90 protein-coding genes (1 of these 90 only partly in view) are annotated in these 115,343 nt (G+C 35.2%); 30 read left to right on the top strand and 60 right to left on the bottom strand.

The annotated features are described in order from the left end of the window. The 22 genes from EDF66_RS19600 to EDF66_RS19705 all read right to left on the bottom strand — a co-directional run. Positions 1-680, bottom strand: partial view of a SusD/RagB family nutrient-binding outer membrane lipoprotein gene (locus tag EDF66_RS19600; protein ID WP_132844504.1) — the 5' portion only. It extends 919 nt beyond the left edge of the window; the window shows 680 of its 1,599 coding nt (coding positions 1-680); it begins with the start codon at positions 678-680; its stop codon lies beyond the left edge, outside the window. Positions 681-691: 11 nt separating this feature from the next. Then, positions 692-4,048: a SusC/RagA family TonB-linked outer membrane protein gene (locus EDF66_RS19605; protein WP_243656095.1), complete on the bottom strand. Its 3,357-nt coding sequence runs from the start codon at positions 4,046-4,048 to the stop codon at positions 692-694. 113 nt (positions 4,049-4,161) lie between these two features. Continuing rightward, positions 4,162-5,250 carry a FecR family protein gene (locus EDF66_RS19610; protein ID WP_132844506.1) on the bottom strand — a complete coding sequence of 363 codons (1,089 nt, stop codon included), beginning with the start codon at positions 5,248-5,250 and terminating at the stop codon, positions 4,162-4,164. A 115-nt stretch (positions 5,251-5,365) separates the two neighbouring features. Next, positions 5,366-5,923 carry an RNA polymerase sigma factor gene (locus tag EDF66_RS19615; protein WP_132844508.1) on the bottom strand — a complete coding sequence of 186 codons (558 nt, stop codon included), beginning with the start codon at positions 5,921-5,923 and terminating at the stop codon, positions 5,366-5,368. A 212-nt stretch (positions 5,924-6,135) separates the two neighbouring features. Beyond that, the gene (locus tag EDF66_RS19620) at positions 6,136-7,293 is read right to left on the bottom strand and encodes a TIGR03364 family FAD-dependent oxidoreductase (protein WP_132844509.1); all 1,158 of its coding nucleotides are present in this window, start codon (positions 7,291-7,293) and stop codon (positions 6,136-6,138) included. Positions 7,294-7,307: 14 nt separating this feature from the next. After that, positions 7,308-8,645 carry a DUF5690 family protein gene (locus EDF66_RS19625; RefSeq protein WP_183915748.1) on the bottom strand — a complete coding sequence of 446 codons (1,338 nt, stop codon included), beginning with the start codon at positions 8,643-8,645 and terminating at the stop codon, positions 7,308-7,310. Positions 8,646-8,826: 181 nt separating this feature from the next. Beyond that, complete coding sequence (locus tag EDF66_RS19630) at positions 8,827-9,408, bottom strand: helix-turn-helix domain-containing protein (protein WP_132844511.1); 582 nt, start codon at positions 9,406-9,408, stop codon at positions 8,827-8,829. Between the two features lie 378 nt (positions 9,409-9,786). Next, a complete protein-coding gene (locus tag EDF66_RS19635) occupies positions 9,787-12,159 on the bottom strand; it encodes a PQQ-binding-like beta-propeller repeat protein (RefSeq protein ID WP_243656096.1) in 2,373 nt (790 codons plus the stop codon). Positions 12,160-12,285: 126 nt separating this feature from the next. Next, positions 12,286-13,113 carry a glycoside hydrolase family 16 protein gene (locus tag EDF66_RS19640; RefSeq protein ID WP_132844512.1) on the bottom strand — a complete coding sequence of 276 codons (828 nt, stop codon included), beginning with the start codon at positions 13,111-13,113 and terminating at the stop codon, positions 12,286-12,288. 82 nt (positions 13,114-13,195) lie between these two features. After that, on the bottom strand, positions 13,196-14,083 hold the full coding sequence (locus EDF66_RS19645) for an alkaline phosphatase (protein ID WP_132844514.1): 888 nt from the start codon (positions 14,081-14,083) through the stop codon (positions 13,196-13,198). Between the two features lie 430 nt (positions 14,084-14,513). Continuing rightward, positions 14,514-15,677 carry a PDZ domain-containing protein gene (locus EDF66_RS19650; RefSeq protein ID WP_132844516.1) on the bottom strand — a complete coding sequence of 388 codons (1,164 nt, stop codon included), beginning with the start codon at positions 15,675-15,677 and terminating at the stop codon, positions 14,514-14,516. Between the two features lie 340 nt (positions 15,678-16,017). Beyond that, positions 16,018-17,553, bottom strand: a complete 1,536-nt coding sequence (locus EDF66_RS19655; RefSeq protein ID WP_132844518.1) for a RagB/SusD family nutrient uptake outer membrane protein — start codon at positions 17,551-17,553, stop codon at positions 16,018-16,020. Between the two features lie 11 nt (positions 17,554-17,564). Further along, entirely contained in the window at positions 17,565-20,807 is a 3,243-nt protein-coding gene (locus tag EDF66_RS19660) for a SusC/RagA family TonB-linked outer membrane protein (RefSeq protein ID WP_132844520.1), read from the bottom strand. Positions 20,808-22,008: 1,201 nt separating this feature from the next. After that, positions 22,009-23,499 (bottom strand): RagB/SusD family nutrient uptake outer membrane protein, encoded by a 1,491-nt coding sequence (locus EDF66_RS19665; RefSeq protein ID WP_132844521.1) that lies wholly within the window; start codon positions 23,497-23,499, stop codon positions 22,009-22,011. A gap of 3 nt (positions 23,500-23,502) precedes the next feature. Beyond that, positions 23,503-26,625, bottom strand: coding sequence for a SusC/RagA family TonB-linked outer membrane protein (locus EDF66_RS19670; protein ID WP_132844523.1), 3,123 nt, complete (start codon positions 26,623-26,625; stop codon positions 23,503-23,505). Between the two features lie 1,005 nt (positions 26,626-27,630). Beyond that, entirely contained in the window at positions 27,631-28,533 is a 903-nt protein-coding gene (locus EDF66_RS19675; RefSeq protein WP_132844524.1) for a hypothetical protein, read from the bottom strand. Positions 28,534-28,545: 12 nt separating this feature from the next. Next, positions 28,546-30,207, bottom strand: coding sequence for a SusD/RagB family nutrient-binding outer membrane lipoprotein (locus EDF66_RS19680; RefSeq protein ID WP_132844526.1), 1,662 nt, complete (start codon positions 30,205-30,207; stop codon positions 28,546-28,548). Between the two features lie 11 nt (positions 30,208-30,218). Next, complete coding sequence (locus EDF66_RS19685; RefSeq protein ID WP_132844527.1) at positions 30,219-33,395, bottom strand: SusC/RagA family TonB-linked outer membrane protein; 3,177 nt, start codon at positions 33,393-33,395, stop codon at positions 30,219-30,221. Between the two features lie 1,414 nt (positions 33,396-34,809). Next, positions 34,810-35,055, bottom strand: coding sequence for a hypothetical protein (locus EDF66_RS19690; protein ID WP_132844529.1), 246 nt, complete (start codon positions 35,053-35,055; stop codon positions 34,810-34,812). A gap of 98 nt (positions 35,056-35,153) precedes the next feature. Beyond that, positions 35,154-36,188, bottom strand: coding sequence for a hypothetical protein (locus EDF66_RS19695; RefSeq protein ID WP_132844530.1), 1,035 nt, complete (start codon positions 36,186-36,188; stop codon positions 35,154-35,156). A 108-nt stretch (positions 36,189-36,296) separates the two neighbouring features. Continuing rightward, a complete protein-coding gene (locus tag EDF66_RS19700; protein WP_132844532.1) occupies positions 36,297-36,782 on the bottom strand; it encodes a hypothetical protein in 486 nt (161 codons plus the stop codon). Positions 36,783-36,888: 106 nt separating this feature from the next. Continuing rightward, complete coding sequence (locus tag EDF66_RS19705) at positions 36,889-37,437, bottom strand: hypothetical protein (RefSeq protein ID WP_132844533.1); 549 nt, start codon at positions 37,435-37,437, stop codon at positions 36,889-36,891. Positions 37,438-38,280: 843 nt separating this feature from the next. Here EDF66_RS19705 and EDF66_RS19710 point away from each other — a divergent pair. Then, positions 38,281-38,508, top strand: a complete 228-nt coding sequence (locus EDF66_RS19710; protein WP_132844535.1) for a helix-turn-helix domain-containing protein — start codon at positions 38,281-38,283, stop codon at positions 38,506-38,508. Between the two features lie 195 nt (positions 38,509-38,703). Here EDF66_RS19710 and EDF66_RS19715 read toward each other — a convergent pair whose 3' ends face one another. The 6 genes from EDF66_RS19715 to serS all read right to left on the bottom strand — a co-directional run bounded on the left by EDF66_RS19715 (position 38,704) and on the right by serS (position 47,482). Next, entirely contained in the window at positions 38,704-39,060 is a 357-nt protein-coding gene (locus EDF66_RS19715) for a hypothetical protein (protein WP_132844537.1), read from the bottom strand. Further along, positions 39,038-39,382: a nucleotidyltransferase domain-containing protein gene (locus EDF66_RS19720; protein ID WP_132844538.1), complete on the bottom strand. Its 345-nt coding sequence runs from the start codon at positions 39,380-39,382 to the stop codon at positions 39,038-39,040. The genes EDF66_RS19715 and EDF66_RS19720 overlap by 23 nt, the downstream gene beginning before the upstream one ends. A gap of 261 nt (positions 39,383-39,643) precedes the next feature. Further along, a complete protein-coding gene (locus EDF66_RS19725; RefSeq protein WP_132844540.1) occupies positions 39,644-40,696 on the bottom strand; it encodes an endonuclease/exonuclease/phosphatase family protein in 1,053 nt (350 codons plus the stop codon). A 188-nt stretch (positions 40,697-40,884) separates the two neighbouring features. Beyond that, entirely contained in the window at positions 40,885-42,459 is a 1,575-nt protein-coding gene (locus EDF66_RS19730; RefSeq protein WP_132844541.1) for a SusD/RagB family nutrient-binding outer membrane lipoprotein, read from the bottom strand. An 11-nt stretch (positions 42,460-42,470) separates the two neighbouring features. After that, positions 42,471-45,668, bottom strand: coding sequence for a SusC/RagA family TonB-linked outer membrane protein (locus EDF66_RS19735; protein WP_132844543.1), 3,198 nt, complete (start codon positions 45,666-45,668; stop codon positions 42,471-42,473). Between the two features lie 542 nt (positions 45,669-46,210). Beyond that, complete coding sequence (gene serS / locus EDF66_RS19740; protein WP_132772173.1) at positions 46,211-47,482, bottom strand: serine--tRNA ligase; 1,272 nt, start codon at positions 47,480-47,482, stop codon at positions 46,211-46,213. Between the two features lie 299 nt (positions 47,483-47,781). Between serS and EDF66_RS19745 the strand changes: the two genes are divergently transcribed. The 5 genes from EDF66_RS19745 (at position 47,782) to EDF66_RS19765 (ending at position 53,135) form a co-directional block, all read left to right on the top strand. Further along, positions 47,782-48,774, top strand: coding sequence for an aldo/keto reductase (locus EDF66_RS19745; RefSeq protein WP_132844544.1), 993 nt, complete (start codon positions 47,782-47,784; stop codon positions 48,772-48,774). A gap of 139 nt (positions 48,775-48,913) precedes the next feature. Further along, positions 48,914-49,579 (top strand): 16S rRNA (cytidine(1402)-2'-O)-methyltransferase, encoded by a 666-nt coding sequence (gene rsmI / locus EDF66_RS19750; RefSeq protein WP_132772171.1) that lies wholly within the window; start codon positions 48,914-48,916, stop codon positions 49,577-49,579. A 33-nt stretch (positions 49,580-49,612) separates the two neighbouring features. Then, complete coding sequence (locus EDF66_RS19755) at positions 49,613-50,326, top strand: PH domain-containing protein (RefSeq protein ID WP_132844546.1); 714 nt, start codon at positions 49,613-49,615, stop codon at positions 50,324-50,326. Between the two features lie 2 nt (positions 50,327-50,328). Then, positions 50,329-51,957 (top strand): apolipoprotein N-acyltransferase, encoded by a 1,629-nt coding sequence (gene lnt, locus EDF66_RS19760; RefSeq protein ID WP_132844547.1) that lies wholly within the window; start codon positions 50,329-50,331, stop codon positions 51,955-51,957. Between the two features lie 50 nt (positions 51,958-52,007). After that, positions 52,008-53,135: a cysteine desulfurase family protein gene (locus EDF66_RS19765; protein WP_132844549.1), complete on the top strand. Its 1,128-nt coding sequence runs from the start codon at positions 52,008-52,010 to the stop codon at positions 53,133-53,135. A 66-nt stretch (positions 53,136-53,201) separates the two neighbouring features. Here the strand turns inward: EDF66_RS19765 and EDF66_RS19770 are convergent, their stop codons facing one another. Together EDF66_RS19770 and EDF66_RS19775 are read right to left on the bottom strand one after the other, a co-directional pair. Further along, positions 53,202-53,621, bottom strand: a complete 420-nt coding sequence (locus tag EDF66_RS19770) for a copper resistance protein NlpE (RefSeq protein ID WP_132844550.1) — start codon at positions 53,619-53,621, stop codon at positions 53,202-53,204. A gap of 84 nt (positions 53,622-53,705) precedes the next feature. Next, positions 53,706-54,038 carry a tetratricopeptide repeat protein gene (locus EDF66_RS19775; RefSeq protein WP_021189448.1) on the bottom strand — a complete coding sequence of 111 codons (333 nt, stop codon included), beginning with the start codon at positions 54,036-54,038 and terminating at the stop codon, positions 53,706-53,708. 336 nt (positions 54,039-54,374) lie between these two features. Here EDF66_RS19775 and EDF66_RS19780 point away from each other — a divergent pair, with 336 nt between their 5' ends. The 5 genes from EDF66_RS19780 to EDF66_RS19800 all read left to right on the top strand — a co-directional run bounded on the left by EDF66_RS19780 (position 54,375) and on the right by EDF66_RS19800 (position 59,754). Next, positions 54,375-55,112: an electron transfer flavoprotein subunit beta/FixA family protein gene (locus EDF66_RS19780; RefSeq protein WP_132844552.1), complete on the top strand. Its 738-nt coding sequence runs from the start codon at positions 54,375-54,377 to the stop codon at positions 55,110-55,112. A 21-nt stretch (positions 55,113-55,133) separates the two neighbouring features. Next, positions 55,134-56,108: an electron transfer flavoprotein subunit alpha/FixB family protein gene (locus tag EDF66_RS19785; RefSeq protein WP_132844553.1), complete on the top strand. Its 975-nt coding sequence runs from the start codon at positions 55,134-55,136 to the stop codon at positions 56,106-56,108. Positions 56,109-56,348: 240 nt separating this feature from the next. Then, positions 56,349-56,966 carry a bifunctional nuclease family protein gene (locus tag EDF66_RS19790; RefSeq protein WP_132844555.1) on the top strand — a complete coding sequence of 206 codons (618 nt, stop codon included), beginning with the start codon at positions 56,349-56,351 and terminating at the stop codon, positions 56,964-56,966. Between the two features lie 45 nt (positions 56,967-57,011). Beyond that, positions 57,012-58,385, top strand: coding sequence for a nucleoside permease (locus EDF66_RS19795; RefSeq protein ID WP_132844556.1), 1,374 nt, complete (start codon positions 57,012-57,014; stop codon positions 58,383-58,385). Between the two features lie 43 nt (positions 58,386-58,428). Beyond that, complete coding sequence (locus EDF66_RS19800) at positions 58,429-59,754, top strand: mechanosensitive ion channel family protein (RefSeq protein WP_132844558.1); 1,326 nt, start codon at positions 58,429-58,431, stop codon at positions 59,752-59,754. Positions 59,755-59,986: 232 nt separating this feature from the next. Here the strand turns inward: EDF66_RS19800 and EDF66_RS19805 are convergent, their stop codons facing one another. The 3 genes from EDF66_RS19805 to EDF66_RS19815 all read right to left on the bottom strand — a co-directional run bounded on the left by EDF66_RS19805 (position 59,987) and on the right by EDF66_RS19815 (position 62,800). After that, positions 59,987-61,558: a calcineurin-like phosphoesterase C-terminal domain-containing protein gene (locus EDF66_RS19805; protein WP_207898696.1), complete on the bottom strand. Its 1,572-nt coding sequence runs from the start codon at positions 61,556-61,558 to the stop codon at positions 59,987-59,989. Positions 61,559-61,702: 144 nt separating this feature from the next. Continuing rightward, positions 61,703-62,131: a hypothetical protein gene (locus EDF66_RS19810; protein WP_132772321.1), complete on the bottom strand. Its 429-nt coding sequence runs from the start codon at positions 62,129-62,131 to the stop codon at positions 61,703-61,705. A gap of 177 nt (positions 62,132-62,308) precedes the next feature. Further along, complete coding sequence (locus EDF66_RS19815; RefSeq protein ID WP_243656097.1) at positions 62,309-62,800, bottom strand: C40 family peptidase; 492 nt, start codon at positions 62,798-62,800, stop codon at positions 62,309-62,311. Positions 62,801-62,990: 190 nt separating this feature from the next. Here EDF66_RS19815 and EDF66_RS19820 point away from each other — a divergent pair, with 190 nt between their 5' ends. Next, complete coding sequence (locus EDF66_RS19820) at positions 62,991-63,887, top strand: EamA family transporter (protein ID WP_021190140.1); 897 nt, start codon at positions 62,991-62,993, stop codon at positions 63,885-63,887. Positions 63,888-63,942: 55 nt separating this feature from the next. On the opposite strand, the gene mtaB is transcribed toward EDF66_RS19820, so the two are convergent. Continuing rightward, a complete protein-coding gene (gene mtaB / locus EDF66_RS19825; RefSeq protein ID WP_207898699.1) occupies positions 63,943-65,262 on the bottom strand; it encodes a tRNA (N(6)-L-threonylcarbamoyladenosine(37)-C(2))-methylthiotransferase MtaB in 1,320 nt (439 codons plus the stop codon). Between the two features lie 335 nt (positions 65,263-65,597). Between mtaB and EDF66_RS19830 the strand changes: the two genes are divergently transcribed. The 3 genes from EDF66_RS19830 to EDF66_RS19840 all read left to right on the top strand — a co-directional run bounded on the left by EDF66_RS19830 (position 65,598) and on the right by EDF66_RS19840 (position 68,272). Further along, positions 65,598-66,419 carry a thymidylate synthase gene (locus EDF66_RS19830; protein ID WP_132844562.1) on the top strand — a complete coding sequence of 274 codons (822 nt, stop codon included), beginning with the start codon at positions 65,598-65,600 and terminating at the stop codon, positions 66,417-66,419. A 37-nt stretch (positions 66,420-66,456) separates the two neighbouring features. Beyond that, on the top strand, positions 66,457-66,951 hold the full coding sequence (locus EDF66_RS19835; RefSeq protein WP_132844564.1) for a dihydrofolate reductase: 495 nt from the start codon (positions 66,457-66,459) through the stop codon (positions 66,949-66,951). Positions 66,952-67,087: 136 nt separating this feature from the next. Then, positions 67,088-68,272, top strand: coding sequence for a serine hydrolase (locus tag EDF66_RS19840; protein ID WP_132844566.1), 1,185 nt, complete (start codon positions 67,088-67,090; stop codon positions 68,270-68,272). A 54-nt stretch (positions 68,273-68,326) separates the two neighbouring features. On the opposite strand, the gene EDF66_RS19845 is transcribed toward EDF66_RS19840, so the two are convergent. After that, on the bottom strand, positions 68,327-69,331 hold the full coding sequence (locus tag EDF66_RS19845) for a D-alanine--D-alanine ligase (protein ID WP_132844568.1): 1,005 nt from the start codon (positions 69,329-69,331) through the stop codon (positions 68,327-68,329). 155 nt (positions 69,332-69,486) lie between these two features. Here EDF66_RS19845 and EDF66_RS19850 point away from each other — a divergent pair, with 155 nt between their 5' ends. The 8 genes from EDF66_RS19850 (at position 69,487) to EDF66_RS19885 (ending at position 77,115) form a co-directional block, all read left to right on the top strand. After that, positions 69,487-70,305, top strand: a complete 819-nt coding sequence (locus tag EDF66_RS19850) for a PASTA domain-containing protein (protein WP_132844570.1) — start codon at positions 69,487-69,489, stop codon at positions 70,303-70,305. Between the two features lie 2 nt (positions 70,306-70,307). Next, positions 70,308-71,348 (top strand): endolytic transglycosylase MltG, encoded by a 1,041-nt coding sequence (mltG, locus tag EDF66_RS19855; RefSeq protein WP_132844572.1) that lies wholly within the window; start codon positions 70,308-70,310, stop codon positions 71,346-71,348. A 1-nt stretch (position 71,349) separates the two neighbouring features. Then, positions 71,350-71,757 (top strand): acyl-CoA thioesterase, encoded by a 408-nt coding sequence (locus EDF66_RS19860; protein ID WP_132844574.1) that lies wholly within the window; start codon positions 71,350-71,352, stop codon positions 71,755-71,757. A 2-nt stretch (positions 71,758-71,759) separates the two neighbouring features. Continuing rightward, on the top strand, positions 71,760-72,734 hold the full coding sequence (locus tag EDF66_RS19865) for a YihY/virulence factor BrkB family protein (protein WP_132844576.1): 975 nt from the start codon (positions 71,760-71,762) through the stop codon (positions 72,732-72,734). 468 nt (positions 72,735-73,202) lie between these two features. Further along, entirely contained in the window at positions 73,203-75,137 is a 1,935-nt protein-coding gene (rpsA, locus tag EDF66_RS19870; RefSeq protein WP_132844577.1) for a 30S ribosomal protein S1, read from the top strand. Between the two features lie 105 nt (positions 75,138-75,242). Next, positions 75,243-76,076 (top strand): sulfurtransferase, encoded by an 834-nt coding sequence (locus EDF66_RS19875; RefSeq protein WP_132844579.1) that lies wholly within the window; start codon positions 75,243-75,245, stop codon positions 76,074-76,076. A gap of 13 nt (positions 76,077-76,089) precedes the next feature. Then, a complete protein-coding gene (locus EDF66_RS19880; RefSeq protein ID WP_132844581.1) occupies positions 76,090-76,653 on the top strand; it encodes a YdeI/OmpD-associated family protein in 564 nt (187 codons plus the stop codon). Beyond that, on the top strand, positions 76,654-77,115 hold the full coding sequence (locus EDF66_RS19885; RefSeq protein ID WP_132844583.1) for a YciI family protein: 462 nt from the start codon (positions 76,654-76,656) through the stop codon (positions 77,113-77,115). A gap of 1 nt (position 77,116) precedes the next feature. On the opposite strand, the gene EDF66_RS19890 is transcribed toward EDF66_RS19885, so the two are convergent. The 4 genes from EDF66_RS19890 to gyrB all read right to left on the bottom strand — a co-directional run bounded on the left by EDF66_RS19890 (position 77,117) and on the right by gyrB (position 85,673). After that, on the bottom strand, positions 77,117-79,018 hold the full coding sequence (locus EDF66_RS19890) for an ATP-dependent DNA helicase RecQ (RefSeq protein WP_132844585.1): 1,902 nt from the start codon (positions 79,016-79,018) through the stop codon (positions 77,117-77,119). Next, entirely contained in the window at positions 79,015-81,102 is a 2,088-nt protein-coding gene (locus EDF66_RS19895) for a ComEC/Rec2 family competence protein (protein WP_132844587.1), read from the bottom strand. The genes EDF66_RS19890 and EDF66_RS19895 overlap by 4 nt, the downstream gene beginning before the upstream one ends. Then, positions 81,102-83,147, bottom strand: a complete 2,046-nt coding sequence (locus EDF66_RS19900) for a helix-hairpin-helix domain-containing protein (RefSeq protein ID WP_165902475.1) — start codon at positions 83,145-83,147, stop codon at positions 81,102-81,104. Before EDF66_RS19900 ends, EDF66_RS19895 begins: the two co-directional genes overlap by 1 nt. 567 nt (positions 83,148-83,714) lie before the next feature. Beyond that, on the bottom strand, positions 83,715-85,673 hold the full coding sequence (gene gyrB, locus EDF66_RS19905; protein ID WP_132844591.1) for a DNA topoisomerase (ATP-hydrolyzing) subunit B: 1,959 nt from the start codon (positions 85,671-85,673) through the stop codon (positions 83,715-83,717). Between the two features lie 190 nt (positions 85,674-85,863). Between gyrB and EDF66_RS19910 the strand changes: the two genes are divergently transcribed. Next, positions 85,864-86,475: an OmpH family outer membrane protein gene (locus EDF66_RS19910; protein WP_021190122.1), complete on the top strand. Its 612-nt coding sequence runs from the start codon at positions 85,864-85,866 to the stop codon at positions 86,473-86,475. Between the two features lie 111 nt (positions 86,476-86,586). Then, positions 86,587-87,489 (top strand): CorA family divalent cation transporter, encoded by a 903-nt coding sequence (locus EDF66_RS19915; RefSeq protein WP_132772147.1) that lies wholly within the window; start codon positions 86,587-86,589, stop codon positions 87,487-87,489. Here the strand turns inward: EDF66_RS19915 and tsaB are convergent. The 5 genes from tsaB to mscL form a co-directional block, all read right to left on the bottom strand. After that, positions 87,484-88,191: a tRNA (adenosine(37)-N6)-threonylcarbamoyltransferase complex dimerization subunit type 1 TsaB gene (gene tsaB / locus EDF66_RS19920; RefSeq protein ID WP_132844593.1), complete on the bottom strand. Its 708-nt coding sequence runs from the start codon at positions 88,189-88,191 to the stop codon at positions 87,484-87,486. The genes EDF66_RS19915 and tsaB overlap by 6 nt on opposite strands. Before the next feature lie 18 nt (positions 88,192-88,209). Further along, on the bottom strand, positions 88,210-88,464 hold the full coding sequence (gene yidD / locus EDF66_RS19925; RefSeq protein WP_132772145.1) for a membrane protein insertion efficiency factor YidD: 255 nt from the start codon (positions 88,462-88,464) through the stop codon (positions 88,210-88,212). Continuing rightward, positions 88,415-88,882 (bottom strand): ribonuclease P protein component, encoded by a 468-nt coding sequence (locus tag EDF66_RS19930; protein ID WP_021190118.1) that lies wholly within the window; start codon positions 88,880-88,882, stop codon positions 88,415-88,417. The genes yidD and EDF66_RS19930 overlap by 50 nt, the downstream gene beginning before the upstream one ends. 36 nt (positions 88,883-88,918) lie before the next feature. Beyond that, positions 88,919-89,077, bottom strand: coding sequence for a 50S ribosomal protein L34 (gene rpmH, locus EDF66_RS19935; protein ID WP_045753170.1), 159 nt, complete (start codon positions 89,075-89,077; stop codon positions 88,919-88,921). A 188-nt stretch (positions 89,078-89,265) separates the two neighbouring features. Next, a complete protein-coding gene (gene mscL, locus EDF66_RS19940; RefSeq protein ID WP_021190117.1) occupies positions 89,266-89,673 on the bottom strand; it encodes a large-conductance mechanosensitive channel protein MscL in 408 nt (135 codons plus the stop codon). Positions 89,674-89,931: 258 nt separating this feature from the next. On the opposite strand from mscL, the gene EDF66_RS19945 reads away from it, so the two are divergent. Then, the gene (locus EDF66_RS19945) at positions 89,932-90,573 is read left to right on the top strand and encodes a response regulator transcription factor (protein ID WP_132772144.1); all 642 of its coding nucleotides are present in this window, start codon (positions 89,932-89,934) and stop codon (positions 90,571-90,573) included. A 25-nt stretch (positions 90,574-90,598) separates the two neighbouring features. Here EDF66_RS19945 and EDF66_RS19950 read toward each other — a convergent pair whose 3' ends face one another. The 14 genes from EDF66_RS19950 to mraZ all read right to left on the bottom strand — a co-directional run bounded on the left by EDF66_RS19950 (position 90,599) and on the right by mraZ (position 107,724). Then, complete coding sequence (locus tag EDF66_RS19950) at positions 90,599-91,741, bottom strand: sugar phosphate isomerase/epimerase family protein (protein ID WP_132844595.1); 1,143 nt, start codon at positions 91,739-91,741, stop codon at positions 90,599-90,601. A 181-nt stretch (positions 91,742-91,922) separates the two neighbouring features. Then, positions 91,923-93,608, bottom strand: coding sequence for a cell division protein FtsZ (gene ftsZ, locus EDF66_RS19955; protein WP_132772143.1), 1,686 nt, complete (start codon positions 93,606-93,608; stop codon positions 91,923-91,925). Between the two features lie 140 nt (positions 93,609-93,748). Continuing rightward, complete coding sequence (gene ftsA, locus EDF66_RS19960; protein WP_132844597.1) at positions 93,749-95,113, bottom strand: cell division protein FtsA; 1,365 nt, start codon at positions 95,111-95,113, stop codon at positions 93,749-93,751. A gap of 24 nt (positions 95,114-95,137) precedes the next feature. Then, entirely contained in the window at positions 95,138-95,980 is an 843-nt protein-coding gene (locus EDF66_RS19965; RefSeq protein ID WP_021190259.1) for a cell division protein FtsQ/DivIB, read from the bottom strand. Further along, a complete protein-coding gene (murC, locus tag EDF66_RS19970; RefSeq protein ID WP_132844598.1) occupies positions 95,973-97,328 on the bottom strand; it encodes a UDP-N-acetylmuramate--L-alanine ligase in 1,356 nt (451 codons plus the stop codon). Before murC ends, EDF66_RS19965 begins: the two co-directional genes overlap by 8 nt. 5 nt (positions 97,329-97,333) lie before the next feature. Continuing rightward, on the bottom strand, positions 97,334-98,437 hold the full coding sequence (murG, locus tag EDF66_RS19975; protein ID WP_132844600.1) for an undecaprenyldiphospho-muramoylpentapeptide beta-N-acetylglucosaminyltransferase: 1,104 nt from the start codon (positions 98,435-98,437) through the stop codon (positions 97,334-97,336). A 12-nt stretch (positions 98,438-98,449) separates the two neighbouring features. Beyond that, the gene (locus EDF66_RS19980) at positions 98,450-99,658 is read right to left on the bottom strand and encodes an FtsW/RodA/SpoVE family cell cycle protein (RefSeq protein WP_021190261.1); all 1,209 of its coding nucleotides are present in this window, start codon (positions 99,656-99,658) and stop codon (positions 98,450-98,452) included. Between the two features lie 35 nt (positions 99,659-99,693). Then, entirely contained in the window at positions 99,694-101,067 is a 1,374-nt protein-coding gene (gene murD / locus EDF66_RS19985) for a UDP-N-acetylmuramoyl-L-alanine--D-glutamate ligase (RefSeq protein WP_132844602.1), read from the bottom strand. A 4-nt stretch (positions 101,068-101,071) separates the two neighbouring features. Next, positions 101,072-102,316 (bottom strand): phospho-N-acetylmuramoyl-pentapeptide-transferase, encoded by a 1,245-nt coding sequence (mraY, locus tag EDF66_RS19990; RefSeq protein WP_021190263.1) that lies wholly within the window; start codon positions 102,314-102,316, stop codon positions 101,072-101,074. A 4-nt stretch (positions 102,317-102,320) separates the two neighbouring features. After that, positions 102,321-103,778: a UDP-N-acetylmuramoyl-L-alanyl-D-glutamate--2,6-diaminopimelate ligase gene (locus tag EDF66_RS19995; RefSeq protein WP_132844604.1), complete on the bottom strand. Its 1,458-nt coding sequence runs from the start codon at positions 103,776-103,778 to the stop codon at positions 102,321-102,323. Position 103,779: 1 nt separating this feature from the next. Next, positions 103,780-105,903 carry a penicillin-binding protein gene (locus tag EDF66_RS20000; protein WP_021189602.1) on the bottom strand — a complete coding sequence of 708 codons (2,124 nt, stop codon included), beginning with the start codon at positions 105,901-105,903 and terminating at the stop codon, positions 103,780-103,782. A gap of 9 nt (positions 105,904-105,912) precedes the next feature. Beyond that, positions 105,913-106,323 carry an FtsL-like putative cell division protein gene (locus tag EDF66_RS20005; RefSeq protein WP_021189603.1) on the bottom strand — a complete coding sequence of 137 codons (411 nt, stop codon included), beginning with the start codon at positions 106,321-106,323 and terminating at the stop codon, positions 105,913-105,915. Positions 106,324-106,343: 20 nt separating this feature from the next. Further along, positions 106,344-107,258, bottom strand: coding sequence for a 16S rRNA (cytosine(1402)-N(4))-methyltransferase RsmH (gene rsmH / locus EDF66_RS20010; RefSeq protein ID WP_132844606.1), 915 nt, complete (start codon positions 107,256-107,258; stop codon positions 106,344-106,346). Next, positions 107,251-107,724, bottom strand: a complete 474-nt coding sequence (mraZ, locus tag EDF66_RS20015) for a division/cell wall cluster transcriptional repressor MraZ (protein WP_031288067.1) — start codon at positions 107,722-107,724, stop codon at positions 107,251-107,253. The genes rsmH and mraZ overlap by 8 nt, the downstream gene beginning before the upstream one ends. 519 nt (positions 107,725-108,243) lie before the next feature. Here mraZ and aspS point away from each other — a divergent pair. The 3 genes from aspS to EDF66_RS20030 all read left to right on the top strand — a co-directional run bounded on the left by aspS (position 108,244) and on the right by EDF66_RS20030 (position 112,697). Next, complete coding sequence (gene aspS, locus EDF66_RS20020; protein ID WP_132844608.1) at positions 108,244-109,998, top strand: aspartate--tRNA ligase; 1,755 nt, start codon at positions 108,244-108,246, stop codon at positions 109,996-109,998. A gap of 93 nt (positions 109,999-110,091) precedes the next feature. Continuing rightward, a complete protein-coding gene (locus EDF66_RS20025) occupies positions 110,092-111,480 on the top strand; it encodes a LutB/LldF family L-lactate oxidation iron-sulfur protein (RefSeq protein WP_132844610.1) in 1,389 nt (462 codons plus the stop codon). Between the two features lie 80 nt (positions 111,481-111,560). Then, the gene (locus EDF66_RS20030; protein ID WP_132844612.1) at positions 111,561-112,697 is read left to right on the top strand and encodes an acyltransferase; all 1,137 of its coding nucleotides are present in this window, start codon (positions 111,561-111,563) and stop codon (positions 112,695-112,697) included. Between the two features lie 69 nt (positions 112,698-112,766). On the opposite strand, the gene EDF66_RS20035 is transcribed toward EDF66_RS20030, so the two are convergent. Both EDF66_RS20035 and EDF66_RS20040 read right to left on the bottom strand, forming a co-directional pair. Continuing rightward, positions 112,767-113,276, bottom strand: a complete 510-nt coding sequence (locus EDF66_RS20035) for a hypothetical protein (protein ID WP_132844613.1) — start codon at positions 113,274-113,276, stop codon at positions 112,767-112,769. Positions 113,277-113,423: 147 nt separating this feature from the next. After that, complete coding sequence (locus EDF66_RS20040) at positions 113,424-114,320, bottom strand: energy transducer TonB (RefSeq protein ID WP_132844615.1); 897 nt, start codon at positions 114,318-114,320, stop codon at positions 113,424-113,426. A 195-nt stretch (positions 114,321-114,515) separates the two neighbouring features. Between EDF66_RS20040 and EDF66_RS20045 the strand changes: the two genes are divergently transcribed. Continuing rightward, positions 114,516-115,301: a hypothetical protein gene (locus tag EDF66_RS20045; protein WP_132844617.1), complete on the top strand. Its 786-nt coding sequence runs from the start codon at positions 114,516-114,518 to the stop codon at positions 115,299-115,301. Positions 115,302-115,343: the final 42 nt, after the last annotated feature.

Consider the following 115,343-nt stretch of genomic DNA (forward strand, 5'->3'; position numbering starts at 1 on the left):
GCTAGACGTAATATAAATGAATTTCCAAACTTCTTCCATTTATTGATATCACCTCTATATATTACATCTCCTACTAAATTTTCATTAGATGCTGTTAATGCATTAGTAGCTTCATCCACTTCCTTTAAAAGATCATTATAAATATCTTGTTGTTTATCATATTTAGGAGTATATATTTTACCATGATAACCTAGACCTGCTTCAGAATAAGGAATATCTCCGTACAAATCAGTCAGTCTTGCAAAAATTAAAGCTTTCCAGATTCTTGCTATCTGATGCAAATTGTTATACTCCGGTTTTCCTTTTGTATTGTATACCAGATCAGCAATATTGCGCACTTGCTCAGAATAAGCGCCGACAGCAGATGTACCCCAATAAGCAGTTGTATATGCTTCATTTAAAATATATTTATCTCCAGCCCAATAACTCACCACTGTAGAAAAACCCTGCATCATTGTAGACGCATAAATTAAATTTGCTCTCCAAGTATCGTAAGCGAAATCGGTACTTCCTGTATAGGTCAACTGTGATGTTGATAGCAAATAATTAGGATTAAAATTCTCATTGGTATATGCATTAGGGTCTGTGTTGATTTTTTCAAAATCTTTTGTACAACTTCCTGCACTTAGCAATAGTGTAACTGCTAAACCCGATATAATTGGTTTAAATATTTTTCTCATTGTAAACTTCATTAAAATTTAACACTTAAATTAGCACCAAACGTCCGTACTGCAGGTACTCCACCTAACTCCAAACCAGGAAATGTTGCATTGTAACTTGATTCAGGATCTATATTATCCGTTTTCTTCATCAGCACAAATAAGTTACGGCCTACAGCACTAACATTAAGTGATTTAATTCTATTATTAAACATTTTAACAGGGAAATTATAACCAATTACAACTTGTCTCAATTTTATAAAATCTGAACTTTGAACAAAGTTTTTTGAAACGTTATTTGCAACATTCGTATAGTAAGCAGCTGCATTTGTCCCTAAAGATTCACGATTATCCAATGTTGCTTTATGTAATCCGTTGATGTATCCATAATAATTAGTTGCTGAAAACAATTTACCGCCCCATTTTCCATCAATCAGGAACGAAACATTTAAATTTTTATAACTGAATTCATTATTCCAGCCTGCAAACCATTTATTCATAGCAGACCCATAGGCTTCCAAATCACCTCGCGCTGGTGATTTCGCATCATCATCCAGTAATACGATATTCCCATTTGCATCGTATTTATTATCAAATGCCATTACCTGATGAATAGATTTACCGACTATTATTGAAGTAAAACCTACTCCTGAACGAGAAGTTGCAATCGTTAATGGATTACTCTCATCAATACCATCCGCTAAAGAAAGTACTTTATTATCATTAAAAGATCCATTTAAAGTTGACACCCATTTAAAGTGATCATTCTTAATAATTGTCGCAGAAAGTAAAGCTTCAAATCCCTGATTTTGCATTTCACCAGCATTTAAAACTGCGGCAGAATATCCTGAAGTAGTTGCCACCTTTACATAAGTAATCTCATTTTTCGATTTTTTATTATACCATGTCAAATCCAAATTTACACGATCATTAAAAAGACGTAATTCTGTACCAATTTCAAGTTCTTTTGCCGTAGATGGTAATAGCGAAGAATTTGGAATGTTAACATTTGAAATAATTCCAAGAGGTTTACCCTGTAAAGACTCGCTCCTTAATCCGTAAGTCAACATGGTTTGAAAAGGATCTGTAGCTTGTCCTACTTGTGCAAAACCTGCTCTTAACTTACCGAAACTTAACCATGATGGTTTTAAATATTCAGAAAAAATAAATGATGTAGAGATCGACGGATATACAGAATTTAATTTATTATCCTTGCCGGGGGAAGCCAAAGTTGAGAACCAATCTGAACGCACACTTCCATTTAAGTAAAGAACGTCTTTGTAAGCAAACTCCATTGTACCATAAACCGACTGCATTTCATTTTGATAATAGCCCAAAGCGATCGATTTATTTAATGCATTACTTATTGTATAAACAAATGGAACGGCAAAATCTACTCCATTATTGGTTGTCTGTTGAGATTCAGTATTACGGTATGCAGCTCCAACATTGGGAGTTATCGAATAATCTCCAAATTGAAATGATTTACCAAGTAATATGTCTGTATTAATGTCAACAAATTTTGTATTCTGTTCACTAATCTTACCAGTAGCGTAATAAGCTGTACCTGTAGGCAATACATTTGTATATTGATCGTTATAGCCATCCCTACCTGCGCGTCCTTGGATAAATAAGCCATTAATAAATGTATATTTTGCAGCTATTGAACTTATTGAGCGATCACGCTTTGTATTATTTTGAAATTCATAAGCGGCAAACCATGGATTAGTAGCATATACATTTCCTGTATTGAACGCAACTTCATTACCATGCTCATCTTTCCACGGTTTTAAGTCATCTACATTGACACTTGTTGGAATAAACATTGCATTAAAATTAGCATTCCCTGCACCATCCGAAAGCATGGGTCTATTTTTCACCTGCTCATAGATTAAATTAACACGAGCGTCAATCGTCAACCTTTTGATCGGTTCAAACATACCTGCCAGATTAAATGACTGCCTATCTAAACCAGAATTAGGAACCACCGATTTATTTTTAACATCAGATGCTGATAAACGGATCGAGCCACCATCGAAGCTCTTGTTTAGAGCAAGCGTATTGGTCCAAGTACTACCTGATCTATAAAAACGATCTAAATTTCCCTTTTGTAAGGAATATGGTCTTTCTTTACCATCAAATTGAACAACAGGTGTACCATCTAATTTTGCTCCCCAACTGGAACTACCGACTTGAGCGGCTGCTTTTTGACTATTTGGCTTTACACCACTAGCCCCTTGCCCATAAATTGTTTGCCAATCTGTTTGGTCAATTATTTGTTCTCCAACAAAGTTACTATTGAAATCAATTGAATTACCTTTTCCAGATTTAGTTGTGATCAAAATTACACCTGCTTTAGCACGTGCACCATACAATGCTGAAGCCGCGGCTCCTTTTAATACTGAAATACTTTCAATATCGTCTGGATTTATATTACTAATGGCATCTCCAAGATCTGGTGCATTGTCCCACTGGCTTCCAGAATTACCTTTTGAATTGGTATTTCCAACACCTACAGGTTTATTTTCCATGGGAATACCATTAATAACATATAACGGTTGATTCGTCTGACTTATACTGGAAATACCACGAATCGTTACATTCGTAGCGGCTCCTGCTCCCCCAGAAGTACTGCCGATATCCAAACCAGCAACCTTCCCAACTAAGGCATTTACAACATTATTTTCACGCGCTTGCGTCAACGATTCACCTTGAACCTGAGTAACCGAATAACCTAAAGAACGTTTCTCTTTTTTCATACCTAAGGCAGTTACAACAACTTCATTCAGCATACGATTATCTTCCGTCAAAACGATTTTAATAGAAGTATCATTACCCAGAACCGGCTCCTCTGAGTTATATCCTGCAAATGAAACAACAAGTGTATTTCCCGTCAGTGCATTAATGGAAAACTTACCGTTTAAATCAGTAGCTCTTGCTACTGTGGAACCTTTAACACGAACTGTGGCTCCTACGAGTGGGTTTCCTTTTTCATCTGTTACAACACCATCATAAACTTTATTCTGTTGCTGACTGACAACCACCAAGCCCTCGTTTGAGATACTATATGTAAGACCAGTCTTATTAAATAATTTGGCTAAAATATCCGTAACTCGTCCATTCTCAACCTGCATGGAAACCTCCTTATTCAGATTGTCGTTACTTGAGCCATAGACGAAGTAATAGTCACTTTTTTCTTCAATCATTTTAAGTACTCTGCTCAATTTTGTTTTTTGGACATCAAGCGATACTTTTTGTTGGGAATAAACATTAGCCGAAACATTCATTACGACAAATGCACTCATAATCAAGGTTAGTTTCATCCGTATAATGAATCTAAAATGCACAATGTAGCCATTACGCATTTGCAATAAGCAATTTTTTATCATACTTTAGTATTAGGTTTAAAATTCAATAAAGAGCAGCACGTTTTTCCAGAATTGCTGCTTAAGAATTAATCTTTTTTTTCAAGGATGGCGTTGGTCCGCCATCCTATTTTTTTCTAGTAAATGGTTATTTTTCTTCCATATATCTCATAATTAAAAGGTTCTACTTTTTGTAATGCATTTAATACTTGGTTTATATTTTCTTTTGAAAAAGTCGCTGTAAAGCGATAATCTTCAAGATTTCTATTTTTAATCTCTATATCCACATCATACCATCGTTCTAAGGTATGTCGCAATGATTCAAAATCTTGGTCCATGATTTCTAATCGATTATCTTTCCAGGCAATCTCCTTTGAACTAACGGCAGGTTCATCTACTGAAAAATCTTGAATTTTGATTTCCTTAACACTGCTTTTTAACGCCTCCTTTTTAACAGCGGAGTTTTTTTTAGCCTCAATAAATTGATTTTTATATAAGATAATTTTCTGATTAGGCTTGATAATCATGGAGTTCTCATTAATTCCCTTGCTGCGCATCTCAATTAATCCTTCCACTAAAAAAGCTTCAGATGTTCCATCATTAGGATAGGATTTCACATTAAAAGTTGTTCCGAGGACAGAAATATCAAAATCATTAGCATAAACTACAAAGGGCTTCTCTTTATCTTTTTTAACTTCAAAAAAGCCTTCTCCAGTTAGATAGACATGTCGTGCATGATCATTAAAATCCTTATCAAGTTCCAGTTTACTGTCTGAATTTAATGTGATTGTGGTCCCATCTGGCAAATCAAATGTTTTCTTCTCTCCTTTTTTAGTTTGGAATATCTGGGCGGTCACAAATTGATCCAACGGTTCAATTCTTTTCGAATAAAACTGTGTATACCAGAAGTAAGCCAAGCCGAAAAGTACAAGAGCCGCGGCAATACGAAATAAGTGAGATAGATGCCAGGAAAAAATAGAAAGTTCATTTGTCTCCTCTTTAAGGCGAGCTTTCATATGCTCCAACCTTTCATTAACAGCAGGTTTGTTGCCTACAAGAACTTGATATAATCTCTTGGCATGCTGAATCGTTTCTAACTGCTCAGGATGATTGACAATATACTGTTCCCAATATTGTTTGCAAGATGTATTTTCTCCAGAACAATACTTTTGGAAAGTATCATCTATTAAAAAGTCTTCAATATTGTTATAATCTTTTTGGCTCATTCTTTAGGTCTTTACTATAGAGTGCATACGATTGCACTTTTTTCCTAAAGAAATTTTAAAATAAAATATAACAAGCTTTAAATCAATCAAATAAAATCATCAATTTATTGTAGATTTAAAGATCTTTTAATTCTTGCCGCAGCACTTTTAAAGCATCATACAAAGTATTGTACGCAGTTTTGACAGTCATTTGAGTGGTTTCTGCTATTTTTTCGTAGGAATATCCTTCAAAAAATTTAAGATGAATGAGTTGTTTTTGACGAAAACTTAATTTTTCGAGTGCTTCTCTTAATCGGATCTGAATCCATTCATTTGTTTGTACCTTAATAATAAATTCTTCATAGGGCATTTCTATCCAATCATCTTCTGCTTTAACATGTCGCAAAGCAGTTTGTATTTTATGTTGTTTTTCTAAGAGCCGCAGGATTTTTCTTTTTAAAAATGTAATGAGGTATGCCTGCACATTTTCTACGCGATCAAGGCGATCTCGTTTTTCCCAAATGGTAACGAAAATTTCATCTGTTGCTTCACTCGCCAGATCAGCATCTCCACATGTACGAATACCAAAATTCACCAATTCGTTAAATAATGCGGCATATAAATCAAAAAACGCTTGTTCATCACCATTCCGCACACGTTCCCAAAGCAATCTATAGCCTAACTTATTTTTCATTATAATTGGTTAACTTCTTTTTAATTCCCTAAATGTATCATTTTATAGCTATAAAAGAAAAAATTATCAACTATATCTTTAAAAAGAGTTAATATTATTATTTACCTCATCGAAATCCATATCTGATATCAAGCCAATATTCAACTGGATATATAAAAAAAGCCTAGCAACTAAATGCTAGGCCTCTAAAACTACTCTTTATATTTTTGCTTTTATCCACAGATCGCTTCAATGCTTTGCTCGGCATAACCAGCACTGGCTGTCATACCTTTTCCGCCGATTCCGGTACGTACATGGATACGATCACTTACATCCACTTCTAAAATATCATTGTCATGCTGAGCATAAAATCCAGCCCATGAGCTTGCAATCATAGACTGATCCATAGTGATAATACGATTCGCTTCATTCAACATGAGATCATTAATCTTTGAATTAATAGCAAATCCTAATTCATCCAGTTGATTACCTTGTGCATATTCATGTGAATCTCCAACAATGATACTACCATCTATGGCTTGCTTAAATAAGATATGTATTCCCTGTTCACGCAATTCTTTATAGTGTTCAGGCACTTTTATTTGATGGAAAGATGGACAATATTCTTCGAAACTTTCATAACGTCTTGTCGTAAGCCCTGTTAAAATATTTCCTGGTAAATGCAGATCTTTCATCGGCTTTGTACGCATCATCTGAAGTTTACTGATCTTCAAACCACTATCGTCAAATAGTGATCTATAAAGAATTTTGAATTCATATCCATTGCATATGATAACCTTATCCCCCTCGAATAATTGCATATCACTCGTTGTCACTTTAACAAGGTCGGCATTATCCTCACAAGCCATTACAGTTGCATCATATTTTAATGTATACTGCTCAAACTTAGTCTGCATATAAGCATGTAAGCGATGGATCATTAAATCTGGTTCAACACTTACCTCTTGTTTAAAAACAATAGCCTCTTTTACATACGTGTCCTTCATCATAGGATAGATCTTTAAGATCTGTTCTTTTGACCATAGCTCATGCGCATATCCAACCTGCTTATAATGTGCACTTAATTCATGCAACATCTGTACTTCATCTGCGTCGGATGCAATATAGATACTGCCATTATTGCGAACAGAAATATCCATTTCATTTTGAATGGACTTATAGATTTCTAAACCTCTAACACCATAATCAAACCATTTTCCAGACATCCCTGATGGCACAACCTGTCCAAAATTGCGTACTGTTGAGCTTACCGGATAGTTATCTTTCTCCAATTGTAGAACGCGTAATCCTTTTACCAAAGCATGGTAGGCATGGAAAGTTCCTAAGATTCCTCCTCCCACTACGATTAGATCATATTTACTCAAATTCATTTTATGTATTTTTATTAACTTATTTGAACATCACTACTATTCACACACCAAGGTTTCTCTGCCTCCTGTTCCTGTTTATCCATCGCTTCTTTTTTACGCGCAAAATAATATAAAGATAGTAAGGATAATCCTCCACCGATGATAGATGCGAAAAAAACCAATTGTATGAAATAACTTCCCCACGTCACGGAATTAGGTAATAACTCCTTATTCAGTAAAACTATAAAGCTGCCTAAATATCCGATCGAATCTGCCAAGTACATGACAAAACCTATATTGCTTTTCATTTTGTATGTAGCAATCATCCTTTCAAAAAAGATGGCGTTGTACGGTATATATGCTAAATAAAGACCAAGCCCTACCAGCAACATCCAACTTAATCCATCGATAAGTTGATGGCTAAAAAGATAAGTAGAACCACCTGCTATAAGAAAACCTACTATAATCAACATGTGAATCAATTTAAATGCTTTTAAATTATCTTTCACCACAATCAACAATGCCACCAGTACCAATACAATCAAAGCAATTATACCATCAACTTTTGCAAAAATGCCATTGCCTTTTACATGGAGCATTTCCCAGATTTCAATTTCAAAATTATCTCGAACATCCCTGATAATTGTCAACATGGTATAAATAACAACAGTAAGCAAAATTCCAGGTTTAAACATTTTAAAAAACGCTTTTCGACTTGTACTATCCATCGCTACTCGTTCTGTTCTCAAGGCTTTATCCTGTTCTGTTGGTCCCGGTGCATGCTCTAACAACCAGACACATCCGATAAAAGGTAGTAAGAATAAAAAACCTGTACAAAAGGGCATCCAATATTCATCTATTGGAAAAGTAGCCATTAACCAACGTCCAACTGTTTTAATCAAACCTGAAGCAAAAATCAAACTGACAGCCATAACTGCTCCCATTATTTCTGTATAACGTCTACCTTCCAGATAACTAAAAACCAAACCCCACACCATGCCTAAGGGAAATCCATTCAATAAAAGAAAAATAATATTCCAAGGACGCGGACACCAAGCAAATGCTAACAAACTTAACCAGGAAATACAAATCAATATAATCAGATAGCGTCCACGATTCTTTTGCTTACTTTCTGCAATAAATTTTATTCCATAAAATTTAGAAAACATATACCCGACCATCTGAGTAATAACTAAACAGACTTTATAATTGATTCCCCATACTGAAGCATCATCATAAGATGCGGCAGTAAAAGATTTTCTAAATGAATACATACAGGTATAGCAAAGAAATGCTGTAAGGGCCAATATCATGGCAACAGAGCGTTCATCCAGTTGACTAATACGTTGTTTAAATCTTTGCGTTAATTCCATTATTTAGACATTTGGTAAATGTTATTTTTTTCCACAACCAAAAGTAAACTTCAAAGATTAATACATCACTAAACTTCTGTTAAGTATTTGTAAACAAATATAGAAATTAATTGAATTAAGCCTAAAACAAAAAAAGACTTTCTATGGGAGAAAGTCTATAATATGATCTTAAATGAGTTCGCTATTTTTTGTTCTGCTCAAAAAAGTAAACAATTAACATGATTGCTTTATCTTTTCCGATGTTTCGCGGTGTATGCGATAGACGTCCATTAAAGAAAATAGAATCACCCTCATTAAGCACAATAACCTGATCCCTAAACACATACTCAACCTGACCACTCAAAATATACTTATATTCAAAGGCTTCAGTCTCCACCATAGGCCGTTTAGCATCTGGAAGAAGTTCCAATAAGACTATGTCTAAAGTAGAGCTATCAATAGAAGAGGTTAATATTCGCTTATAATGAAATCCAATTGCTTGTTCCTTTTCAAACTCTTCGTAATTTTCTTTCCTTTTGACGATAATAGGCCCCAACGTACTATCGGAATTAAAGTCTTTAAAAAATTCATTTAAATCCACATCAAGTGCATTGATGATATTGATCAAGACAAATAATGAAGGAACCGTTCGGTTATTTTCAATCTGAGAAATCAACCCTTTACTGACACCAGCTTTAAGGGCAATTTCTTGAATGGTAACCCCGTTAATCTTTCGGATTTCCTTAATTTTATTACTGATCTTAAATATTGTATTATCTTCCATAATTAACCTCAAAAGTACACAAATAATTACCCTGATGCATATTAAGTTTTTATTATCACAAAAACAATTAATATTATAGCACAAACATAAATTAGTAAAAAGAATAATCATTTCCAAGTTTTATCAGCTTTCAAACTTGAATGAAAATTTTGCACAAGAAAGTTTCATAGCATATGTTAACAATTTCTTATGTTGCAAAAGTCGTAAAGCATAAATAGTGTTTGTATCGTATTTACAAATACCTGTGATGTGCTATTTTATTATTTGCTAAACTCTAAATGTTGTATGAGAGTTTTTATTTGGCAAATTTTAATAAAGATTTAAAACAAGAAAAGACGAACTGATGGTTCGCCTTTTCAAAAATCAAAAATGTGTTAGTTATTGTTGAAAACTATATACGTTTCCAGCAAAATCTGTCACATAAAGTAAATTATCTTTTACAAGCACCTCTGCTAAAATTGGAGCACCTAAATTAATTTTATATTTTAATTTGCCCTGTGGATCTAGACGGTAAAGAAATCCATCCGACGCACCAAATACAAAGTCAGTTCCAACTTGCTGCGGAGCTGCCTCTACAGTTGCAACTAACTTATTTTGATCGGGTGAACTATACGATGAGGTATAGATTAAAGCCTCTCCAGTTGTGAAATTCCACTTTTCATTCAGCGTATTCTTATCCAAAGCAACAATTCCTTTATCCGAAGTCGATAGTAATAATTGTTCGCCACTTATTACAGGCGTTGCCATTACTTTGAAATCATAATCAAGTGTCTTTTTTCGTAAAACGTTTCCTGATAATCTATCTAGCACAAATACCGTATTTAATCCAGTTGCATATACTTCATTACCTACTACCGCAACTCCACCACTTCTAAAACGTAGACCATCCTCATTTTTCTTCCACATCAATTTACCTGTCTTGCGGTCATGAGCAAATAAACTGTTCCAATTAGCTCCTGTAAACAACTGATCTTTGGTTACTATGATCTCTCCTGGCATTGCCTCTCCCCCATTCCAATCCTGATTTCTCCATAGCTCTTGGCCAGTCTTTAAATCTAAAGCGGTCAGATAAGAACCGTAACCAGTATAGTATACTCCTTCATAAATTGCTCCGGCTGTAACATAACTTGGTAATCGTCCCTGGCTTAATTCTTTCTTCCAAATCAGCTTCCCAGTTTTAGCATCCAAAGCGTAGGCATTTCCTGCCACATCAGTTGCCGCAACAATGCCATTTTGATAACGGAGTTTCTGTTTGATGGAATTAGCTGTTGAAAAAGTCCATTTAGTCTTTCCTGACTTTTCGTCTAAAGCTACAATTTGGGACTTACCATTTCCACCATCATCAAAAGTTGCTCCCAAAACGAGACCTTCTACAAGTAATGGACTCACTTTCCAAGTGTTTCCACCTAAGTTTCCAGTCCATTTAAGTTGAAGCTGATTTGCTTTATCATTCACTCCAAAAGTTTCTTTTTTGGTTGCCTGGGTACCATCATTGTAATTGACTTCAATAAAAGCAGTACATGTTTTATTACTTACATTCATAAGAGGTTCTGTCTCCCATGACCAATCTGATAATGGTTTAAACGGTGCATAGGCTACTTGATTGCCTTTACTATCAAGTACTCTCACGTGGACAGATGCTACATCTCGATTACTATCGTATATTTGCGCACGGAAAGGAATTTTCCCTTTTTCAGTGCTTTGTAATGCCGGATCTATCAATTGAATATGATCAAACAAATTACTGTATTTTGGAGAAACATCTTCAACACCATCTTTAGTAACTTTAATATGCAGAAACTGGCCAACAGCATGATCGATACCACCCTTATTAGGTGCATTTGTACTAATAACACGAACACCGCTGCTTGCATTAACAAAAGAATAGTTATTATGCCAGTGACCGAATAACCACGCTTTTAATTTATATTTCTTTAAATCGATTTCCTCAGTCTTTCCCTTTAGAATAAAGTCAGGTCCGATATCAAAATCGTGATTAATAAAAATAACCGGTTTATTCTTATCCTTCAATTCTAGATCCTTCTTCAACCATGCGATAACTTGATCTCTTGTATAACTTGGTTTATAATCGCCTCCCCACATCGGCGTAACAACAAAGTGTGCAGGACCGGCATCAAAAGAATAATAGGTCGGACCAAACAAATCTTCAAACAACTTTTCACCATATTCTCCTTTTACGAGATCATGATTGCCAACAGCATAATAAACAGGTAAGCCCATCAGTTGGCTATTTACTTGCTGCGCATGAAAACGCATGCCTGGTTCATAACAGATATCACCGGTATGCATGATCAAAGAACTTTTTTGATTTGCAGCATATTTACGGACATTCTCAATCCATGGACCATACAAATATGTTTCGGTATCTGTTATTTGAATAAAATTTAAAACATTCGGATCTTGAGAAGTATCCTCAATAAGTCCAATTGAATACTCTTTACGGTCAGGACTTATTTTTAAAAAATGACTTTTTGCAGGCTTGAAACCAGCCGGAGCAGTTACAAATACAAATCGTGCTGCAGGATTTGCTGGTATTTCGAACTGTCCATTTGCATCTGTTTTCAAAACCTGATAACCATCGGAAACAACAGCATGCTCAACAGTACGTTCGCCACTGTCGAACTGACCATTTCCATTCGAATCGATAAAGATATGACCTTTATACTGTGCATTTGCAACACCCATCCCTAGTGCCAATAGGGATGTCAATAGATAATACTTTTTTTTCATTTTACAGTTTATCGTATATTAACTTTTAAAGTTGTTTTGTTTGTAATGAACCTAATTATTTTAACTTTTTGTCAGCTAAAAATAAAGCTACTCATTGGTACTATTAAATCTGATCTGTGAGATATTTTATTGATAAACCTTAACCCAGTCAATGATCATTTCAACTGGCAGTTGTTTCTGATCGACTTTTCCAACCCAACTACCGCCTAATTGCTGATCAATTAATAGAAAGAAAGGCTGATCATATGGCCATTGTGATTTATCAACCCCTTCTATGCGAGGATATGTAAACGTATCTTTACCATTTAACTGGAATACAATTCGATCAGGATACCAGCTTATGCCATATACATTATAATCACCTGCATTGATCTTAGCTGTTCCGCCGTGTTGGGGATTTGTTTTTTGTCCTAAATCTAAGGTATAATAGGAGTGTGTTGTTTGGTAGATAATGGAATCAGAATTTAAATGTTCCATAATATCGATTTCTCCATTTTTTGGATATTTTCCATATTTATCTAATTCCGCTAACATCCAAATAGCTGGCCATGCACCTTGAGCACTCCCAAGTTTCGCACGGATCTCCACTCGCCCATATTGAAAAGCGAATTTTCCTTTACTCCAAATTCCTCCTGTCAGAAATGGACGGGGATCTTTTGTCAGATCAGTATTATTAATTCCCTTCAAAATCAGTTTACCATCTTCCATTGCAAAACAGGCATCGTCTGTACTCATATTGCGATTCCAATCGGCGCTACCTGCAGAAATTCTTGTCCATTTTGTCGTATCAATGGATGTTTCATTAAATTGATCTTCCCAAACCAATTTCCATTTTTTAGCTTCACGAGCATCGCTTTGAATGTACACATAGGGATGTGACTTTGGATGATTGCTTACCCTACAAGAAGTGATAAGTACTAGAAAAGAAATAGCTGTTAGAAAATATTTAAACATTGCAATAAATGGTTTTTTACTATTTGTAATTAAACTTAAAAGAGTTCAAATTTGTTATCAAATCTTAACGTGATCTTAATCATTATTTTTGAAAAGCTTTAATGGGCTTACCTCTCCAAGCCTCATCTTGCTCTGCTCCCAATAACCAGGTCAATGTAGGTGCAATATCATAAATTAACATTGGTTGATTTACCTGTTTTCCCTTTGGTACACCTGGACCCGTCATGACGAAGGGAATTTCAACTTCAGCTAACGATTTACCTCCATGTCCTTTGTCAATACCGCCGTGATCAGCTGAGATGACAAAAATAGTTTCTTTCTCCATTCCTGCATCTTTAACAGCTTGCTGTAATTGCGCAATTCTACGGTCTACATTTTTCAGTTCGGCATAATATTCCGGAGTATTATGTCCAATGTTATGCCCTACACCATCAGGTTGATCAAAATGCACAAAAGTAAGTGTCGGTTTATCTCTTTTAATAACATCAATTACCTTTTCTAATGTCTTATCCTCGTTGTCTTCCATATTATAGACTTGTTGCACAACATTTTTATCAATGAGGTAACCGATACCTGGCCAACTGTGTATCACTGCAAAAGTAGCCTTAGGGTTTTTAGATGCTACTGCATTAAAAATTGAAGGAAATAGACCATTCTTGGTTGTTTTTATCGCTGGAATTTCGGGCGTCTTACTTCCCCACTCTGTAAAACCATGCATAGTTGGACCAGCTCCCATCAACATAGATGCCCAATTCACCGCACTTGATGAAGGCAGTACTGTTCTGACATGAAGGCTATAGCTTCCATCTTCCATCATTTGTTTCAAAGTGGGCATTTCAGCTTTTGGGATTGCATAAGCACCTAATCCATCAAAACCAACGAGCACAACGTGTTTGATTTTTCCAGTCTGCGCTTGACTAAGGGTTTGTGCAAAAAATAGGGCAATTAAAAAAATAAGGTTCTTTTTCATTAGAATACAATTGTTTTAGTAATCATTACTAGTTGCTATCTGTATCATTTAGCTCCTCCTTTAGGTTTTAAAAGTAATAAAGCTTTTAGAAATACAGTGTTCATTTTTGATTGCTGTTATTCGTAAATCATGCAAATTTCACTTTATAATGAATGACAATGGGTAAAAGGTTTGATTTAAGTTGATTAATATTAAAAATTACTCGATAAAGTTAATCAATATTAAACAATACCAATTCATAACGAATGTCTGTATAACAAGATATTTACACAGAGATCCAAGTATTAGTCTGATTTAAAGTAGCGCTTACAATTACCTAACAAAATGTTTACATAGAAAAAAATAACGAGTCGTTCGTTTTGCTCAATTACGAGATCAGCTTAATTGGAGTTAGAAATAGAAATTTATTTATGCACTGGCTAAAAGTAGATTAATCATGATCAAAAGGCAGAGGATCTTTCAAAATAAATCGAAAATCCATTTTTTCACCATTTCGTTCTATTTTCATTACGATCTCTTTTCCATCTTCTGATTTCATTAAATTTGTTAAATCTTCCAGCGAGTATGAGGTTGCCTTTTTACCATTGATAGTTAGAATTTTATCATCTTTCATGATCCCAACCAACTGACCTGGTGAATTTGGTCTAACCATATCAATTTTAAAAAGTGTTTTCAAAACAAACTTAAACTGTACCTTATTATCGAAATTAATTTCTTTACTACCATCCTTCTTCAAGGCAACCGGAACTTCTTCCTTTTCCCATTTGACACCATCATGAATAATCTCCAGCCCACTCATATTGAGGTAATAGAATTTGTCGAAATTTTTATTTTTACTTAGATAAAGTTGATGATTGGGGTAATCAAAAATAATTTTAAAACGTCTCAACAGTTCATTGCCAACTGAACCTATCCTATCATTGATCATCTTTGCATTTTGTACTGATTCCAATTCCGGATAAGCGACTAAAGGATATGACATAGCAAATGGCCCTAAAGACAATTTCTTGATCCGATTACGTAATCCATAAATTTCTCCACTGAACCCCTGACCGATATAATCTTCTATAAAAGGAGCACGAACTTGATAATTTTGTATTTTATCTTTGAGTAATAAAACAGCATCACTATTTCCCATATCAATAAGTGCTTTGCCATCGATCTCATCTTCATTCTGCTGTATTACGATCGCAACATACGGGCGACTTGAAATTATCTCCAAGGGTAAGGAGGTCATTTTAGACCATAATTTTGGATTGCTATCATTGGGATACACCGTTATTCGTTTTTTTATGAAATCAAATGCAATCTTATGATCGGTAAAAAAACGACTTCCCAATATACCGTTTACCTCTACCCCAATTCGTGATGAAATATCAATATGCTCATTATCTAAAATAAAAATAGGATGATCTATGTCTTCCATTTTTTTCCCAACGATCACATGATTATTGATCGCTAAAATACCGTCAATACCGGCATTCCTTCCAAGACCCTGAAACTTATTTTTAAAGATTGTACTGTCGACTTCACCTAAAGACTTGCCAAAGACCATTGTTTCTTTTACTCCGGTGTCGAGCAGAAAATTCATCATAAAACCATTTACCTCTATAGGTATTATAACGAGATTATGTACAAATATAAAGGGGAAACTTAGCTTCTTGTTTTTATGCAAAACAAACCCTGATTGCCCAAAAGCAACTTGGAAAAGCAAACATATCAACAATAGGAGGCCTATTTTCATGAAAGTCTATATTGGTATAGACAATATACGAAAAAAGGAATAAGGTACTCGATTTTCAATTAAATAATTCTCAATGACGACTTGATAAACAGTTATATTATAATATTAAATTATATTCATAAAAAAAGCCTCCAAAAAGCTTAAATCTTCTTGGAGGCGTTGAATTGAATCAAGGCTTTAATATTAATATTTATTCTAAGCCTTTATTATAGTCTGACTCTCTTAATGGAATAGACCATGTCCATTTATTTTTATCTTGAGGATTGATCGTAACGGCTAATGACGTCAAGAAATTTCCTCCATTTGCATGCGCGTTTCGAATGATCGGATCACCCCATCTTTTCATATCAAACCAGTCAAATCCTTCACCCCAAAGCTCAATTGCGCGATATAATTTGATTTCTTTTAATAATTCTGCGCCTGTTTTTGTACAATTATACTTTGCATCTCTGCCAGAAGAAGTATTTAATGCATTCAAAGTAGCTTGAACCGAAGTTGTCGGCTTATTTTGGAAATATTTAGCTTCAGCTTCAATCAAGTACATCTCAGCAGCTCTAAAATGATTTAAATTTCCAACACCAGGAAGATCTTTTGCCTTAAATTTGAAATTCATATAAGCATAAGGAACCGCTGTCGATTGCAAATCTGGAAATGTTTGAAATGCTCTCGCTTTCATTGCAGTACCTGCAATACCAGTTGCAGTTGTATATGCCTCACCATTAGGATCCAAAAATAAACCTCTTCTGATATCAGAAGCTGGGATTTTATCAAAAAGCTCTCTACTGATACATTTTGGTGTAGTTCTAGCCGCACTAGCCGTTGAATTATAAGCTATATAGGATTGGAATGAGTAAAAGAATAGCGTTTCATCTGCAGCACCATAGCTACTCCAGATCCATTCACCATTTGGATCATAAAACCCACTCTTATACTCATCATTGTTCATCAATTTGTAATTTTCACGAGCTAGAATCGCATATTTTTCTGCGCTGACATAATCTTGCTTATTCAGAGCTGCTCTTGCATAAACAGCATAAGCCACATCTCTATTAACCTGAAAGTTCTTCCCTGATTCACGGTTTAATTTTGACTCATCGTACATGGATATCGCATCGCTTAAATCCTTATAAATTAAATCATAAGTTTGTCCAAGAGTAGATAACGGCATATCTCCTGTCGACACGTCAGTTCTTAAAACCAGTCCTGCTGTTTGTCCATTGTTTGAATCACTCCATCTATTTCCATAAATTTGAGCCAACATCATAAAGCTGTATGCCCTGAAAGTTAAAGCCTGTGCTTTTATAAATTGTTTTTCTGCCACAGGGCCCTCAGCTCCATCAATATTTAATACAATTTCATTTGCATTTGCAATTAATTTATAATAATAATACCAAGGATAATATAAATAGATACTTGTTAAGTTCTGATTATAATTGGAGTTAATGATATCAGCCCAACCACTTAGATTGACAAAAAAATTGTTACCTGGGTAGTTACCGTAGTACATCTTTATTGTGCCTTCTCCATTGAAACCTTGGGTACCTAAGTATTGCTGAGTCATCATTTTGGCAAGGCCATTTACAGCAACTTTAGCGCTTTTTGTGGTTGCAAAAACTTCAGATTTCTCTACAGAATCTGTAGGACGTGTATCTAAATAATCCTTATTACAAGACGAGAGAGAGACAACTCCTAATAATAATAACTTTATATAATTAATTTTTTTCATTGTTTAAATTCTTATAGTCCAACTTTTACACCAAAAGATACAGTACGAGGAGTAACCCAAGCATTTGTACTTATACCATTCCATTGTTGTTGCGGGTTCATACCTTTACGCTTTGTCATTGTAGCCAAATTTTCTATTCCTGCTACGATTGTTACTGAAGACAAATCAATTCTATTGATCAACTGTTTTGGCAAACGGTATCCAAATGCTATATTTTTCACAACAAGATATGATCCATCTATAAGAAAGCGGTCACTCGTAAAGTTATTCATATTACTTTGTGAAAAGTTGATAGCTGGAATTCCATTGGGATCTAATCTATTTTCAGATGTCGTAGTCATTCCTTCTGGCATACCGGACCATGAGTTCATAATATCCGTGTGTAAAGCCCCTGGAGTACCTGACATACTCATCAAATCCCTGTAGGAAGAATCAAAAACTTTACCTCCGATTGCGTAAGTGAATAAAGCTGATAAACTGAAATTTTTATATTCAAAGTTTGTATTGAAGCTACCGCTCATTTTTGGGATAACCGATCCGGACCAGTCTCTTACTCCATAAGATGAAGCATTGGTAACATAATATTTTCCGTTGATCTCAACTAGTTCGGCCGCAGGTATTGCCGCTTTATCTGGTGCAGAACCATTCACATTAAATCTTTCTGTGTCTGCTAAATACAGCGATTTACCTGTCATTTGGTCTACCCCGGCATATTTAAACATCCAAAAATCATAACGTCCACCACCTTCAACCCATTTGAAGTTTCCAGTTATAACGCCATTTTCTCTGTTCTCTTCTGGCAAACTTAAAATTTTGTTTGTTAACCAAGTCGCATTTGCACCAACATTCCATCTCCAACCTTCACCTCTTAATACATCTACGTCGAATGTTAATTCGATACCTCTATTAGACATTGATCCAATGTTTTTAGTTACAGTTGAAACAGCAGTACTTGTGGAGTTAGGCCCCGCTGATAACGGTAAATTAAGATCAAAAATCAAATTTTTTGATTGTTTATTGAAATACTCGATACTTAAGTTAGCACGTTTGAACAATTTCGCTTCGATTGCTGCAGAAAAAGAGCTAGAAGTTTCCCAGATTAAGTCTGGGGAAGGAATCTGACTTTTATAAACTGCTCCTGCATTTGCATTTTGGTCCATTGCGTAAAGTGATAAATGCGCATATTTTTTTGCACTTTCATCATTTCCTACTTCACCATAAGACGCTCTTACCTTAAGGTCATTTACTGTATTTAAAGCATTCTTGAAGAAATCTTCTTTCGATACGATCCAACTACCGCCTAATGACCAAAAGTTACCCCAACGGTTTTCTGCACTAAAGCGAGAAGATCCATCTCTTCTAATAGATGCTTCCGCAAAATATTTCCCTTCATAATTGTATCGAGCACGAGACAAATAACTTTCTACACGATAATCTTCTTGATAATCATACAAAGAAGTAATCTTTGTAAAGTTGATCATATCAGTTTTACCAGCGAAGATTTCATCTGTCTTATACCCATAAAGGTAACTCATGTTATCATAATAATTTTCATGACCCGCCAATACATCAATATGATGCGCGCCAAAATCTTTATTCCAAGTTAACAATTGTTGGGCTGTATAATTCTTATATCTATAAGTACGTCTTGCAGCACGGCCCTGTCCTACGCCATCACCAATAATCGCATTATTATAGGTACGACGCTCGGAGTTACGTACATTTAAATCACCATTAACCGTAAAAGTAAAATCCTTTAAAAACTTAAATTCTAGAAAAGCTCTACCGTTCATTGTGTTTCGAATGGTTTGATCGCTGTTCAATTCATTTTCCCAAATTGTGTGGCGTCCAACATATTGCAATCGTGTAGATTCTCCATTATCGTACTGTTTTTCACCTAAGAGACCAGGTGCATAAGTTCCATCTGCATTATGTAGATGAATTGGATAAATAGGTGCAATTGAGCGCGCGTAATTAAAAGGATTCGTAAATGAACTAGCGTCATCTGTGGAACCGCTAATTCTATCCGAAATCTGGTGAGAACCAGCTAAATTGAAACCATATTTAAACCAATCTTTAGCTTGGAGTTCTGCATTCAATCTTCCAGTAAACCTTTTTAATCCAGAATTTTTAATGTATCCCTTTTCATTTAAATATCCAGTAGAGTAGAATACTTTAGCTTTATCAGTTGCAGTGGTTCCATCAATATTATAATTTTGGCGGTGACCAATACGATCAACCTCACTAAACCAGTCTAAATCGTCACGATATCCATTTTTTATCTGTGCATCTGAAACCAATTTTCCATTTTCATCAAATAATTTATCATCTTCTTTATCGTAAATATTTAATTTCAAATAGTTACTAATTAAAGACTTGGAAGCCTCAGCATTAGCGAGTTCTGTTGTTGGATAAGTTTTGGAGTTCGTGCTCAACAGGTTATTTCGGTATCCTGTCCACATTGCTTCCATAAATTGTCTATCATTTACACGACTATACTCAGCAATTCCTCTTGAGTAAAATCCCTGATCTGTCGATACATTTACCTGAGAACGGCCTGCCTTTCCTTTTTTTGTTGTAATAATGATTACACCATTACTTGCTCTACTACCATATAACGCAGATGAAGATGCATCTTTCAATACAGAAATACTTTCAACATCATTGGGATTGATATCAGAAATATTACCACCAAAAGGAACACCATCAACTACATATAACGGATCATTAGATCCATTTAAGGATGAAAAACCACGGATTCTAATACTTGGTTCATCACCAGGCATGCCTGAAGTATTGTTTATTTGAATACCTGCTGCTGATCCTTCCAGAGCCGCGAAAGCATTTGTTACTGGTCTTTTTTCTAAATCTTTTGCTCCAATTGATGATACAGAACCCGTTAGTGATTCTTTTTTAGCAGTACCATAAGCGACAACAACAACTTCATTAAGCTCTTCTCTCGAATCTTCCAAAGTAACATTAAATATTGAAGAACCTTCTTTAACAATTAATGTCTTTTCACCGTAACCTAATGATTTGAAAACAATAATCTTTCCCGTAGGTACAGAAAAGGAATAGTTTCCATTTGAATCGGTTTGAGTAGCTTGATTTGACCCCTTTACAACTATTGTCACTCCAACTAAAGGTTTGCCATCGGCGCCTACAACGCGACCAGCAACCTTTTTCTCTTGTGCAAAAGCGACCGATGTCAGAATCATACTACCCACCACAAAACTGAGTAATGTTTGTTTCATATGTTTATTTTTATGTAAGTGTGTAAAGTCTTAATTAAAGACTTTGGTTAAGTAACTTCGTTTGCCAAACAACTATAAATCAATATTTTAATCTTTTTTAAACATTTCATCACTAATCGCTTTTACGCAATCGATTGCATTTTCTCTCATGCATGTGACTATTTGCCAAGTTTAATATTAAAAAAGAAATACGATTGTATAGTGCTTGGGTGCTTTTCAATGTGGCAGATTGCAAATATTTTAAAAATATTTGTCTAACATCATGTGTTAAATAATGTTAAAACCAAAGTTATAACATTATTTTTATTTGCCAAACTTTTGCAACTATTTTTTTTATATTGGTAATAAAACGCAAGATAAATAAGTTTAAACACATGAATTTTTGATTATAATTTTTAAAATCAATAATCGATGTAGCATTACACTAACTAAGAAACTATATTGGAAAGCTCGATAGGTAGCCATTTAAAATCGTAAATTAATATTTCGAAATAAAAGAATTACGATTATTAGATCAATTTGAGAAGTATTAACTTTTTACAAGTAGGATAAGGAGAATGTTTATAAATAATAGAATTTGCAATAAACTGCAACATCTACAAAATTAGGCCTCGCATTATCCAACACTATCTCTCCCATTTTCAGCACATTACAAGACAGTAAGTGATTGGTAAATACAGTATTTGTAATTGTTCTTTAATTTTATTTTTTTCAAAAATCTTATAAGTAGAGACTTTCCATATTCATTTTTCTTTGTCGGAAGTATTCAATTTGAAGTTAAAGATTAAATTTTTATAATCAGTGTGGTTATTGCAAGACAACATATATGAAAGGAAGCTAGCTTACTGTTTTTATACAAAAAAAAACCAGACTGCCTGAAAGCAACTAGAAAAAGTAAACATGTCAGTAATTGTAAGCTTATTTTCATGAAAGTATAAATTGGTATAAACAATCTAAGAGAAAAGTGGTATATGAGGTTTTTTTATTAAAATTTAATAACTATGAACTCAACAAAAATCAAAGCGATTTTAGTTTTTTCAAAGACAAGATAATGGGTTGAATTAGAAATGTTCCATCATCATTAAATATTCCCAATACAAATAGCTTCTAAAAAAAACAGTACAAGCAAAACCACTTGTACTGTTTTAGATATTATAATATTATCTTTTTTAATTCAAAAAAGGAGAATAATTTTTATGTTTTATTTTGTTGCATATCCTTCATTCTGTTGAATCAAAGGGTTTCCAGAAATTTCAGCATTCGGAATTGGAAGAACAAAATGATAATCATTAGCTTTCAATGTCATCGATTCTGGTTTAGGAGCATCAGAAGCTAAACGTTGTACAGGTAGGCCTCTTCTTTTTATATCCCAAAAACGATGTCCCTCAAATGCCAATTCTTTGAATCTTTCATCCAAAACAGCCTGAATTAAAGCATCTTTAGAAGGGAATGTTTGATTACTATAAGAATTTATTCTAGCCTCTCTTAGGGCATTTAAATCTGACTCACCACTATTTGCACCTGTAAATTGTCCTTGTTCAGCTCTTGCTTCTGCTCTAATTAAATACATTTCAGCAGTTCTGAAAATCTTGATATCATTAACATTTTCATTCGTTGTAGCATAACCTGACCCACGATATTTGTTAACAATTTTTGAAGGCTTTCCCGTAACTGCTGCCAAAATTGGTTCGTCAATAAGATACTCTTTAAAACGAATATCATTTGTTTTGTCAAACATATTCCATAATTTATCAGATGGTACCCAGGATATACTAGAAGGTGCAACTAAATTACCAGCCGCATTTTTTGCAAAAACGCCACGGTAAATACTACCAACTCTTCCTGCTGATACTGTTCTTGCAAGTTTAAAGGCAATCTCTTTCTTATTTTCATCAGTCCATATACCTGCGAATTCAGACTTTGATGCTAATGGTAATGCATTAATATACTCCGTTGCAGACTTCTCTGCTTCGGCCCAATTACGCATGTATAATGCTACCCTTGAGTTTAAACCAACTGCTGACAACATATTTGCTCGATATACATCCGCTACATCTTGTGCCAATAAAGGCTTAGCTTCGGCTATATCTTTTAAGATATTTTCAAAATATGGTCCCATTAAATCTCTTGGACGAGAGACCAATGACGACTCTGTCATGTAAATCATGCCTAATCCTGCAGGATCATAATTTTTACAATAGTAGCGAAACAACTCAAAATGAGAAAACGCTCTTAGAAATAGAGCTTCACCCTTAATTTTTTTTCTTAGAGCCTCATCCGAAGTAGCTTCAGTCACTGCATTCGGGAGCGCAGTTAAAACTCTGTTAGCACGATCAATAACACGATAAAAATTATCAATTGCGGTATACGAATCACGAATGCCCACATCATCAGGAGAGAATTGCCATTCATGCGTTGTTTGAGCGGCATAAAAGTCTCCCGGCTTAAGTTCATCAGAAAATACACCAGCAGCACGAATATCCATTTCTGCTGCACCATCTCCAACAATATCCGATTGACTTCCCAATGCAGCGTAAGCTCCCATTAACAAAGATTCGTTGTTTTTAACGGTTCGCAAAGCTAAATCCCCTCCCAAGAAATCAGTTTCTTTAATATCTAATAGATTATTACAAGAAGTGGTTGCTGAAATAATAAATCCAGCAAGGAATATATTTAAAAATAGTCTTTTCATAAATTAAAATTTGAAATCAATACCAAAAACAAACATTCTAGGATTTGGATACTCATTTGCACTAATATTATTGTTATCTTCTGGATCCTGACCAGTCCAAGGGCTCCAAATAGCCAAGTTATAAGCGGTGAAATATAAACTTCCTCCTTTTAGAACTGATTTACCTGCTACATTAAATCCAGGTAAGCTATAAGCTACATTCAGCTCTCTAAATCTCAAAAATTTAGCATTTTCTAGATCTGAGCTTGTAAAACCTTTAGAGTATGCTGGTGAAGGAAAAAACTTCTCGTCGCCAGGCTTCAACCATTGATTGTCAATCAATTCACGAGACTGTCTTACACTAGCAGTAAATCCTAAACTTCCATCTGTCATCCAATTACGAGCATTATTACTTCTCACGACGTCAAACTGATAGGAGAATAATCCTGAAACTGAAAATCTTTTGTAGCTCAAATCAACAGTAAAACCACCGACATGCTTTGGAAGATAAGTACCAAATGTCGCAAAACGACCTGCTTCTGATTGCGTATAAACCTTGGTTACACCATCTTGAGCATAATATGTTGGGCGACCAGTCTCAACATCTGCGCCTAGGTAATGATAAGTATAATGCGATCCATATGGCAATCCTTTACGAATAATGAACGTACCTGATTCATACTCTGAAACTGAGCCTAAATCCTCGATCTTATTAACATTAATTGCATGTTGCCATCCCAATGTGATTTTATAATCTGGAGTTTTTAATACATCGCCACTTAATGCTACCTCTAAACCTTTATTAGACATCTTACCTGCATTAATAGCCATCGTATTAAATCCTGTTGTATTTGACAAAGGTTGACTTACAAATAAATCATTAGTAGTCTCCTTATAAAAATCCATGGATAAATTAATACGGCTATTTAATACAGATAAATCGAAACCTAAATTTGCTTTAGTAATATTCTCAATTTTCAAATTAGGATTACCAGGTGTTGTTGGATACAATCCAGATACGGAAGATCCTACATAACTCGTTGTTCCAAAACCAGGAAGTTGAGCTGAAAGATAATTAGGTACATTAAAACCATAAACATCGTATGAATTTACAGTAATACTTCCAATATTAGGTGTAATACCATATGATCCGCGAAGCCTCAAATTATTAATAATCTGATTATCTTTTAAAAAATCCTCATGATGCATGTTCCAAACAGCACTTGCAGACCAAGTTGTAATTTCTTTATTTGCATCGTTTAAGATACGTGATGTACCATCACGACGGATATTTGCATTTACTGCATATTTATCAGCGTAAGAATAGCTGGCATTCGCAAAATATGAACGGATACCATAACCCGATTTAGCACTACGTGCATTTTGTGGCATAGTCGCTGCTCCATTGGTAGGAAGTGGATTTGCTCCTTGTCCTGTCCACGGTAAAGATTTGTTTAAATTATACAATAAAAAGCCGCTACCTTTATTATAAGTACGCAAACCTTCAAAATATCCAGCTACACTTACAGTGTGCTTCTCATTGAATGTTTTATTATAAGATAGGCTCGTTGTATTAATAATTTGTGCATTAATCAACGTAGCTTCTCTTGCAAAACCACTTAAATGTGTTTGAAGACTACCACGATAAGAATCTGGATTAATATAATACTCATATAAGTTATTATCTGCATCAACTCCCAATACATTTCGTAAGGTTAGATCATCAGTAATTTTAAAGGAAAGATTTAAGCCCGTATTGATTTTCCACTTATTTTCGTTCCATCTGGAATTTTCCTGAGTTTCTATTACATTGGCTAAACTTTTTAAATTCAAGTTCGTTCCACCTGCACCAAAATTCAAGGTTCCATCTGCTAAATATGGATTTTCATATGGTTTAGCACGGTAAATCATTTGAAAAGGATTTAAAGGACTATTGCCCCATGAATCTCCAATCGCCTGTCTACCTGTAGAGTAAGTCATATTAGAATTCCACTGTGCATTAAATCGTCCTTTGGTATAATCCAAATTAAAACGTCCTGAGTAGCGTTTAAAGTTTGATGTTTTGTCTATACCATCTTGACTATAATATCCTACTGAGCTGTAATATTTTATATTTTCCTCTCCGCCCCTTAAATTAATTTCATAATTTTGGCTTAATCCATTTCTAAAAAATAAATCTCCAATATCAGTATTTATATTACGTGTACTATCTAATAAATAGGCATATCGTTCTTTCTGAATGTCGCTTAAATTTGCATTAGCTGGATTTAAAGGACTATAATACCATCCAGGTACATTAGAAAATCCAGCATTGCTTGTTTTAGTAATAACCCCAGAACGTTCTTCAAAGGCCAGCAATTCTGCTGTACTCATCATATTTAACCGGTCAAAATTCGGTGGTCTTGTAACTCCAAATTGAGAACGCAGGGTAACTTCTGAAGTTCCTTTTTTACCTTGCTTAGTTGTAATTACAATTACTCCAGTTCCGCCCCTAGCACCATACAAAGCTGCTGCACTCGCATCTTTTAATACGGTAACACTTTCAAAGTCATTTGAGTTAAGGTTAGCAATACTATTGTCTGAGACAGGAACTCCATCAACTACATATAAAGGTTGTGTACCCGCTCCTTGTATTGATTTAATACCACGAATAATGACATTTGCACGTGCTCCTGGTTGTCCTGAACCAGAATTTGCTAATAGTCCTGGTACTCGTCCCTGTAAGTTTTGTGTGATATTGGCGACCGGTCTATTTTCTATCTCTTTGTTAGAAATAACAGCAACCGATCCTGCAAAATCCGATTTTTTAACATTTCCGTAACCTGTAATTATCACTTCTTCCAAAGAAGAAGCGCTATTATCCAAAGTAACATTAAATGAAGATTGTCCTTCCTTGACAATTAATGTTTTATCGGAATATCCTATCGATCGGAATACAATAACTTTTCCGGTTGGAACTGAGAATGAATAATTTCCATTCGCATCCGTTTGGGTAGCTAAGTTAGATCCTTGAACAGCAATCGTCACACCAACCAATGGTTTCCCATCAGCTCCTGTTACACGACCACTAACCTTTTTATCCTGAGCAAACGCCACAGAAGTTAGAATCATACTACCCACAAAAAAACTGAGTAATGTTTGTTTCATATGTTTATGTTTATTTAAGTATTTAAAGTCTCTACAAGACTTTGGTTAAGTAACTATGTTTAAAAAAATCAAATATTACTATCTTTTGAAACACTTTGTCGAGAATTTATTTCAACGCAATCGATTGCATTTTTCTCGCTATTATAATTATCAATTAATTTCAAAAGAATTAAGATTAAATTTTGTTAGTGCATCATTCAATCGCTGAGGTTCGATATCTAAGGAAATATCTTCTTACCGCAATATGTTAAATAATGTTAAAACCAAAGTTAATAGATTAATTTAATTTACCAAATTTTTACATCTAAAATTTACATATAAGTTCAGAAATGCACAATAAATAGGTTTAAACACATAAATATGAAATAATTATTTTTAAAATGTATGGTGAAATGTAACAGTACACTGATACAAAAAAAATATTCTAAAAAATAGAAAAATGTCACGTAATTTTTCGAAATGAAAGAAGTACTATTATTAAGATCAATCTGAAAGAAATTAATCCTATAATATTAGAAATAATGTAGTAAGTATGAATAGTAAATTTGCAGCAAATACGATAAACTAAATAATCAAAGATTAAAATTGGTTGTTCACTATTTTTAATATTTAAGAAACTAAGTGCCATTAACGATCGGTATTATAATAATTATCCAAACTTTTCACCAAAGTTTATTTTTTTAAAATTATATAATCAACTTCCAGTAGAACTTACACAATTAGTCTATCTCTTAAAAGCGAATTGATTTTGAGCTTAAAGATTAATCTAATTTGACCTGTATCGCTTCTTTTTAAAAATATATCAATATAAAGAAAGCTTTTATGCATTATTTAAGTAAAATAAATCCTTAGTACCTGAAAGCAAATTGAAGAAGCAAAAAATCTAATTTTATGAAACTTATTCCACAAAAGTATTACATGGAGACAGAATTTAATGAGAGTAAGATTAAGCCAAAAAGCCTGATTATTTAAATAATCAGGCTTTGTAGAATATTACAGAATTTTTTATTTTGATTTTTTCAATTTCAGAACAAAAGCACCTTGATTTCCATATTTTGAAAATACATATTGTACATTTAACTGAATTTCATCTTGACAAGGATTAACAAAACTTGCAGAACTTGCACCTGCAGTAGCCACAGTTAAGGAGCCATAAGCACCACCGCCACCATAAACACTTGTAACTGTTGCTTCGTTACCAACTAACATACTTTTAATGACAGCAGAATTATCTGCAGTATTTACGTCAACTACAAAATCTTTAAAAGCTGGATCAATTGCAGAAATCGTAAATTGAGTCGCACCTGTCTTTTTAACAGTGACAGCATCTCCTGCTCCAAAATCACCCCAACCATCTTCAACAATTTCAAACTTACCATTACCTATAAAATCATCAATATCAAAACCACAAATAGCGGAATATCGAATTAAAGGTGAAGCATCTGGCTGCTGTGTTACAGTTGAACCATAAGGAGCTCCTCCTCCTAAAGGAAATGCAAGATATGTTTTATTATCGTTTGTAATGTAATTAGCTCCAATATCAAAATTATCCCCACTAACGATCGTCCCAAAGAGAGATTTCAATTGAACTCCCGTGATGTCAATATTAATTGGAAAACTATTAACTTCACTTTTAACAACTTTTGCGTTCTTAGCATCGCCATTCTTCATCACTACAATATCCAAATATTTAGGTTTTTCAGAATTTTTAAAATAAAGATCAACACTAAATTTTGCAGTAAATTTGTCAGGTTCATTATCTTTAACAGCAATATCACCAGACACCTTCTTTATAGTGGGCTGATTCAAATAAACAATGCCATCAGGCATCGCTGGATTATCGCTTTTGCGACATGCTGATACTATAACAATAGTCAACAGCATTATTGAATATATTATTTTTTTCATTTCTTTCAATTATTAAGGCATCCAAAATACTTTGGCAGAATTCAAATCTGTTTTTTGAGCAGGGGCATTCTGATTTTTACTTATCTCATCTAAAATGTAAGGCAATGAATTCGGGAATTTTAAGCTTTGGATAACACTAACGGAAGGAGAATCCTCACCACCATTACCACCACTTGGGGGAGTCATCACACCGCCAAAATTGGCAGGATCAAATAAAACTGGATATCCTGTTCTTCTGTAATCATTATATGGTTCTACCCAAGCTCCAAAATTAGAAATCCATTTTTGAGTCATGATGATCTCCAATTTCTTATTTGCATTAGCAGATGCAAAAGAATTTTTCACTTTAATTACAAAATCCTTCGCTGCCTGAGAACCTGAAAGTGCAGGAATTGTTTGTGCTGAACCACTGGATTTAACAACATTATCGACCATTTTTATCGATTCATTCATTGCTGCTTCTAATGCTCCCGCCGCATCTCCCGAAATGACATTACTTTGAATTAATTCAGCTTTCCAAAACAGAATATCTGAATAAGTAATCAAACGGTATGGCGCGGCACCTGTACCACTACTAGCAGAAGCGGCACCACCATTTCCATCATCATAACGACCACCAACCGGATAAATCCCTAACATTGTATAACTATTTTGATTATTCTTAGCTTTATTTGGTCCTTGACTTCCAAAATAACTAGATACAAATCCGCCATCTCGATATTCTAAATCTCCATTAAAGGGAGTAGTTGGTTTAATCTGATTGTAGAAGTAATAGGGAATGCGGGGGTCTGCAATATTTGTAAAAATTGAAGCATTATACCCCTTCATTATTTCGTAAAACCAAGGGCTTACAAACATTGTCCTTTGACTCGCAAAATATTCTCCAAACCCAGGGTTACGATCATCAGTAGCACCATTTGGCCCGAAAGGTACCATAAACGATTCTTCAGAAGAAGATATTAAGTTTCCAGAATTTATTAAAGCATTAAGATCAGCCGATACATCTTTAATTTTACGCTGTTGTAGCAAGAGCTTAAATTTAATTGAAGTTGCTGCTTTTAACCATTTCTTAATATCACCTTTATAAATCGCATCGTCATTTCCAGGAATATTTAAATCCGATTCTGACTTATCGTTAAAATTTGCAATCGCATCATCAAGTAATGCGATTAATTTTGGATAGATTTCTTTTCCATCATCATATTTAGGATACTTAATTCCCTCCACAAGTTGATTTGATTCCGAAAAAGGTACTGATCCATAAAGATCAACCAATACAGAAAATGTATAGGCTTTTATAACTTTTGCAATACCTGCATATTTAACGTCACCTAATTCAGTACTACTTTTTATAATGATATCCGTGTTTGTAAGTACATTTCTATAAGCAAAATCCCAGCCCTGTCCCCAATTGAAATCACTTGCACTTGCTCCATATTGATCGGCATCTCCATACATCGTCATTTGATGCATGTACACTGATAAATTTTGTCCAAAACCACCTTCTGAACCACTCGCCAAGCTTGATCCCAGAAATTTTTCTATTCTAGGTAATAAAACGCTTGATTTGACTGCGGTTGGGTTATTGGGATCCGAATTTATATCTAATTGCTTTGAACAGGAAACAGCCGATACTGCCAAAGCCAGCAATAATATATTTTTAATTTTTTTCATGTTGTTAACAATTAAAATCTAGCAATTAAGTTAAATCCATAACGTCTAGTCGTTGGCGCAGCGGATAAATCAATACCTTGAACAGCACTAGAACCAAAGCTATTAACTTCTGGATCAAAATTACTATACTTAGGGAATCCTGGTGCAAAATGCCATAAATTTCTTCCTGTTAGACTAATATTTATACCCTTGATGAATTTCCCTGTAAATACATTCGAAGGAACTTCATATCCAATAGACATTTCTCTTAATCGATAAACAGTCGCATCATAGATATTCCATTCTGTAGCCGTGTTAATAGCAAATGTTTGTCCTACCGTAGCATTAGGAGAGAAATACAAATCATTTACAGTTAATTTTGTCTGATTCCATATTTTATTCCCACCATCGTCTAATATAGGTTTACCTGTATTGGGATCTCCATAAACTCCCGGAAGTATTGCATTGTATTCTCTATTTTCTGTCAGCTTTGAAGCACCACGTCCTAACAAAGAAGAATTTGTAACGGAGTACATATCTCCTCCCTTAGTCCAATCAAATAATGCGGCGAAAGTAAATCCTTTATAACTAATCACATTATTAATTCCAAGCTTAAAATCAGGATTCGGATTTCCAACGTTATATTCATTACTTTGATCGAGAATCATACCTCCCGTTAAAGGATTAATCAATAAATTACCTGCATCATCTCTTAGCACCTTTGTTCCTCTCAAATAACCATATGGCTGGCCCGGTTCTAAATAGGTAGAAATAGAGCCACTTAAGATACCTCTTTGAGGCATTCTATCAGTTCCTTCAATTAGTTCCTCTACCATATTCTTATTTTTAGTGAACGCAAATGAAACACTCCATTTAACTGGACTATAAGAACTTAGAGGTTTAACTTCTAATGCAACTTCAATTCCTTTATTACTTATTTTACCAAAATTTGTAAAATATTCGTCATATCCTGAAGAAGTAGGTACCGATATAGGAGATAATAAATTTGTAGAAATTCTATTATACCACGTAAAATCTAAATGAATTTTATTAGAAAACAATCCGATTTCAGTACCAAATTCCACCTCTTTTGTAAACTCAGGTTTTAAATTTGGATCAAAAGATGTTTGATTAATATAACCACTTGGTAAACCCAAGAAATTTTTATCAATTATATAAGTATTAACTAAGTTATATGGATCTGTATCTTTACCAACTTTACCATATGCGGCTCTTAATTTAGCATAGCTTAAAATATCGCTTTTCACTTTCAATGCATCTGTCAATATAAATGCGGATGAAATTGCGGGATAGAAGTATGACCTAGAATCTTTTGGAAGTGTCGAAGAAAAATCATTTCGTCCCGTTAAAGTCAAGAACCAATAATCTCGAAATCCGAACGTACCTTCAGCAAAAATACCCATGATCCTTCTTTTAATTAGATTATCAGTAATAAATGCTTGCTGTGCTGTATTTGTTAAAGAATGAATACCTTTTGTGATAAAACGTTTTCCTTCATCGGTATTTCGATCCGTAATTCTTTGATTATAGTTAAAACCAACAAAACCAGTAAAAGAAAAATCGTCGTTTATTTTTGGAGTAAAAATTGTTCGAAAAGTAGATTCTAATTCTCTATGGTTTCTTGAATCTACAACAAGTCCTCCTAGTCCCTCATATGCTCTTGAGCTAATTTCATAGATTTCATTTCGATTCATAAAACTTAAATTAGCACCTAAGCTATAATCCAATTTCCACCAATCGTTGATATCATAGTTTAATCCAAATGAAGCCAAAACTCTATTTTCAGAGGTATTAGCAATATTGTTATAATTAGACCATGTCGGATGATCAAATTGAGAACCCCCAAGCCAATTTAAGTTATCTCCAGTTTTAGTCGCAGATGGGAGACTCATATCCCAGTTCCTTGCCAAAAATAATGATCGCGCAAATGCTGAAGCGGCACCATCGACTTGATTTTCTCCAAAAAATCCACCTCTTTGGTTAGAATTACTTAAAGAAACATTTCCTCTTGCACTAAATTTGTCCGAGAGCTTTAAGATTCCCCCTGCTCCAATATTATATCTCTTAAAAAAAGAATTGGGAACATAACCCTTATGATCCATTTGGGAAAGTGTAAGGTTAAAACCAGTCTTTTCAGATCCCCCTGCAATATTGACAGAATTTTCCCAAACTATTCCTGTTTGAAACAAATCTTTAACATTATTAGGGTAGGCTCTATATGGCACTTTACTTCCAAATAAATCAGGATAAGCATCTAAATACGCAGGCCAAGTTGGTATACTATCTAAGTTTGCAAAACCTGGACCCCAAGAACCATTAGAGTTAGAATAATTAAATTGTGAACCTGCTCCATAAAGATTCTGATAATCAGGCAGATTAGCCAACTTCTCCATTGAAACAGAGCTTTTTAAAGTTATTGCCGTTGGTCTATCTAATTTTGCACTTCCTGATTTTGTAGTAATAATAACGACACCGCTTGAAGCTCTAGAGCCGTACAAAGCCGATGCGGCAGAACCTTTTAAAATGTTCATTGATGCTATGTCATTTGGATCAAGGTTTGCAATTCCGGATGAATACGCCCCGCCTCCTGATGTCATACTACTTGTCTCGGTCATTTCATTTTCATAGGGCACCCCATCAACAATAATTAATGGTTGAGTGTTTCCAGAAAATGAATTATTTCCACGCATTTGAAAACGAGTAGCAGCTCCTGGAGTACCTTGAGAAGTTCTAATATCAACACCCGCTACTTTTCCTTGAAGATTTTTTAATAAATCCGGTTCAGAATTTTGAACTAATTCATCAGGTTTCACTTGACTCGTCGCATAAGTTAAACTTTTAGCAGAACGCTGGATACCCAAAGCTGTAACGACAACTTCTTGTAAGGAGTTATCTGCATTATCTAATGTAACATTAAAAGCCGATTGACCTTCTTTAACGATCAATGTTTTATCTGAATAACCTACTGAACGAAAAACGATAACCTTTCCTGTAGGTACAGAAAACGAATAATTTCCATTCGCATCTGTTTGGGTAGCAACGTTAGATCCCTGAACAGCAATCGTTACACCTACTAATGGTTTCCCATCAGCACCTGTTACACGACCACTAACCTTTTTATCCTGCGCAAATGCAACAGAAGTCAGAATCATACTACCCACAAAAAAACTGAGTAATGTTTGTTTCATATGTTTATGTTTATTTAAGTATTTTAAAGCCCTTAAAAGCTTTGGTTAAGTAAATTTCTTTTCATAAAATTTTAAAAACCGAATCTCTTCACAGTATTCTCCATCTTCAAAATTCATACACAATCAGAATTTCTATCTTCATCAAGACGAAAAAACGCAATCTAATGTCTAATTTGTGTTTAACGTATTCTTATAAAAACTAAATTAAAGCTCTATAAATGTTTCTTTGGTCTATTAATATTGACCGATATTTTAAAAAGCATTTTACTAAAATTCAGATTCAATAAAACACTATTAATATGTTAAAATAACAATAATTTCGGAAAGCTTTTTAAAGCATGCTAATACAAAACCTCACTGAATTGCAAAATCATCGAAGAATTTAAATTCTTTGAGAACCATCCTCAACAAGATAAGTCGTTCTAAACGAAACTCTCCCACATTTATTACAATTTATAGTAAATAGCAGTAATTTATTTTATTAGTTTTCTTATTTCTAAGAATCAGTTAGTATTTTTTGTTAAAAAAATGTTAAAACAAATATAAATCATTTTTTAAATCTGCAATAGATAAAATGATATGCTAGCATATAAAATATGCAATAATATGTCAAACATCTGATTTATAAGTGATTAATTTTAAAACAGAATGTAACAAAAAAACTTTACCTGACAGTTAATGTTACAAAAAGTACGATTGTTATTAATTGTCTCGAAAATGAACAACAACTTATATTAAGAATACGCATGCATATACTAGTATTATATAAGTAATATTTGTTTTAACTAGTCACTAAAGCTAATAACGATATTTCTGTAAATCAACGCAGCAGAAATCTTTCGGAAAAATAATCAATATTAGGTCACATCTTAGAATAGTCTATCTCAAAAGAACTAATTTTTTAATTCTAAAAAAAAATCACTGCAACAAGAATTTTACAAAATCAAATAGTCCTTTTCTAAAATATGTATGTAGCTTTAAGTTTAAATAATAATAACACACACAAAAATAAACCATTTACGATCCGATTAATATTAAAACTATATAGATCATCCGGTATTACGGTACTCTACATTTGAATCAAGAAGAACGTTCTACAGCTACAGGATAACTATTATGTGTAATATCCAAATCCTTTTATCTTAGCAACGCCAGGCCAGATATACCGTAAACACATTGATATTCAAGAACAGTCTAAAGATATCATATCAATCTTCTACACAACAAAATAAACCATACACTTCCACCCACCATTTACGCTCTCAAAGAAATGGGAATCTCCGAAACTCTACTGCAGGAAATCCGATATGTGGTCGACGAACATTTCGATGATATAAGAGTCGATCTCTCCTATTGACCATTATTGTTTTAAAATTGAGTACATTATAAATACTACTATATTACACTAACAAGACTATTCAATTAAATAATTCCAACTTCCATGAATATCTTTTATCTCCCAAGATTCAACTTTAGTTTTATAATTATTAAAATGAGCTGTTTCCCATTTGGTGATGTGATATCCCTTGCATAGTTTACAATAATAAGCTCTCTTGCAAGCATATTTTCCCATCCGATGTTTGATACGCTTACCGTCTGTCTTGTTTGTGATCCGTAATTTGAATTTAAATTGGAGCATTGCCCCCTCTGCTTCGATCATTGATGGAAATCCAACTTTTCCAGTTGCACGGCATTTCCATCTTCTCCCCTATAATGTTTCCATAATCCGTTATTTTAAAACGTTTATATTTCAGTAAATTATTCCTTTTCAATAGGCACCTGAAGCATGACCCAGCCCTTGATACGTCTAGCTATTTTTGCTGATACCTCAAAATCGACCTTCCCTTCGAAAGGAACCTTCAGTACAATCCGAAGCCTTCCCCCTTTCAAGAGATTGCAAGCGTGTATCATATCGGCAGCTACTGCATGATAGCGGCCTATCTTCTGTACAAATCCATTTGTATCACGCACCACTTCATTTAAGCTCCGTTGCTCACAGGCAATACGCTCACCCATATCCGTCTTTAGGTAAAGCTGTACGATCGGCGTATTATTATTGTTTTCAAATGCAAATAGACCTAATTCGGAATACATAATTTTTTGAGTGAGAAATCTGTTGTTGAGTAAAAATTCCTCCTGCTCTGGATCGATTGATTTTACCCGAATAAGATCTATTTCTTCCGTTAGATCCGTTTCCTTTTCAGCCCCCTCTGCCACAGTAATTTCTTCGGCCTCATTTTCAATCGATGACATGCTTTGTAACTGTTCATTTAGAATTGAAATCTTTAGATCCCGATGCAGTACCATCCGCTCTAATTCAAGAATAGAGCACCTCCTTTTATGATCGAGAGCAACAAAAAAACAGGTTGTATACAACATATTCAAGAACAGGACACCGCCAAAAATCACCAATAGCGGAAGCCAGAGCCACTCATCTTTCGGTATAGCCACGGGTCTAATCACCCCAAATAAAAATAGTGTAGGCATTAAACAGCAAGTGAAAAGTTGGGTAGCAAAACGTTTTTGTGGATTCAGTAACCAGTTCTGCTTTCTCTCAAGTACGATGATCAATGCCCGGATATAAAAGATAGCTATGAATACGATCAATACATAAAACAGATAGCTGACAACGACCGAGGTGTTTTCAAGCCAGGCAGCAGCAGCTCCAAGGTAACCCAGATACCAGCATACACCGCCAAAGGCAAAAGAAGCAATACATAACCAAATAAAATCTGGATAATGCACGTTTACTTCCGTACCCTTGGGATACATGATCAATTGGCTACTTTTCATAATTAATAGTTTTAATCGCACACTGCCCCATAGCCTTGCGGGGCGTCTGAGCTGATAAACTAAACATATAAAACATAAGGACTAGTAAAGAATAAGTCCTTATATTCTTCAATGCGTTGAAAGAAATACCATCAATTTTCGAAACTCATAAACAACCCACTCACTGACAGTATCGTGAACACTACTTAACATGTTATTTAACGGTAGTTTTAAGCGATTTTCCAGTTTATTAAAACAAAACCACATCTTAACCCAGCTTAAGAATTTCAGATGCTTAAAAACGCTTGTTTGAAATAAAGCACCTTTAGCGTATAGATCAAGTATGGATGAAGCATACATAAAGCGTTGATAGTGCGTTATTAGTGTGTAAACGGATACCGTTTTACGCACTATCCATGCTTTATCTATGCATATGCAACGCATTACGGACGCTTGATATACGCTTCGCCCATTGGAGTACGGTGCTTCGCCAGCTGTCGCCTTCAATGCCGCAGTCAAGCTACTGCCGTTAGTACCTGTTTGGTAGCTCTCCAGTACATTCCCAGTACCTTTTTGGTACCATTTCAGTAGGACGTTAGTGAATAACCCGTACACTGACCGTACTTTCAGAACGATTTTAGCTAGTACATTTTTAAAGAAAAACATAAAAAAAGCAAAGCCACCTGTTCGAACCTTATTCGAACTTTCTTTTAACCTTCTTTTACCCTTGTAGTAAGTTTCCCCGTAACTGCACCACACTTGCACCGTAGTTGCACCGTCCTTTTCCTGGTGCAGGGACGGTGCAAATACGGTGCAACGACGTCCGGAGGTAAAACAAAATCCGAAGCTTGTTAAAAGTAGGCATACAGCGGGTACCCCCTAGAAAAAGCTTCGATTTGCTGTTTGCCATATCTAGAAAGCTCCTACTTACTTTCTTTTCTTTTTCTCTACCCTTTTTTCTACATCCACTCGGGTTTTGCTCGACTATCCTTCGACTTTTCATGCACTGTAGCCGATGAAATCCCGATGCCGACCCGAAGCCCAGTCGCAGAAACTTAGAAGTTGGTGTTAAGTTGGTCAGGAAAAAATCAGAATTTAATCTTATTGATATTTTTTCTTCGACATCTGGTCGACAACGAGAGTCCTCCCTGAGATTTTTCGAGCCTTCACCGAAGGCATATTGACTGATAAAATCAACATTACTTGTATGTGCAATACTATTTTCAAGTGCTTTTTTAGTAACGTAATATTTAGGTAATATCTCGTGCATATTGCACTTGATTCTTATACTATGAATGGACTGGATAATACCCTTAAAATAGGCATGTACTCTCCCACCCTTATAAAAATTATTCATTTTTTTCATAAGTTAAATCATACTTAATGGCACGAAAGAGATCGCTTCGCTAAGTATTTAAGGTTTATAATTTTGACATTTACCTAAAGCGCAATAGATATCCAAAACAGCTTCCAAATGAAACTAATCAGGAGCTTGTAAGATTGCGCCTAGGCTATAAATAAATGATGAAATCGAAAAGCGTTAAATGGTTATCATAAAGGTAATATACTGGTCTACAGTACGCTTTCATCGATTTGAAGACATCATAATGTCTTGTAATCGCATAAAGATTAAGGGGGATTTTTTTTGGTTACTCCAAATAGTTTAATTAACTCCATATTTTAATTAATTCAAAAAGAAGTGAATACCAAAGAAGCAGAAAATTGCAATATTTTTCCACAACTTAATAGGTAGATTAGACTGCTTATCTAAAATTAAATAACGAATTCCAGTTTGAAAGAGAAAAAATATAGCTATACGGGAGGTGGTTCAATAGATCTAAGTTTTTTCAATTTGAAAATCTCAGAAATATCTAAAAATAATAAAAGGTACCTCCCTTGCTCAATGGTTGAGCGTGAGAAACTACGCGACCCTAAATTAAGGGAGGACCTCTCTATATGTGTAATGAATTTATTTAAGTTTATATGTTTCATTCTGTATGGTTTTTGGTTTCTCACGCCAACCCAAGTGAATGATAAAACAAATATAAAAACTATGAATCAATTAAACAAATATGTTTAGTTAAAATATCTAATAAAATCGGTTTTTAGATAAATGGACGAGAAACAAATAAAATTCAGAAAGCAACTTGGGGCTAAAATTCAGCAGTTAAGAGAAAATAAAAACTTAAAACAAGCTGACTTGGCTGCATTAATTGGTTTTAAAGATTTTCAATCAGTAAGCAGAATTGAAAACGGTCGCGTCACAGCATCAGTATATACTATCTATTTAATAGCAAACGCCCTAGAGGTTGGAATTGAAGATTTAGTCTTTTTTGATTAAAAAATTAAAACGAATCTATTTTCTTTTGACAAAGATCTATGGTAATTGATTCAACAATTTAATCTTGTCAATTAGCTTCTCTAAGTCGGTAGAAGCAATAAAATAATCATCTTGATAACGAGCATCCAAATAAGCTCTATTAAGAATATCGAATAACCTATACTCTTCACCATCATCTAATGGATATTTAAATACCTAATTAAGATTTTCGTCAATATTCTTCGAATATTTCCGATAAACTTTAAGTTTGTGCGTCTTAGGTTTGTAACCAGTATATACCAAGAGAAGTCCGCCATAAAATTTCTCAGTTGCTTGATTTAAATTAAAAACAACTTCATTTAGTGGCAAATCTCCTTTTATAAAGTTGTTGTACAACAACTTTGTCCCCTTCAAAAAACGGGAACCGCTTTTAATCCATTTATTAAAGTTACCAACAGCAATTTCTTTTTCCTGCTCTTTGCTCAAAGACTTAGATTCAGAAAAAATAAATTCCCCTGTATCAAACAAAACAATCCCTTCCTTGATGATATCACGAAAGAAGTACTGTCCCATTTCGAGTCCCTTTATTTACATAGTTGAAACTATGAACTATAGGACTCACATCATTTTTATATTTTAAAGTCTTATTCTCAATTTTACTAGCGATTTCGTTTTCCTTTTCTCTATCACCTTCAGGAAGTACAACCAAGATATCATAATCACTTATATAAGAATAGGTGGCTCCCCGTTCCTCATATTCATCCTCAACCCACTTGTCCGAAGTATGGCTACCAAACAAAATAACCATAGCTGGATCAGCAATATTGCAAATAATATCTACAATTTCGGCTAATTGTTCCTGCTTCTTTTGTGGTAAATGGGTTAATGTATTCATAGCCTAAAGATACATATAAGTAAGTCGAAAGTCAATAAATGAAAGAAATAATAGAATTGGTACAGAGTTTACAATGTAAAAAGACAGCGTACAAAAGTAAGATACGCGCTATTGAAGCTCTTACAAAACTAAATGTGATCAAGAGAGTTATATCACTTTGGGAAATTTCTCTGTTCGAGTAACACCAGCACTGTGTAAGATTATCTCTAAATATAGATGTTAAAAATTATTAAGGTCTACCATAGAACCTATCCAAATATTTTAAAATTCAAACTTTACAAATAAAGCCTTATGATCAGTAGGCCACATACCTACTGGCAACAAAAACTGATCTTGACTATCTTGATCCTGTTTTTTACCATACTTGACTGTTGCAGAAGGACCAACAATTTTGACTTCAGAAACTTTTAAAGGCTTATTTGTCCTATAATAAACATAATCAATTCGATCCCTGTCATCCGCCTGTGGCGCCCAAGCTAATTTATCAATGTCGACATCTTTGTTATAGGCTGGATAAGTAAAACCGGGATGGCTAACAGGATTGGGATATTTTTCTCTAAAACTATCCACAAAGTCAGATTTGGTCAATAGCACAGAGCAATCCCATGGAACTATAGCACCTCTATGATCAAACAAATCTTTTGTTTCACTAGTCCAATCTAAATGGGACGGTTCATTGAAGTCACCGGCAACTACAATCGTCTCACTATTACTTTCTTTATCTGCATCTAGAATGATATCACGTATCGCTTCGTCCCGCTTTCCTTTTCTATTCGCTTCTATTATGCTTGCTACATCTACAATCGGCTGATCAAGCTTTTTCCAGGTAACACCATCATACCCTCTAGGCATATAACAAGCATAGTTAGTATAATCCAAATGAACAGCATAAAATGTAAAATCTCTACCTGCTACTTGAATCTTACTTTTCAACACATTACCCATCTTATTGGCTTCAGTATATAAGGGTCTTTGATCCTTAATGGGGAACTTTGAAATAAAGGCAACATCTAAAGATGGTTCACTGGATATACCATAATAAAGCGCATCTTTATTTTTTAATTCGGCCAGGATTCTTTTTACAAAATCGGTGTTATTGTAATTCCTTACCTCACTAAACAACACTACATCTGCTTTCTTAGCAATAATCTCATCTGCAATTGCAGGAAAGCCATCTGGAACCATTGTCCCTTCCTGCCAAATATTAATTTGCAGTACTTTCAATTGTGCTTTTTGTTGAGCAAGAACAACTTGTCCAACAAAAAAAATGACCACGATGAATAGAAGATTTTTTAATTTGTTGATATATCTCATAATATGATTTTAAACAGCAACATTTCTGAATACGAAATAATTGTGAAGTTAAATATTTTTGAAATAAAATCTTATTATTAGTTTATTTATAAGCTTAAGATTCTATTAATCCATATTCACATTCAACAAATAAAAACGGCAATCTCTTTCGAGATTGCCGTCTATATAATAAACCTTAACTTGTGATACTATCTAGTTCCACCAGCCCACCATACATTTTCAGTATAGACATATTGTCCATTACCAAAAGCTGCTTGAACATAAGGATTAGTTGTTGTGTCGTCACTACCATATGGTAAACGCAATGGGAATTTGCCCGGGTTTTTCAACTCGATCAAATTCTCACCATTTGCTTTCCAACGACGGATATCATTATACATTTCAGTAGACTCACCAGATGCTCCAAAAAATCCTAAATATTTTTGATTAGCAATTTCTTTTAACGGGTTCGCTACCAACAATGGTTTTACATTATTCTCAAAGTAGCTGTCAATATCTGCATCTGATAGTTTTGCAGTAGTTTCAACTAATGTACCATTTGCCAAAACTGTAGGAGCTGTAAATGCAGCATTAACAGAAATTTCTGAATTTTTAATTGCGGCAGTAACTGCATTTTTTAAGACAGGCTCAATTGCAGTTGCACCTTGACCTAAACGTTGCATCGCTTCTGCTTTCAGAAACTGTAATTCATGATAACTCAACAATTGTGTTGGAGCCGTTTGTGAAAAAACAAATGCAGAGGTTAAATAAACATATTGCACTTGATCGTTTTCACCATTTGGTGCCAATAACTTATAAGCGGCACTTTCAGGACTTAATTTATCAACTTGCTTCCATCCTGCTGTTATAAAATCACGATTTAAACGTGGATCTTTGCGCTCAATCATTTTATCAGCGATGCTTTTACTTGCCGCTAAACCATCTCTTGACCATTGAAAGTCAAATAATGGGTTTAAATTGGAACTATTGTACTGCGTAAACTTTGCTTCTTCGCTTGCATTAGCAAAAGATTTATCTACGTGAGCAATAATAGCATTTAAAGCTGCCGTTTTATCCGCAGTCACTTTTAACAAGCGCATTGCATAACGTGCTTTTAAACCGTGTGCAAATTTTAACCACTTGCTAGCATTACCATTAAATAATAAATCTTGCCCTCCTGCAGAACCTGATCCATGTGTATCGCCCTTAGGCAAATTTACGATTGCGGCATCCAAATAAGCATTTACCTGTTTGTACAACTCCTCTTGTTTATCTAACTTTGGATTACGAATTTCCAATGGCTTAAATCCTTCAGAAAAAGGTGCGTCACCAAATAAATCCGTTAATAATGCTAAATTGTAGGCAGCCATTACTTGCCCCATACCTAATGTGGCATAGTTTCCTGACTGCAGTCCACCTTCAGAACATTTTTCGATTACTAAACGAGCATCTCTAAGAGATGTATACACTGAACCCCATGGATTATTAAATGTAGATGAAGTTTGAGGCTCACCTAAACGGTGCTCAGCATTCCATAGTTGATTGTGTGTTCCAACCTCATGCTCAACGTAACTTGATAAGTACGTATTAAAATCACCTCCAACATTTGAAAATGCTGTACGTGTAATAACGTCAGTTAAAATAAACTTAGCTTGAACATCTTGTGGTTTATTTACATTTTCGTTAACACTGTCCATTGCATCTTCTGAACAAGAAGTAAAAACTACTGGAGTTGTTAATAACCCCATAGCCAATAAACCTATTATATTTAATTTAAATTTCATTGTCCTAATTTTTAGAATTTAATGTTTACACCTAGACCATAACTTGATGCCCCCGGAAGAGAAAAACGCTCAAATGCACCTGACATATTTGTATTTCCTTGCGACACCTCTGGATCATATCCTTTCAGCTCAGACCAAAGAATAATATTACGGGCAAAAGCATTTACATCAACTTTGATTTTCGAGTTTTGATAAACAGGATAACCTACAGCCACCTCACGTAATTTTACAAATGAAGTACCACGAATCGATGACTCAGAAATATTATTCATTGCTGTAAAATATTTGAAAGCATCAGTATTTGTTTGTTTACCATCTGCATCAAACTCAGGCATTGCATCGATCATGATGTCATTCACTTCGCCATTAGCTTTTACAGCTGGTAATTCGAATAGGAAACCATCTCCATTACGGAAATCTGCTGATTTTTGTGTTACCCCGTAGTAATCTAAAACTCCCGCAGTACCGTGGAACATCTGTCCACCTTGTTTCCAGTCTAAAACAGCTGACAAACGAACTTTCTTATATTCAAACGTCGTATTAAATCCTAAGTTGAAATCTGGAGAAACTTTACCAATTACTTTTTCTTCACCTGCTTGTGGTAAACCATCTTCATCAACAACAATCTGTCCTGCATCGTTTCTTAAGTAAGAAACACCATAGATCACAGGGAATTTGTAACCTATACCTGCACGAACCTGTGGCTCTGTGAAACCACCCATAAAAATACTATTCACACCTTCTTTTAAATCATCTACATAGTTATCGATTTTAGTGAAGTTGAAAGCAAAATCCCATTTAAAATCACCAGATCGATATGGAGCAACAGCTAATGTTAATTCATGTACGTTTGTATGGATCTTACCTCCATTCGTCACTAAACTTGAATAACCTGTAGAAGCAGCCAAAGGCACCTCAAAAATTTGATCTTTTACGTTTTGACGAGAGAAGGTATAGTTCATATTGATCAAACCATTCCAGAAAGTCAAATCGGTACCTACCTCTATCGCTTGTGTATTTTGTGGCTTTAAATTTGGATCATAAACTATAGTATATGGAGTATATGAAGTAATACCATTCACAGGGTACAAGATTGGTGTACCTGAAGAAAATCCTCCTCCATAAGTAGGTTTATCATAATAACTTTCATAATAGTCACCTGCCTGCCCTACTTCGGCAAACGAAGCTCTAATCTTACCCATCGTTAAGACTGAACTTTTCAAACTTTCCAATTCCGTAAATACAAAACCTGCTGCTACGGACGGGTAGAAGAATGAACGGTTGTTACGTGGCATCGAAGAAACAATATCGTTACGTCCTGTTGCATTTAAAAACAACATGTTTTTATAAGCTAATGCTAAGCTGCCGAATGTACCGAAAGTACGTGTGTGGCGCAACGTTTGCTCTGCAGTAACTGTAGCTGCATTGTTAATATTATCCCATCCAGGAAAGTTGAAATTCTGACCAAAAGCATAGTCTCTTCTGCGAACACGGTTAACAATTTCATTACCGACCATCGCATCCAATACCAAATCATCATTGATTTTCCAATTGTATGCAGCAGTACCTAATGAATTCCATTCAGTAACGGAAAAGTGGTAATTTTCAACCTCACCTTTACCATTTGCGTGGCCATATCCCCATAAATCAGTGTAGTTTGAAGTGTAAGAGTCAACCCCTGCTTGGTATTTCAACGTCAATTTTTGGTTTTCACCTAAATCTGTTGCATACTGTCCAAATCCATTACCAAAGAAACGTTGTGTATCTTCAGAAAATTTATTATTTTCTGAAGCCCAATAAACACCATCAAAACCAGTTGTTCCACGGTAAGTATTTTGTTTTGTTGGGTTATTTAAATAAGAAGAAGGTATTCCTGCTAAATCATAAGAAGCTGGCGCTCCGTACAAAGTTGCTATAATACCATTATTTGCTCCAGTTTGTTTTGTGATTTTAGAATTGACATAATTACCTGTAAAACCTGTTGTCCATTTTTCTGACAATTTAGCTTCACCCGCTAATTTTGCTGTATAGCGATCCATCCCTGTAGAAGGTACAATACCATCGGCATTTGTTGCGCCTAAGGACATCGCATAACTTCCTTTTTCGAAACCTTGTACAATATTGAATGAATTATTAAACGTATTGCCTACATTAAAGAAATCCTTGGCATTATTATAAGCTTGTGGAGTAGCCCAAGGATCTAAACCCGCATTTTCACGTTGTGGCACAAAATATTTACCGTCTTGCTTACCATATTTTTTAGTGTAAGCATTATCTGTATTACCTCCATAAGTAGCATCATTTGCCAAATCAGTAATTTTCTGACCCCAAGATGTGGAAGCTAATGGTGAAAACTTACCACCTGACCCCTGTGCATATGTTGATTGAAAATCGGGTAATACTGCTACCTTATCAAAAGATACGTTTGAATTATAAGAAATCTGTGGTTTACCTTGTTTTCCTTTACCACTTTTCGTCGTGATCAAGATGACACCGTTAGAAGCACGCATACCGTATAGAGCTGAGGCAGCCTGTCCTTTCAAGATGTTGATACTCTCAATATCGTTAGGATCGATATCCAAACCTCTAGAAGAATAATCTGAACCTGTCACACCATTTCCAGTAGAAACATCGGAAGTAGAAGAGATCGGCAATCCATCGACTACATATAATGGAGAGTTATTTCCTGTAAATGAACGTGCGCCACGGATCGTGATATTAGCAGACGCCCCCGGCATACCTGAAGAAGGAGTTACTTGTACACCTGATACTTTACCCTGCAATGCTGTTGCTAAATTACTATTTGCTGCTTCGGTCAATTTACTTCCCTTTAGCTCTTGCGTAGCATAACTTAAAGATCTTTTCTGACGCGTTTGGCCCATTCCTGTAACAACAACTTCCTCTATCGCATTAGCATTATCTTCCAGTGAGATATTAAAAACTGAAGTATTGTTGTTGACAATAATTGTTTTTTCGCCAAAACCAATTGAACGAAATAAAACTACTTTACCTGCAGGTACACTTAAAGAATAGTTACCATTTGCATCAGTTTGGGTAGCTTGATTAGTTCCTTGCACAACAACAGTAACTCCTGGTACCGCTTGGCCAGTTGTTGATGTAACACGTCCACTAATCTTCTTCTCTTGAGCGAATGCTACTGATGATAGAATCATCCCCCCAACGAGAAAACTAAGTAATGTTTGTTTCATGTTATTTAGTTTGTTAATTAATTTATGTAATATGTTTATGTCCATAAAATAAGATGTGCATTTAAAACGTTTAAACTTTAATTGTCTAAACAATTCAAAAAACACAAATCAAAACCTCCTCCACCTTGACGGATAGCTTTTCGTGTACAAACAGATTTAACAAATTGTAGATCCAACAAATAGTGACAGCAATCAGTTCACTATGGTGATCTTATAAGAATCTGTAAATTTTCTTTTTAAAATTTACGATGAATAATGTGGTAGTAAACCTTCACAGACATTACATCTTGAAAGCGGGAAGCAAATATATATAGACAAAGTTGTTATTACAAGTATTTTAACAAAAAAGTTTTTTTTTCATAACTAATGTAAATATGAAGCTTCTATATTACGAATAATGCAAGCAGCGCTGATATAAATTAAATTTTCATAATCACCCATTACACAGAATTAAATACGGTAATCATTAGATTTAACAAAATTTTAACATAAAAAAAGGGTTGTAAAAAATTACAACCCTTTCAATTTATATTAAATTAATATTAATCAATATATTCAAATCCTGTGTAGGGAACTAGTACTTTCGGTATTTTTATACCCTTATCTGTTTGATTATTCTCCAATAAAGAAGCTACTATACGTGGTAAAGCTAATGCAGATCCATTTAATGTATGAGCCAATTGCATTTTACCATCCTGGTTTTTAAACCTCACTTTCAGACGGTTAGATTGATACGTTTCGAAATTTGAAACTGATGACACTTCTAACCAACGTTTTTGAGCGGCGCTATATACTTCCAGATCATAAGTCAACGCGGCTGTAAAGCTCATGTCACCACCGCAGAGACGCAATACACGATAAGGTAATTCAAGTTTTTGTAACAGTCCCTGCACATAAGTATTCATTTCTTCCAATGCATCATAAGAACGATCAGGATGAACGATTTGTACTGTCTCTACTTTATCAAATTGATGTAAACGATTTAAACCACGAACATGCGCACCATACGATCCCGCTTCGCGACGGAAACATGGTGTATACGCACAATGTCTAATAGGGAATTGTTCTTCTTTTACGATAACATCGCGATAAATATTAGTAACGGGAACTTCCGCTGTTGGTATCAAATATAGATCATCGTGTGTTACATGATACATCTGGCCTTCCTTATCAGGTAACTGACCAGTAGCAAATGCAGATGCCTCATTAACCATAATTGGCACCTGTACTTCTTCATACCCCACTTTTGCAGCTTCATCTAAAAAGAAGTTGATCAATGCACGTTGCAAGCGAGCTCCTTTTCCTTTATAGACAGGGAAACCTGCTCCTGTTACCTTTACACCTAACTCCAAATCTACGATACCGTATTTAGTTAACAGATCCCAGTGACTAACCGCATCATCAGCCAATGTAGGGATAGTTCCGTTTTCTAACACAACTTCATTATCATCTGCTGATACACCTGCAGGAACGGTAGTATGTGGAAGATTGGGAAGTTGGACAATCTTTGCATTTAAATCCTGTTCAACACGATCTAAATGATCTGTCAAACTTTTGATCTGTTCTTTATATCCGGAGGATTGGGATTTTACGGCTTCAGCTTCTTCTTTTTTACCTTGACGCATTAATTCTCCGATTTGTTTTGCGGATGAATTTGCTTCTGCTGAAAGGGCATCTGACTCGGATTGAATTTTACGACGTTGTTCATCCAAAGTGATGATTTCATCTACTAATCCAATTTCCTTGAAATTTTTGACACCTAATCTTTCGATTACCTTATCCCTGTTTTCACGGATATAATTCAATTGCAACATAATTGTATGTATTTTTAAAGAAACAAACTTAGATAAATTTGTTTTATTTACAATTTTTATTCTGTCATTTATTAAACAAAATTGTTCGTTCCCGTCCTTTCTATTTGGCACTCATGATTGTTATACACGAATCGATATCCCACTCTTCCATCACGAAATATTATAGAGAAGAAATATAATAGGTGAAGTTCAATTAATAAGTCCGAATGAAATTTAAAATCAATTTTACATCAAGATCTTTATTTATGTAAGATTACTTGTAAATTGCCTTTATATAAACTCATAAAGCATAATAACAGATGCACTATACACCTGCGAATAATCGATATCAAGGAATGGAATACCGCCGTTCGGGTAATTCCGGAATTAAATTGTCAGCAATTTCATTGGGCTTATGGCAAAATTTTGGTCATGTCAATGATTTTGAGAACAGTCGTAAGTTAATACAGACAGCATTCGATTCGGGTATCACGCATTTTGACCTTGCGAACAACTATGGGCCGCCTCCTGGTTCGGCAGAAGAAAATTTCGGAAAAATATTACAGACAGACTTTAAAGGACTTCGCGATGAAATGATTATCTCTTCCAAAGCTGGTTATACAATGTGGGATGGCCCGTATGGGGATTGGGGTTCGAAAAAATACCTAGTCTCTAGCTTAGATCAAAGTTTAAAAAGAATGAACCTGGATTATGTAGATATTTTTTATCACCATAGACCGGACCCAGAAACACCACTGGAAGAAACAATGGCTACTTTAAACTTATTGGTCCAACAAGGAAAGGCTTTATATGTCGGGATATCCAACTATAAAACACCTGAAGCAAAACGTGCGATAGATCTTTTAAAACAAATGGGCACGCCTTGTCTCATCCACCAACCTAAGTATTCTATGTTTGAGCGCTGGGTCGAAGAAAGCCTATTGGATTTGCTTACAGAGGAGCAAGTCGGCTGTATTCCTTTCTCACCTTTAGCCCAAGGTTTACTTACTGATAAATATTTACATGGTATTCCGCAAGATTCACGAGCGGCTTCTGGAAGTATTTCACTTCATGAAAGTGATATCACTTCAGATAAAATCGAAAAAATAAGAGCTTTAAATGAAATAGCGCTGCATCGAAATCAAAAACTGGCACAAATGGCTGTATCGTGGCTATTACAGAAACCTCAAGTGACATCAGTTTTAATTGGAGCAAGTAAAGTATCACAGATTCAAGATGCCGTCAATGCGGTAAAGAACCAGCAATTTACAAGAGAAGAATTACAGCAAATTGAAAATATTTTAGCAAAATAAATTTAAAAAGCTCATTTCATATTAGGATTCTATCCAATGAAATGAGCTTAATACTACTATAAATAAAATAGCCCATGCTATTAAAAAAAGGCAAGTCAAAGCCTTGATTACAATTATTAAAAAAAACTTACCTTTGTAAATGCTTTATTTAGTTCCTACGCCAATTGGCAATTTAGAAGACATGACTTTTCGCGCTATACGTGTGTTAAAAGAAGCAGATGTTATTCTTGCCGAAGATACACGCACAAGTGCCCCCCTTTTGAAACATTTTGGAATCGAAAAAAAAGTATTTGCGCATCATCAGCACAATGAACATAAAGCGATTTCAGAAATCATTAGATTTCTAAAAGAAGGTCAGACTATTGCCCTAATTTCAGATGCTGGTACTCCAGCTATCTCTGACCCCGGTTTTTTATTAGTACGGGAAGCAATTAAAGAGGGGCTTGAAGTACAATGTCTACCTGGTGCAACCGCTTTTGTTCCTGCCTTGGTTAATTCTGGACTTCCAAATGACCGTTTTTGTTTCGAAGGATTTCTACCTGTGAAAAAAGGACGTCAAACCCGTATGAAATTCTTGGCTGAAGAAAAACGAACGATGATATTTTACGAATCACCACATCGTATCCTTAAAACAATTGATGAGTTTATTCAAGTGTTTGGAGCAGAAAGACAAGCTTCGATATCACGAGAATTAAGTAAACTGTATGAAGAAAATGTAAGAGGTACTTTAACTGATTTAAAATTACATTTTGAAAACAATCCTATTAAAGGAGAATTTGTATTTTGTGTGGGAGGTTTAGAATAAGTTTAGCCTTCATTTATTTAAAATAGATTTAACATGAACTTTGAACTTTTTGCCATTGATGGCCAGGACATAAAAATTGTAGAAAAGTTAGTTGTCAAATTTCAAGATATGATGACAGAGGGAGAGCGAATTGATTATATCGCCGTACAGAAAAAACCTGCCGTTACCATTCTTCCCGACAGTATAACGATTAGTAACAAACGTATTTTCATGTGTGAATTTACAAAGCTGGGCTTAGCAACAGATTTTGAAATTTTCAGTTGGAAAGATATCAAAGATATCGCGTTTAAAGAAGAAATTTTTGGTTCTAAGGTTACCGTAATCCCTAGTACTGGGGAAAATTTAAGTATTGATTACATCCCTAAAGTACAGGCACGTAAATTATACCAGCTAATCAAAGGGGCTTTAGAAACATCTAAATTAAAAGAGATCGAGCAGGAGAGAGAAAAATTTATTGTAACCGCTCCTAAGCAGACAGCTCCCTCATTTGAAATTCATCAACCTATAATAGAAGAAGAACCTGCCTCTAAAAACACACCATCCTTGCCTATAGTGGAAGAGGTCAATGAAACTATTGTACCCGAAACTATGATTCCGCCAACTATTGAGGTAACAGCAGCTACTATAGTTGAAGAAGATGATGAGATAACACTCAAATTAAGAAAATTAAAAAACCTCTTTGACAAACAGTTGATTACACAGGCAGAATACGAAAACAAGAAAAACGAAATTTTATCTCAAATTTAATCGTGAGAAATCAATATTTACTGGCACTTTTAAGTGCCTTTTTATTATGGTTAGGCTGGCCACCCGTCCCCTATAGTAGTCCAATCTTATTAATTGCCTTTCTCCCGCTCTTAATCGCAGTTGAAAATATCATCCGTAATCAAACCTATATTAAAAAAGGTAAAAAGATTTTTTTTACAGCAGGATTAACGGCAGTGCTATGGAATACAGCCTCTATTTATTGGGTATACAATTCAATATCTGCAGTAATGCCTTGGTACATTGCCATTTTTATTTCACTCATTCCTTTTTTATTAGGATCATTATTAATGGCACTTGCATTTCGATTATATTATCAAATGAGGAAAAAAACATCCATTATTCTTTCCCTATTTGGATTAATGGCCTTCTGGATATCTTATGAATATTTACACCAATCCTGGGATCTGGCATTTCCCTGGATGACCTTAGGTAATGGGTTCTCTAATTTTCATCAATTAATTCAATGGTATGAGTTTACTGGAGTGTATGGTGGTACAGTGTGGATATGGTTAAGCAATATTTTAATTTTCTTACTTTATTTAAACAAGAAAGAAATGAATATTTTAGCAAAACCCCGCACCATAACTATTATGTTAGCGTTATTATTGCTTATCCCCTCTTCATACTCTGTCATTCGCTATATGACGTACGAAGAGCATATTAACCCTTCTCAGATTGTAACTGTCCAACCTAATATTGACCCATTTGGAAAATTTGGTCATATCAGCCCTGAAGAACAATTGCAAACTTTGATGCAATTATCAAAATCTGTTGCAAAGCCGAACACAGAGTTTTTTATATGGCCAGAAACAGCATTGTCACAAAGAGGTGATTTCGATGAGGAAGATTTTAGAAGTACAAGTACATTTGATTCGCTTATTAATTTTCTAAATGACTATAAAAATGGCAATGTATTATCTGGGATAGAGAGTTATAGATTATATAACGATAAAAGAACAAGTACTGCTAGAGAAGTAGGACCAAACTTATATAAAGACAATTTCAATGCGGCAACTTTAGTTGACGTGTCTTCCAAACTACAATTTTATCATAAATCGAAACTAGTTCCCGGTGTTGAGCAAATGCCATTTGGCACTGCAATTAATTTCTTAAAGCCTCTATTTAGTGCATTTGGTGGAACGACCGGAGGATATGGAAAACAGGATAAACCATCGGTATTTTATTCACAAAGTGGTATCGGTGCAGCTCCCGTCATCTGTTATGAGTCTATCTGGGGGAATTATGTTGCACAATATATCCAACAAGGGGCCCAATTTATTGCCATCATTACAAATGATGGTTGGTGGGGAAATACTTCTGGTAAAGATCAGCATTTAGATTACGCAAAGCTAAGAGCCATTGAAAATCGAAGATGGGTAGCCCGCTCTGCGAATACGGGAATATCGGGCTTTATCAACCAGCGCGGAGACATCATTCAAAAAACAGATTGGTGGGTACCTGCATCCTTAACACAAGAAATCAACCTCAGTGAGGAATTGACTATTTACACAAAAAATGGTGATATCCTCGCTTATCTAGGTCTTTTGGGGGCTTTGCTTGCCACACTGACCTTTTTTAAAAAATCAAAAACAAGCAATTTTATTAAATAATCTCAATACCACTAAATAAGTAAACTTACTTTTACTTAATTTTGTCCATTATGCAAGTATATTTTGATAATGCTGCAACTACAGCGCTAGATCCAGAAGTCATTCGTGTCATGATAGACACCATGGAAAATAATTTTGGAAACCCTTCTTCTATTCATTCACATGGACGACAAGTAAAAACAATTGTTGAAAAGGCGCGTAAATCCATTGCGCAAATCTTACATACTTCTCCATCTGAAATTTTCTTTACCTCTGGTGGTACAGAAGCTGATAACATGGCAATTGTACGTTCTATTGTAGATTTTGGAATTACACATGCGATCACTACACCAATAGAACACCATGCTGTGCTTCATACATTAGAAGAATTGGAAAAATCAGGAAAAGTTCATCTCGACTTACTGCATGTAGATTCTCATGGTAATATTGATTTAAATCAATTAGAAGACTTACTCTCAAAAAATCCTAGAACTTTCGTTTCCATTATGCATGGTAACAATGAACTTGGAAATTTAAATGATATTGAAAAAATATCAGAAATATGTCAAAAGTATAAAGCAATCTTTCATTCTGATACTGTCCAAACTATGGGTCACTATCCACATGATCTAAGCAAGCTAAAAATTGATTTTATTACGGGAGCTGGACATAAATTCCATGGACCGAAAGGAGTTGGTTTTCTATACATTAATGCCAATACGAAAATCAAACCCATGATTTATGGTGGTGCACAAGAACGTAATATGCGTGGTGGAACTGAAAATGTATATGGTATCGCAGGACTAGCAAAAGCATTGGAACTGAGCTACGAACATATGGAAGAACATAGTGCTTACATACAGGGGTTAAAATCTTATATGATTGAACAATTGCAGACAGCAATTCCAGATATTAAATTTAATGGTGTCACTGAGCCAAATAAAGCACTATACACTGTTTTAAATGTATCATTTCCATGTACGGATATGGCAGATATGTTATTATTCAATCTAGATATTGCTGGTATTTCCTGTTCGGGTGGAAGTGCCTGTAGTTCTGGAACCGATATCGGATCGCATGTACTAGGAGCAATAAGGGCGGACGGCACAAGACCTTCAGTACGTTTTTCTTTCTGTAGAAACAATACAAAAGAAGAAGTAGACTTTGTTGTTAATCACCTCAAAGAGATCTGCAAATAGAACGAAACTAAAAAGACCTTCAAAATTTGAAGGTCTTTTTTTGTTAATGTGATTTTATTAAAATGATTATTGTGTTAGTTTTTCTAACTTATAATTCTCTGCCAATTCTCCGACGATTTCATTACCTGATAAATCCAATTGCCAAAGCTTTGCCTTTTCACCCAATTTGAATTTATAATCCACTCCTTCAAGCGTGATCACATTATTTTCAAACTTCCACTTTCCATCTTTGACAAATACTTCATCACTTTTATTAAGATATTTTGAGGTATAACTATAGGAGAAATTTTGATTTAACTTTAAAACAGTTTCGATCCCGTCACAATCTGCACAAGGCATTACTCCGCTGTATGCTCCGCTCAATTCATGTAGAGTGGCGCTTTGGTGATCTTGTTTGTCTTTAACTGCCTCAGCACCTTTACGTTGGTTATCGCATGCAATAAAAACAAATAAGATACAGCATAATATAATAAATAGCCTTTTCATCTTCTTTAAAACTCTTTCTCAAATCTCCACAGAGATATAGACAAATTAAGTACCAAAAAGCAAGATTAAAATGTTAAAAAAATGTTAATATTCATCTTCATCATCTCCGTCCAATAAACTTAATGCTCCGCGCAATTCACTTAACGCATGCATATTGCGTTTTTGTTGTGTTATGACCATACCTTTCTTATAAATATCTCGTGCATCTTCTACACGATTCATTTTCTCATAAAGTTTCCCTAAGTGGTAATAAGTTCCAACATAATCCGCATGATTACTTATCAGATCAGTATACCCCTTAAGCGCCTCATCTTGATTTCCCAATTTTAAATATTCGGTAGCCAAAGCATATTTCAAAAAAGGATCTTGTGGAGAATCTTTCAAAAACTCCTTCAATTGTTCTAAACGGTCTGACATGATGTATAGCTTTTAATTTTACACCGGTAAAGCTACAAATAATCAAAGAAGCTTAAAAGCTCAATTCAACACCTAATTACTATGCTAGCATACAAAAATGACAAACCATTGACGAATCATAAGCAGTATAAAATTTAGTCAACCCACAATAAAAAATACACATTTAATAAATAAAACCATATTTAAAGACCTTAAATTATCGATAAAATAATTTACAAGCTTTTATTTTAACAAAAACACAACTCGACATTCCATTGCAGGCAGTATGGTACTCTCCCAAATTATCTTTACATTTAAAGTAAATTATATTAGGTTTGTATAAAACGGTAATAAATTATGAAAATATTAGTGTGTATAAGTAATGTCCCTGACACTACTTCCAAGATTACATTCACCAATGACAACACCGCTTTTAATAATGCTGGTGTGCAATACATAGTGAATCCTTACGATGAAATTGCTTTATCAAAAGCAATAGATTTGGCTGAAGGCGGTAAAGGCACCGTAACTGTTATAACAGTTGGGGACGCAAGTACTGAGGCTACTATCCGAAAAGCTCTAGCGACTGGTGCAGATAATGCAATACGAATAAATGTCTTACCAAGAGATGCTTGGTTTGTTGCCAATCAGATTGCTCATTATGCAAAAGACAACAGCTTTGATCTTATATTAACCGGTAGAGAATCGATTGATTATAATGGAACTCAAGTAGGAGCTCTCATAGCTACGATCCTAAATATTCCTTCCGTTTCTATCAGTAAAAAACTAGATATTGACGGCAATAGTGCAACTGTAGAACGAGAAATCGAAGGTGGAAAAGAAGTTCTAACTTTAAATCTACCAGCTGTCATTGGTACAGCTGAAGGGGTCGCAGAAACAAAAATACCAAATATGAGAGGTATTATGACCGCTAGAACGAAGCCATTAGATGTGATTGAGCCTATTGAGGTAGCTCAACTGTCGCATATTGTCAAATTTGAAACTCCGGCTCCACGCGGTGCTGTCACTTTGGTTGATGCTGGAGATGTCGAAAAATTAGTTTCTCTTTTGCATGAAAAAGCAAAAGTTATTTAATCAACTCTAATCGTAAAGAATATGTCAATATTAGTATATGTAGAAAATACAGACGGTAAGTTCAAGAAATCAGCATTTGAGGTTGTTTCTTATGCTAAAGCTATTGCAGAACAATCGGGAACTCAAGTTACTGCATTATCAATCGGTAATGTTGAAGAATCGCAATTAAGTATTTTGGGTAAATATGGAGCAAGTAAGGTATTAAATGTCAATACAGAACAATTAAAGTCATTTGTAAACCAGGCTTACGCCGCTATCATCGTTGATGCAGCAAAATCATCAAGCGCATCAATAGTTGTATTGTCAAATTCTTTTTCTGGAAAGGGGTTAGCCCCGCGGGTTGCTGCCAAATTAGAAGCTGGTTTAGCCGACGGAGCTATTGAATTACCTAGTATAAATGGAGAAACGCTACAAGTCAAAACTGGAGCTTTTTCAGGCAAGGCCTTTGCTTATGTCGCGTTAACTTCGGCTGTCAAAGTAATTGCTGTCAATCCCAATTCATTTGAAGCAAAAGATTCCGAAGGAACAGCAACTATTGAAACCTATTCTCCGAGTTTGGATGCGTCAGATTTTAGTACGATTGTTAAGGATATCATTAGAGCAACAGATAAAATTTCATTACCTGAGGCAGAAATTGTTGTTTCCGCAGGTAGAGGATTGAAAGGTCCAGAAAACTGGGGTATGATCGAAGAACTTGCTAATGTACTTGGTGCGGCTACAGCATGTTCAAAACCGGTCTCTGACGCGGGATGGAGACCACATTCTGAGCACGTTGGACAAACGGGAATAGCGGTAAGTCCCAATTTATATATTGCAATTGGTATCTCAGGAGCAATACAACATTTAGCAGGGGTCAGTGCTTCAAAAACAATTGTTGTGATCAACAAAGATCCTGAAGCTCCTTTTTTCAAAGTAGCAGATTATGGAATTGTTGGAGATGCATTTGAGGTTATTCCTAAATTAATCACAGCTTTAAAAGCTTACAAAGGAATATAAAGTTCCTGAATAAAAAACTCCATTAGCAATTTATTTGTTAATGGAGTTTTTTTATTTCAAATTATTTTTTCATTTTCTACTATTAAACAGCCTATCACAGAGCATATAATGATTACCCGAGTATAATTATGTAAGTCACTTAAAATAGGTATAAATGAATAAAATTACCTTTATATCTCCTTGATTATATTGCTTATCTAAGCAAATTTATCTAAATTTGTAAACCGTAAAGGTATCATAATGAAGAAAATCAAGTTAGACATCATTGGACTATCCTACAGTCAGACGCAATCAGGTGCATATGCATTAGTGCTTGGCGAGTCTGGAGGTAATCGCCGTCTTCCTATCATAATAGGAAGTCACGAAGCACAAGCTATTGCGATTAGAATAGAAAAGATGGTTCCCAGTCGTCCTCTAACACATGATTTATTTCAAAATTTTGCAAAAGCTTTTCAAATTAATATACAGGAAGTTCTTATATATAATTTAATAGAAGGCATTTTTTATTCCAAAATCATCTGTTCAGATGGAGAAAAAACTGTAGAAATCGATGCCCGAACTTCAGATGCTGTTGCACTAGCCGTTCGTTTTGGAACACCCATTTATGCTTACGACTTCATCTTATCTTCTGCCGGCATCGTTATCGAAGGCAATGAGTTTGCCTTTCTTGAAAATCTAGAAAATGCAGTAAATGCTGAAATCGTTGAAGATGATGTCAAAGAAGAAAAATCAAAAATTCAAAATCCTTTCTCAAGCCTTACAGATGAACAATTAAAAACGGTTCTCGAACAATCCCTTCATGATGAAAACTATGAGCAGGCTGCATTAATCCGTGATGAGATATCACGTAGAAAATAAGGTCACAATCATCGACAAAAAAACAAACTCAACTCTATATTACTTATGTCTATTAAATTAAGGTTGACCATTATGAACTTCCTCCAATTTTTTGTGTGGGGAGCTTGGTTAATTACAATAGCAAATTACTGGTTTGGTACTAAGCAATGGGACGGTACCCAGTTTGGAGCTATATTTGCAACAATGGGTTTTGCCTCTTTGTTTATGCCTACTTTAATGGGAATTATCGCAGACAGATGGGTTAACGCTGAAAAACTGTATTTGGTATTACATCTTTTATATGCGGCGGTACTCTTTTATCTACCACAAATAAATGATCCTGTTACTTTTTTCTATGCGATGCTCCTTGCCATGTGTTTCTACATGCCAACCCTTGCCCTATCAAATTCCATCGCATATACTGTGCTCACTCAAGGGAAATATGACTTGGTAAAGGCATTCCCCCCAATCCGTGTTTGGGGAACTATTGGTTTTATTGCAGCCATGTGGATTGTTAACTTGACAGGCAGTAAAGCAACAGGTATGCAATTTTATATTGCCGGAGCCTCCGCAGTAGGTTTAGGATTGTTTTCTTTTTCTATTCCCAAATGTCCACCTAGAAATATCAAAAGCGAGCAATCATCTCTGGTACGTACACTAGGTCTGGAAGCTTTCAAATTATTTGGAAATTATAAGATGGCATTGTTTTTTATCTTTTCCATGTTTTTAGGTGCTGCTCTTCAGTTGACAAATGCATATGGAGATGTATTTTTAGATGAGTTTAAATTCTTTCCTAAATATACAAATTCGTTTGTAATCAAATACTCAACGATCATCATGTCAATTTCACAGATATCTGAGACGCTATTTATTCTTGCCATACCATTTTTCTTAAAACGATTCGGAATTAAAAAGGTTATGCTGATATCCATGTTTGCTTGGGTATTGCGTTTTGGTCTATTTGCTTATGGCGATCCATCTTCTGGTTTATGGATGATCATATTATCATGTATTGTATATGGTATGGCTTTTGATTTCTTTAATATTTCAGGTTCCTTATTTGTAGAAACATCCACTAGTTCGCAAATAAGAAGTTCTGCGCAGGGCCTATTTATGATGATGACCAATGGTTTTGGTGCAGTATTTGGCAGTTTAGTTTCAGGATGGATCATCGACAAATATTTCTCCATTTCATTTACTAATGTGAAACAGCTAGCTTCATTTTTAGATACAGATGTAAATAATAATAAGTTAATCAATTTAGTTAAAGAACGAGGACTCTCCATTAGTGAAAATGGTTTATTCAATACAAATTTGATCCTTAAAGACTGGCATCATATCTGGTTAACATTTTCGCTTTATACTTTGGTGTTAGCAGTTCTTTTTGCTATTCTTTTCAAACATAAACACGATAAAAATATGCCTTTAGGCGCTAAATAATAAAAAAGCCATTCTGTCGAATGGCTTTTTTTTATATTTGTAGATGCAGCTATCTACTACAGACTATTTAGAAGAAATAAATAAACAATCTCAATCAAAATTTTACGATTGGTCCTATCACAAACTTTTACAGGCAGGTTTCAATAGTGAATGGGCACATACAATCAATTCCATCGTTCTATTATTTTTAGTTATTCTAATTTTATTAATTATAGACTTTATAGCCCGAAAGGTAATCCTTTCTGTTGTAACCCGTTTTATAATAAAATCGAAAAACTCAATAGATGATTATTTGATAAAAAATAAAACGCTGAAATACATCAGTCACTTCATTCCACTTTTCATTGCCCAGCAGATCAGTCCAATCATATTTCTAGGATTTCCAAATTGGTTAGAAGCAATCAATAAAGGAATAGAGATCTTGCTAGTTTTAAACATTATGCTCATTGTGCATTCTGCATTAAAAACACTACGTGATATACTTAAAACTAGAAAAAGCTTTGCTGACAAACCATTGGAAAGTTATTTGCAGGTTTCTCAGATTGTCTTAATCTGCATTGGAGGAACCATTACTTTTTCTATCTTAACAGGTATTTCTCCGTTATCATTTTTGGTCTCGCTAGGAGCTGCCTCTGCCATTTTAATGCTGGTATTCAAAGACACCATCCTTGGCTTTGTCGCAAGTATATCTGTCTCTGCCAATGACTCCATACGGGTGGGTGACTGGATTGAAATGCCAAAACATAATGCCGATGGGACAGTTATCGAAATCAACCTAAATAATGTGAAAGTGCAAAATTTTGACAAAACCATCACCACAATACCCACGCATACTTTACTGATTGATTCTTTTAAAAATTATAGAGGTATGCAGACCTCTGGGGGACGAAGAATAAAAAGAGCAATAAATATTAAAATTTCCACTATTCGGTTTATGACTGAGGAAGAAATCAAAGATTTAGAGAGAATTCAAATTCTTAAACCTTTTATTGAACAACGCAGGTTAGAAATTAGCGAATACAACAATAGAAGTCAAGCCGATCAATCCATGCCTGTAAATGGACGCAAAATGACAAATATCGGTCTGTTTAGAGCTTATGCGACAGCATATATTAGACAGAATCCAAACATAAACAAGGATATGATCAGTATGGTACGTCAAATGGATCCGACAGAACATGGAGTACCATTAGAAATATACGTATTTTCAAATGACACCCGCTTTGAGATCTATGAAGGTATCCGATCTGATTTATTTGACCATTTATTTGCTGTCATTACATACTTCAAACTAGAAGTTTTTGAAAGTCCTGCATCTGATGATCTGCGTAACTTAAGTATAAAAATTAATCATACACATTTACAATAAGAAAAGGTAATCTTCTCCAAGATTACCTTTCTTTTTAAAAACAAACTAAATTTCTGGGTGTGTTTCCCAACAGACCCCACATTAACCCTTTACTATATGAATCAAAAATTACTCTGATACAAATATAAAGTTGTCATATTAAGCAATCCTTAACTAAAGTTTAATCTTTCATCATTATTTATAAAAAAAGCAACCTTAAAAAGGTTGCTTCACGGTTTTATATGGTTATTTACTATTTTGTTTTATTTACAACCTCAATTTCCTTTACAGCTGTATGTATCCGGTTAAATAAATCAGTGGCTTTCACTTCAATTTTATATTTTCCTGCCTTTAACTTTGGCAATTTCAATCTCCATAAGTGAGAACTATTAGTACCATCAGAAGGCCTTCTTCCCTCTTTATAATCGGTTGCTAGGTCATACTGCTTAACCGCATCATCAAAGGATGGATCAACTTCTTTGACCTGATCCATTTCTTTCCATTGACTATCATTTATACGATATAATACTTGATCACCTTCTTTTCCAATAAAAAAATTTGCATAAACTGGGTATCGTTGTACATATTTTTGATCTACAATTGATGGTCCAGATAGTGCAATTTGATAAGCCTCATCTTTCCCTACCACCTTATAATCAAATGTATATTGATTATTTTTAATATTTAAAATAGCGTAACCTTTTGGGGTACCATCTCGCATGGTCGATACAGGTATTCCATTTTCATCCAGTTCTCCAGAGTACCAATCGCCAGAAGTTGTTCCTACATTATATTCATGGTGCGGTTTTGATTGCTTCCAGCCATCCTTAGCGCCAAAGAAATTTTGTTGCTGGAAATGTGTATGAGCCGATAAAGAAAGTGTGTGGGGAAATTCACTTAAAATATCAAATAATCGATCACGATCTTCAGTACGAAAAACCTCAGAATTTTCATGTTCAAGCGGGATGTGAAAAGCCAATACAATTAACTTATCTTTTGGCACAAACTTCAGATCATTGGCAATAAACTCCAATTGATCTTTACGCAAACCTCCTTTATATCCTTTTCCTGTATCAGGATTAGGATAAATAATATCATCAAGAACTAAAAAGTGAGCATTTCCATAATTAAAAGAATAAGTTGCGGGACCAAAAGAAGCTTCAAAAGCTTCATCCGAATAGCTATCATCTTTTGTATCAAAATTTAAATCATGATTACCAATTACATTAAACCAGGGTAAACCCATTAATGAAATTGTACTTTTATATGCCGGATGCAATGACAAATCATTACCAACTAGATCTCCTAAGCTGATCCCAAACACAGCAGCATTTTTATTGGATATACGATCTATAATTCCTCTTTTAAAATAATCCATTTCGGTCATATCATAAGCTTGTGGATCTCCAAATACAAACGCAGAAAAATCTCTTGATTCAGATTGAGCTGTCAAACCAAAATTGATATCCTTAGGTAATTTTCCAGTAGGTGAAACTCCCTTATAGGTCAATTCGGGACTTCCCTGAGGTTTATGTATATAATAAAATTGTGGTTGATTTGCTGTACTAAGCGGTAGTGCATAATCAGCAGGTTTAATAACAAAAATAATATTGTCTTCATCAACAGGCAATTTATATTGACCCTGAGCATCAGTTTGAACGACCTCTACCCCATTACTCACAGAGACATTTGGTATACCCCGTTCTTTTTTATCAAGAATTCCATTTTTATTGATATCATCAAAAACAACACCTTTTGCAATTTCCTGAGCACTAACCGTGTAATTTAGAGATAAAGCTGTTGCAACAGCAAAAATATTTTTCATTTGAATATATAGCATAATTAAAGCCGAAGCTAATACTCTAATATGAATCAATAGTCACCTGATGTTTAACAAACTGTTAATTTATATACAAAAAAGGGATAATCATATGATTATCCCTTTTTTGTATATAATATTTTATTTTATCTACTTAACGTTCGATCTAGATTGAGCCGCGGCTAATATTCGGTTGACTTCATCGATCATAGACTTTCCTGCATTCCGCATTTTTTCATTACCCGCAAAATCAGCGTCCATCGTGACTTTTTTTGATTTGTCTTTATAATTCATCTCTAAATAAAATCGAGGCGTTTCTGTTTCAGGATTTACTTTTGCTTCAGGTCCCGTCATGTCATCATCCAAATTCCAAAAACCTAATTCTTGAGCTTTTCGATGTAAGTAAAGCAAATCATCTTTAGTCATGCGAACGGTATCACGCTCTATCTCGTTTGTTTTGGTCACATACTGAAAAATTCCAGTTTTTGAATCATACTGATTATCCATATGATTAGGCTCACCGTATCGAAAGACCACAGACTGAAAATCTGTGAAACGGAAAGGCGCATTGCTAATCATATTACTGTAGTAGTAAACACAGTAAATTAGAAATGGTACAACAATACATAAACCCAAAAAAATCTTTTTACCCTTGATACTCATCTTTATTTTAGTTTTTGACAAAAATAAGGATTAAAATAGCTTTATAAAGTTTTATCTATTATTTGACATAAAAAAGGGAATTCGTATTACCTATCAGGATTTTGGTGTTCCAGCATTCGTGAAATATTTGGCGTACCACGAATCTTTTAAGTCAGAAATAATAACACCTTTTTTTGTCGATACATGCACAAATTTATTATTATGCAGATATACGCCAACATGATCCACATTACGTCCCCCGAACGAAAAAAATACCAAATCACCTTCTTTAAGTTGGGAATTTCGCTTGCTCTTAATTGCACCATCCATATCTCTAGATGAACGAGGTAAATTCTCTTTATATACTTTAAGATATAATATATTAACAAAACCTGAACAATCCACCCCTCTTTTTGTTGCACCTCCCATTCGATGTGGTATACCCATCCATTCGTCAATAAAAGAATAAAGCGTAGGATTGAGTTCCTTTTTCTTTACTTGCAAAAGATCTGCGTAATTATCTAATGAGCTTGTACTATAATTCTTACCTCTAGCTTCACTGGCATCTGTCAAAACTGAACTGCTGTGGCCACTGTTACTGTTCACCTTTTTATTAACTGAACAACTACTGAGTAAAAGTATCAGGCTGAAAAAAAATAATATATTACGTTTTATAGACATATCAATATCAAATGTTAGGTAAATGTAATAAAACCAAATTTAACTGGCAAACAAGCCCTTCTTTCTTCATATCTCTTTTCAAATTGTAATTTTGTCGGAATTTGTAAAATATAATATGGAAAAATTAAAAGGTGCTATTGCTGTATTTGTCGGTGCAAGTAGTTTTGGACTGTTGTCAACATTTGTCAAAAAAGCATATGCGCAAGATTACACTTTAGGGCAAGTAACAGGAGTACAAGCTATTTTTGGAATGATTATCTTATGGGCAGTTTATCTACTGATTCAGTTGCTAAACCCAAAAGCAAATCATGGTTTCTCTAAAAAATCTAATAAATGGAAAATTGTTATCAGTGGTATTTCTACAGGTCTAGTAAGTTTAGTTTATTACAAATGCGTTCAATTAGTGCCTGCTTCATTGGCGATTGTTCTATTAATGCAATACATCTGGATAGGAACGTTAATTGAATATATTATATTCAAAAATAGACCTACTAATCGTCAATTGATTGGTATTGCAATTGTACTTATAGGAACTGTATTTGCAACAGGTCTTATTGAACAAGGAATCGATAAACTCAATTGGACCGGCATTACCTACGGAGTATTAGCAGCAACTGCTTATGCAGTATTTCTAATTGTTAACGGACGAGTTGGAAATGACTATCCGCCAGTTCAAAAAAGTGCATTAATGGTCACTGGATCCTGCATCATGATCTGTTCCATCTTTCCGCCAACATTTTTAATATCGGGAGCTTTAGGTGACAGCATATGGCATTTCGGACTTATTCTTTCTTTCTTCGGAACTGTTATTCCACCATTATTATTTGCTTATGGAATTCCTAAAATCGGTTATTCTCTAAGTGGTATTTTAAGTTCTGCAGAACTACCAGTAGCAACTGCAATGTCATACTTCATACTTAAAGAAGCTGTAAGTCCTATTCAATGGATAGGTGTATTCATGATATTAGCAACTGTCATTTGGTTAAATGCTAAAAAGGAAAAAGTTGCATAACGACAAGGGCTCAATTCTAATCGAATTGAGCCCTTATCTTTTTTATCATCTAGCATTAGTGTGCTAATATTTCTTTTAACTCTTCTATTTCAACTTCACAACCATCTGTGATCGATAAGAATTTCACATGTGCAACTTCGTTGACCAGCAAAGGATCGTAGGCTGTACGAACTTTCACATAATTTTTGGAGAAACCATGCATATATCCGTCCTTCTCATCACTCTCAAAAAGTACTTCGCCTACTTTATCCAATTGTTTCTCATAGAAAGCACGACGTTTTTTCTCTGATAAAATGTGCAGCATTTTACTACGGTCACTGCGCTGAGATCCAGGGACAGCCCCTTCCATCTGTGCAGCTATTGTATTTTCACGTTCAGAATAAGTAAAGACATGCAAATACGAAATGTCCATCTCATTTAAAAAATTGTAAGTGTCGATAAAGTCTTCACGAGTCTCTCCAGGGAATCCTACAATGACATCAACGCCAATACAGCAATCCGGCATTAATTCCTTAATCTTCTCCACACGCTGTGCATACAGATCTCGCTTGTAACGCCGACGCATCATACTCAATACTTTATTATTTCCAGACTGTAAAGGCATATGAAAATGTGGAACAAAACGTTTTGATTGTGCTACAAATTCAATAATCTCATTGGCCAAAAGATTTGGCTCTATCGAAGAAATACGGATACGGTCTATTCCTGACACTTCGTCCAAAGCCTTTACAAGGTCTAAGAATTTATCTTGTCGTTTACCGTCTCGAATACCAAAATCACCGATATTTACACCCGTTAACACAATTTCTTTTACGCCAGATGCCGCAATTTCCTCGGCTTGACGTACGATATCCTCAATTTTCCCTGAACGGCTTGCTCCACGAGCAAGAGGAATTGTACAAAAAGTACAAGAATAATCACATCCATCTTGTACTTTTAGGAATGTACGCGTACGGTCACCGATTGAATATGCAGATACAAATTGATTGGTTTCATCAATTGGTGCATTATGGACAACAGCCTTCTCGTTTTTTGTCAGATCATTGATATGTTCGATAATATTGAACTTTTCTGCGGCACCTAAAACCATATCCACTCCCGGGATTTCAGCAATCTCAGCTGGTTTCAACTGCGCATAACAACCGACAATGGTGATATAAGCATTAGGTGAATATTTAAGTGCTTCCTTTACTACCTTGCGACATTTCTTATCTGCATGATCCGTGACTGAACATGTATTAATAACATAAACATCTGCCGCACTATTGAATGGCGTGGTTTCATAACCCGCATCTTGAAAGACACGACCTATGGAGGATGTTTCTGAAAAATTCAATTTACATCCTAAGGTATAGAAAGCTACTTTTTTACTCATAATGATTTTGCAAAAATACAACAAAAAGCTCCAAATGAAAATTCTTAATTCTGATTTAACCGCTTTTCAATTAATTATGAGATTTTAATGATCCAAAATTCAGCAATATCAGTTTTAATTTCTTTATTTTACCGTCTTTCTTTACATTGCTATGTATAGTGAACCACATATGAAAATCGTATGAACACTTTTATAAATTTTCGTGAGAATACTTCAAAAAATCTTACCTTCGTATAGAATATTACATGGTTATACAGCGAGCATCTTTGTTGGTATATTACAGCCAAAAAGACGCTATTTGTTAATCAAAAAATAAATAAAAGCAAATATTTAAAATGAAACAATATCTTGACTTACTAAAGCACGTATATACAAACGGGGTTATTAAAACTGACCGTACTGAAACTGGAACTAAAAGTGTATTTGGATATCAGATGCGTTTCAATTTAAAGGAAGGCTTTCCACTTGTTACGACAAAAAAATTACATTTAAGATCAATTATCCATGAGTTGATCTGGTTTTTGAAAGGTGAAACAAACATCAAATATTTAAAAGATAATGGTGTCAGTATCTGGGATGAGTGGGCAGATGAAAATGGTAATTTAGGTCCTGTTTATGGATCACAATGGCGTTCATGGCCAACTCCTGATGGAGGCCATATCGATCAGATTGAAAAAATAATCAAGCAATTGAAGACTTCACCCGATTCAAGAAGAATCATTGTGTCTGCCTGGAATGTTGCAGAAATTGAAAATATGGCTTTACCTCCTTGTCATGCATTTTTTCAATTCTATGTTGCTCCTGCTGATCCTGAAAATGGAATCTTAAAACCACAGTTGTCTTGTCAGCTATATCAAAGAAGTGCAGATATCTTTCTAGGTGTACCATTTAATATTGCCTCTTATGCTTTATTAACCATGATGGTAGCACAGGTTTGTGATATGGAAGCCGCTGAATTTATTCACACCTTAGGAGATGCCCATATATACAGTAATCACTTCGAACAAACAGAATTACAATTGAGCCGTGAACCAAAGGCTTTACCTCAATTAAAAATCAATCCCGAAGTAAAAGATATCTTTGATTTTAAATTTGAAGACTTCGAGTTGTTAAATTATGAATCCCATTCGCATATTAAAGCTCCTGTAGCAGTTTAAAAAGAATCTTCCTTATATACATGTGTAACATATAGAAATGAGTAAACTTAAAATAACATTAATTGTAGCCGCTACTGAAAATAATGTAATCGGTAAAGGAAATAAAATGCCTTGGCATTTACCAAATGATCTTAAATATTTCAAAAAAAATACACTTGAACATAGTGTAGTTATGGGGAGAAAAACTTTTGAGTCTCTTGGTAAACCATTACCAGATCGCAGAAATATTATCTTGACAAGAGACATGACCGCAAAATCTGATGATGTGGACATCGCCAATAGCTTTCAAGAAGTATTAAATTATTGCAGGGATGAAAGAGAGATTTTTGTTATTGGTGGTGGCGAAATATTTAAACAAACGTTACCATTCGCAGATAAAATATTATTGACCAGGTTGCATACAACTATTGATGGAGATGCTTACTTTCCAGAATTACCAGCACATGAATGGATATTAGAAAGCGAAGACAAGCATGAAAAAGATGAAAAACATCCTTTTGACTATAGCTTTCAGGTATACGTCAGAAAATAAAGATAAAGGCTTCTCTAATTGTAAGAAGCCTTTATTGTAAACCATCCTTTCGAAAATCAGTATACTAAATCCAATTATGCATAACTTTCTAACATTTTTTTTCATCAGTATCATTCCTTGCTCCTTTGCTCAAAAAATGGATACAATTTACCTCGAAAAATTATTACAAGGCCATCCCGAATTGTTTCAAAAGATCTTAGATCACCCGAGTAAAAATGAAGTTCAAATTCTCTACACGCAAATTGATCGGGATAAAAATAATGTGCCACATTTTAAATCATTCAGTTATAGATTAAATCAAAACTGGTATTTCTATCCTGCCAGCACGGTAAAGCTTCCAACGGCAATCCTAGCATTAGAAAAAATAAATGAGCTGAAGATTGCTGGATTATCAAAAGATACACCGTTAAGAATCGACTCTTCTTATGAGAAACAAACAGCTGTTGTACAAGACGAGTCTGCTAAAAACGGTCTCCCGTCAGTTGGTCAATATATTAAAAAAATCCTTTTGACCAGTGACAATGACGCACAGAACAGACTTTTTGAATTTATCGGACGCGCTGAATTGAATAGCAAATTACAAAAGCATGGCGCACAAAACTCACGCATTGTCAATAGACTGGCCATAGGTGACAAAGGTGTCTGGGCAAAACACACCAATCCCATTACTTTCTACTTAGAAGATAAAACCCTCTATAAACAGGATGCCCAATTTGATCCAAACGACTACCCTATTAAGCTAGAAAATACCCGTCAAGGAAAAGGTTACATGAATGACAAAGACGAGATTATTCATGAACAATGGAGTTTTGAAGGATTAAATGTTTACCCATTAGATGATCAGCAACTGATCATGAAAAAATTACTTTTCCCAGAAGCATTCGATGCTCGCAAAAGATTCAAATTAACAAATGATGATTATTCATTTTTGTACGACTACATGTCACGTTATCCGTTTGAGTCGGATTACCCTAAATATGACACAACTGAATTCTGGCCAACATATAGTAAATTGCTTTTTTATGGCCGTGATAAAAAGGCAACAATAAATCCAAATATTCGCATTTTCAATAAATATGGAGATTCATATGGTTATAATATTGATAACGCATACATTGTTGATTTTGAAAAAGGGATAGAGTTCTTATTGGCTGTAGTAATCCAATCTAATGAAAATGGAATTTATAATGATGGAATCTACGAATATGAAACTGTCACCTACCCATTTCTAAAAAACATAGGCCAAATTATCTATCAGGAAGAGCTCAAAAGAACGAAAGAATTTAGACCTGATCTAACGAAATTTGACTTTAGAAAATAAAAAAAGTTACATTACATGAAGTTGTAATGTAACTTTTAAAATCTCATACTGAAGTTATTTTTTTAGAGCCACTTCGATTAAATTACCGTAAAACTCTTGCTCCGTCAATCCGGCGGCGCGAACTTGTTGAGGAATAAAACTTTGGGGAGTTTGCCCTGGAATGGTATTGATTTCAATAAAATAAAACTTATCCGTATCGTTTTCCAAAAAGAAATCAATACGGACCATTCCTTTACAATTCAATCGCACATAAATCTCTTTTAAAATCTTTCCTATACGCAATTGCTGATTTACATCCAGATCCGCTGGTGTAATTTCTTCTGTAAGCCCAGGAATATACTTTGCCTCAAAATCAAAAAACTCACGTGTTGTTTTCACTTCAGTAGCCGGCAAAACAACCAATTCTCCGTCGACATTACGATAAATACCTTCCGAAAATTCACGGCCGTTTACAAACTCCTCAACAATAACCTGGCTACCGGTGTTCTCAGCATCAAAAGCTTTATCAATGGCTACTTTTAGTTCATCTGCCACTTTTACTTTGGTCATACCTATACTACTACCTCCAGCATTAGGTTTTACAAAATAAGGCAGGGATAATTTATCTTCTACCAGCTCAACAGCTTGAGCGCGCTGATTTTCAAACAATAATACAGATTTAGCTAAAAACAAATCATTAAGATCTGCCAAAATCGCTTTTGTATATCCCTTATTCATTGTTAGCGCCGAAGTCAAAGCATCACATGATGTATAAGGTATGCCAACTAAGTCAAAATAGCTCTGTAATCGCCCATCTTCACCGGGTGAACCATGAACCATTATAAAAGCCAATTCAAACTGAACAATACTATCATCAAGCACTAAAGTAAAATCTTCTTTATTGATTGCATGCTTTATTCCTGAATCACTAACATAAAACCATGCATCTTTGGTAATCGTAATTTGATAGATATCGTACTTATTGTGATCAAGCTGTGAGTATACAAATGCAGAACTTTTAAAAGAAACTTCCGCTTCACCTGTATAACCTCCAGTTATTAATGCTATTTTTGTTTTCATAAAATTATCGTGATTCTTCTAACAAATATAATTTGCTATACACAGAAAAACGAATATTTTTGTTCAATATTTAAAAGGGCAGATATTGAACAAAAATAGTGGCTTTAATCTTGCTTAGAAAATATACGATAAAATGATTTTTTAAAGAAATATAAATGTCAAAAATATTACAGTATTTAAAAACGAATACGTTTAGAAACAACATTCTAATCGCTATTGGATTTGTTTTAGCAATTTTCCTATTCATCTATCTTGGTTTAAAAGTATATACCAAACACGATGAATCGATAGAAGTTCCACAAGTAAAAGGCTTACATATTAATGCTGCTATCTCAGCATTAGAAAATGCGAACTTGGAATATCAAATTGATTCCGTTTATCAAATGGATGCTAAACCAGGTCTAGTGATTGAACAAGATCCCGAAGCTAAATTTCATGTAAAAAGCGGACGTACCATCTACTTAACTATTATTACACAGGTAGCACCAGAAATTGCGTTTCCAAAAATCAAGGATAAAACATTAATTGAAGCATCTTCTATACTAAAAAATCATAATTTACGTATAGGTGATACAACTTATATTGCAGACATAGCAAGAGATATTGTTTTAGATGCCCAATTTGCAGGGCAATCTATCCGTGATGGAAGAATGATTCCAAAAGGATCTAAAATTGATTTAATATTGGGTAATGGTCAGGGCGCAAATGAAGTTCAAATACCGGATTTATCGGGATTAACAGTTACGGAGGCAAAATTTGCACTACAGGGTATAGGATTAGCTCTGGGTACGGTGACTTACGACATTGGTGTTTCAGACACCAGTACAGCCCGTGTTATCACACAGTTTCCTGGCTTAGAGACCGGGATCACTAGCATAGGATCTAAAGTGGATCTTACGTTGTCCAATACTGTCCCTGCTACTCCACCAGTAACAGCTCCTTCTTCAACGCAAAAACAAAAAACAAATCCATAAATATGGAAAATAAAAAGAGAATACCAAATTGGTTAAAAATCATTGCACTCCTAATCTTTATTATTGGAGGATATTTCGGCTGGACAGCTTACACCACTTTCCTAGCATCAAATGTTACAGATAATCAAAAATACCTGTATATCAATACAGGTGATACTTATCCACAAGTATTACAAAAAATAAAAGATCAAAAAATATTGGAAGATCCAAATAGTTTTGATCGCGCTGCCAAATATCAGAATTATACAGAGAGTGTTAAGCCTGGTCGTTATGCTTTGACTCCAGGTATGAACAACAGAAGATTTATCGGTAATTTGAGAGGAGGCTATCAAGATGCTGTTAAATTTAGATTCGAAAATATCCGCTTAAAGGAAAACTTTGCAGGTAAACTTGCAGAAAATTTCGAGGCTGACTCTATCACGTTCTTAAAACTATTAAATGATGAGAATCTAGCAAAGTCATACGGTTTTACTAAAGATAATTTCATTGCAATGTTTATTCCAAATACATATGAACTTTATTGGAATACTGCGCCCGAAAAATTATTTGCACGTTTTCATGATGAATGGGAAAAATTCTGGACAAAAGATCGCTTAGCAAAAGCAAAAGCAATCAACCTGACACCACAAGAAGTTAGTTCCCTTGCTGCCATCGTTAAAGGTGAAGCACTTCACAAAGACGAGATGCCCGCTATCGCTGGGTTATATCTCAACAGATTAAAAAAAGGAATGCTTTTACAGGCTGATCCGACAGTGATTTTTGCCACTCAAGATTTTACTATCCGACGTGTATTGAATAAACATTTAAGAACCGATAATCCATATAACACCTATATCTATAAAGGTCTTCCTCCAGGTCCTATTATGATGCCTAGTATTGTTGCCATAGATGCTGTATTAAATTATAAGCATCACGACTATATTTATATGTGTGCTAAAGAAGACTTTTCTGGATACCATGCTTTTGCTACTAATGTCGCTGAACATCAAATAAACGCCCGCAAATTTCAAAAAGCATTAGACGAACGAAATATCAAAAAATAGTATGTTTCAATTCGAATATCAAACACGTGTACGGTATGCAGAAACCGATCAAATGGGTTATGTGTACTATGGAAACTATGCTGCATTCTACGAAATAGCTCGAACCGAAATGCTACGAAGCACTGGAATATCATACCGTGAACTGGAGGTGATGGGTGTTATGCTACCGGTTATGGAGATGAAATGTAAATACATTAAACCTGCACGGTACGATGATTTAATAACGATTAAAACCACAATCAGAAAAAAACCTGCAGTAAGAATAGTTTTTGAATATGAACTGTTCAATGAAAAAGAAGAGCTCCTAAATACAGGTGAAACAACACTTGTATTTGTTGATATCAGTAAGAACAAACCCACAATGCCACCCGCCATTTTTCTTGAAAAAATGGCGCAATACTTTGAATAAACATGTCCAATATTCATCAATACTTATTGAAATTAAAACCTTACAATCAAGTTATTGAATGGAGTAAAGGAGTGATTTTACCTGGATTTGGATCCTTGCCGCTCTATACTGTAGCCATATTCTTTTTTCAAGAAATATCTCGTGACTCTATTTTAAGCAAAGCATCATCACTTTCTTATAGTTTCATGCTGGCTATTTTTCCGGGGATCATCTTTCTATTTACATTGATCCCTTATATACCAATAGACAATTTTCAAGAACAACTTTTAGATTTTTTGGAAGTAGTCATTCCACATAATGCTTATGAAGTAGTGGAGACTACATTAGAAGACATTATTAAAAATCAGAATGGAGGACTTTTATCTTTCGGTTTTATATTGGCAGCTTACTTTGCTACCAATGGAATGGCCTCCATGATGCGAGCTTTCAATAAAGCCTCTCTTATTGCTGAAAAACGTACGTGGGTAAAACGTAGAATGATTGCGCTTGGACTCGCTTTTTTGATCATAACAGCTTTAACCATAGGAATGACTATATTTACTTATGCTGGCATTGTTGTTAATTATCTAAAAGATAGTATTGCTATAACCAATAGTTTCTGGGCCTTTGTCATAAAGGCAGCTCGTTGGTTCGTAATATTCGGTATATATTTCTTTACTGTAAGCTGCCTTTATAAATTTGCACCAACCTCTTCCCGTCGCTGGAAAATATTTAGCCCTGGAGCAACTTTAGCTACTATTTTAGCTATTCTAACTTTCTCCGGATTCGCATTCTATATCAACCATTTTGGCACGTACAATAAGCTATATGGATCTATTGGAACTTTAATTGTCATCATGATCTGGATGTATCTCAATACATTAATATTACTAATAGGTTACGAACTAAATGCGGCCATTGCTCTGTCCAAACAAAGTATTAAAATCGTAAGGCCAAAATCCTACAATTCATTCAGAGCAAATAACGAAAATTTATAGTTCGGCTTGAGAAATCGTCTATTTTTTTAAAATTAGTTTATTACACTGTAAATCGGAACAGCTGTCCAATCTTCTTATTAATTCTGCTTTTAAATATCGGCTACCAGAAAAAAAAGCACAATCCCTATCTCCCTCAAAATCAATAAAATTCATAGCCCCTATTTTTTACGTTACAATTCGATCATACTGCTCAATAATTTCTCAAATGTACCTGTACAACCAAATCGAAGTAATTTACGCCCTACAACCACTGCCAGATTAGAACAATTATTAGGAACATATGCCCCAATTCCATGTGGAAGAGTCGTAATCCAATTATGTTTTAACAGTCAATTTTGTTCAAAACTGCTAGTAATTGAATAAATGTGGATAACAATTTAAAAAAAAATAGATATAAATACTTGTTAATAAAAGTTTTTCGTATTTTTGCAGTCCCTACAATGTGGGGAAAAGGAGAAAAAATAATTAATGGCAAAAAAACAAGAAGTAGAAAAAGAGTTAGCAGCGAAAAACGCGGAGCTACAAGGCGCTGACACCAGAGTGGTGAAAGACACAGAAAAAATTGAATCAGAGGCTGATTCAAAACTAATCGAAGAAATCAAATCTAACACATGGATCACTCCAGAAGGCGAATTCGACTGGGATGCTAGTGATAAAGGTTTCGGAAATTACAGCGATGCTGAGCGCGCTAAATTAGAAGAACAATACGCAGGTACTTTCAACCAAATCAATCAAGGTGAAATTATCGAAGGTACTGTTGTTTCTATCAACAATAAAGACGTTGTCTTGAATGTTGGTTTCAAATCTGATGGTTTGGTTTCATTATCTGAATTCCGTGACTTACCAGAATTGGCAGTTGGTGACGTAGTTGACGTTTTCGTAGAGTCGCAAGAAGATGCTAATGGACAATTAGTATTATCTCGCAAACGTGCTAAAACTCAAAAATCTTGGGAAGCTATCAATGAAGCATTGGAAAATGATGCTATCATTAACGGTTTTGTTAAAAGTCGTACTAAAGGTGGTCTTATCGTTGATATCAAAGGTGTTGAAGCATTCTTACCTGGATCTCAAATCGATATTAAACCTATCCGTGATTACGATATCTACGTAGGTAAAACAATGGAATTCAAAGTTGTTAAAATCAACCACGAATTTAAAAACGTTGTCGTATCACACAAAGTATTAATTGAAAACGATTTAGAGAACCAAAAATCTGAAATCGTATCTAAATTAGAAAAAGGTCAAGTATTAGAAGGTACTGTTAAAAATATCACAGACTTCGGTGTGTTCATCGATTTAGGTGGTGTTGATGGTTTACTTCACATTACTGATATTTCATGGGGTCGTATCGAGCATCCAAAAGAGGTATTATCATTAGATCAAACTATTAACGTAGTTGTTTTAGATTTTGATGATGAGAAAAAACGTATCGCTTTAGGCTTGAAACAACTTTCTGAGCATCCTTGGGAATCTTTAGATAAAGACTTAGCTGTTGGTTCTAAAGTAAAAGGTAAAATCGTAACAGTTGCTGATTACGGTGCTTTCCTAGAAATCATCCCGGGTGTTGAAGGTTTAATTCACGTTTCTGAAATGTCTTGGTCTCAAAACTTACGTTCTCCACAAGAGTTCTTAAAAGTAAGCGATGAAATCGAAGCTGAGATCTTAACTTTAGATCGCGAAGAGCGTAAAATGAGCCTAGGTATCAAACAATTAACTCCAGATCCTTGGAAAAACATTGTTGAGCGTTACCCAGTTGGTTCTAAACAAACTGCAGTAGTTAAAAACATGACTAACTTCGGTGTGTTCGTAGAATTAGAAGAAGGTATCGACGGTTTAATCCATATTTCTGATCTATCTTGGTCTAAAAAAATCAACCACCCTAACGAGTTCACTAAAGTTGGTGAAAAATTAGACGTTGTTGTTTTAGAATTAGATGAAGAAAACAGAAAATTATCTTTAGGTCACAAACAATTAGAAGAAAACCCTTGGGATACTTTCGAGACAATCTTCACAATTGATTCAGTTCATGAAGGTACTGTGTTGAAAGTTGGTGACAAAGGTGATATCGTTGCTTTACAATATGGTGTTGAAGGATTCTGTCCATCTAAACACTCTGTAAAAGAAGATAACTCTGCACTTAAAGTTGACGAAGTTGCTTCATTCAAAATCATTGAATTCAACAAAGAAAACAAACGTCTAGTAATTTCTCACTCTCGTATCTGGGAAGATGAAAGAGCTGAAGCACGTGTTGAAGAATTCAATGCTCGTAAAAAAGAAGCTAAAGTAGCAAACAATGCTGTTAAAAAAGTAAAAGATTCAGTTGAGAAATCTACATTAGGTGACTTAGACGTTCTTGCACAATTGAAAGAGCAAATGGAAGGTGATGAGAAAAACGCTAAATAGTTTTTAACATCAACTCGATCATATTAAGCCCTAGCATTTAGCTAGGGCTTTTTTTGTTTATAACAAAAACATGATTAAATTTACATAACGTAAATGAAATAACCCATGTACTTTCCCTCTTCACTAATCACTCCTGCACAGCTTAGTAGTGAATTAAACAATTCCAAAATTGTATTATTAGATTGTACAATTGACAAAGTAGGTCAATCGCTAAAGGGTACGAACTTAGAAGTAATAGGCAACTCGCTCTTTTTTGATATCGAAAATACCTTTTCAGATAAAAACAACTCGCTACCACACACACTTGTTTCCCAGGAAACCTTCACAAATGGAATTCAGGAACTTGGTATCAATCAAGATAGCATCATTATACTATATGACCGTTGGGGTATATATTCAAGTCCTAGAGCTTGGTGGATGTTTAAGGTTATGGGATTTGATCAAGTTTATATACTTGAAGGTGGAATTCCAGCATGGAAAGAACAACATCTTCCCTTAGTAAACCATCACATAAAATCACAACAAAGAGGTAATGCCAAAGCTCATTTTAATTCAAAATGGTATGCAGATAAAGATTACGTTTTAGCTCATTATGATAATAGTGAAACAAGCATTATTGATGCTCGTAGTCAAGGAAGATTTATTGCCTCAGCTCCAGAACCCAGAGCAGGATTAAGAGGAGGGCATATTCCCAATTCTCATAATCTTCCATTTGATCTTGTTCTCGAAGGAAACAGCTACGATTCAAAAGAAGAATTGCAAAAATTGTTTAAATCATTTAATAACAGCAATGAACAGATCTTCACCTGTGGATCAGGTATTACAGCATCGATCCTAGCTTTTGCCAGTCATTTGCTTGGTAATAAAAACATCAAAGTATATGACGGTTCTTGGTCCGAGTGGGGACAGGAAGGACTCAATTTACCTATTTCCAACTAGTTATTACAAATTTATGGATAAGCAAAGCAAATGGCGGGAAGAATTATTAATCCTACGCAGCATAATTGAAAAGTTCCCACTTGAAGAAACAACAAAATGGGGTGGTCCCGTATTCACGTACCAACAAAAAAATGTTATTTCATTTGCTGGATTTAAAGATCATTTTGCACTTTGGTTTTTTAACGGATCGCACCTGGTAGATCCGGCAGCAGTTTTAACAGCAACACAGGGAGAAAAAACGAAAAACCTGCGTCAATGGAAATTTACAGATCAAAGTCAAATTGATAAATCTCTACTCAGACAATATATACAGCAGGCCATTAATATTGAAGAAAAGGGATTAAAACTCATTCCAGGGAAAAAAGAATATTTATCCATTCCCGCATTATTTGAAGAAGCATTAAAGAACGACCCGCAATTAAAAAGGAATTTTGAGAATCTCAGTGCTGCAAAAAAGAATGAATATTATGAGTATATTCATGAAGCAAAACAAGATAAAACAAAAGTAAACCGTCTAGAAAAAATTAAACCTATTATATTAAGTGGAAAAGGTTTATATGATAAATATAAAAAATAGATGAAAAATATACTTTACCTTGGATTATTGATATTAGGTACGCTATCTCGTTCTTATGCACAAAAGACTAATGCTAAATATGACCATTTATTAGCAGATTCATTAGGAGCTGACAATTATGGAATGAAGTATTATAGTTTCGTGCTTCTAAAAACGGGCGCGACAAAAATAACCGATAAAGATTCTGTCAATCGACTTTTTGATGGACATATGAAAAATATTCAACGCCTTGCAAAAGAGAAAAAACTAATTGTAGCTGGTCCATTTGGGAAAAATGAAAGAGATTATCGCGGTATCTTTATATTAAATGTTAAAACTATCAAAGAAGCAGAAGCACTATTGGCTACTGATCCTGCCATTAAAGCTGGTTTATTAATCTCCGAAATCACGTTATGGTACGGATCTGCGGCGCTACCATTATATTTAGAAGCCAGTGAAAAAGTAAATAAATTTGAATTTTAAACTAGATATTGGTATTCCAGATATACCGATCATCTACGACCATAATCTTATGATGATCTATTAAATTTCTCACTACTTCCAATTTTATTTCATCATCACCAAGAGAGATCCTTTCAATAAGATCATGTATCGTTTGAGCTTCGTTCAATAAAATGCGTTCTATCTCCAATTTTATATTATGATGCAATTTCACACGATGATTACGAATTAGGCACAGATCACATACCTGACAAAATAGTGTATTCTGTTCACCAAAATAATGGAGTAGTGACTGACTACGACATTGTGAATGCTCAATATAATTGAGCATCGCCTCGATCTGGACAGTCTTTACACGTTGTCTTTCTCTAATGAAAACATGGTCTACATACAGATTCTTATAATCAACACGGTCCTGCAGAAAAGATAGCTGTGGACTATCTGTTGGAGGAATATAACTCGCAATTTCCATTTTAACCAAGGCGTTGATCAAACTTACAATTTGCTCATAAGAAACACCTAACTTTTTTGCAAACTCATATTCATTTATGGAAATATAATCATCAAATACTCCTCCATACGATCGTAATATAGCCTTTATAAGTTTATCATAACGCTCATATTGAACTTGAATTTTGTAGAGCTCTTGATGGTTCACTTCAAATTTAAATCGAGAAGGAATAAAGACAGCTTCAGAAAGCGTCAACCAGCCATCCTTTTCTAAAAACTTGAGGGCACTTAAAGTAGGAATTGTTTCAAGTTTATATTTTTTTATAAAGGAGACTACATCAAAATCAAATACAACTCCCTCCCCTGCACCATAAGGAATTTGAAAGTGATTACATAGGTAATGATAGACTTGTTGAATGAAGGCGACGGTTGGAAAACTCAGTTCTAAATTTTTTAAAAGACGATTCTTATCTTCCTGCTGATATAACATAACAGGATAAGCCTTTTTTCCATCCCTGCCCGCTCTTCCTGCTTCTTGATAATAAGCTTCTAAAGATTCAGGGATATCCAAGTGAATAACAAACCGGACATCCGATTTGTCAATTCCCATCCCAAAGGCATTGGTCGCAACAATAACGCGTGTTCTATTTTGCATCCAAGCTTCTTGCTTATCATCACGGTCTTTTCCTATCAAACCAGCATGATAAAAATCCGCGGAGATCCCATTGTTTACTAAGAAACGTGCAATCTCTTGAGTCTCTCTTCTATTTCGCACATAGACGACACCTGAGCCTCCCAGCTTTTGAATGACACGAAGCATCCGTCCCGATTTATTTTCTTCTTCCAGCGCCATATATCCGAGATTATCACGCAAGAAACTTTTAACAAATACGTTCTTCTTTTTAAAGGCTAATTTATCCTGAATATCTGCAATTACAGACGTGGTAGCTGTTGCAGTTAAAGCAAGAAAAGGAATATCTGGATGTATCTCCCTCAGTTTAGACAACTGAAGGTAAGAAGGTCGAAAATCATAACCCCATTGTGAAATACAATGGGCCTCATCGATTGCATAGAGATTGACAGGCATATGTTTGATACGTTCCTGTACCAATTCACTATACAAACGTTCGGGAGATAAATAAAGAAATTTTATATGGCCAAAAATACAATTGTCCAATATAATATCGACTTCTCGTGGTTTAAGACCCGAATAAATAGCAACAGCTTCGATACCGATATCCTTGAGATGTTTTACCTGATCTTTCATCAAAGCGATTAAAGGCGTCACGACAATACAGATACCCGGAAGTATCATTGCCGGAACCTGGAAACAGATTGATTTACCGCCACCTGTAGGCAATAAAGCTAGGGTATCTTTCTTATCCAGTACAGATTGGATGATTTCCTCCTGAAGAGGTCGAAACTCATCATGTCCCCAATACTGTTTTAATATGCTGATGCTATCTACACTCATAATAACTCCTTGTCCCAAACATACGCAAAATTATTTTTTATGGTATAATGCGCCACCCCCATATCATCAAGTTGCTGTCTCCACATCTGAATATTGAAATCGCTATTCGTTCCATCAAACAGCACAAGCTTAGGTTTTATAATTCTTACATTTTCGATAAAATTCCATTTACTATTTTTTCTGACAAGTAAAATATCTGTAGAGCGATGACTTAGTAAAGAATGCTCCATAATTTGGATTGTTAAATTGGGTTTCTGAATAAGGTAATTTGTCCTTACAGAATCATATGATATCAATGGAAGAAAATTAATATCTTCCCAATTAGAGAAACGTGACAAATCCCTTTTTACACTATAAACCAAATTTCTGGCATCTAAAGAATTGAAAGAACTAACCATGGTGATGTTATTCTTTTGTATAAAAGCAAGTGCAATCTCTTTTCTGGTACTGTAAATGCGAAATCCTGTATAATTAAACTGCAAATACTGTAAATAGCTGAAAGTGCTAAGGCCAATCAATAGAAAACATACACTCATGTATAGAGCAAACTTATTTTTCCAATAAAATGCGTAACTACAACTGAACAAGAAAACTAAACTGATCAAAACTAAAGTTGGAGAAAGGACAATTCCAGTCCATGTTGCAAAAGGTAATTGATCCAAAAACTCCAATGTGAAAAACATTTTCTGAATAAGCCAATCCATAGCATACCCTAACCAAACATTGATAACATCAACAGGCATGAACATCATCGCCATCCCGATATACATAATGAGCGTAACAGGTAAAACAACAAGTAAGTTCGCAATTAAAAAATAATTTGGGAACTGTCCAAAATAAAACAATGAAAACGGTGCTGTCATAATTTGAGCACTCAAAGAAATAGCGACGCTATCCCATATGATGCGACTGAAGCGATTACTTTCAAAAATAGATAGACGTTTAAACAGTGGAAAAAATAAAACAATTCCTAAAACAGCAAAGTAAGACAACTGAAACCCAATATCAAATAATATATTGGGCTGCAATAATAAAAGTAGGAATGCAGAAGATGCCATTGTATTGAGCATATTGCCTTCCCGCTGCATTGATCTAGCAATAAGAAAAAAACTCAACATGATCGCTGCGCGTAATATGGAAGGTGCCATTCCCGTTAAGATGGTATAACTCCAGATCGCACAAAGCAACATAACAATTCTTAAAAGATTTAGAGTATGATTACCACTTACCCTGGCTAGCAACCACATCAAAACAATAAAGACTATTCCAACATGCATACCTGAAACACTCAGCACATGAATAGTACCTGTATTACTAAAAGTCTGCACGATATCTTGTGACATCACTGCTCTATAACCAACAATCAATGCCACTGCAATTTGAAAAGAATCCTCATCTTTCAGATATTTTCTAAATTTACTGACTAGCTCCTTCCTTAATTTTAAAGCTTGGGCTTTAATACCAAAACCTTGATGATGACGAATGATTTTATACTCCTTTGACTTCAAATAAATCTGGCCATCGATACCTTGATTTTTTAAATAATCTCTATAATTGAACTCCAATGGATTAAGTGGCTTTGGGATGGGTTTCACCTTATTTTTTAAAACCATCTCATCACCATATTTTATAGGAGAATCATTTTGATCAAAAGGCAACGTCACCATGAGCCGACCTGTCGCCTTTTGAAATGTTGAATCGATACGTTTTGCTAATAGGGTTACAGAAAATCGGACTGAATTATTGTAAAAAAACGGTTCTTCATCCACCATCGCAATATATTGATCACTCGAACCAATGAGAAAATGGTTAATATCCACCTGAACATGCGTTCTCCAGATATTCCAAATTCCGAAAAAAATCAAAATAATGTAGCTATTTACAATAGATAAAATTCCTAAACGGGGAGTATAAAAGAAAAATACGAGATGCGATAAAAAGCTAAAAACAAGCAGTATTTGTATCAAATTAAACATGCTTTTGCTAGGCTCAAAAAAATTGGCAATAACTATTCCAATACCATAAAACAAGACAATTTTAAGAAATGGAAGCTTTTTCAACTGTTCTTCAAAATTCGTCTTCATTAAAATTGGAGTCTTAGCTGTACTTTAACTTCTGATTTGATATTTCCCTGAATTTCATCTAAACCCGAACCTATTTTTTCAAGTTCAGGATAATAGAAAGCTGATATTTTAGTCCACAAATCAATATTTCGATATATTCTGTAACGTATATTATTATACATTCGCCAACCTTTTTGATAATACAGTGGAAAGGAAGAAGCATATAGGACATCATTTTCAAAAGCATAAATCCGGGTATTATAACTATCAGTATGAAAATAAGCTAAACGTATATTTGTTGCTATTTTACTACTTTTGGGGTTAAAAAACAGATCCTGATAGGCCATCCACCCAAATTCTTTTTGTTCGGACTCTTTCAGATATTGAATACCTTCGAGCCTACTACGAATGCTCCAGATATTACTTAATTTATATTTGTATTCAAATCTCAGTTGGTATTTATTAACTGTTGCCAAGAAAACCTTTTCATTTTTTGAAGCTGAAGTATTTTCTTCTTTCACACGGTATCGGAAGCGCACTGATATCTGGCCCTTCTTATACCAGATATAAGAGAATTGGGACATAATATCATACCCTGAAGAAGGTGCCAATACGCGGTATCGCAACCAAGGGAACTTAAAAACATCCAGATAAGCGGTCCATTGAATTTTTCGAGAGGGATGAAAAACAAGACCTGTATAGAGTCCTTTTTCATTCTTAGTACTGCTATTTTCTCCCATTGACTGGGCAAAGAAACTATGATAGTTCTTTTGATAATCACGATATAAAAGAACTGTGGAAAACTTTGGAGTTATACTGGTCATAATTCCCGTTAACCAAGCATATCCTTCATCAAAACTCGTAGCAATCTCTCCAAAAAAATAAGAATTACGATAAGTGTAATTATAATAAAGGCTAGCATTTCGAAGTAAATTACCCTCAAAATCATATTTATTTTCAAGAGCTTTGCCCAAAAGTTTAACACCTTCTAGATGGGTAGCAACAAAATTTCCACCTATCTTAAATCTATTTTTGCTGTAAAGTAAGTTACCTCCATAAACCAGTTGTCCGATCGCATTACGATATCGCTGTTCTGTTGGGGTACGATGAAGACCTGAAGTGGACAAAGTAGATATCACCCAATCATCATTCACCTTTTCCATACTGCCATCAATCTTTCGATAAGAAATATAAGGTGTAAATTCAAATTTACCTAAAGACAAAGAACCTGCTACACCTCTTAAAAAATTTGCTTCATTCAAAGATGTGTACTGTCTTAAACCTATCCCCTGCCTAGCAGAACTTTCGATCATGCTTCCTTTACCGAAACTCAATCCATTCCACATGGTTAAGCCTTGGCCAATTTGTAAGGCAAAATCTCCAATGACTACATGTTTTACTTTCCCAAGATCTCTAATTGATAGACTCGCACCATAAAAATCAAAACCATATTGTTGCTTGTCTCTGAAGAATAACTCCCCGGCATCTTTATCCATATTAATAGCAAGCCGAATCTTATCATTATAATTGAGCCTATAACGTACAGTATATCGATTCGGATCCCCAATGTACCGCGACCTGGCTGTATCAGTAATCGAATATCCTTTGGCACGTTGCAATAAACGTCCATATCGTAACATAACTTCTTGCTTCGATTTTAAGAAATTCTTAACTGTAAAATCTCTGTAATGCATATCACCTGAAACAGTAACAAAAGGAAGTAAATACTGAACTGTACGCAAATCAAACCCGATTATACTTTGTAACTCCTGTTTAGAAATAAAATCACCGGATTCTTTTCTGTGTGCCAACAGGCTTTCGATCTGAATAACACTTAAAAATAATAAATCGTTTAATTCACGTCCGTCTGTTTTATTTAAATCAATCGGATTTTTCAGGTAATATGACCATCTCTCTGAAATTTCGCTCGCATCGACATCCTCCTCTAATTCTTCCAATAGTTGTTCAAGTAACTGATCAAAAGTCAATTCATTATACTCTTGACCATATGTTGCAATAGCGCTACCTAACAAGATCCAAATTAATAGGTAAAGTTTAAGTCTCAAAAACTTATTACTTAAAAAAATAAGAATCATAAATTTGATATATAGATAATAAAAAGTTTAATTTCATATTATTTCACATATCGGAACACGACTATTACAATAAGTAATAATTATGTTACCTAAAGAAATATTGTAACGAATGCATCAATTAATTCTTTAAAAGAAGCTATAACGGTTGCTACAATTAAAAACCAGGAGAGGTTTTTTTATAGCATTATCGCATTCTCACTTAGGGTAAAAGCAAAAATAATCACCTAAATAAGATAGGCGCAGTAAATCATAATTTTTATCAATCAGCATCATTAATCTTTAATTACAGCAAACTAATACGTATTATATGGTTGAAGAAGATTATCAACGGATCATAGAACACGCTTTAGCAGAGAGCTAATCGTTAACCTAAAATCGACGAAAAAACTTAATTTAAGTACAACGAAAATACCAATACCATATATAAGTTACAGTTATTAACCTAATTAGACAAAAAATATAGATTTTTCTAATTCAAAAAAAAAAGGTCTAACTACCTGAGTAGTTAGACCTTTCAAAGATTAAAATCTAAAATAATTAAATATCGATCTTAGCGTAACGTGAATTGCGCTCAATAAACTCACGACGGGGTGCAACCTCATCACCCATTAACATTGAGAATATACGATCACATTCAGCCGCATTTTCTATGTTCACTTGTCTTAATGTACGCGTCTCTGGATTCATTGTTGTATCCCATAGTTGTTCAGCGTTCATTTCTCCAAGACCTTTATAACGTTGTACATGTACGCTGTCTTCTTTACCTCCACCTTTCAATTGCTGAATAGCATTTAAGCGTTGATCTTCAGTCCAAGCGTATTGATGATCTTTACCTTTTTTAACCAAATATAATGGTGGAGTAGCGATGTAAATGTATCCCTTCTCAATCAATTCTTTCATGTATCTAAAGTAGAACGTTAGAATTAAAGTTGTGATGTGAGAACCATCGACGTCCGCATCGGTCATGATAATGATACGATGGTAACGTAATTTATCTAAGTTTAATGCTTTAGGATCATCTGGGGTACCTAAACTAACACCTAGGGCAGTAAACATATTTTTGATCTCTTCATTTTCATAGATCTTATGTTCCATTGCTTTTTCTACGTTTAGAATTTTACCACGAAGTGGCATAATCGCTTGATATTTACGATCACGTCCTGATTTTGCTGTTCCACCTGCCGAATCTCCCTCCACAAAGTAAATTTCACATTTTGTAGGATCATTATCTTGACAATCTGCGAGCTTACCAGGTAAACCAGAACCACCCATTACAGTTTTCCTTTGTACAAGATCACGAGCTTTACGAGCCGCGGCACGAGCCTGAGCTGCGATAACAACCTTTTGTACGATTGCTTTTGCTTCGCGAGGATTCTCTTCTAAATAGATATTTAAAATCTCCCCTACCGCAACATCAACAGCACCCATTACTTCGGAGTTACCCAGTTTGGTTTTTGTCTGTCCCTCAAACTGTGGCTCCGCAACTTTCACTGAAATAACTGCAGTTAAGCCTTCACGAAAATCATCTCCAGTAATTTCTACCTTCAAATTTTTCAATAAACCTGATCTATCAGCATATGCCTTTAATGTACGGGTCAAACCACGACGAAAACCAGCAACATGTGAACCACCTTCAATGGTATTAATGTTATTGACATATGAATGCACATTTTCAGTATAGGTCTCGTTATACTGTAAAGCCAATTCAACTGGAATACCTTGTTTGATACCCTCCACATAAATCGGATGTGGTATGATCGGGTGACGGTTACTATCTAAAAACTGAACAAATTCTTGTAAACCACCTTCAGATAAAAACACATCTTGACGTAAATTACCATCTTCCAAAGTTTCTCGCTCATCTGTCAAAGATAAAGTTATTCCTTTATTCAAGAAAGATAACTCACGAAGACGACTCGCTAATGTATCATAGTTATAAGTCGTAGTCGTTGTGAAAATTTCACTATCGGGAGTAAACGTAACAATAGTACCCGTAGCATCAGATTCACCAATTTCCTTCACAGTATACAAAGGTTTTCCCTTTTCATACTCTTGCTGAAAAACTTTACCATCACGGTGAACAACTGCGGACAAATGAATAGATAAAGCATTTACACAGGAAACCCCCACCCCGTGAAGACCACCTGATACCTTATACGTATCCTTATCAAATTTACCACCAGCATGTAATACAGTCATTACAATTTCCAGTGCCGATTTATTCTCCTTTTTATTGATACCTGTTGGAATACCACGTCCGTTATCCTTTACGGAAATAGAATTGTCTTTATGGATAGTGACAAAAATATCTGTACAATAACCTGCAACGGCTTCATCGATAGAGTTATCGACGACCTCATATACCAAATGGTGCAAACCTTTAACCCCTGTGTCTCCAATATACATGGAAGGACGTTTACGTACAGCCTCTAATCCCTCTAAAACTTGGATATTATCGGCTGAATAGGATGATGCATTTTTGTTTTCTTCGCTCATTGAAACTAATTAAATACTTGTAATCAAAAATACGAAATTTTAACCACTTTAACAAGTCAACGAGAAGTGATAACAAGCAATTTAATGCGCTATTATTCCATAATTATTTTATATTTTAGCAGTCGAAAATCCTAAATGTAATTTTTTTATAGTAGGTTTGTTCTTATTAAAACGTGTAATCAAATAAACAATGAGTAATATATTTTCAACATTATCAAAGGTAACTTTAGGCGTAGCAATATCAGTAGCCGCTATTTCTTGTAACCAAGAGGGAAAAAGTACTGGTGCTACAACTTCCAAAGATTCTACTTCAGCAAACACTTCTTCAACAAAAGTTGAGAAAATTGTATACATCAATTCAGATTCTTTATCTCAAAAATATGAGTACTTTAAGGACATTAGAAGTAAATTAGAAGCAAAAGTTAAAAAAGCACAAACAGATCTTCAGGCAAAAAGTCAAGCTTTTCAACGTGAAGTTGCAGAATACCAACAAAAAGCACCTAATTTAAGTGCTGCAGAAAGACAAGCAACAGAAGAAAAATTAGCACGTAAACAAGACGAATTAAGCCGTTTAGATCAAAATGCATCTGCTTCAATACAACAAGACGAATCTGCTGAATTTAACAATGTCTACAATAAAATTACCGAATTTTTGAAGAAACATGCAAGTGATAATGGTTACACTCTTGTACTGACATATTCAAAATCAAATCCGACTGTATTATATGCTGATTCAAAATTGGAAATCACGAATGAAGTAGTGAAACAATTAAATGAAGAATATAAAAAAGAAAAGAAATAACATTTCTAAAATAGTTAAATAAGAAAGCCGCTCATGAGCGGCTTTCTTATTTAACAACAATTTGCTTTTTGAAAATCTCTTCGGTATATTAACCTAAAATCCGATTAATTTATGATATCCACTATAGTAAGTAAAGAGCAAGCTAGTTATGAATGGGTCGATGTATTCGAGCCAAGTGTAACGGATCTCGAAATTTTGAAAGAAAAATATAACCTCAATCAGGCATCTATTAAAGATTCTTTAGAACCTGAACATCTTCCAAAAATAGAAGAGTTTGACAACTATACTTTTATTATCCTAAGGATGGTATCTGCAACATTTAAGGATAACTCCGACAATATTGGTGAAATAACAGACCGTTTAACTATTTTCTATGGTGCAGACTTCGTCATTACACTTCATAAGAAAAATGTAGAATTCATTCATAAAATGAAACTTTTGGATTTTAGATCTCCAAAATTAAAAGACAGTAAACATTTAGCTAATTACCTGAGCACGGCGGCGCTCGCCTCTTTTGAAAAAATACTGCCCAAAATATCTACTAAATTGGATGAATATGAAGAAAGCGTTTTTCTGACACGTCAAAAAAAGCTAGTCCTCAAACATGTCTATTTTATTAAAAGACAGATTGATGTTGTCAGGAAGGTTATCATATTGTACAAAGAAATTGTAGAGCACTTTCATGCTAATCAAAAACGCAATGTCTACAGCCGAGATTTAAAAGATCTATATTTGAGAGCCAATACGCTGTACGACAATCTTTCAGAGAACACAAGTCAGCTCCTCAATATCTATTTTAATATTTCCTCCAATCACACGAACGAAATCATGCGTATTTTAACCATTTTTTCCGTGTTTTTTATGCCGATTACTTTTGTCGCTGGCGTTTACGGTATGAATTTCAAAAACATGCCTGAACTAGAATGGTACTATGGATATCCTGTAGCAATTATTATTATGCTCGGAATATCGCTAGCAATCTATTACTGGTTCAAAAGAAAAGGCTGGTTATAAACCAAGTCTTTTCTTTGCAGTGGTTGCAACAAAATCTTTTAAATAATAGGGTTCGAAGTAAGCAACATCTTCAAAATCTTTAGCTTGATACTTATCGAAAGCAATTTTGCTCATATCAGTCGCGTTCGTCTGTACTTCCTCAATAATATCTACACCTTGTCCAGTACTAAATACATCTTTTAATTTATCCGCTCCCGGACCAAATAAACAAATACGAGCGTATTGTACTATAAATTGATCAAAACTTGTGGCATCGATAATCAAAGCTTGAGTAGTTACTACCGATCTTCCTGTATCATCAAATGAAGCACAGTACACCTCCATCCTTCTCGCGTCTAACATCGGGATATAAAGATCGTACGATAGTGATTTCCCTTCATTCGCACGAAAACCCGAATAAATAGCATCTAGCGTATTGACAGCGATCAAAGGTATATCCAGGGCATAGCACAAACCCTTAGCGGTAGAAACTCCGATCCTTAAGCCGGTGTAAGAACCTGGCCCCATACTCACCGCAATTGCTGACAAATCTTTAAAACCTATATTCTCCTGATCCAACAAAGCCTGTATAAGCAAAGTTAGCTGTGAGGCGTGAACATTAGGTTCATTGACACTTTCGTGCTGACGAACAATTCCCGATTCAACCAAAGCGACTGAACACATAGAAGTAGAAGTCTCGATTTGTAAAATATAAGTATGCATACAAAAAAATAAAAAATATTAAGGAACAGGATCGTGACCATGGCCACCCCAGGGATTACAACTTAAAATACGTTTTATAGCAAGCCATCCTCCTTTAAAGGGACCATATTTTTGAATGGCTTGATAACCATACTGTGAACAGGTTGGTGTATAACGACAGTTAGCTCCCAAAAAGGGAGAAATAAAAATCTGATAAAACCGGATAATAGCTAAAAATAACAGACTAAATATCCGCTTGATAATCTTTTGCCAAATATAGTTTAGAACATTCATTCTTTAATTTTACCAAAGCTTTTTCCATATGACTATACAGAAAATCATATGCTAACAGACCTTTACCTACGTATTGTATTGTGAATAACAAAGGTAATTGATGTTCTTCTAAAAATGGTGTTAAGCCTTCATTTTTTTGTAAACGAAAACATTCTCTCATACGGCGCTTCATCAGATTACGATCAACAGCACGTTTGAACCGGCGTTTAGAAACCGCTAATATGACCTGTGATGAAGAATTTTCCATGATGAGATGATCGTCTTCTCTTGGAGCATAGAAGACAACACGGTAGGGATAACAAACAAAAGAAGAACCTTTATGAAACAGCGTATCAATCAACTTGACACTACATAAACGTTCTTCTTTCTTAAATGTATTTTTAATCATAATCGATGACTGAAAAGTCGGCCATGTCATTACACGAGCCTCCTGGCCACCAGCTACGCAAAAATATTAACCTTTGTGACGACCTTCGTCAGAAACTGTAAGGCGTTTTCTACCTTTTGCTCTACGAGAAGCTAAAATTCTTCTACCATTTGCAGAACTCATGCGATCTCTGAATCCGTGCTTGTTTCTTCTTTTTCTTTGCGATGGCTGAAATGTTCTTTTCATGACGCTTAATATGCTAAATTATGTTTTGATTCTATTAATAAAACTCCCTAAAGAGGAATGCAAAAGTAAAATATATTTTAGAGAATAACAAACAATAAATGCAACTTCTCCAAAATATCGAAATATTCCATAAAAAAACAGATGAAGAATACCCTATTCTTCATCTAATTTTTTACCAAAGTATATGATTACTTATTTTTCAGTAAATCTCTGATTTCTGTTAAAAGTGTTTCTTCTTTTGTTGGAGCAGGTGCCACTTCAGGAGCTTTATCTTCCTTACGTTTCATCGAATTTAAGGCTTTAATCACCATAAAAATACAAAATGCAACAATTAGAAATTGGATCACGACATTAATAAAGTTTCCTAAATTAATCGCTACTTCTGGCTTTTTTGCAACCTCATCTGCAGCTTTAAGTACATATTTAATTTCTGAAAAATCAACACCTCCTGTCAAATAACCAATTGGTGGCATGATGATATCATCTACCAATGACGTTACAATTTTTCCAAATGCACCACCGATAATAACACCGACTGCTAAATCAACTACGCTACCGCGCATAGCAAATTCTTTAAACTCTTTCAAAATTCCCATAAAATAAATGTTTAATATTGCAATTATTGTAATTCTCTACCTAAATATAAACTTATTTCAATAAAACTGACACAAAAATATTAATATTTACGGTAAAATATCGTTAGCCAATTTACAACACAAAGTAGCGAGAAATAAAATAAACAGAAAAGAACTAATCTTTGACTATATTTACACGCATTTATTATTTCGAATTCAGTATTTTTGTTTATTTTTAAACAACACAATTCGCAAAATAATATTTCCTAAATATCGCTCATGAAAAAAATATTAATTGCCGACGACCATAGTATTGTTCGATTAGGAGCATCTGTCATTATAAAAGAAACTATGCCATCCTGTATCATTACACAGGCTCAGGATTATAGTGAGGTTCTAACATTGTTGGAAAAAGAAGATTTTGATCTACTTTTACTCGATATCAATATGCCTGGAGGAAATAATATTAGAGTAGTAAAAGAAATTCTAGAAATACAACCGTCCATCAAAATACTGGTATTCTCTTCTTATGATGAATCTCTTTATGCTTTAAGATATATTGAAGCTGGCGCTGCCGGATTTGTCAATAAAAGCACGGCTATGGCAGAGCTTAGTAATGCAATATTAACAATAAAAGAAAGAGGAAAATACATGTCGGATGAAGTAAAAGACCTTTATGTTAAGAAGCTAACTCAAACCAAAGCTAAGATAAACACGATGAATCCGCTTTCCCGACTTTCAAACAGAGAAGTAGATGTTGCAAAGTATTTAATGCAGGGATTGGGTATCATTGAAGTCTCTACGAGCTTAGATCTTAGCCCGTCAACTGTAAGTACTTACAAAAGCAGAATATTTGAAAAATTAAATGTCTCTAATATTCCAGAGCTCATTGAAATATTTAGAATTCACTCTGCAAACTAGTTTGCAGAGTGAATTCTATTTTTTTTTAAGACAACTGATCAATTGTTACAACAGGAATATCTTTTCCGTGTACGATCTGTAAGTCACGTTCATTTTTATATGAATACCCGCTCTTCTCATCCAGTTCCCATAGCATTGGTGCAAAGAAATTAACACAGGTACTAAAGCCCTGTAAAATAGCAGACATAACCCCTGTATCTTTTGAATTTTTAGCTTCGTTTTCTATTTCAAAAACTCCGGTAAAAGCGCGGTTTTGCAAAGTATCAACAAATGCTCTCCAGTCCATGCTATCTGACCCTCCAAATCCAGGAAGCATGGCTTCGTAATGATGTCTATCCCAATCATGTGCTGGAATTGCAATATTAGCAGCCTTAGCAAGGTCAGCATCAACATGCTGCATTGGATACATACCGCCCCAGTCCGTGCGCGCTTGTGTACTTAAATTGCGTGTAGTCTTGATATGAATACGGTGTAACCGCTCAATATCCATAGCATTGATAACAGATACTGGATCTGTATTTTGCCAGACATCATGTGATGGATCATAGATTTCACCATGTGCTTTACTTGGTATCATTTCATACATCAATTTTCGTGCGGCCAATACTGCTGGCAAATTATTATAAGTACTGCTATAACGCGACGATCTCCAGCCCTCCATAGGACAGTTTTCATACAATACCGTTACTCCTAAATCTTCAGCATATTTAATAATTGGTGCAAAAACACGTTTGTACTCATCTAGATTTTTCTGAAAGCCATCTATCTGATTACCAAGATCGTGATTATAACCAACAAAAGTCCCCACTTTTACATTATTGGCATCTCCTCCGAGTAAATGCGCAATCCGAATAAGTTTTAATAAATGATTCTGATTTTTAACCCGTTCACCTTCTTCTCCACCGATCATATTCTCAAAAGCCCCCAAAGACAGATGTAAAGCGGCCTGATTGAAAACTTCTATTGTGCGTTTTGCATCCTCCGCTGTAAAACCTTCATAATTAAGATGTGTTGCCGTATGATCCTGACGTGTGCCATCTTTTCTAAACACACATAAATCAATACCTGAAGCTCCGACTTCTTTTGTTTTATCTATTAATTCAGGTAAATCCAGCTTGTCAAATGCTGAACTCATCACCCATATTGGATTATTCAATTTGCGATTCATATCTATACTACTTGTTTTTATCGGTTCTATGAAATAACCATGTATATGCTCTTTTTTAGAGTTTTTACAACATTGCTATTTCATAAATATAATGTATTTCTATATAAATGGTAAAAATTAAAGATACAAAAAAAAGCTATCTCACACGAGATAGCTTTCATATTATTTATGCAAAATTAAACTAATCTACATTGTCATGTAAAAAAGAATTATTGGGTCTAATTTCTGTATTTCCATCTTCAAAAGACAGTGTAAATCTGGAAACCTGAGATTGTGAAGAATGCGGCGTATCATCTAATGACATTTGCTTTCTTTTGTAAGCTGGCTCATTTTCCAATTCCTGAAGACCATTTGAAGATTTTAATTTCATACTCAACTCCTTCAATCTCAAAATACGTTCTTTTGTACGTACCAATTGATCTTCAAAAGAAACTTGCTCCTCTTCCACCTGTTCTATCTCAGCTTTATTATTAACAGAAGCAGAGAAATTATTTGCCTGCTCCTCTTGCGGAGAAACAGATCCAGCAGTATAATCGTCAAATACCGTAGGCATCTGAAATTGAAATACAGAAGGAGAAGTTTTTAATTGGAAATCATTTCCCTGATTTGCTGACGAAGCCTCTTCTTCGACCACTTCTTCAAAATTTAATTCATGACGAATAATCGAATTCCCTTCAACAGCCACCTGTTGTTGAACAGCATTTTTAGGTGCAGAAAACAAATCGTTAGTCGGGATAGGAGCTGAAACGTTTTCTGGATTTGTTTGCACAGGATTAACAAGAGGTGTATTCGTAACTTCCTTCTGTACAAATTGATTAACCGGTTTAACAAAAGATGCTACTTGTTCTGCAGCCGTTAAAGGCATCGTAACTTTCGTATTTTCGCGTTCAATATCTCTTTCCTCAGAAGTCTGGAATCCTGTCGCAATAATTGTTACAGATAGTTCCTCGCCAAAGTTTTCATCAATACAATTACCCCAGATTAAATCTGCAGAAAGACCAGCTTTCTCTTGAATATAATCAGTAATAATAGCAACCTCATCCATAGTTACTTCCTTTAAACCAGAAGTAATATTCAGTAAGATATAACGGGCACCTTCAATTTCATTATCTTTTAATAGCGGAGAAGCAAGAGCTCCTTCAACTGCTTTAATAGCTCGGTCTTCACCTTCAGCAACAGCATTACCCATAATGGCAACACCACTATCATTCATCACTGTGCGCACATCTTTAAAATCGACGTTTACATAACCAGGGATAGTAATGATCTCAGCGATACCTTTTGCGGCAGTTGTTAAAATATCATCAGCTTTTGCAAAAGCTGCTGTCATGGTAAGATTCCCAAAAATCTCTCTCAAACGATCGTTAGAGATCACTAAATACGAATCTACATATTTACGCAATTCAGATAAACCTTCTTCGGCTTGCGAACGGCGACGTTTACCTTCGAAAGTAAAGGGAGTTGTAATAATCGCAACAGTCAAAATACCTAATTCCTTAGCTGCTTTTGCCAATACAGGACTAGCTCCAGTACCAGTACCACCACCCATTCCTGCAGTAATAAACAGCATTTTGGTATTAGTACCTAACATACGTTTGATATCGTCAATACTTTCGATAGCTGAATTTTCACCTACATCAGGATCTGCACCAGCACCCATACCTTCTGTCAAACTCATACCCAATTGTACTTTATTAGGTATTGGACTTAACTCCAAAGCTTGAGCATCGGTATTACACACGATGAAATCTACCCCACTAATTCCTTGTTTATACATGTGGTTAACGGCATTACCGCCACCACCACCAACCCCAATAACCTTAATTATTGATGATTGTTCTTTTAACATTTCAAACTGTATTGACATAACTTATCCCTATTTAACTCATAATGACTTCAGTACAAACTTCACCTAAACTCAATATTCGTAATGTAATAATAACATATTTTCAACAATTTTTTTCCACAAATGTTTAAAATGTGGAAAAAAACATAAAGTGTTGAAAACTATTTTTTATCCAAGAAAGTGGCATCATCAATTTCATTGCCATCCTTCATTAATTTTTTGAACCATGTTAGCAAACCATGCTCCTTCTGTTGTTGCTCGCCGACCTCTTTCACAGACTCAACATCCTTCTTTACAACTTTAGGCGCTCTTCTGGTCTCTACTTCATCCTCGTGCGCCTGAATACCCTTCATCAACAAACCTATGCTGGTAGCATATAATGGACTTTTCAATTCTTCATACAAAGCCTTTGGCAAAACTTCATTTTTTGCCAAGTATTCATTAGGAAAACCGATACGGCAATCAATGCCAGTGATATATTCAACAAGTTGTACCAAATGTTTCAATTGGGCACCACCTCCAGTAATAACGATTCCACCGATCAGTTTATTTTCATAACCAGAAGATTTGATCTCATAGTACACATGTTCAATAATCTCCTCCATACGTGCTTGAATAATGTATGCAAGATTTTTTACTGAAATCTCTTTAGGTTCACGACCTTTTAATCCGGGAACACAAATTACTTCGTTTTCCTTATTTTCATCAGCTAATGCAGATCCGAATCGTGTTTTTAACAACTCAGCTTGACTTCTCAATACAGAACAACCTTGACGAATATCTTCCGTCACGATATTCCCTCCTAAAGGAATTACAGCAGTGTGACGAATGATTCCTTCATGGAAAATCGCTACGTCTGTAGTACCTCCTCCAATATCAACTAAAACAACACCAGCATTTTTTTCGTCATCATCCAATACAGCTTCAGATGATGCCAAAGGTTCAAGAATTAATTCTGAAACCTCTAAATTTGAATTATCAATACATCTTTTAATATTTCGAATATCCGTAACACGTCCCGAAATAATATGGAAATTCGCTTCAATGCGACGTCCTGCCATACCGATCGGTTCTCGAATACCCGGCTCATTATCGATCGTAAATTCCTGCGGCAACACATGGATAATTTCTTCTCCAGGAGGCAACACTAATTTATACATATCCGAAATAAGACGTTCAATATCTTTTCTTGTAACTTCATCATCGCTATCAGTCTTGGTAAAAATACCACGATGTTGAATACTTTTGATATGTTGGCCAGCAATACCAACATTCACCACTTTGATATCAACATTTGATTGATTTTCGGCTATTTCAACCGCTTCAAGAATGCTGCTCACCGTTTTTTGAATGTTCGCGACCACACCTCGGCTTACTCCTGCCGAATCTGCTTTACCAACGCCTAAAAGCTCTATTTTATTTCCGCCACTACGTCTTCCAACTGTAACGCAAATCTTGGTTGTACCAATATCGAGTCCCACAATAATTGGGTTCTCTCTTTCGATTTCTGCTGATTTTGGATTCATAATATTCTGTATTGATGCTGTATACTATAATGTGTTATTCTTTACTTTCTTCTCCGGGTTATGCAGATCATCAAATGTCCAAACACCACGTTTTTCACAAATAATTTGACCTGCATATTTTACATTCACTTTATTGTAAGCGTCAACCCCGACTTTAGGGATTATTTCTTTATAAAATGTCTGCAACAAACTAAACTTTTGGTCTAAAGAATCGGCAGTGCCGATAACAAGCTGCTGATTTCCGACCCGAGGTACCAATTCAATATCTTTATCATTGTTAACAAATACCTGTACAACTTGATTGCTCCACAGCTCATCATTTTCGATAAACTGTGTCACTCGTAATAAATCTTTTACCAGTGTAGAGTTAATCGAATCCAAAGGATTCTTATACCCCTCTTCAATATTACCTGTTGCAATCATGACATGAGGTACATATTTCAATGTAGTTGGTACCTTCAATCCATTTAAATCGATATAATATTCCCGACCATTCTTATTAATGACACGCATAACGACTTCCCGTTGCGCGATATTAATGGCTAGAATACCATCCATATCCAAATGAACCGTTGCCTTAGATACGTAAGGCAACTTTTTCAACGTTTTTTCGATCTTTTCTAAAGGAATATCAAGTAATGGCTTACCAATTATATTGCCATAACTTTTACTGATAAGCGCAGAGATATCTCCTTGATCAATAAAAGCTTCTTTTCCTTCAATAAAAATATTTACCTCACGACATACTTGAAGGTCATCTTTGCGATTGACCAAGGACATCACAATGATTACAGCTATCACACCTAAAAAAAAGAGTGATAAATATAATACGCGATTCCATCGTATGTTGTGTAAATATTTAAGCATGTGCTAAAATTTCCTTCAATGGTTTTACTAATTTATCAATATCACCAGCTCCAACTGTCACCAACAATTCCAGTTTTTCACGCTGAGCAATTGCCAATACTTCCTCGGCTGTAACAACAGCTTTTTCCGGTGCCGTGATTTTACTCAACAACCAAGATGAATTTACACCTTCGATAGGTAATTCACGAGCAGGATAGATTTCCATAAGTAGTACACGATCTGCCATAGAAAGCACTTCTGCAAATCCTTCTATAAAATCACGGGTTCTCGTAAAGAGATGTGGCTGAAATACAACTGTCAACTTCTTATTCGGATATAGCTTACGCATCGAGCTCAAAAATGCACGCAACTCTTCCGGATGATGTGCATAATCATCTACATAAATAGCAGACGGACTTCTTACGATATATTCAAAACGTCTTTTAACACCTCTAAAATTCGTTAGTGCAACTTTTATTTTATCATCTGCAATACCCAAAATACGGGCAACAGTTATTGCCGCTACAGCATTTTCAACATTATGCGTGCCCGGTATTCCCAAATGAATATCTTCAATCTTTGCATCTCCTGAAATGTAATCAAAATAAAATTCTCCATCTTTAACATGTACATTAGAAGCATAAACATCTGCAACATCATGTCCAGAATACGAGATTTGACTTTCAAAAGGTAAACCCTTCTTAACAATACGCGTACCACCTTCAACAACTCGATCCAAATACATTTGAAAAGTCGTCAAAAGTTGGCTTGCATCACCATAAATATCCAAATGATCAGCATCAGCTGAAGTCACAATAGCTATATTAGGATGTAAAGTTAAGAATGAGCGATCATATTCATCCGCTTCTACGACGACCACATCATTATTACCATACAAAACATTTGTATCGTAATTGGAACTGATACCGCCTAGAAAAGCAGAGCAGTCAAAACCACTATCCTTTAATATGTGGGCCACCATGGTAGAAGTTGTCGTTTTACCATGTGTACCCGCCACACCAATTGTAAAACGACTTTCACTAATGATGCCTAAAACTTCAGATCTCTTATGTAGCGTATGCCCTACTTCTTCCAGATGATGTTTAATTTTAGAGTCTTTAGGAATAGCAGGAGTAAAAATGATTAATGTTTCTTCATTAGAAATATTAAATATCGGATCTATCGTATTGACATCATCAACATACGAAATTTCAATTCCTTCGGACACTAATGTTTTAGTCAATTCCGTTTCCGTACGATCATATCCCTTCACTACGCATCCTAAGTGAGCAAAATAACGAGCAAGTCCACTCATTCCAATTCCACCTATCCCAATAAGATATACTTGTTTGATTGCGTCAATTTTCATTATTTCTACCTTTTATTTGCCAATTTTATAACTTCTTTTGCAATGACTACGTCCGCATCAAGAAGCGCTAATTTCTTTATATTTTGAGCCAAAGCTTTCGATTCAGATTCATTACCGAGCAAAGCAATAGCTGTGTCAAATAATGTTGCTTTTGCCTCGTTATCCTTAACTAATACCGCCGCATGTTTATTCACCAAAGCCATCGCATTTTTTGTTTGATGATCTTCCGCGACATTGGGCGAAGGAACCAATATTACCGGCTTACCAACCACACATAGTTCTGAGATCGTTCCAGCACCTGCACGGCCAATAATCATATCAGCCGCTGCATAAGCGTAATCCATACGTTGCAAGAAAGCAAGCATATGAACACGACCAGAAAGTTTATCTTTCAATTCTTGACTTAATTGATCGAAATAGTAACTTCCACACTGCCATATCACTTGTATATTTGCATCATCAAACTTCCCGAGAGAAGCCATTACACTTTCATTCAAAGTACGTGCTCCTAGACTGCCACCCGTGACTAAAATTGTCTTTTTATCAGCATCTAATCCAAAAAAGGCCAACGCTTCTTCACGCTTACCTTCAATCTCAATAGAAGCACGGCGAATCGGATTACCCGTTAACAATAATCTCTCTGCTGGAAAAAATTGTTCCATACCTTCATAAGCAACACAAATCTTAGCTGCCTTATTTCCTAAGCGCTTATTGGTAACTCCCGCATAAGAATTTTGTTCTTGTACGAGTGTTGGTATATGCAATCGATTTGCTACCATCAATAAGGGGCCAGAAGCAAAACCACCAACACCAACAGCTACATCAGGTTTAAACTCACGGACAATTTTACGTGCTTTGTTCATGCTTTTAAACAGCTTGAACGGTAAAAATATATTTTTCCAAAACTGTTGTCTATTGATCCCTTGAATATCTAATCCCGCAATTTTATAACCTGCTGCTGGAACTTTCTCCATTTCCATACGGCCGTTAGCTCCAACAAAAAGAATTTCATTTTGCGGATCCAATGCTTTTAGTGCATTAGCAATTGCTACTGCCGGAAAAATATGTCCGCCAGTACCACCACCACTTATGATCACACGTATAGCCATTCTTTATATCTTTTATACTGGAATCGTACCAACGACCACTCTTTTTTCCTTTGGTCGTTCATCCAATTCCTGTTTACCTTTTAACTCTTCAATATTTCTACTTACACTTAAGATAATTCCTAATGCAATACTGGTAAATAGAATTGATGTTCCTCCCATACTCACTAAGGGAAGCGGAACACCGGTCACCGGACCCAAACCTACTGCTACTGCCATATTCGCAAATGCTTGAATAGTCAAACTAAAGCCTAGCCCTGCGGCCAAAAAAGCACCAAATGCTTTAGGGCTTAATGTCACAATACGAATACATCTATACATCAAAGCGAGATATAGAAAAATTAAGACGACACCGCCTATTGTTCCATATTCTTCAATGATGATGGCAAATATAAAATCCGAATAAGGGTGTGGCAATACATTTCTCTGAATACTATTACCTGGTCCTTTACCAAAAACACCTCCCGTCGCTATTGCAATCTTCGCATTATTAGCCTGATAGTTTTTATCATCCTGAAATGAAACAGGCATACCTTCCTGTTTATCTTTTTCAACCCCGATAAAAGACTTGACACGACTGTAATAAGTTGCTCGTCTTGGACCGATCGAAACAACAATTATTCCGAGCAATACCACACCGGCAGATACAATAGCGATCTGCTTAAAACTAATACGCCCAATTAAGAGCAGTAATACACATACCCCAAACAACATAATTGCTGTAGACATATTCGCCCAAGCAATTAAAACAAAGACACCACAAACAGCACCCATGATCGGAATAAATGATTTCTTGACATCTTTTATCTCCTCTTGCTTCCTGGACAACATACGAGCTAAGAACGTAATCAATGCCAACTTTGCCAAATCGGAAGTTTGAAAAGTCTGATTAATCACAGGGATCGTAACCCAACGACTTGCATCATTCACCTTACTTCCAAAAATCAATGTATATAAAAGCAATGGAACCGTTATCGCCATCAACAATTTGGAAATACCTGCATAATAACGGTAATCCAGTTTATGCGATAAATACATCAACACAAAACCAACAGCAATCAAAGAGAAGTGCTTGAACAGATATAATTCTGTTCCCTTACCTTCTTTATATGCCAACGTTCCTACAGAACTGTAGACCGCTAACAAAGACCAGCCCGAAAGCAGGATTACAATAATCCATATCCAACGGTCGCCCTTTAATTTAGAAAGTAGATGCTCTACCATATTTAATTACTTTAGATTTATAAAACCTATATCCACTACAACTCCATCACTGCGGCTTTAAATTTATCACCGCGATCTTCGTAATTTTTAAACCAGTCAAAACTTGCACACGCTGGTGACAACAATACCGTATCTCCTTTTTGAGCCAAATGAGATGCTAATTGCACCGCATCTTTCATAGAAGAACTGTTTACGATCAATTCCGTATCATCTTCAAATGCGGCGTGAATAGCCGTATTATCTTTGCCGATACAAACAATAGCACGTACTTTATTTTTAACTAAATCGCGCAACATTTCATAATCATTGCCCTTATCCACGCCACCTAACATCAAAACGATAGGTGTGGATACACTTTCCAAAGCATACCAAACCGAGTTAACATTGGTTGCTTTTGAATCATTAATATAATTAACGCCACCTATACAAGCTACTTGCTCCAAACGATGTGCAATATTAACATATGAGCTCATACTTTCCTTCATAGCTTGATTTCTCAACTCTTGAACCTTAGCAATAAGGCCAGAAGCCATATTGTTGTACACATTGTGTTTCCCTGTCAAAGACAACTCTTCCGTTCTCATAGTAAATGTATCGCTATTAGGTATGTTAATTATAATATCTTTAATTGAAGTCAAATATGCTCCAAATTCTACTTTTTGTTCCTGTGTAAAAGGTAAATGCATTGCTGCAGTATGATGTCTTTTTAAACCTGCTGCTGTTTGTGGATCATCAAGACAATAAATGAAGTAATCGTCTTTTGTCTGATTTTGAATCATTCGAAACTTAGAATCCACGTAATTCTCCACCTTATAATCATAACGATCCAGATGATCAGCGGTAATATTCAAAATAACAGCGATGTCTGCTCTAAATTGGTACATATCATCCAGCATAAAGCTCGAAATTTCCAATACATAAACATCAAATTGCTCACGTGCGACTTGCAGCGCAAAGCTTTTACCGATATTTCCTGCTAATCCTACATGTTTACCTGCATGCTTCAGCATCTCATAGGTCAACATGGTAGTGGTCGATTTCCCATTTGATCCCGTAATACAGATCAATTTAGCGTCGGTATATTGTGCAGCAAATTCTATTTCTGCAATAACAGGAATATGTTTAGCTTTCAACGCAATGACTAAAGGAGCATGTTCCGGAATACCGGGACTTTTCACAACAAGATCCGCCAATAAAATACGTTTCTCGGTATGAGTGCCCTCCTCATAAGCAATCTGTTCTTCATCCAGCTGCACTTTATAGTGCGATGCAATCATTCCCATATCAGAAACAAAAACATCAAAACCTTTCTGTTTTGCCAGTATAGCAGTACCTACACCACTCTCACCTGCTCCAAGAACGATTAGTTTTCCCGACTGTGGATAATATGTTGATGAAATGTTCGCCATACTGTTATCTAATTTTTAATGTTACGATGGTCAAAATGGCCAAAATAATTCCAACAATCACAAACCGGGTTACAATCTTAGCTTCATGATAACCTTTCTTTTGAAAATGATGATGCAAAGGAGACATTAAGAAAATACGTCTTCCCTCACCATATTTTTTCTTTGTGTATTTAAAATAAGAAACCTGCAAAATAACAGAAACCAGTTCCAATAAGAAAACACCGCACAATATCGGGATCAGCAGTTCTTTACGGATCAAAATCGCAAAAGCGGCAATAATACCACCAATAGCCAAACTACCCGTATCTCCCATAAATACCTGAGCAGGATAAGTATTGTACCATAAAAAGCCAACGCATGCCCCAACAAAAGCACCTGCAAAAATCACAAGCTCTCCCGAATTAGGAATATACATGATATTCAGGTAGTCTGAAAAAATAACGTTACCGGACACATAAGCTAAAATGGCTAGTGTAACACCAATAATTGCAGAAGTACCCGTGGCTAAACCATCAATACCATCTGTTATATTTGCACCATTAGATACCGCTGTCACAATAAATACTACAACGACCAAGAATACAATAAACGTTAAAACATTACTATTAAGTCCAAATACCTTAAACACTTTAGCATAGTCAAATTCGTTATTCTTATAAAAAGGAATATTTGTTTTCGATGATTTCACATTCTCTGCATAAGTCTTCTCACCGGTACTCTGATTGATCACAACCTCAACAGGTTTAGTCGAAGTAGGTGACGCAACATTTTGACGTACGACAATTTCTGGATGAAAATACATTGTACATGCAATGAAAATACCTAAACCAGTTTGACCGATTACCTTAAAACGGCCAGCCAGACCTTCCTTATTATGACGAAATACTTTAATATAATCATCCAAAAATCCTACAGCTCCCATCCAAAGTGTAGAAACGATCATAATGATGACATAAATATTCGTCAGCTTCGCAAACAATAAAGTCGGAATTAGAATACCTGCAATAATAATCAAACCACCCATAGTTGGTGTACCTTGTTTCTTTTTCTCCCCCTCTAATCCTAAATCACGGATGGTCTCTCCCACTTGCTTATTCTGAAGTACCTGAATCAGTTTTCCTCCAAAGACAGTCGTGATGATCAATGATGCAATCACCGCCATCGATGTTCTGAAAGAAATATACTGAAACAGTCCAGCTCCTGGAATGTGCACGTATTCGTTTAACCATGTGAATAAATGGTACAACATATTCTTATTCTTCGTTAAATGTTAATTCTAAAATTTCTTTATCATCAAAATGATGGCGTACACCATTCACTTCTTGATACTTTTCATGTCCTTTTCCAGCTACCACAATAATATCACCTGGCTTAGCCAATTGATATGCTACTCGGATAGCCTCTTTACGATCGGCAATAGACAAAACTTTACTCTTTTGCTCAGGAGCAACACCCGCTTCCATCTCTTTGATAATAACAAGCGGATCTTCCGTTCTCGGATTATCTGATGTAATAATCAGACGATCACTATAACGTAATGCCGACTGTGACATCTCGGGTCTTTTTGTTTTATCACGATCACCACCACATCCCAGTACCGTAATAATCTGCTGACTCTCATTACGTAATTTTTCAATGGTCTGCAATACATTCTCAACAGCATCAGGTGTATGTGCATAATCAACAATTCCGAAGACGCCATTCGGTGCTTTCATGGTTTCAAAACGCCCTTCTGCACCAGTCAAGACACTCATTGCAGTCAATACACGAACAGTTTCTTGCTCCAGCAAAATAGCAGCTCCATAAACTGCCAATACATTATAAGCATTAAAGCCTCCAACCAATTTCACCCAAACATCATGACCATCGATATTCATCAACATCCCATCGAAATGACTTTCCACAATTCTAGCACTAAAATCAGCACCAGAATGCAAGCCATATGTCTTTTTATAAGCAAATGTGTTTTGCAACATCACCTGTCCATTACGATCATCTTCATTCGTCAGTGCAAAAGCTGCTGTATCTAAATCATCAAAAAACTTTTTCTTTGCCTTAATGTAACTACTGAAAGTTTTATGAAAATCCAGATGATCATGGGTAATGTTCGTAAAAATAGCGCCTGTAAATTTCAAACCTGCAATCCGTTGTTGCACTACTGCATGCGAACTTACCTCCATAAAACAGTAATCACATCCCTCTTCAACCATTTCACTCAATAAGTGATTTAATTGAATAGGATCAGGAGTTGTATGTGTTGCAGGTATAATACGATCACCGATCTGATTCTGTACAGTTGACAAAAGCCCAACATGATAACCCAATTCTGAAAACAGCTGAAACAACAACGTTGCAACAGTTGTTTTACCATTCGTTCCCGTCACGCCAACCAATTTCAATTTCTTTGACGGATTATCATAAAAGTTAGATGCAACAATACCCAAAGCTAATGCTGAATCGGCTACAACAATATAAACAACAGAATCCAACGTCTCTGTCGGCAACTCTTCTACAATTACTGCTCTTGCTCCAAATGCAATTGCTTTTTCAATAAATAAATGCCCATCAGTATGTACACCTCTAACGGCAATAAACAAACTTCCGAACACGACCTGACGCGAATCAAAGCAAAGCGATACTACCTCAACATCTAGTTGACCGACTACCTCCTGTACAGGAATAGCATGTAATATTGATTTTAAATTCTTCATTCTACTTCAGTTCTATTGTTACACCTGTACCAATTGGTAATTTCTGACTTGCAATCAAAGATTGCTTAATCACTTTTCCTTTTCCAATCACGCTTGTTTTAAATCCAGAATTCTCCAGAGCAAATAAAGCATCAATCAACCCCATTCCCATAACATTTGGCACTACACCCTCTTTTATTTGATACTCCACAAATGGAACTCCAAGCGTTGAACTTGTTGAATCATTCTGTGCAATTGAATTCCAATTCACAATTTTTAAACCTAACTGCTCGTACACCTTCTGAGTCGCTTCGCGCGATCCCTTTAATGTTAAAGCCTTTGTATTCAAGGCCGACGTATTTAGTTTTTTTCTATTAAAAGCACTGTGCATATCCAAATCATTTGCATACACCATATCAGCTAGCTCTTTAAAAACCGGTCCCGCTGTTGACGCACCATAATATCCGTTTCTCGGATTTCTAATCACCACGATGATCGAATACTTTGGATCTTCAGCAGGAAAATATCCTGCAAAAGAAGATTGATATTTACGATTACGATATCCCATCGCACCGTCTGCCATTTGAGCCGTTCCTGTTTTACCACCGGAGCTATACAATGGATTTCTCAAGGTTTTCCCTGTTCCATCTTTCATCGTACCTTCCAGCATTCCCCTAATTTGTCCCAAGGCTTTATCAGAAGCAATCTTCTCATTAATAACCCTTGCTTCAAATTTTTCAACCGTATTACCTAGGTGTCTGATTTCTTTTACAAAAAGCGGAGAAATCATTCTTCCATTATTCGCTACGGCATTATACAATGTCAACATCTGTAATGGTGTCACTTTTAACTCGTAGCCATAAGCCATTTGTACAAGTGACAGACCACTCCAACTCTTACTTTTTGGAGTTTTTATCAAGGGAGCTCCTTCTCCCGTTATTTGTAATTTTAATTTCTGATCTAATCCAAAAGAATGCAGCTTAGCTGAAAATTTCCCTGGATTATCTTTATAATGCTCATAAATCAATTTCGTAATACCTACGTTTGACGATTGTTCAAAAGCTTCCTGCGCACTCATTATTGATTTTTTAGGCGCATGTGAATCTTTAATCGTGTGACGGTAGATCGGCCAGTTTCCGTTTCCAACATTCACATGAGTACTCGAATCGATCAACCCATCATCAATAGCAGCCAGATAAGATGCTAGTTTAAATGTAGATCCTGGTTCAGCACTCTGTGCAATCGCAATATTCATTTTTTCACGGTAGACACCATCTTTGTCTTTCGTAAAATTTGCAACAGCACGAACTTCTCCCGTTTTAACCTCCATCATCACAACACAACCTTCATCAGCATTACTTGCTATCATCTGCTTCTCCAAGGCCCTTTGTGCCATATCCTGCATATTGATATCAATGGTTGAGATAATATCCGCCCCATCTACAGGAGCCACTTCAATATCTCGATTAACTGGAATCCATACACCCCCTGCAATTCTTTGCATCAGGCGTTTTCCACTTTTTCCGTCAATATATTCACCATAGGCACCTTCAAGTCCAACATGAATATTTTCTTTGACATTTTTATAGCCTATTGTCCGCGCAGCCAAATTAACAAACGGAAGAATACGCTTATTCTGACGCTCTGTAATCAAACCACCAGGATATCGTTCTTTACCAACACGAACAGCTTTAAGCAACGGAAAATTCCTAATAACTTTCAGGTCTTGATGCGAAACAGCTCGCTTAATCAAGACATAACGTTGCTTTTTATTTCTTGCCTGTTTTAATAATGTCAAATACTGTCTAGAAGATTTATCTTTAAAAAATCCCGACAGTTTAATCGCCAAAGAATCAACTTTCAGATTGAAATAATCGTTTTCCTCTTCCGGAATAGCCATAGCATCAAAGCGCAATTCGTATTCAGGTACAGATGTCGCCAGTAAGCTTCCATCATTAGAGTAGATATTTCCACGAGCAGCCTCTACTTCACGCTCTTGAATGGATAAACTATCTGACAACTCCCGCCATTTATCACCGTCAATATACTGTAAATGAAAAAGCTTCGTAAACACAGCAATCGCCACAAGGACGATTAAACCGAATGCGATATAAACACGAAATAGAATGGTAGTTCTGATATTCATAAACGTCTCCTACTTCTTTTTTTCTTTTACAATTTCGATCTTGATCGGTGGCTCTACCCGCTCTTTCAAACCTAAAGAATCCACACGTTTCGCAATTTCAGTTTGAGTGGACATTTTCATGAGTTCTGCCGAAAGTGATTTATGATCCCAGCTTAACTCTTTAACTTCCTTCCCCAGCTTATCGATATTACGAATCGTACGCTCCGCAAAATGCCTATTTGTAATATAAAGCAACATAAGCAGTGTTACAAACCCAATAAATGGCAGATAATTGACGATGGAATATATAGACAAATTACCAGCAGTAAGTAGCGTCCGCAGAAACTTCTGGGTCTCCTCGGCTTTTTCCTCAACTGCTTCCTGTAGTTCCTCTTGAAGCTCCTCGCTTAATCCCTGCTGTTTTATTGTATTCTTGCCCATCTCGACACTTTATTAAAGCATTAAGCTATCTCCAACTTTTCAGCAATACGCAGTTTCGCACTACGCGATCTATTATTTTCAACCAGTTCTGTATCATTAGCCGTAATTGCTTTACGACTGATAACATGAAATGGTTTTATTTCATTCCCAAAAAAGTCCTTCTCTACATCACCTCTAAACTTGCCCTTAGCCATAAAATTCTTAACCAAGCGATCTTCTAAAGAATGATAAGACATGACCACAAGACGTCCTTCTGATTTTAAAACATCGACCGTCTGTAATAAAAACTCCTGCAGAGCTTCTAACTCTTTATTAACTTCAATACGCAAAGCCTGAAAAACCTGCGCATGATATTTATGCTCTTTCCCTCTAGGCACTAACTTCTTGATCGCTTCCTTTAATTCCGCAACCGTATTAATAGGAGCAGTCAAACGAGCTGTCACAATTGTCTTTGCCAATGTTTTTGCATTAACGATCTCCCCGTACATTCCGAAAATACGATGAAGATCCTCCTCAGCGTAAGTCGCTAATACTGTACGAGCGTCAACATCAGAAATCTGATCCATACGCATATCCAGATCCGCATCAAAACGAATAGAGAAGCCACGGTCAGCGGCATCAAACTGATGAGACGAAACTCCCAAATCAGCTAAAATACCATCCACCTGCTTCACACCGTTCAAACGAAGATTGTTTTTTAAGAAACGGAAATTTTGATGGATCAAGGTAAATCTAGCATCATCAATCACATTATTTAATGCATCTGGATCCTGATCAAAAGCAAATAACCTGCCCTCAGGTCCCAAGTGTTTCAAAATTTCTCTTGAGTGCCCTCCGCCACCAAAAGTAACATCCACATAAATACCATTTGGCTTAATCGCCAAAGCATCCATGCACTCTTTTAACATTACTGGTACGTGATAAACATTATCCATTCGCTAATCCTCCTAAATCAAAACCTCCCATAACCTGCTCGGCCAAAGCTGAAAAATCCTCTCCAAGATCTCCATTCATAAACTCTTCATATCCGTCTTTGGACCAAACTTCAATTTTATTAACCTGGCAAGCCAAAACAACTTCACCTGTGATACCTGAATAATCTAGCAAACCCTTTGGCAACAAAACACGACCAGCAGCATCCAAACTTAGCTCCGTTGCACCACGTGTAAAATTTCGGATAAACATCCTATTTTTTTCAACGTACTGATTCAACTGAGCTAACCGAGCTGTAATCGCATTCCACTCCTCGCGCGTATAGATCACCAAATGTTTTTCAAATCCACGATTGATCACAAGTCCCTCACGCTCAACATCAGGCAATTGCCTTTTGAGCGCAGCGGGCAACACCATTCTTCCTTTGGTGTCCAACTTGCATTCATATTCGCCAATTAAAAAACTCATTTTGTACACATTGGTTTCAAATTCAATGTAAAAGTATACACTTTCACCCACTTTTACCCACTTTTACCCACAAAAAAGTTTTCCACATAGCCCGACCGCTACATTTACTTGAAAATTACTTGAGGAAAAAGCAGGCAAAAAGCTAAATATCAGCGCATAAATACAGTTTTCATACCGTTTCAAAAAACGGTATAACACGAAAAAAAAGACCTCAAAAATCACTTTTATTTTCGTCAAACTGGACTGAAACTACGTCAAAAAACATATTTTTTACAAAAAATGACTCAAAAATGGGAGAATGTGGGATAAAAAAACAGATATATAAAAACATTAAAATTCATCCTTAAAATACACCAACTAGTTTCAAAATTCACCAATTATAAGAATGAAAAATTTAATTTACCATAGAAATAATAGCAGCTTCCAAAAGTGTAATGGAGTTTCTTTCAAAAAACAAAATTGCCATTCGTTATTCTCCCTAAAAACAGATAATTTTGTAGTAAAATTAAAATTTAGCGTATGCATAGAACAAACACGTGCGGAGAATTAACAATAGCTGACTTAGGTAAAACAGTAACACTTAGCGGTTGGGTTCAAAAATCTCGCGATTTAGGCGGAATGACTTTCATAGATGTAAGAGATCGCTATGGCATTACACAATTAACTTTTAATTCGGATGACGACGATTCTTTACGCGCTAGCGCACGTGAACTAGGCCGTGAATATGTGATTAAAGTAACTGGAACAGTTATCGAACGTTCGAGTAAAAATCTAAAAATTCCAACTGGAGAAATTGAAATCAAAGTTTCTTCTTTAGAAATATTAAATTCGGCGAAAACGCCACCATTTACCATCGAGGATGAAACCGACGGCGGGGAAGACATCAGAATGAAATTCAGATACTTAGACTTACGTCGTAACCCAGTTCGTGAAAACTTAATTTTACGTCACAAAACAGCTCAGGAAGTTCGTCGTTTTCTTGACGAGCAAAACTTTTTAGAAGTTGAAACCCCTGTCTTGATCAAATCAACACCGGAAGGTGCTCGTGATTTTGTTGTTCCCTCTCGTATGAATGCAGGAGAATTCTATGCCTTACCACAATCGCCACAAACATTCAAGCAATTATTGATGGTATCTGGTTTCGACCGGTATTTTCAAATAGTAAAATGTTTCCGCGACGAGGATCTACGTGCAGACCGTCAACCCGAATTTACACAGATTGACTGCGAAATGTCATTCGTAGAGCAAGAAGATGTTTTAAATATATTTGAAGGTTTAGCAAAGCATATTTTCAAAAAAATCAAGAATATTGATTTGGGAGAAGTACCTCGTATGACGTACGCCGATGCGATGCGTTTATACGGTTCTGATAAACCAGATATCCGATTCGGTATGCAATTCGTAGAATTAAATGAAGTTGCAAAAGACAAAGGCTTCCCTGTGTTTGATGCAGCTGAATTAGTAGTTGGTATTAACGCAGAAAATTGTGCATACTATACTCGTAAACAGCTCGATGCATTGACCGATTTTGTAAAACGTCCTCAAGTCGGTGCAACAGGTCTTGTATATGCGCGCTACAATGAAGACGGTACGGTAAAATCTTCCGTTGATAAGTTTTATACACCTGAGCAATTATTAGAATTTGCAAAATTATTTAATGCTAAAACTGGTGACTTATTCCTAATCATGGCCGGTCCAAAGGATAAAGTACGTAAACAATTAAATGAACTTCGTCTTGAAGTGGCCAATCAATTGGGTCTTCGTGATAAAAACAAATTTGCACCACTTTGGGTACTTGATTTTCCGCTATTAGAGTGGGATGAAGAGTCTGAACGTTACCATGCGATGCACCATCCTTTTACTTCTCCAAAACCGGAGGATATTGCATTATTGGATACTAATCCTGGTGAAGTTAGGGCAAATGCGTACGATTTTGTACTCAACGGTACTGAAGTAGGTGGTGGTTCGATTCGTATACACGATCGTGAATTGCAATCTTTGATGTTCAAACATTTAGGGTTCACACCCGAAGAGGCACAAAAACAATTTGGTTTCTTAATGGAAGCATTTACTTACGGTGCTCCTCCGCATGGTGGATTAGCATTTGGATTTGATCGTTTAGTTGCATTATTAGCTGGAATAGACTCTATTCGTGACGTCATTGCTTTCCCTAAAAACAATTCAGGAAGAGATGTGATGATCGATGCTCCTTCTACTATCCATCAGGATCAATTGAAAGAATTGAGCTTAAATTTGAATTTAAAACTTAAATAATTTGATCGCATCATGCGATAAATAATTTATAAGCGTTATCTTTAAAAGTTGGTAATTTATTACCAACTTTTTTTGTAAAATTAAAAGAATTAGATGTCAGTAAGCTCTGCAGATAAATTTTTAAAAGAAAGTGCGACAAAATCTTTCGACAGTAAACATCGCGATATTATTAACTATAATATCGACAAGTATACTATTGCTTTCGAAAAAGGGAAGAGTAAATTTGTAAATCTGGAGAACTCCCGTTTAGAAGCCAATCTAACAAAATGGAGAGCTATTGAAAATTTAGATAAATATCTACTCGAATTTGAAAGCAAATTTATAGCACGAGGAGGTAAAGTAATCTGGGCCAATAACGCAGAAGAAGCGCGTCAGGAAATCTGGAAGATCATGGAACGAAATAATGCAAAAAGTGTTATCAAATCCAAATCCATGGCTTCTGAAGAGATTGAACTCAATCATTTTCTAGAAAATAAAGGAATAGAGGCATTAGAAAGTGATCTCGGTGAATTTATAATTCAATTATTGGATCAAAAACCTTACCACATCGTTACACCGGCGATGCATTTAAGTCTTGCAGATATAGCGCAATTATTCAACGAAAGATTTGGCACTCCACTCGAAGCAACAGCTGAAGAATTGACGATGAAAGCACGTGAACTCTTACGTGAAAAATATAAAACTGCTGATATCGGTATTTCCGGAGCAAACTTTTTAATAGCAGACACCGGTAGTATTGCCATTACAGAAAATGAAGGAAATGCCCGCTTAACAACAGCTTTCCCAAAAATTCACATTGCTATTGTAGGTATTGAAAAAATATTACCATCGATCAATGACCTTGATTTATTCTGGCCTTTGCTTGCCACTCATGGAACAGGTCAAAATTTAACAGTTTATAACACACTACTGAGCGGTCCAAGACAAGCTTATGAATCTGATGGACCAGAAGAGATGTATGTCGTTTTACTGGATAATGGACGAACCAATCTATTAGCGCAAAAAGACCAACGTCAGGGCCTTTATTGTATCCGATGCGGAGCATGTCTGAATGTATGCCCTATTTATCAAAATATTGGTGGACACACTTATGAAACGACTTATCAAGGTCCAATCGGTTCACTCATATCTCCACACCTCAGTGGCATGAAAGAGTTTAAACACTTAAGCTATGCTTCATCGCTTTGCGGTAAATGTACAGAAGTATGTCCGGTTGGTATCGATATTCAACGTATGCTGTTGCTAAACCGTAGAGATTCCGTAGCAGAGGATCTATCACCAGCAATCGAGAAAAAAGCATGGAAAGGATTTACTTACTTAATACAAAGGAGAAAGCTGATCGATTTATTCGGCGGAAAGATCAAGAACTTCTTTATTAGTAAATTTTTCAAAAAAACATGGGGAAATAATCGACAATTACCAAAAATCGCAGACAAATCATTTTCCAAACAGTGGAAAGAGCAACAAAAAAATAAAGATTAACAAGATTGTAGCAATTTATTTGAAATCAATTGCTATTTTTTTTCCTAGCTTAGCTCCATCAATAAAAACCTAATTTATTTATGGATTTACAAACAAAAAGAACTTACATTCCCTGGATTGATTTTTTAAGAATCTTCGCTTGCTTTTTAGTCGTACTCTGCCATAGCTGCGATGCATTTGTCGCTTCTTTTGATAATAGCTTTTCTTTTCATACAGCAGTGTTCATAGGAAGTCTTGTGCGACCATGCGTTCCTTTATTTGCCATGATGTCCGGTATTTTATTATTTCCGATTAAGACCGACCTCGCTACATTTTATAAAAAACGTATCGGGCGCATCATTATTCCATTATTATTTTGGTCCATTGCACTTCCAATAGCATTTGCATTATACGCCTATTTTATTCAAAAAAGCCCAAATGGGTTGATTTCAATTGAAAAATATACTGTAGAAGGAACTATGACGAAAATAATTACCTCAATTTTTAATTTCAATTACGATACAACACCCCTTTGGTACATTTACATGCTCATTGGCATTTATTTAATCATACCCATATTTGGTTCATGGTTAGATCGCGCTTCGAAAAAAGACATACAGATCTTTTTAGGCTTTTGGATTGTAACCTTAGTTTTGCCCTACATTAAAATGGCTGCTCCACTATTAGGTTACAACGGCAACTACGGCAATACGGGTATTTGGGGAGTCTGTACCTGGAATGAGTTTGGAACTTTTTATTATTTTTCTGGTTTTATCGGCTACATCGTTCTCGCCTATTATTTAGTAAAATTCCCTTTAAATTGGTCTTGGAACAAAACATTATCAATCGCTGTTCCGATCTTTTTGATCGGATTTGTTATTACTTTTTCAGGTTTCCTAATTACACAAAAATATTTTCCTGCCAACTATGCTAATTTAGAGATCGTGTGGTATTTCTGCTCCATAAACGTCGCGATGATGACTTTTTCAGTATTTATTATATTTCAAAGATTGAAGGTGCGTGAATCAAAAGCATTAAAAGATTGGTCTCTTGCAACATTTGGGATATTCCTTTCGCACTTTATAATTGTACAGGGTATATCCGACTTATTTTTCAAAATTCCATATCTACCTGCTGGTCTAAAAATAATTCTCATCGCCGTAATTAGTTTTGTCTTAAGTTACCTAGTGACTAAGCTATTTGACACCAATTCCATAACAAGAAGATTTGTTAAATAAAAAAAGGTCCGCTCTTACGAACGGACCTTTTTTACCAAAAACCAATTAAAACCAAACCATTAAAACAGACTAACTATTTTTTTCGGTTATATCTTTTTTAACCTCTATACTATTTTTTTCACCTTTATCATTTCTGTCCAAACGATCACGACGCATTGGACGATCTTCAGATTTACGCATGCGGTGCTGTTTATGATTTTCAGCAAATGACTCTTTATACAGTTTTTGTTGATCAGGATTTAGATTTTTCATCAACTTTTCACGTTGAGCCATGCGATCCTTCTTCATCTGTTCCATGGCAGCTTTACGATCCGCAAAGTTCTTTTTATCCTTTTTCGCTTGATCCAATTGCAATGCATAGATTTCCTTACGCTGCTTATCCGTAAATTTTAATTTCTGATCCATACGATCCGTACGCAATTGCGCAATTTCTTCTGCTGATTTTTTATCTAACTTAAATTCTCGTTTTCCAGAACGGTGACCATCATGGTTTACGTTTTCTTTAATATTAGCTTTTTCTTGTGCAAAACCCGCAAACATTGCTCCAGATAGCAACAAACTTAACATTAACTTTTTCATGATATTTTCTATTTAATACTATTAACAACTTTGTCTACTCCGTTTTTAATTGATGAGTTTACAGACATTTGTTAATAAGATGTTGAAAACTACCTAAAGTTTAAATCGTCCACTGTTAAATAAAGTTAAACTCTAATAGTAATTTATTTATTGAGAGACTGTATTTAACCGAATAGGCAATGTATAGGCTACCCGAACCGGACGACCGTTTTGAACTCCTGGTTTCCATTTTTTTGCTTTGACAAGCAATTCAACAGCAGCTTTCCCTGTTCCATGGGAAACATCACGCTTTACATGGATATCTGTTAATGTACCGTCTTTCTCAATTACAAATGAAACCTCAACAATTCCACTGACACCTTGTTGTAAAGCGGCTTCAGGATACTGATAATTTTCGCCTACCCATTTCATAAAAGCTTCCATCCCACCCTGCGGTCTTGGCTGAATTTCTATATGCTCAAACCCAACAATAGCATCTGGATCTCCATGTAATGCACCATCTTTGTTAGTGCCGGTTATTCCACCATCCCGTTTTACTGTACCAAACTCACCTCTTGCAATAGATGTTCCATTAGGATTTGCCTTCAAACTCAAGCGTCCCGCCAATTTATTGGTTTTGTTTAGTTCATCTTGCGTCACCACATCTTCTTTTACCATACTTTGAGGAGCAACTTTAGGTTCAACGAAACGAATTACTTCCTGCTTTGGTAAATCTATAGCAACTTGTTGTGGTGCTTCTTTTTCAATAGGGATAGGTTCTACAATTTTGTCTTCCTCCTTTTTTTCCTTCTGCTCAACCTGGGGAGGTAAATCGACAACTGTTATTCGTTCTTTTATAATTGGCGCTTCTGATTTGAAATATGTTTTGTATATGCTACTACTTAGCACGATTAAAGCAACTGCACTTAAAACAATTACGACCGACCAGTTCGTTGCCTTATTCGATAAATTACGCAATTCAAAAGCGCCATAAGATTGGTTACGTCCTGCAAAAACAACCTCTAACCATTCCGATTTGTAAATATTCAATTTGGAGTTTAGCATAGCTTTAAAAATTAAGTTTACATTTTAACATATGATGCACAGTAATTAAAATTCCATAAAAGAAAATTTTTCATTTATAAAATTTACCGTATTTTTAAACCATAGAGAACAAATCAATCCGCAAAATAGAAAATGGTTAAAAACTTTACAACATTCCTATCGATCATCATATCTTCTTCATTATCAATAAGTTGCATGAATGAAGAACCAAAAAAAATCAAACAAGAAATAAAAGAAAGCAATCTCAAAACAGACAAAGTTGAAGCCTTTGTAGGTTTTGCTTTTTTAAATGAAAAAAAAGATTCTTTAGTTAGTTTGGCTGTTGAAGACGAAAAAATTAAACCTGAGGCGGCAACACATGCTATTATTGAAAACAAAATCACTCCCATTGATTTTTCAGTTACTAAACCTGAAAGTGAATCCTCTAATGGTCGACAAACAAGCCACAATTTCTCGAATAATGGTGGTACTTTTTTCAGTTTAAAGGAGCAAATAAAAGAGGGTGATTTTGCTTTAATAGTGAATCAAAAATTCATTGATCAAAATCAAATTCTACCATTCAAGAAGATTAACAAAGAGACAAATGAACAAATAAAGTTAAAAATAGCGAAGCAGTATAATCGAAAGATATCACAAAGTTCAACCCTAGCAGAACTCAATAATAAAGCTCAGATAAATATAACATTATTTGAGGTTAAAAATGATTCAGCACTTGCTGTACTGACTTATCTGCATAATGATCAGTTAATCACGTTAGATTTTCCTGCAAAATATGATGAAATGAGTACTTGGCGCGTAGATGATGGTGGCGTATTTGACTTTGAAAATCTACAATTATTATCAATTTTTCAATCCGATAAATCCATCAAAATAGCAACCGTATTTTGGGGAGCAGAGGGTTATAATCTCAACTTTTACGAATCAGTAGATGGAGTTTTTAAAAACATTGCTGAAGCATACGGTTATAGTGCCCCATTATAAAAACAAAAAAAGACTAGTTAAACAACTAGTCTTTTTTTATGA

The organism is Sphingobacterium sp. JUb20, assembly GCF_004342035.1.
In the GTDB taxonomy this organism is placed as follows: domain Bacteria; phylum Bacteroidota; class Bacteroidia; order Sphingobacteriales; family Sphingobacteriaceae; genus Sphingobacterium; species Sphingobacterium anhuiense.

What these genes read in the sequence shown, in the direction of transcription:
- EDF66_RS19605 (WP_243656095.1), bottom strand. Translation starts at nt 4,048, where the DNA reads ATGATAAAAAATTGCTTATTGCAAATGCGTAATGGCTACATTGTGCAT.
- EDF66_RS19610 (WP_132844506.1), bottom strand. Translation starts at nt 5,250, where the DNA reads ATGAGCCAAAAAGATTATAACAATATTGAAGACTTTTTAATAGATGAT.
- EDF66_RS19615 (WP_132844508.1), bottom strand. Translation starts at nt 5,923, where the DNA reads ATGAAAAATAAGTTAGGCTATAGATTGCTTTGGGAACGTGTGCGGAAT.
- EDF66_RS19620 (WP_132844509.1), bottom strand. Translation starts at nt 7,293, where the DNA reads ATGAATTTGAGTAAATATGATCTAATCGTAGTGGGAGGAGGAATCTTA.
- EDF66_RS19625 (WP_183915748.1), bottom strand. Translation starts at nt 8,645, where the DNA reads ATGGAATTAACGCAAAGATTTAAACAACGTATTAGTCAACTGGATGAA.
- EDF66_RS19630 (WP_132844511.1), bottom strand. Translation starts at nt 9,408, where the DNA reads ATGGAAGATAATACAATATTTAAGATCAGTAATAAAATTAAGGAAATC.
- EDF66_RS19635 (WP_243656096.1), bottom strand. Translation starts at nt 12,159, where the DNA reads ATGAAAAAAAAGTATTATCTATTGACATCCCTATTGGCACTAGGGATG.
- EDF66_RS19640 (WP_132844512.1), bottom strand. Translation starts at nt 13,113, where the DNA reads ATGTTTAAATATTTTCTAACAGCTATTTCTTTTCTAGTACTTATCACT.
- EDF66_RS19645 (WP_132844514.1), bottom strand. Translation starts at nt 14,083, where the DNA reads ATGAAAAAGAACCTTATTTTTTTAATTGCCCTATTTTTTGCACAAACC.
- EDF66_RS19650 (WP_132844516.1), bottom strand. Translation starts at nt 15,677, where the DNA reads ATGATGAATTTTCTGCTCGACACCGGAGTAAAAGAAACAATGGTCTTT.
- EDF66_RS19655 (WP_132844518.1), bottom strand. Translation starts at nt 17,553, where the DNA reads ATGAAAAAAATTAATTATATAAAGTTATTATTATTAGGAGTTGTCTCT.
- EDF66_RS19660 (WP_132844520.1), bottom strand. Translation starts at nt 20,807, where the DNA reads ATGAAACAAACATTACTCAGTTTTGTGGTGGGTAGTATGATTCTGACA.
- EDF66_RS19665 (WP_132844521.1), bottom strand. Translation starts at nt 23,499, where the DNA reads ATGAAAAGACTATTTTTAAATATATTCCTTGCTGGATTTATTATTTCA.
- EDF66_RS19670 (WP_132844523.1), bottom strand. Translation starts at nt 26,625, where the DNA reads ATGAAACAAACATTACTCAGTTTTTTTGTGGGTAGTATGATTCTAACT.
- EDF66_RS19675 (WP_132844524.1), bottom strand. Translation starts at nt 28,533, where the DNA reads ATGAAAAAAATAATATATTCAATAATGCTGTTGACTATTGTTATAGTA.
- EDF66_RS19680 (WP_132844526.1), bottom strand. Translation starts at nt 30,207, where the DNA reads ATGAAAAAAATTAAAAATATATTATTGCTGGCTTTGGCAGTATCGGCT.
- EDF66_RS19685 (WP_132844527.1), bottom strand. Translation starts at nt 33,395, where the DNA reads ATGAAACAAACATTACTCAGTTTTTTTGTGGGTAGTATGATTCTGACT.
- EDF66_RS19690 (WP_132844529.1), bottom strand. Translation starts at nt 35,055, where the DNA reads ATGATCGAAGCAGAGGGGGCAATGCTCCAATTTAAATTCAAATTACGG.
- EDF66_RS19695 (WP_132844530.1), bottom strand. Translation starts at nt 36,188, where the DNA reads ATGAAAAGTAGCCAATTGATCATGTATCCCAAGGGTACGGAAGTAAAC.
- EDF66_RS19705 (WP_132844533.1), bottom strand. Translation starts at nt 37,437, where the DNA reads ATGCACGAGATATTACCTAAATATTACGTTACTAAAAAAGCACTTGAA.
- EDF66_RS19710 (WP_132844535.1), top strand. Translation starts at nt 38,281, where the DNA reads ATGGACGAGAAACAAATAAAATTCAGAAAGCAACTTGGGGCTAAAATT.
- EDF66_RS19715 (WP_132844537.1), bottom strand. Translation starts at nt 39,060, where the DNA reads ATGGGACAGTACTTCTTTCGTGATATCATCAAGGAAGGGATTGTTTTG.
- EDF66_RS19720 (WP_132844538.1), bottom strand. Translation starts at nt 39,382, where the DNA reads ATGAATACATTAACCCATTTACCACAAAAGAAGCAGGAACAATTAGCC.
- EDF66_RS19725 (WP_132844540.1), bottom strand. Translation starts at nt 40,696, where the DNA reads ATGAGATATATCAACAAATTAAAAAATCTTCTATTCATCGTGGTCATT.
- EDF66_RS19730 (WP_132844541.1), bottom strand. Translation starts at nt 42,459, where the DNA reads ATGAAATTTAAATTAAATATAATAGGTTTATTGGCTATGGGGTTATTA.
- EDF66_RS19735 (WP_132844543.1), bottom strand. Translation starts at nt 45,668, where the DNA reads ATGAAACAAACATTACTTAGTTTTCTCGTTGGGGGGATGATTCTATCA.
- serS (WP_132772173.1), bottom strand. Translation starts at nt 47,482, where the DNA reads ATGTTGCAATTGAATTATATCCGTGAAAACAGGGATAAGGTAATCGAA.
- EDF66_RS19745 (WP_132844544.1), top strand. Translation starts at nt 47,782, where the DNA reads ATGCACTATACACCTGCGAATAATCGATATCAAGGAATGGAATACCGC.
- rsmI (WP_132772171.1), top strand. Translation starts at nt 48,914, where the DNA reads ATGCTTTATTTAGTTCCTACGCCAATTGGCAATTTAGAAGACATGACT.
- EDF66_RS19755 (WP_132844546.1), top strand. Translation starts at nt 49,613, where the DNA reads ATGAACTTTGAACTTTTTGCCATTGATGGCCAGGACATAAAAATTGTA.
- EDF66_RS19765 (WP_132844549.1), top strand. Translation starts at nt 52,008, where the DNA reads ATGCAAGTATATTTTGATAATGCTGCAACTACAGCGCTAGATCCAGAA.
- EDF66_RS19770 (WP_132844550.1), bottom strand. Translation starts at nt 53,621, where the DNA reads ATGAAAAGGCTATTTATTATATTATGCTGTATCTTATTTGTTTTTATT.
- EDF66_RS19775 (WP_021189448.1), bottom strand. Translation starts at nt 54,038, where the DNA reads ATGTCAGACCGTTTAGAACAATTGAAGGAGTTTTTGAAAGATTCTCCA.
- EDF66_RS19780 (WP_132844552.1), top strand. Translation starts at nt 54,375, where the DNA reads ATGAAAATATTAGTGTGTATAAGTAATGTCCCTGACACTACTTCCAAG.
- EDF66_RS19785 (WP_132844553.1), top strand. Translation starts at nt 55,134, where the DNA reads ATGTCAATATTAGTATATGTAGAAAATACAGACGGTAAGTTCAAGAAA.
- EDF66_RS19790 (WP_132844555.1), top strand. Translation starts at nt 56,349, where the DNA reads ATGAAGAAAATCAAGTTAGACATCATTGGACTATCCTACAGTCAGACG.
- EDF66_RS19795 (WP_132844556.1), top strand. Translation starts at nt 57,012, where the DNA reads ATGTCTATTAAATTAAGGTTGACCATTATGAACTTCCTCCAATTTTTT.
- EDF66_RS19800 (WP_132844558.1), top strand. Translation starts at nt 58,429, where the DNA reads ATGCAGCTATCTACTACAGACTATTTAGAAGAAATAAATAAACAATCT.
- EDF66_RS19805 (WP_207898696.1), bottom strand. Translation starts at nt 61,558, where the DNA reads ATGAAAAATATTTTTGCTGTTGCAACAGCTTTATCTCTAAATTACACG.
- EDF66_RS19810 (WP_132772321.1), bottom strand. Translation starts at nt 62,131, where the DNA reads ATGATTAGCAATGCGCCTTTCCGTTTCACAGATTTTCAGTCTGTGGTC.
- EDF66_RS19820 (WP_021190140.1), top strand. Translation starts at nt 62,991, where the DNA reads ATGGAAAAATTAAAAGGTGCTATTGCTGTATTTGTCGGTGCAAGTAGT.
- mtaB (WP_207898699.1), bottom strand. Translation starts at nt 65,262, where the DNA reads ATGAGTAAAAAAGTAGCTTTCTATACCTTAGGATGTAAATTGAATTTT.
- EDF66_RS19830 (WP_132844562.1), top strand. Translation starts at nt 65,598, where the DNA reads ATGAAACAATATCTTGACTTACTAAAGCACGTATATACAAACGGGGTT.
- EDF66_RS19835 (WP_132844564.1), top strand. Translation starts at nt 66,457, where the DNA reads ATGAGTAAACTTAAAATAACATTAATTGTAGCCGCTACTGAAAATAAT.
- EDF66_RS19840 (WP_132844566.1), top strand. Translation starts at nt 67,088, where the DNA reads ATGGATACAATTTACCTCGAAAAATTATTACAAGGCCATCCCGAATTG.
- EDF66_RS19845 (WP_132844568.1), bottom strand. Translation starts at nt 69,331, where the DNA reads ATGAAAACAAAAATAGCATTAATAACTGGAGGTTATACAGGTGAAGCG.
- EDF66_RS19850 (WP_132844570.1), top strand. Translation starts at nt 69,487, where the DNA reads ATGTCAAAAATATTACAGTATTTAAAAACGAATACGTTTAGAAACAAC.
- mltG (WP_132844572.1), top strand. Translation starts at nt 70,308, where the DNA reads ATGGAAAATAAAAAGAGAATACCAAATTGGTTAAAAATCATTGCACTC.
- EDF66_RS19860 (WP_132844574.1), top strand. Translation starts at nt 71,350, where the DNA reads ATGTTTCAATTCGAATATCAAACACGTGTACGGTATGCAGAAACCGAT.
- EDF66_RS19865 (WP_132844576.1), top strand. Translation starts at nt 71,760, where the DNA reads ATGTCCAATATTCATCAATACTTATTGAAATTAAAACCTTACAATCAA.
- rpsA (WP_132844577.1), top strand. Translation starts at nt 73,203, where the DNA reads ATGGCAAAAAAACAAGAAGTAGAAAAAGAGTTAGCAGCGAAAAACGCG.
- EDF66_RS19875 (WP_132844579.1), top strand. Translation starts at nt 75,243, where the DNA reads ATGTACTTTCCCTCTTCACTAATCACTCCTGCACAGCTTAGTAGTGAA.
- EDF66_RS19880 (WP_132844581.1), top strand. Translation starts at nt 76,090, where the DNA reads ATGGATAAGCAAAGCAAATGGCGGGAAGAATTATTAATCCTACGCAGC.
- EDF66_RS19885 (WP_132844583.1), top strand. Translation starts at nt 76,654, where the DNA reads ATGAAAAATATACTTTACCTTGGATTATTGATATTAGGTACGCTATCT.
- EDF66_RS19890 (WP_132844585.1), bottom strand. Translation starts at nt 79,018, where the DNA reads ATGAGTGTAGATAGCATCAGCATATTAAAACAGTATTGGGGACATGAT.
- EDF66_RS19895 (WP_132844587.1), bottom strand. Translation starts at nt 81,102, where the DNA reads ATGAAGACGAATTTTGAAGAACAGTTGAAAAAGCTTCCATTTCTTAAA.
- gyrB (WP_132844591.1), bottom strand. Translation starts at nt 85,673, where the DNA reads ATGAGCGAAGAAAACAAAAATGCATCATCCTATTCAGCCGATAATATC.
- EDF66_RS19910 (WP_021190122.1), top strand. Translation starts at nt 85,864, where the DNA reads ATGAGTAATATATTTTCAACATTATCAAAGGTAACTTTAGGCGTAGCA.
- EDF66_RS19915 (WP_132772147.1), top strand. Translation starts at nt 86,587, where the DNA reads ATGATATCCACTATAGTAAGTAAAGAGCAAGCTAGTTATGAATGGGTC.
- tsaB (WP_132844593.1), bottom strand. Translation starts at nt 88,191, where the DNA reads ATGCATACTTATATTTTACAAATCGAGACTTCTACTTCTATGTGTTCA.
- yidD (WP_132772145.1), bottom strand. Translation starts at nt 88,464, where the DNA reads ATGAATGTTCTAAACTATATTTGGCAAAAGATTATCAAGCGGATATTT.
- EDF66_RS19930 (WP_021190118.1), bottom strand. Translation starts at nt 88,882, where the DNA reads ATGACATGGCCGACTTTTCAGTCATCGATTATGATTAAAAATACATTT.
- rpmH (WP_045753170.1), bottom strand. Translation starts at nt 89,077, where the DNA reads ATGAAAAGAACATTTCAGCCATCGCAAAGAAAAAGAAGAAACAAGCAC.
- mscL (WP_021190117.1), bottom strand. Translation starts at nt 89,673, where the DNA reads ATGGGAATTTTGAAAGAGTTTAAAGAATTTGCTATGCGCGGTAGCGTA.
- EDF66_RS19945 (WP_132772144.1), top strand. Translation starts at nt 89,932, where the DNA reads ATGAAAAAAATATTAATTGCCGACGACCATAGTATTGTTCGATTAGGA.
- EDF66_RS19950 (WP_132844595.1), bottom strand. Translation starts at nt 91,741, where the DNA reads ATGAATCGCAAATTGAATAATCCAATATGGGTGATGAGTTCAGCATTT.
- ftsZ (WP_132772143.1), bottom strand. Translation starts at nt 93,608, where the DNA reads ATGTCAATACAGTTTGAAATGTTAAAAGAACAATCATCAATAATTAAG.
- ftsA (WP_132844597.1), bottom strand. Translation starts at nt 95,113, where the DNA reads ATGAATCCAAAATCAGCAGAAATCGAAAGAGAGAACCCAATTATTGTG.
- EDF66_RS19965 (WP_021190259.1), bottom strand. Translation starts at nt 95,980, where the DNA reads ATGCTTAAATATTTACACAACATACGATGGAATCGCGTATTATATTTA.
- murC (WP_132844598.1), bottom strand. Translation starts at nt 97,328, where the DNA reads ATGAAAATTGACGCAATCAAACAAGTATATCTTATTGGGATAGGTGGA.
- murG (WP_132844600.1), bottom strand. Translation starts at nt 98,437, where the DNA reads ATGGCTATACGTGTGATCATAAGTGGTGGTGGTACTGGCGGACATATT.
- EDF66_RS19980 (WP_021190261.1), bottom strand. Translation starts at nt 99,658, where the DNA reads ATGGTAGAGCATCTACTTTCTAAATTAAAGGGCGACCGTTGGATATGG.
- murD (WP_132844602.1), bottom strand. Translation starts at nt 101,067, where the DNA reads ATGGCGAACATTTCATCAACATATTATCCACAGTCGGGAAAACTAATC.
- mraY (WP_021190263.1), bottom strand. Translation starts at nt 102,316, where the DNA reads ATGTTGTACCATTTATTCACATGGTTAAACGAATACGTGCACATTCCA.
- EDF66_RS19995 (WP_132844604.1), bottom strand. Translation starts at nt 103,778, where the DNA reads ATGAAGAATTTAAAATCAATATTACATGCTATTCCTGTACAGGAGGTA.
- EDF66_RS20000 (WP_021189602.1), bottom strand. Translation starts at nt 105,903, where the DNA reads ATGAATATCAGAACTACCATTCTATTTCGTGTTTATATCGCATTCGGT.
- EDF66_RS20005 (WP_021189603.1), bottom strand. Translation starts at nt 106,323, where the DNA reads ATGGGCAAGAATACAATAAAACAGCAGGGATTAAGCGAGGAGCTTCAA.
- rsmH (WP_132844606.1), bottom strand. Translation starts at nt 107,258, where the DNA reads ATGGATAATGTTTATCACGTACCAGTAATGTTAAAAGAGTGCATGGAT.
- mraZ (WP_031288067.1), bottom strand. Translation starts at nt 107,724, where the DNA reads ATGAGTTTTTTAATTGGCGAATATGAATGCAAGTTGGACACCAAAGGA.
- aspS (WP_132844608.1), top strand. Translation starts at nt 108,244, where the DNA reads ATGCATAGAACAAACACGTGCGGAGAATTAACAATAGCTGACTTAGGT.
- EDF66_RS20025 (WP_132844610.1), top strand. Translation starts at nt 110,092, where the DNA reads ATGTCAGTAAGCTCTGCAGATAAATTTTTAAAAGAAAGTGCGACAAAA.
- EDF66_RS20030 (WP_132844612.1), top strand. Translation starts at nt 111,561, where the DNA reads ATGGATTTACAAACAAAAAGAACTTACATTCCCTGGATTGATTTTTTA.
- EDF66_RS20035 (WP_132844613.1), bottom strand. Translation starts at nt 113,276, where the DNA reads ATGAAAAAGTTAATGTTAAGTTTGTTGCTATCTGGAGCAATGTTTGCG.
- EDF66_RS20040 (WP_132844615.1), bottom strand. Translation starts at nt 114,320, where the DNA reads ATGCTAAACTCCAAATTGAATATTTACAAATCGGAATGGTTAGAGGTT.
- EDF66_RS20045 (WP_132844617.1), top strand. Translation starts at nt 114,516, where the DNA reads ATGAATGAAGAACCAAAAAAAATCAAACAAGAAATAAAAGAAAGCAAT.